This window comes from Escherichia sp. WS338 (assembly GCF_046486405.1).
GTDB classification, from domain to species: domain Bacteria; phylum Pseudomonadota; class Gammaproteobacteria; order Enterobacterales; family Enterobacteriaceae; genus Escherichia; species Escherichia coli.
Map to the genome: position 1 here is coordinate 114,697 of NZ_JBJQLL010000007.1, position 115,343 is coordinate 230,039.

The window sequence follows — 115,343 nt, forward strand, 5'->3', positions numbered from 1 at the left end:
TCCACGGCAATGGATTCTGTTTTTATCAGAACCCGTATCTTTATGTTTTCCTAATTTTACTCATTTTCCTTTTTCTTATTTTATATGCATGATAAATCATATTCTCGAGGATTATTTCTCTGCATTCCAATAAGGGAAAGGGAGTTAAGTGTGACAGTGGAGTTAAGTATGCCAGAGGTTCAAACAGATCATCCAGAGACGGCGGAGTTAAGCAAGCCACAGCTACGCATGGTCGATCTCAACTTATTAACCGTTTTCGATGCCGTGATGCAGGAGCAAAACATCACCCGTGCCGCTCATGTTCTGGGAATGTCGCAACCTGCGGTCAGTAACGCTGTTGCACGCCTGAAGGTGATGTTTAATGACGAGCTTTTTGTTCGTTATGGCCGTGGTATTCAACCGACTGCTCGCGCATTTCAACTTTTTGGCTCAGTTCGTCAGGCATTGCAACTAGTACAAAATGAATTGCCTGGTTCAGGTTTTGAACCCGCGAGCAGTGAACGTGTATTTCATCTTTGTGTTTGCAGCCCGTTAGACAGCATTCTGACCTCGCAGATTTATAATCACATTGAGCAGATTGCGCCAAATATACATGTTATGTTCAAGTCTTCATTAAATCAGAACACTGAACATCAGCTGCGTTATCAGGAAACGGAGTTTGTGATTAGTTATGAAGACTTCCATCGCCCTGAATTTACCAGTGTGCCATTATTTAAAGATGAAATGGTGTTGGTAGCCAGCAAAAATCATCCAACAATTAAAGGCCCGTTACTGAAACATGATGTTTATAACGAACAACATGCTGCGGTTTCGCTCGATCGTTTCGCGTCATTTAGTCAAACCTGGTATGACACGGTAGATAAGCAAGCCAGTATCGCGTATCAGGGCATGGCAATGATGAGCGTACTTAGCGTGGTGTCGCAAACGCATCTGGTCGCTATTGCGCCGCGTTGGCTGGCTGAAGAGTTCGCTGAATCCTTAGAGTTACAGGTATTACCGCTGCCGTTAAAACAAAACAGCAGAACCTGTTATCTCTCCTGGCATGAAGCTGCCGGGCGCGATAAAGGCCATCAGTGGATGGAAGAGCAATTAGTCTCAATTTGCAAACGCTAACTGAATGCAGAATAGGTCAGACATTAATGTCTGGTTTATTCTGCATTTTTTATTGAATGTAGAATTTTATTCTGAATGTGTGATCTCGCTATTTTAGGATTAATTAAAAAAATAGAGAAATTGCTGTAAGTTGTGGGATTCAGCCGATTTATTATCAATTTAATCCTCTGTAATGGAGGATTTTATCGTTTCTTTTCACCTTTCCTCCTGTTTATTCTTATTACCCCGTGTTTATGTCTCAGGCTGCCAATTGCTTAAGCAAGATCGGACGGTTAATGTGTTTTACACATTTTTTCCGTCAAACAGTGAGGCAGGCCATGGAGATGTTGTCTGGAGCCGAGATGGTCGTCCGATCGCTTATCGATCAGGGCGTTAAACAAGTATTCGGTTATCCCGGAGGCGCGGTCCTTGATATTTACGATGCATTGCATACCGTGGGTGGTATCGATCATGTTTTAGTTCGTCATGAGCAGGCGGCGGTGCATATGGCCGATGGTCTGGCGCGCGCGACCGGGGAAGTCGGCGTCGTGCTGGTAACGTCGGGTCCAGGGGCGACCAATGCGATTACTGGCATTGCCACCGCTTATATGGATTCCATTCCCTTAGTTGTCCTTTCCGGGCAGGTAGCGACCTCGTTGATAGGCTACGATGCCTTTCAGGAGTGCGACATGGTGGGGATTTCTCGCCCGGTGGTTAAACACAGTTTTCTGGTTAAGCAAACGGAAGACATTCCGCAGGTGCTGAAAAAGGCTTTCTGGCTGGCGGCAAGTGGTCGCCCTGGGCCCGTGGTCGTTGATTTACCCAAAGATATTCTTAATCCGGCGAACAAATTACCCTACGTCTGGCCGGAGTCGGTCAGTATGCGATCTTACAATCCCACTACCTCCGGGCATAAAGGGCAAATTAAGCGCGCTCTGCAAACGCTGGTGGCGGCAAAAAAACCGGTTGTCTATGTAGGCGGTGGGGCAATCACGGCGGGCTGTCATCAGCAGCTAAAAGAAACGGTGGAGGCGTTGAATCTGCCCGTTGTTTCCTCATTAATGGGGCTGGGGGCGTTTCCGGCAACGCATCGTCAGGCACTGGGCATGCTGGGAATGCACGGCACCTACGAAGCCAATATGACGATGCATAACGCGGATGTGATTTTTGCCGTCGGGGTACGTTTTGATGACCGAACGACGAACAATCTGGCGAAGTACTGCCCAAATGCCACGGTTCTGCATATCGATATTGATCCTACTTCCATTTCTAAAACCGTGACTGCTGATATCCCGATTGTGGGGGATGCTCGCCAGGTCCTCGAACAAATGCTTGAACTCCTGTCGCAAGAATCCGTCCATCAACCGCTGGATGAGATCCGCGACTGGTGGCAGCAGATTGAACAGTGGCGCGCTCGTCAGTGCCTGAAATATGACACTCACAGTGAAAAGATTAAACCGCAGGCGGTGATCGAGACTCTTTGGCGGTTGACTAATGGGGACGCTTACGTGACGTCCGATGTCGGGCAGCACCAGATGTTTGCTGCGCTTTATTATCCATTCGACAAACCGCGTCGCTGGATTAACTCTGGCGGCCTCGGCACGATGGGTTTTGGTTTACCTGCGGCACTGGGCGTCAAAATGGCGTTGCCAGAAGAAACCGTGGTTTGCGTCACTGGCGACGGCAGTATTCAGATGAACATCCAGGAACTGTCTACAGCGTTGCAATACGAGTTGCCGGTACTGGTGGTGAATCTCAATAACCGCTATCTGGGGATGGTAAAACAGTGGCAAGACATGATCTATTCCGGCCGTCATTCACAATCTTATATGCAGTCACTACCCGATTTCGTTCGTCTGGCGGAAGCCTATGGTCACGTCGGGATCCAGATCTCTCATCCGCAAGAACTGGAAAGCAAACTTAGCGAGGCGCTGGAACAGGTGCGCAATAATCGCCTGGTGTTTGTTGATGTTACCGTCGATGGCAGTGAGCACGTCTACCCGATGCAGATTCGCGGGGGCGGAATGGATGAAATGTGGTTAAGCAAAACGGAGAGAACCTGATTATGCGCCGGATATTATCAGTCTTACTCGAAAATGAATCAGGCGCGTTATCCCGCGTGATTGGCCTTTTTTCCCAGCGTGGCTACAACATTGAAAGCCTGACCGTTGCGCCAACCGACGATCCGACATTATCGCGTATGACCATCCAGACCGTGGGCGATGAAAAAGTGCTTGAGCAGATCGAAAAGCAATTACACAAGCTGGTCGATGTCTTGCGCGTGAGCGAGTTAGGGCAGGGCGCGCATGTTGAGCGGGAAATCATGCTGGTGAAAATTCAGGCCAGCGGCTACGGGCGTGACGAAGTGAAACGTAATACGGAAATATTCCGTGGGCAAATTATTGATGTCACACCCTCGCTTTATACCGTTCAATTAGCAGGTACCAGCGATAAGCTTGATGCATTTTTAGCATCGATTCGCGATGTGGCGAAAATTGTGGAAGTTGCTCGCTCTGGTGTAGTCGGACTTTCGCGCGGCGATAAAATAATGCGTTGAGAATGATCTCAATGCGCAATTTGCAGCCCAACATGTCACGTTGGGCTTTTTTTGCGAAATCAGTGGGAACCTGGAATAAAAGCAGTTGCCGCAGTTAATTTTCTGCGCTTAGATGTTAATGAATTTAACCCATACCAGTACAATGGCTATGGTTTTTACATTTTACGCAAGGGGCAATTGTGAAACTGGATGAAATCGCTCGGCTGGCGGGAGTGTCGCGGACCACTGCAAGCTATGTTATTAACGGCAAAGCGAAGCAATACCGTGTGAGCGACAAAACCGTTGAAAAAGTCATGGCTGTGGTGCGTGAGCACAATTACCACCCGAACGCCGTGGCAGCTGGGCTTCGTGCTGGACGCACACGTTCTATTGGTCTTGTGATCCCCGATCTGGAGAACACCAGCTATACCCGCATCGCTAACTATCTTGAACGCCAGGCGCGGCAAAGGGGTTATCAACTGCTGATTGCCTGCTCGGAAGATCAGCCCGACAACGAAATGCGTTGTATCGAGCATCTTTTACAGCGTCAGGTTGATGCCATTATTGTTTCGACGTCGTTGCCACCTGAGCATCCTTTTTATCAACGCTGGGCTAACGACCCGTTCCCGATTGTCGCGCTGGACCGCGCCCTCGATCGTGAACATTTCACCAGCGTGGTTGGTGCCGATCAGGATGATGCCGAAATGCTGGCGGAAGAGTTACGTAAGTTTCCCGCCGAGACGGTACTTTATCTTGGCGCGCTGCCGGAGCTTTCTGTCAGCTTCCTGCGTGAACAAGGTTTCCGTACTGCCTGGAAAGATGATCCGCGCGAAGTGCATTTCCTTTATGCCAACAGCTATGAGCGGGAGGCGGCTGCCCAGTTATTCGAAAAATGGCTGGAAACGCATCCGATGCCGCAGGCACTGTTCACAACGTCGTTTGCGTTGTTGCAAGGGGTGATGGATGTCACGCTACGTCGTGACGGCAAACTGCCTTCTGACCTGGCAATTGCCACCTTTGGCGATAACGAACTGCTCGACTTCTTACAGTGCCCGGTGCTGGCAGTGGCTCAACGTCACCGCGATGTCGCAGAGCGTGTGCTGGAGATTGTCCTGGCAAGCCTGGACGAACCGCGTAAGCCAAAACCTGGTTTAACGCGCATTAAACGTAATCTCTATCGCCGCGGCGTGCTCAGCCGTAGCTAAGCCGCGAACAAAAATACGCGCCAGGTGAATTTCTCTCTGGCGCGTTGAGTACGGGAATGGACATCAATATCCTTAAAGTAAATAAGACTATTCCTGGCTATTATTGATAAATGCTTTTAAACTTGCCCGTTAATTACCTCACCAGCTGAAATTCACAATAATTAAGTGATATCGATAGCGCGTTTTTGCATTATTTTGTTACATGCAGAGATGAATTGCCGATTTAACAAACACTTTTCTTTGCTTTTGCGCAAACCCGCTGGCATCAAGCGCCACACAGACGCAACAGGGACTGTTAACCGGGGAAGATATGTCCTAAAATGCCGCTCGCGTCGCAAACTGACACTTTATATTTGCTGTGGAAAATAGTGAGTCATTTTAAAACGGTGATGACGATGAGGGATTTTTTCTTACAGCTATTCATAACGTTAATTTGCTTCGCACGTTGGACGTAAAATAAACAACGCTGATATTAGCCGTAAACATCGGGTTTTTTACCTCGGTATGCCTTGTGACTGGCTTGACAAGCTTTTCCTCCGCTCCGTAAACTCCTTTCAGTGGGAAATTGTGGGGCAAAGTGGGAATAAGGGGTGAGGCTGGCATGTTCCGGGGAGCAACGTTAGTCAATCTCGACAGCAAAGGGCGCTTATCAGTGCCTACCCGTTATCGGGAACAGCTGCTTGAGAACGCTGCCGGTCAAATGGTTTGCACCATTGACATTCATCACCCGTGCCTGCTGCTTTACCCCCTGCCTGAATGGGAAATTATCGAGCAAAAATTATCGCGTCTGTCGAGCATGAACCCGGTTGAGCGCCGTGTGCAGCGCCTACTGTTAGGTCATGCCAGCGAATGTCAGATGGATGGCGCAGGTCGATTGTTAATCGCGCCAGTACTGCGGCAACATGCCGGGCTGACAAAAGAAGTGATGCTGGTTGGACAGTTCAACAAGTTTGAGCTGTGGGATGAAACAACCTGGCATCAACAGGTCAAGGAAGATATCGACGCAGAGCAGTTGGCTACTGGAGACTTATCGGAGCGACTGCAGGACTTGTCTCTATAAAATGATGGAAAACTATAAACATACTACGGTGCTGCTGGATGAAGCCGTTAATGGCCTCAATATCCGTCCTGATGGCATCTACATTGATGGGACTTTTGGTCGCGGTGGTCACTCACGTCTGATCCTCTCGCAGCTTGGCGAAGAGGGGCGTTTGCTGGCGATCGATCGCGACCCGCAGGCTATCGCCGTTGCGAAGACTATTGATGATCCGCGCTTCTCCATCATCCACGGACCTTTCTCCGCGCTGGGCGAATACGTTGCCGAGCGCGATCTTATCGGCAAGATCGACGGCATTCTCCTCGATCTTGGCGTCTCTTCACCGCAACTTGATGATGCTGAACGCGGCTTTTCCTTTATGCGCGATGGTCCGCTGGACATGCGTATGGACCCAACCCGTGGGCAGTCAGCCGCTGAATGGCTACAAACCGCAGAAGAAGCCGATATCGCCTGGGTATTGAAAACCTATGGTGAAGAGCGTTTTGCCAAACGCATTGCCCGCGCCATTGTCGAGCGTAACCGCGAACAGCCGATGACCCGCACCAAAGAACTGGCGGAAGTCGTGGCTGCTGCAACGCCGGTGAAAGATAAGTTTAAACATCCCGCGACCCGTACCTTCCAGGCGGTGCGCATTTGGGTAAACAGTGAACTGGAGGAGATAGAGCAGGCGCTAAAAAGCTCGCTCAACGTGCTGGCCCCGGGTGGGCGGCTTTCGATCATCAGCTTCCACTCGCTGGAAGACCGTATTGTGAAACGTTTTATGCGTGAAAACAGCCGCGGTCCGCAAGTTCCGGCAGGGTTACCGATGACTGAAGAGCAGCTCAAAAAACTGGGTGGCCGTCAGCTGCGAGCACTAGGCAAGTTAATGCCGGGTGAAGAAGAGGTGGCTGAGAACCCTCGTGCCCGTAGTTCAGTTCTGCGTATTGCAGAGAGGACGAACGCATGATCAGCAGAGTGACAGAAGCTCTAAGCAAAGTTAAAGGATCGATGGGAAGCCACGAGCGCCATGCATTGCCTGGTGTTATCGGTGATGATCTTTTGCGATTTGGGAAGCTGCCACTCTGCCTGTTCATTTGCATTATTTTGACGGCGGTGACCGTGGTAACCACGGCGCACCATACCCGTTTACTGACCGCTCAGCGCGAACAACTGGTGCTGGAGCGAGATGCTTTAGACATTGAATGGCGCAACCTGATCCTTGAAGAGAATGCGCTCGGCGACCATAGCCGGGTGGAAAGGATCGCCACGGAAAAGCTGCAAATGCAGCATGTTGATCCGTCACAAGAAAATATCGTAGTGCAAAAATAAGGATAAACGCGACGCATGAAAGCAGCGGCGAAAACGCAGAAACCAAAACGTCAGGAAGAACATGCCAACTTTATCAGTTGGCGTTTTGCGTTGTTATGCGGCTGTATTCTCCTGGCGCTGGCTTTTCTGCTCGGACGCGTAGCGTGGTTACAAGTTATCTCCCCGGATATGCTGGTAAAAGAGGGCGACATGCGTTCTCTTCGCGTTCAGCAAGTTTCCACCTCCCGCGGCATGATTACTGACCGTTCTGGTCGCCCGTTAGCGGTGAGCGTGCCGGTAAAAGCGATTTGGGCTGACCCGAAAGAAGTGCATGACGCTGGCGGTATCAGCGTCGGTGATCGCTGGAAGGCGCTGGCTAACGCACTCAATATTCCGCTGGATCAGCTTTCAGCCCGCATTAACGCCAACCCGAAAGGGCGCTTTATTTATCTGGCGCGTCAGGTAAACCCTGACATGGCAGAGTACATCAAAAAACTGAAACTGCCGGGGATTCATCTGCGTGAAGAATCTCGCCGTTATTATCCATCCGGCGAAGTGACCGCTCACCTCATCGGCTTTACTAACGTCGATAGTCAGGGGATTGAGGGCGTCGAGAAGAGTTTCGATAAATGGCTTACCGGGCAGCCGGGTGAGCGCATTGTGCGTAAAGACCGCTATGGTCGCGTAATTGAAGATATCTCTTCCACCGACAGTCAGGCGGCGCACAACCTGGCGCTGAGTATTGATGAACGCCTGCAGGCGCTGGTTTATCGCGAACTGAACAACGCGGTGGCCTTTAACAAAGCTGAATCTGGTAGCGCCGTGCTGGTGGATGTCAACACCGGTGAAGTGCTGGCGATGGCTAACAGCCCGTCATACAACCCAAACAATCTGAGTGGCACGCCGAAAGAGGCGATGCGTAACCGTACCATCACTGACGTGTTTGAACCGGGTTCAACGGTTAAACCGATGGTGGTGATGACCGCGTTGCAACGTGGCGTAGTGCGGGAAAACTCGGTACTGAATACCGTTCCTTATCGAATTAACGGCCACGAAATCAAAGACGTGGCACGCTACAGCGAATTAACCCTGACCGGGGTATTACAGAAGTCGAGTAACGTCGGTGTTTCCAAGCTGGCGTTAGCGATGCCGTCCTCAGCGTTAGTAGATACTTACTCACGTTTTGGACTGGGAAAAGCGACCAATTTGGGGTTGGTCGGAGAACGCAGTGGCTTATATCCTCAAAAACAACGGTGGTCTGACATAGAGAGGGCCACCTTCTCTTTCGGCTACGGGCTAATGGTAACACCGTTACAGTTAGCGCGAGTCTACGCAACTATCGGCAGCTACGGCATTTATCGCCCACTGTCGATTACCAAAGTTGACCCCCCGGTTCCCGGTGAACGAGTCTTCCCGGAATCCATTGTTCGCACCGTGGTGCATATGATGGAAAGCGTGGCGCTACCGGGCGGCGGCGGCGTGAAGGCGGCGATTAAAGGCTATCGTATCGCCATTAAAACCGGTACCGCGAAAAAGGTCGGGCCGGACGGTCGCTACATCAATAAATATATTGCTTATACCGCAGGCGTTGCGCCTGCGAGTCAGCCGCGCTTCGCGCTGGTTGTTGTTATCAACGATCCGCAGGCGGGTAAATACTACGGCGGCGCCGTTTCCGCGCCGGTCTTTGGTGCCATCATGGGCGGCGTATTGCGTACCATGAACATCGAACCGGATGCGCTGACAACGGGCGATAAAAATGAATTTGTGATTAATCAAGGCGAGGGGACAGGTGGCAGATCGTAATTTGCGCGACCTTCTTGCTCCGTGGGTGCCAGACGCACCTTCGCGAGCACTGCGAGAGATGACACTCGACAGCCGTGTGGCTGCGGCGGGCGATCTCTTTGTAGCTGTAGTAGGTCATCAGGCGGACGGGCGTCGATATATCCCGCAGGCGATAGCGCAAGGTGTGGCTGCCATTATTGCAGAGGCGAAAGATGAGGCGACCGACGGTGAAATCCGTGAAATGCACGGCGTACCGGTCATCTATCTCAGCCAGCTCAACGAGCGTTTATCTGCACTGGCGGGCCGCTTTTACCATGAACCCTCTGACAATTTACGTCTCGTGGGCGTAACGGGCACCAACGGCAAAACCACGACGACCCAGCTGCTGGCGCAGTGGAGCCAACTGCTTGGCGAAACCAGCGCGGTAATGGGCACCGTTGGTAACGGCCTGCTGGGGAAAGTGATCCCGACAGAAAATACAACCGGTTCGGCAGTCGATGTTCAGCATGAGCTGGCGGGGCTGGTGGATCAGGGCGCGACTTTTTGCGCAATGGAAGTTTCCTCCCACGGACTGGTACAGCACCGTGTGGCGGCATTGAAATTTGCGGCGTCGGTCTTTACCAACTTAAGCCGCGATCACCTTGATTATCATGGTGATATGGAACACTACGAAGCCGCGAAATGGCTGCTTTATTCTGAGCATCATTGCGGTCAGGCGATTATTAACGCCGACGATGAAGTGGGCCGCCGCTGGCTGGCAAAACTGCCGGACGCGGTTGCGGTATCAATGGAAGATCATATCAATCCGAACTGTCACGGACGCTGGTTGAAAGCGACAGAAGTGAACTATCACGACAGCGGTGCGACGATTCGCTTTAGCTCAAGCTGGGGCGATGGCGAAATTGAAAGCCATCTGATGGGCGCTTTTAACGTCAGCAACTTGCTGCTGGCGCTGGCGACGCTGCTGGCGCTGGGCTACCCGCTGGCTGATCTGTTAAAAACCGCCGCGCGTCTGCAACCGGTTTGTGGACGTATGGAAGTGTTCACTGCGCCAGGCAAACCGACGGTAGTGGTGGATTACGCGCATACGCCAGATGCACTGGAAAAAGCCTTACAGGCGGCGCGTTTGCACTGTGCGGGCAAGCTGTGGTGCGTCTTTGGCTGTGGTGGCGATCGTGATAAAGGCAAACGTCCACTGATGGGCGCAATTGCTGAAGAGTTTGCTGACGTGGCGGTGGTGACGGACGATAACCCGCGTACCGAAGAACCGCGTGCCATCATCAACGATATTCTGGCGGGAATGTTAGATGCCGGACATGCCAAAGTGATGGAAGGCCGTGCTGAAGCGGTGACTTGCGCCGTTATGCAGGCTAAAGAGAATGATGTGGTACTGGTCGCGGGCAAAGGTCATGAGGATTACCAGATTGTTGGCAATCAGCGTCTGGACTACTCCGATCGCGTCACGGTGGCGCGTCTGCTGGGGGTGATTGCATGATTAGCGTAACCCTTAGCCAACTTACCGATATTCTCAACGGTGAACTAAAAGGGGCAGATATCACCCTTGATGCTGTAACCACAGACACACGAAAACTGACGCCGGGTTGCCTGTTTGTTGCCCTGAAAGGCGAACGTTTCGATGCCCATGATTTTGCTGACCAGGCGAAAGCTGGCGGTGCGGGTGCACTACTGGTTAACCGTCCGCTGGATATCGATCTGCCGCAGGTAATCGTCAAGGATACTCGTCTGGCGTTTGGTGAACTGGCTGCATGGGTTCGCCAGCAAGTTCCGGCGCGCGTGGTTGCTCTGACGGGTTCCTCCGGCAAAACCTCCGTTAAAGAGATGACGGCAGCGATTTTAAGCCAGTGTGGCAACACGCTTTATACGGCAGGCAATCTCAACAACGACATCGGTGTACCGATGACGCTGTTGCGCTTAACGCCAGAGTACGATTACGCAGTAATTGAACTTGGCGCGAACCATCAGGGCGAAATTGCCTGGACTGTGAGTCTGACTCGCCCGGAAGCGGCGCTGGTCAATAACCTGGCGGCAGCGCATCTGGAAGGTTTTGGCTCGCTTGCGGGTGTCGCGAAAGCGAAAGGTGAAATCTTTAGCGGCCTGCCGGAAAACGGTATCGCCATTATGAACGCCGACAACAACGACTGGCTGAACTGGCAAAGCGTAATTGGCTCACGCAAAGTGTGGCGTTTCTCACCTAATGCCGCCAACAGCGATTTCACCGCCACCAACATCCATGTGACTTCGCACGGTACGGAATTTACCCTGCAAACCCCAACCGGTAGCGTGGATGTTCTGCTGCCGTTGCCGGGGCGTCACAATATTGCGAATGCGCTGGCAGCCGCTGCGCTCTCCATGTCCGTGGGCGCAACGCTTGATGCTATCAAAGCGGGGCTGGCAAATCTGAAAGCTGTTCCAGGCCGTCTGTTCCCCATCCAACTGGCGGAAAACCAGTTGCTGCTCGACGACTCCTACAACGCCAATGTCGGTTCAATGACCGCAGCAGTCCAGGTACTGGCTGAAATGCCGGGCTACCGCGTGCTGGTGGTGGGCGATATGGCGGAACTGGGCGCTGAAAGCGAAGCCTGCCATATACAGGTGGGCGAAGCGGCAAAAGCAGCTGGTATTGACCGCGTGTTAAGCGTGGGCAAACAAAGCCATGCTATCAGCACTGCCAGCGGTGTTGGCGAACATTTTTCCGATAAAACTGCGCTTATCGCGCGTCTTAAATCACTGATTGCTGAGCAACAGGTAATTACGATTTTAGTTAAGGGTTCACGTAGTGCTGCCATGGAAGAGGTAGTACGCGCTTTACAGGAGAATGGGACATGTTAGTTTGGCTGGCCGAACATTTGGTCAAATATTATTCCGGCTTTAACGTCTTTTCCTATCTGACGTTTCGCGCCATCGTCAGCCTGCTGACTGCGCTGTTCATCTCATTGTGGATGGGCCCGCGCATGATTGCTCATTTGCAAAAACTTTCCTTTGGTCAGGTGGTGCGTAACGACGGTCCTGAATCACACTTCAGCAAGCGCGGTACGCCGACCATGGGCGGGATTATGATCCTGACAGCGATTGTGATCTCCGTACTGCTGTGGGCTTACCCGTCCAATCCGTACGTCTGGTGCGTGTTGGTAGTGCTGGTAGGTTACGGTGTTATTGGCTTTGTTGATGATTATCGCAAAGTAGTGCGTAAAGACACCAAAGGGTTGATCGCTCGTTGGAAGTATTTCTGGATGTCGGTCATTGCGCTGGGTGTCGCCTTCGCGCTGTACCTTGTTGGCAAAGACACGCCCGCAACGCAGCTGGTGGTCCCATTTTTTAAAGATGTGATGCCGCAACTGGGGCTGTTCTACATTCTGCTGGCTTACTTCGTCATTGTGGGTACTGGCAACGCGGTAAACCTGACCGATGGTCTTGACGGTCTGGCAATTATGCCGACCGTATTTGTCGCCGGTGGTTTTGCGCTGGTGGCGTGGGCGACCGGCAACATGAACTTTGCCAGCTATTTACACATACCGTATCTGCGACACGCCGGGGAACTGGTTATTGTCTGTACCGCGATAGTCGGGGCAGGACTGGGCTTCCTGTGGTTTAACACCTATCCGGCGCAGGTCTTTATGGGCGATGTCGGTTCGCTGGCGTTAGGTGGTGCGTTAGGCATTATCGCCGTACTGCTACGTCAGGAATTCCTGCTGGTGATTATGGGGGGCGTGTTCGTGGTAGAAACGCTTTCTGTCATCCTGCAGGTCGGCTCCTTTAAACTGCGCGGACAACGTATTTTCCGCATGGCACCGATTCATCACCACTATGAACTGAAAGGCTGGCCGGAACCGCGCGTCATTGTACGTTTCTGGATTATTTCGCTGATGCTGGTCCTGATTGGTCTGGCAACGCTGAAGGTACGTTAATCATGGCTGATTACCAGGGTAAAAATGTCGTCATTATCGGCCTGGGCCTCACCGGGCTTTCTTGCGTGGACTTTTTCCTCGCTCGCGGTGTGACGCCGCGCGTTATGGATACGCGTATGACACCGCCTGGCCTGGATAAATTACCCGAAGCTGTAGAACGCCACACGGGCGGTCTGAATGATGAATGGCTGATGGCGGCCGATCTGATTGTCGCCAGTCCCGGTATTGCACTGGCGCATCCATCCTTAAGCGCTGCCGCTGATGCCGGAATCGAAATCGTTGGCGATATCGAGCTGTTCTGTCGTGAAGCACAAGCACCGATTGTGGCGATCACCGGTTCTAACGGCAAAAGCACGGTCACCACGCTAGTGGGTGAAATGGCGAAAGCGGCGGGGGTTAACGTTGGTGTGGGTGGCAATATTGGCCTGCCTGCGTTGATGCTGCTGGATGATGAGTGCGAACTGTACGTGCTGGAGCTGTCGAGCTTCCAGCTTGAAACCACCTCCAGTTTACAGGCGGTAGCAGCGACCATTCTGAACGTGACTGAAGATCATATGGATCGCTATCCGTTTGGTTTACAACAGTATCGTGCAGCAAAACTGCGCATTTACGAAAACGCAAAAATTTGCGTGGTTAATGCTGATGATGCCTTAACAATGCCGATTCGCGGTGCGGATGAACGCTGCGTCAGCTTTGGCGTCAACATGGGTGACTATCACCTGAATCATCAGCAGGGTGAAACCTGGCTGCGGGTGAAAGGCGAGAAAGTGCTGAACGTGAAAGAAATGAAACTTTCCGGGCAGCATAACTACACCAATGCACTGGCAGCTCTGGCACTGGCAGATGCCGCTGGTTTGCCGCGAGCCAGCAGCCTGAAAGCATTAACCACATTCACTGGTCTGCCGCATCGCTTTGAAGTTGTGCTGGAGCATAACGGTGTGCGCTGGATTAACGATTCAAAAGCGACCAACGTCGGCAGTACGGAAGCGGCACTGAATGGCCTGCACGTAGACGGCACGCTGCATTTGTTGCTGGGCGGCGATGGTAAATCGGCAGATTTTAGCCCACTGGCGCGTTACCTGAATGGCGATAACGTACGTCTGTATTGTTTCGGTCGGGACGGCGCGCAGCTGGCGGCGCTACGCCCGGAAGTGGCAGAACAAACCGAAACCATGGAACAGGCGATGCGCTTGCTGGCTCCGCGTGTTCAGCCGGGCGATATGGTTCTGCTCTCCCCGGCCTGTGCCAGCCTTGATCAGTTCAAGAACTTTGAACAACGAGGCAATGAGTTTGCCCGTCTGGCGAAGGAGTTAGGTTGATGCGTTTATCTCTCCCTCGCCTGAAAATGCCGCGCCTGCCAGGATTCAGTATTCTGGTCTGGATCTCCACGGCGCTAAAGGGCTGGGTGATGGGCTCGCGGGAAAAAGATACCGACAGCCTGATCATGTACGATCGCACCTTACTGTGGCTGACCTTCGGCCTCGCGGCGATTGGCTTTATCATGGTGACCTCGGCGTCAATGCCCATAGGGCAACGCTTAACCAACGATCCGTTCTTCTTCGCGAAGCGTGATGGCGTCTATCTGATCCTGGCATTCATTCTGGCGATCATTACGCTGCGTCTGCCGATGGAGTTCTGGCAACGCTACAGTGCCACGATGCTGCTCGGATCTATCATCCTGCTGATGATCGTTCTGGTAGTGGGTAGCTCGGTTAAAGGGGCATCGCGTTGGATCGATCTCGGTTTGCTGCGTATTCAGCCTGCGGAGCTGACAAAACTGTCGCTGTTTTGCTATATCGCCAACTATCTGGTGCGTAAAGGCGACGAAGTACGTAATAACCTGCGCGGCTTTCTGAAACCGATGGGCGTAATTCTGGTGTTGGCAGTGTTACTGCTGGCACAGCCAGACCTTGGTACGGTGGTGGTGTTGTTTGTGACTACGCTGGCGATGTTGTTCCTGGCGGGAGCGAAATTGTGGCAGTTCATTGCCATTATCGGTATGGGCATTTCAGCGGTTGTGTTGCTGATCCTCGCCGAACCGTACCGTATCCGCCGTGTTACCGCATTCTGGAATCCGTGGGAAGATCCCTTTGGCAGCGGCTATCAGTTAACGCAATCGTTGATGGCGTTTGGTCGCGGTGAACTGTGGGGACAAGGTTTAGGTAACTCGGTACAAAAACTGGAGTATCTGCCGGAAGCGCACACTGACTTTATTTTCGCCATTATCGGCGAAGAACTGGGGTATGTCGGTGTGGTGCTGGCACTTTTAATGGTATTCTTCGTCGCTTTTCGCGCGATGTCGATTGGCCGCAAAGCATTAGAAATTGACCACCGTTTTTCCGGTTTTCTCGCCTGTTCTATTGGTATCTGGTTTAGTTTCCAGGCGCTGGTTAACGTAGGCGCGGCGGCGGGGATGTTACCGACCAAAGGTCTGACATTGCCGCTGATCAGTTACGGTGGTTCGAGCTTATTGATTATGTCGACAGCCATCATGATGCTGTTGCGTATTGATTATGAAACGCGTCTGGAGAAAGCGCAGGCGTTTGTACGAGGTTCACGATGAGTGGTCAAGGAAAGCGATTAATGGTGATGGCAGGCGGAACCGGTGGACATGTATTCCCGGGACTGGCGGTTGCGCACCATCTAATGGCTCAGGGTTGGCAAGTTCGCTGGCTGGGGACTGCCGACCGTATGGAAGCGGACTTAGTGCCAAAACATGGCATCGAAATTGATTTCATTCGTATCTCTGGTCTGCGTGGAAAAGGTATAAAAGCACTGATAGCTGCCCCGCTGCGTATCTTCAACGCCTGGCGTCAGGCGCGGGCGATTATGAAAGCGTACAAACCTGACGTGGTGCTCGGTATGGGCGGCTACGTATCAGGTCCAGGTGGTCTGGCCGCGTGGTCGTTAGGTATTCCGGTTGTGCTTCATGAACAAAACGGTATTGCGGGATTAACCAATAAATGGCTGGCGAAGATTGCCACCAAAGTGATGCAGGCGTTTCCAGGCGCTTTCCCTAATGCGGAAGTGGTGGGTAACCCGGTGCGTACCGATGTGCTGGCGCTGCCGTTGCCGCAGCAACGTTTGGCTGGACGTGAAGGTCCGGTTCGTGTGTTGGTAGTGGGTGGTTCCCAGGGCGCACGCATTCTTAACCAGACAATGCCGCAGGTTGCTGCGAAACTGGGTGATTCAGTCACTATCTGGCATCAGAGCGGTAAAGGTTCGCAACAATCCGTTGAACAGGCGTATGCCGAAGCGGGGCAACCGCAGCATAAAGTGACGGAATTTATTGATGATATGGCGGCGGCGTATGCGTGGGCGGATGTCGTCGTTTGCCGCTCCGGTGCGTTAACGGTGAGTGAAATCGCCGCGGCAGGACTACCGGCGTTGTTTGTGCCGTTTCAACATAAAGACCGCCAGCAATACTGGAATGCGCTACCGCTGGAAAAAGCGGGCGCAGCCAAAATTATCGAGCAGCCACAGCTTAGCGTGGATGCTGTCGCCAACACCCTGGCCGGGTGGTCGCGAGAAACCTTATTAACCATGGCAGAACGCGCCCGCGCCGCATCCATTCCGGATGCCACCGAGCGAGTGGCAAATGAAGTGAGCCGGGCTGCCCGGGCGTAATTGTAGCGATGCCTTTTGCATCGTATGAATTTAAGAAGTTAATGGCGTAAAGAATGAATACACAACAATTGGCAAAACTGCGTTCCATCGTGCCCGAAATGCGTCGCGTTCGGCACATACATTTTGTCGGCATCGGTGGTGCCGGTATGGGCGGTATTGCCGAAGTTCTGGCCAATGAAGGTTATCAGATCAGTGGTTCCGATTTAGCGCCAAATCCGGTCACGCAGCAGTTAATGAATCTTGGGGCGACGATTTATTTCAACCATCGCCCAGAAAACGTACGTGATGCCAGCGTGGTCGTTGTTTCCAGCGCGATTTCTGCCGATAACCCGGAAATTGTCGCAGCTCATGAAGCGCGTATTCCGGTGATTCGTCGCGCGGAAATGCTGGCTGAGTTAATGCGTTTTCGTCATGGCATCGCCATTGCCGGAACGCACGGCAAAACGACAACCACTGCGATGGTTTCCAGCATCTACGCAGAAGCGGGGCTCGACCCAACCTTCGTTAACGGCGGGCTGGTAAAAGCGGCGGGTGTTCATGCGCGTTTGGGGCATGGTCGATACCTGATTGCCGAAGCGGATGAGAGCGATGCATCGTTCCTCCATTTGCAACCGATGGTGGCGATTGTCACCAATATCGAAGCCGACCACATGGATACCTACCAGGGCGACTTTGAGAATTTAAAACAGACCTTTATTAATTTTCTGCACAACCTGCCGTTTTACGGTCGTGCGGTGATGTGTGTTGATGATCCGGTGATCCGCGAATTGTTACCGCGTGTGGGGCGTCAGACTACGACTTACGGCTTCAGCGAAGATGCCGACGTGCGTGTAGAAGATTATCAGCAGATTGGCCCGCAGGGGCACTTTACGCTGCTGCGCCAGGACAAAGAGCCGATGCGCGTCACCCTGAATGCGCCAGGCCGTCATAACGCGCTGAACGCCGCAGCTGCGGTTGCGGTTGCTACGGAAGAGGGAATTGACGACAAGGCTATTTTGCGTGCGCTGGAGAGCTTCCAGGGGACTGGTCGCCGTTTTGATTTCCTCGGTGAATTCCCGCTGGAGCCAGTGAATGGTAAGAGCGGTACGGCAATGCTGGTCGATGACTACGGCCACCACCCGACGGAAGTGGACGCCACCATTAAAGCGGCGCGTGCAGGCTGGCCGGATAAAAACCTGGTAATGCTGTTTCAGCCGCACCGTTTTACCCGTACGCGCGACCTGTATGATGATTTCGCCAATGTGCTGACGCAGGTTGATACCCTGTTGATGCTGGAAGTGTATCCGGCTGGCGAAGCGCCAATTCCGGGAGCGGACAGCCGTTCGCTGTGTCGCACAATTCGTGGACGCGGGAAAATTGATCCCATTCTGGTGCCGGACCCGGCGCAGGTAGCCGAGATGCTGGCACCGGTATTAACCGGTAACGACCTGATTCTCGTTCAGGGGGCTGGTAATATCGGAAAAATTGCCCGTTCTTTAGCTGAAATCAAACTGAAGCCGCAAACTCCGGAGGAAGAACAACATGACTGATAAAATCGCGGTCCTGTTGGGCGGGACCTCCGCTGAGCGGGAAGTTTCTCTGAATTCTGGTGCAGCGGTGTTAGCCGGGCTGCGTGAAGGCGGTATTGACGCGTATCCTGTCGACCCGAAAGAAGTCGACGTGACGCAACTGAAGTCGATGGGCTTTCAGAAAGTGTTTATCGCGCTACATGGTCGCGGCGGTGAAGATGGCACGCTGCAGGGTATGCTCGAGCTGATGGGCTTGCCTTATACCGGCAGCGGAGTGATGGCATCTGCGCTTTCAATGGATAAACTACGCAGCAAATTGCTTTGGCAGGGCGCTGGTTTACCGGTAGCGCCGTGGGTAGCATTAACCCGCGCAGAGTTTGAAAAAGGCCTGAGCGATAAGCAGTTAGCAGAAATTTCTGCCTTAGGTTTGCCGGTTATCGTTAAGCCGAGCCGCGAAGGTTCCAGTGTGGGAATGTCAAAAGTAGTAGCAGAAAATGCTCTACAAGATGCATTAAGATTGGCATTTCAGCACGATGAAGAAGTATTGATTGAAAAATGGCTAAGTGGGCCGGAGTTCACGGTTGCGATACTCGGTGAAGAAATTTTACCGTCAATACGTATTCAACCGTCCGGAACCTTCTATGATTATGAGGCGAAGTATCTCTCTGATGAGACACAGTATTTCTGCCCCGCAGGTCTGGAAGCGTCACAAGAGGCCAATTTGCAGGCATTAGTGCTGAAAGCATGGACGACGTTAGGTTGCAAAGGATGGGGACGTATTGACGTTATGCTGGACAGCGATGGACAGTTTTATCTGCTGGAAGCCAATACCTCACCGGGTATGACCAGCCACAGCTTGGTGCCGATGGCGGCACGTCAGGCAGGTATGAGCTTCTCGCAGTTGGTAGTACGAATTCTGGAACTGGCGGACTAATATGTCGCAGGCTGCTCTGAACACGCGAAACAGCGAAGAAGAGGTTTCTTCTCGCCGCAATAATGGAACGCGTCTGGCGGGGATCCTTTTCCTGCTGACCGTTTTAACGACAGTGTTGGTGAGCGGCTGGGTCGTGTTGGGCTGGATGGAAGATGCGCAACGCCTGCCGCTCTCAAAGCTGGTGTTGACCGGTGAACGCCATTACACGCGTAATGACGATATCCGGCAGTCGATCCTGGCATTGGGTGAGCCAGGTACCTTTATGACCCAGGATGTCAACATCATCCAGACGCAAATAGAACAACGCCTGCCGTGGATTAAGCAGGTGAGCGTCAGAAAGCAGTGGCCTGATGAATTGAAGATTCATCTGGTTGAATATGTGCCGATTGCGCGGTGGAATGATCAACATATGGTAGACGCGGAAGGAAACACTTTCAGCGTGCCGCCAGATCGCACCAGCAAGCAGGTGCTTCCAATGCTGTATGGCCCGGAAGGCAGCGCCAATGAAGTGTTGCAGGGCTATCGCGAAATGGGGCAGATGCTGGCAAAGGACAGATTTACTCTGAAGGAAGCGGCGATGACCGCGCGGCGTTCCTGGCAGTTGACGCTGAATAACGATATTAAGCTCAATCTTGGCCGGGGCGATACGATGAAACGTTTGGCTCGCTTTGTAGAACTTTATCCGGTTTTACAGCAGCAGGCGCAAACCGATGGCAAACGGATTAGCTACGTTGATTTGCGTTATGACTCTGGAGCGGCAGTAGGCTGGGCGCCCTTGCCGCCAGAGGAATCTACTCAGCAACAAAATCAGGCACAGGCAGAACAACAATGATCAAGGCGACGGACAGAAAACTGGTAGTAGGACTGGAGATTGGTACCGCGAAGGTTGCCGCTTTAGTAGGGGAAGTTCTGCCCGACGGTATGGTCAATATCATTGGCGTGGGCAGCTGCCCGTCGCGTGGTATGGATAAAGGCGGGGTGAACGACCTCGAATCCGTGGTCAAGTGCGTACAACGCGCCATTGACCAGGCAGAATTGATGGCAGATTGTCAGATCTCTTCGGTATATCTGGCGCTTTCTGGTAAGCACATCAGCTGCCAGAATGAAATTGGTATGGTGCCTATTTCTGAAGAAGAAGTGACGCAAGAAGATGTGGAAAACGTCGTCCATACCGCGAAATCGGTGCGTGTGCGCGATGAGCATCGTGTGCTGCATGTGATCCCGCAAGAGTATGCGATTGACTATCAGGAAGGGATCAAGAATCCGGTAGGACTTTCGGGCGTGCGGATGCAGGCAAAAGTGCACCTGATCACATGTCACAACGATATGGCGAAAAACATCGTCAAAGCGGTTGAACGTTGTGGGTTGAAAGTTGACCAACTGATATTTGCCGGACTGGCATCAAGTTATTCGGTATTGACGGAAGATGAACGTGAACTGGGTGTCTGCGTCGTCGATATCGGTGGTGGTACAATGGATATCGCCGTTTATACCGGTGGGGCATTGCGCCACACTAAGGTAATTCCTTATGCTGGCAATGTCGTGACCAGTGATATCGCTTACGCCTTTGGCACGCCGCCAAGCGACGCCGAAGCGATTAAAGTTCGCCACGGTTGTGCGCTGGGTTCCATCGTTGGAAAAGATGAGAGCGTGGAAGTGCCGAGCGTAGGCGGTCGTCCACCGCGGAGTCTGCAACGTCAGACCCTGGCAGAGGTGATCGAGCCGCGCTATACCGAGCTGCTCAACCTGGTCAACGAAGAGATATTGCAGTTGCAGGAAAAGCTTCGCCAACAAGGGGTTAAACATCACCTGGCGGCAGGCATTGTTTTAACTGGTGGCGCAGCGCAGATCGAAGGTCTTGCAGCCTGTGCTCAGCGCGTGTTTCATACGCAAGTGCGTATCGGCGCGCCGCTGAACATTACCGGTTTAACGGATTATGCTCAGGAGCCGTATTATTCGACGGCGGTGGGATTGCTTCACTATGGGAAAGAGTCACATCTTAACGGTGAAGCTGAAGTAGAAAAACGTGTTACAGCATCAGTTGGCTCGTGGATCAAGCGACTCAATAGTTGGCTGCGAAAAGAGTTTTAATTTTTATGAGGCCGACGATGATTACGGCCTCAGGCGACAGGCACAAATCGGAGAGAAACTATGTTTGAACCAATGGAACTTACCAATGACGCGGTGATTAAAGTCATCGGCGTCGGCGGCGGCGGCGGTAATGCTGTTGAACACATGGTGCGCGAGCGCATTGAAGGTGTTGAATTCTTCGCGGTAAATACCGATGCACAAGCGCTGCGTAAAACAGCGGTTGGACAGACGATTCAAATCGGTAGCGGTATCACCAAAGGACTGGGAGCTGGCGCAAATCCAGAAGTTGGCCGTAATGCGGCTGATGAGGATCGCGATGCACTGCGTGCGGCGCTGGAAGGTGCAGACATGGTCTTTATTGCTGCGGGTATGGGTGGTGGTACCGGTACTGGTGCAGCACCAGTTGTCGCTGAAGTGGCAAAAGATTTGGGGATCCTGACCGTTGCTGTCGTGACTAAGCCTTTCAACTTTGAAGGCAAGAAGCGTATGGCATTCGCTGAGCAGGGGATCACTGAACTGTCCAAGCATGTGGACTCTCTGATCACTATCCCTAACGACAAACTGCTGAAAGTCTTGGGCCGCGGTATCTCCCTGCTGGATGCATTTGGCGCAGCGAACGATGTACTGAAAGGTGCTGTGCAAGGTATCGCTGAACTGATTACTCGTCCAGGCCTGATGAACGTGGACTTTGCAGACGTACGTACCGTAATGTCTGAAATGGGCTACGCAATGATGGGTTCTGGTGTGGCGAGCGGCGAAGACCGTGCGGAAGAAGCTGCTGAAATGGCTATCTCCTCTCCGCTGCTGGAAGATATCGATCTGTCTGGCGCGCGCGGCGTGCTGGTTAACATCACGGCGGGCTTCGACCTGCGTCTGGATGAGTTCGAAACGGTAGGTAACACCATCCGTGCATTTGCATCCGACAACGCAACTGTCGTTATCGGTACTTCTCTTGACCCGGATATGAATGACGAGCTGCGCGTAACCGTTGTTGCGACAGGTATCGGTATGGACAAACGTCCTGAAATCACCCTGGTGACCAATAAGCAGGTTCAGCAGCCAGTGATGGATCGCTACCAGCAGCACGGGATGGCACCGCTGACTCAGGAGCAGAAACCGGTTGCTAAAGTCGTGAATGACAACGCACCGCAAACTGCGAAAGAGCCGGATTATCTGGATATCCCAGCATTCCTGCGTAAGCAAGCTGATTAAGAATTGACTGGAATTTGGGTTTCGAGGCTCTTTGTGCTAAACTGGCCCGCCGAATGTATAGTACACTTCGGTTGGATAGGTAATTTGGCGAGATAATACGATGATCAAACAAAGGACACTTAAACGTATCGTTCAGGCGACGGGTGTCGGTTTACATACCGGCAAGAAAGTCACCCTGACGTTACGCCCTGCGCCGGCCAACACCGGGGTCATCTATCGTCGCACCGACTTGAATCCACCGGTAGATTTCCCGGCCGATGCCAAATCTGTGCGTGATACCATGCTCTGTACGTGTCTGGTCAACGAGCATGATGTACGGATTTCAACCGTAGAGCACCTCAATGCTGCTCTCGCGGGCCTGGGCATCGATAACATTGTTATCGAAGTTAACGCGCCGGAAATCCCGATCATGGACGGCAGCGCCGCTCCGTTTGTATACCTGCTGCTTGACGCCGGTATCGACGAGTTGAACTGCGCCAAGAAATTTGTTCGCATCAAAGAGACTGTTCGTGTCGAAGATGGCGATAAGTGGGCTGAATTTAAGCCGTACAATGGTTTTTCGCTGGATTTCACCATCGATTTTAACCATCCGGCTATTGATTCCAGCAACCAGCGCTATGCGATGAACTTCTCCGCTGATGCGTTTATGCGCCAGATCAGCCGTGCGCGTACGTTCGGTTTCATGCGTGATATCGAATATCTGCAGTCCCGTGGTTTGTGCCTGGGCGGCAGCTTCGATTGTGCCATCGTTGTTGACGATTATCGCGTACTGAACGAAGACGGCCTGCGTTTTGAAGACGAATTTGTGCGTCACAAAATGCTCGATGCGATCGGTGACTTGTTCATGTGTGGTCACAATATTATTGGTGCATTTACCGCTTATAAATCTGGTCATGCACTGAATAACAAACTGCTGCAGGCTGTCCTTGCAAAACAGGAAGCCTGGGAATATGTGACCTTCCAGGACGACGCAGAACTGCCGTTGGCCTTCAAAGCGCCTTCAGCCGTACTGGCATAACGACATTTATACTGTCGTATAAAATTCGACTGGCAAATCTGGCACTCTCTCCGGCCAGATGAACCAGTCGTTTTTTTTTGAATTTTATAAGAACGATAAAAAACGGTGCGAACGCTGTTTTCTTAAGCATTTTTACGCACAACTTATCTTCATTCGTGCTGTGGACTTCAGGCTTTAATGATAAGATTTGTGCGCTAAATACGTTTGAATACGATCGGGATGGCAATAACGTGAGTGGAATACTGACGCGCTGGCGACAGTTTGGTAAACGCTACTTCTGGCCGCATCTCTTATTAGGGATGGTCGCGGCGAGTTTAGGTTTGCCTGCGCTCAGCAACGCCGCCGAACCAAACGCGCCCGCAAAAGCGACAACCCGCAACCACGAGCCTTCAGCCAAAGTTAACTTTGGTCAATTGGCCTTGCTGGAAGCGAACACGCGCCGCCCGAATTCGAACTATTCCGTTGATTACTGGCATCAACATGCCATTCGCACGGTAATCCGTCATCTTTCCTTCGCAATGGCACCGCAAACGCTGCCCGTTGCTGAAGAATCTTTGCCTCTTCAGGCGCAACATCTTGCATTACTGGATACGCTCAGCGCGCTGTTGACCCAGGAAGGCACGCCGTCTGAAAAGGGTTATCGCATTGATTATGCGCATTTTACCCCGCAAGCAAAATTCAGCACGCCCGTCTGGATAAGCCAGGCGCAAGGCATCCGTGCTGGCCCTCAACGCCTCAGCTAACAACAATAAACCTTTACTTCATTTTATTGACTCCGCAACGCGGGGCGTTTGAGATTTTATTATGCTAATCAAATTATTAACTAAAGTTTTCGGTAGTCGTAACGATCGCACCCTGCGCCGGATGCGCAAAGTCGTCAACATCATCAATGCCATGGAACCGGAGATGGAAAAACTCTCCGACGAAGAACTGAAAGGGAAAACCGCAGAGTTTCGTGCACGTCTGGAAAAAGGCGAAGTGCTGGAAAATCTGATCCCAGAAGCTTTCGCTGTGGTGCGTGAGGCAAGTAAGCGCGTCTTTGGTATGCGTCACTTCGACGTTCAGTTACTCGGCGGTATGGTTCTTAACGAACGCTGCATCGCGGAAATGCGTACCGGTGAAGGTAAAACCCTGACCGCAACGCTGCCTGCTTACCTGAACGCATTAACCGGTAAGGGGGTACACGTTGTTACCGTCAACGATTACCTGGCGCAACGTGACGCCGAAAACAACCGTCCGTTGTTTGAATTCCTCGGCCTGACAGTCGGCATCAACCTGCCGGGCATGCCAGCACCGGCAAAGCGCGAAGCTTACGCAGCTGACATCACTTACGGTACGAACAACGAATACGGCTTTGACTACCTGCGCGATAACATGGCGTTCAGCCCTGAAGAACGTGTACAGCGTAAACTGCACTATGCGCTGGTGGACGAAGTGGACTCCATCCTGATCGATGAAGCGCGTACACCGCTGATCATTTCCGGCCCGGCAGAAGACAGCTCGGAAATGTATAAACGCGTGAATAAAATTATTCCGCACCTGATCCGTCAGGAAAAAGAAGACTCCGAAACCTTCCAGGGCGAAGGCCACTTCTCGGTGGACGAAAAATCTCGCCAGGTGAACCTGACCGAACGTGGTCTGGTGCTGATTGAAGAACTGCTGGTGAAAGAAGGCATCATGGATGAAGGGGAGTCTCTGTACTCTCCGGCCAACATCATGCTGATGCACCACGTAACGGCGGCGCTGCGCGCTCATGCGCTGTTTACCCGAGACGTCGACTACATCGTTAAAGATGGTGAAGTTATCATCGTTGACGAACACACCGGTCGTACCATGCAGGGACGTCGTTGGTCCGATGGCCTGCATCAGGCAGTGGAAGCGAAAGAAGGAGTACAGATCCAGAACGAAAACCAGACGCTGGCGTCGATCACCTTCCAGAACTACTTCCGTTTGTATGAAAAACTGGCGGGCATGACCGGTACTGCTGATACCGAAGCTTTCGAATTTAGCTCAATCTACAAACTGGATACCGTTGTTGTTCCAACCAACCGTCCGATGATTCGTAAAGATCTGCCAGATCTGGTCTATATGACTGAAGCAGAAAAAATCCAGGCGATCATCGAAGATATCAAAGAGCGTACTGCGAAGGGCCAGCCAGTGCTGGTGGGTACTATCTCCATCGAAAAATCGGAATTGGTGTCAAACGAGCTGACCAAAGCCGGTATCAAACACAACGTTCTGAACGCCAAATTCCACGCTAACGAAGCAGCGATTGTTGCACAAGCGGGTTATCCGGCGGCGGTGACTATCGCGACTAACATGGCGGGTCGTGGTACAGATATTGTGCTCGGTGGTAGCTGGCAGGCAGAAGTTGCCGCGCTGGAAAATCCGACCGCAGAGCAAATTGAAAAAATCAAAGCCGACTGGCAGGTGCGTCACGATGCGGTACTGGCTGCAGGTGGTCTGCATATCATCGGTACAGAACGTCACGAATCTCGTCGTATCGATAACCAGCTACGCGGTCGTTCTGGGCGCCAGGGGGATGCCGGTTCTTCACGTTTCTACCTGTCGATGGAAGATGCGCTGATGCGTATTTTTGCTTCTGACCGTGTTTCCGGCATGATGCGTAAACTGGGTATGAAACCAGGCGAAGCCATCGAGCACCCGTGGGTGACCAAAGCGATTGCCAACGCCCAGCGTAAAGTTGAAAGCCGTAACTTCGACATTCGTAAGCAACTGCTGGAATATGATGACGTGGCTAACGATCAGCGTCGCGCCATTTACTCCCAGCGTAACGAACTGCTGGATGTCAGCGATGTGAGTGAAACCATCAACAGCATTCGTGAAGATGTGTTCAAAGCGACCATTGATGCCTACATTCCGCCACAGTCGCTGGAAGAAATGTGGGATATTCCGGGGCTGCAGGAACGTCTGAAGAACGATTTCGACCTCGATTTGCCGATTGCCGAGTGGCTGGACAAAGAGCCAGAACTGCATGAAGAGACGCTGCGTGAGCGTATTCTGGCGCAGTCCATCGAAGTGTATCAGCGTAAAGAAGAAGTGGTTGGCGCTGAGATGATGCGTCACTTCGAGAAAGGCGTCATGCTGCAAACGCTTGACTCCCTGTGGAAAGAGCACCTGGCGGCGATGGATTATCTGCGTCAAGGTATCCACCTGCGTGGCTATGCACAGAAAGATCCGAAGCAGGAATACAAACGTGAATCGTTCTCCATGTTTGCAGCGATGCTGGAGTCGCTGAAATATGAAGTCATCAGCACGCTGAGCAAAGTCCAGGTACGTATGCCTGAAGAGGTTGAAGAGCTGGAACAACAGCGTCGTATGGAAGCCGAGCGTTTAGCGCAAATGCAGCAGCTTAGCCATCAGGATGACGACTCTGCAGCCGCAGCTGCACTGGCGGCACAAACCGGTGAACGCAAAGTTGGACGTAATGATCCTTGCCCGTGCGGTTCTGGTAAAAAATACAAGCAGTGCCATGGTCGCCTGCAATAAAAGCTAACAATTGAAGTAAAAGGCGCAGGATTCTGCGCCTTTTTTATAGGTTTAAGACAATGAAAAAGCTGCAAATTGCGGTAGGTATTATTCGCAACGAGAACAATAAAATCTTTATAACGCGTCGCGCCGCAGATGCGCACATGGCGAATAAACTGGAGTTTCCCGGCGGTAAAATTGAAATGGGTGAAACGCCGGAACAGGCGGTGGTGCGTGAACTTCAGGAAGAAGTCGGGATTACCCCACAACATTTTTCGCTATTTGAAATACTGGAATATGAATTCCCGGACAGGCATATAACACTGTGGTTCTGGCTGGTCGAAAGCTGGGAAGGGGAGCCGTGGGGTAAAGAAGGGCAACCCGGTGAGTGGATGTCGCTGGTCGGTCTGAATGCCGATGATTTTCCGCCAGCCAATGAACCGGTACTTGCGAAGCTTAAGCGTGTGTATGTCGGATAGGCGTTTATGCCGCATCCAACATTTGCACAAGATGCCCGATGCGACGCTGGCGCGTCTTATCAGTATCTACAATTTTAACATGTTGATATGTAAGGTCTTGTAGGTCGGATAAGGCGTTCCCGCCGCATCCGACATTTGCACACGATGCCTGATGCGACGCTGCCCGCGTCTTATCAGGCCAGCGTCGCATCAGATAAAATGTCACTGCTTTGGCTCTTCGCTCCAGTCATCGCTTTCGGAAAGATCGCCACTGCTGGGGATTCGTTTTTCTTCAGCAGCCCATTCTCCGAGGTCGATCAGCTGACAACGTTTGGAGCAAAATGGCCGAAACGGGCTGATTTCACCCCACACCACCGTTTTCCCGCAGGTTGGGCAATTCACCGTAATAGTTTCTGACATTTTTACTCCTTAGCAACAGGCCAGTTCGAAATCCAGACGTTCCGGTACCTGTCCGTTTTCACTGTCCAGCGGCATAAAACGAATGGCAAAACGGCTCTTATGACCGGAAATTTGCGGATAAAGCTGTGAATCGAGTGACAGATTCAGGCGCAGCAAGTCGGCATCGCCACCGTTATCCTGATAAAAACCATTCAGGCTGGTTTGTTTACGGAAGGGGGCCGACTGGCGAATTAAATCCAGCACCATGGTAAGTGCCTGGGTGAGCGGGTTCAGGCTGGCAATCCAGGTTTCTACCTGGCTGTCGCGCTGCGCCTGGGGTAGATGCAGCCAAATGTGCAATGTAGGTAAATCAAAGCTACAACAGCCGCCGGGGATGCTCAGTCGCTGACGCACCAGGGCAATCAAACGATCTTCACGCAGAAATTGCCCGATACGGGGCGCGGAAATTAATACGCTCCCCGCCGCTTTTAACTGCTGAATTAATGCTTCAATACGGCTCTGGTCCACGCCAGGCACGCCAATCCAGGTCTGGAGTTTACGTTGCTGCCGGTCAAGTTCTTTCAACAACTCAGTGCGGACTTCGCCGCGCTCGAAAACATCCAGCAATTCACTGACATTGCGGAAGAAATGCAGAGCGCCAGCGTAGTCAACGACGGGCAAATTTACGGTGAGTTGTTGAATTAAAAACTCAATGCGCAGCCATGTACGCATTTTTTCATTTAGTGGATGTTCAAAAAGGACCTGGGTCTGCATTACGGTTTTTCCTGTGAGACAAACTGCGACGCAAGCTGCAAATAGTGTGCGTGCAGGCGGGCAACATCCGATGCGATAGCATCCGGTGCGCCGTTATTATCAATGACGTCATCTGCCACGGCAAGGCGGGCTTCGCGCGTTGCCTGAGCAGCAAGAATTTGTTCAACATGCTCGCGAGTGACATCATCGCGCTGCATGGTGCGTTTAAGTTGCGTTTCTGGGCTGACATCCACCACCAGCACTCGATTCGCTTTTTTATACAATGAGTTTTCTACCAGCAATGGCACAACCCAAAGTACATAGGGGGAAGATGCTTGCTGGATCTGGTGTTGCGTCTCTTGCTGAATCAGCGGATGCAGCAGGGCGTTAAGCCAGTTTTTCTCTTCCGGGTTGGCGAAAATCCGCTCGCGCAAGGCCCGGCGCTGCAATGTTCCATCAGCAGCAATCATGTTAGCGCCAAAGTGATCAGCAATGGCATGTAGCGCAGGTGCACCTGGTTCAACCACCTGACGCGCAATAATATCGGCATCAATGACGTTAATTCCGAGATCAGCAAACGCATTGGCAACGGTACTCTTGCCACTGCCAATGCCTCCCGTTAAGGCAACTATATACCTCATAATTTATATTCCCGGGAATTCATCATGATTATCAAAACGTTAAAAATGAGCGCACGAAAGCGAAATTGATGAAACGTTCGCTCACTATTTACCAGGTAAATTTATGGGATTGTAGCGTAAAAAAAGACAATTTCGCAGTCTTGCGCCGCATTGATTAGTGCGTATGATAGCGTCACTGGAGTTGCGCTCTTACCCTTATAGCCATTAACCCCAGGAATCCGCACATGCGTATTGAAGAAGATCTGAAGTTAGGTTTTAAAGACGTTCTCATCCGCCCTAAACGCTCCACTCTTAAAAGCCGTTCCGATGTTGAACTGGAACGTCAATTCACCTTTAAACATTCAGGTCAGAGCTGGTCCGGCGTGCCGATTATTGCCGCAAATATGGACACCGTAGGCACATTTTCTATGGCCTCTGCGCTGGCTTCTTTTGATATTCTGACTGCTGTGCATAAACACTATTCTGTCGAAGAGTGGCAAGCGTTTATCAACAATTCTTCCGCTGATGTGCTGAAACATGTGATGGTTTCTACCGGTACGTCTGATGCGGATTTCGAAAAAACTAAACAGATTCTCGACCTGAACCCGGCATTAAACTTCGTTTGTATTGACGTGGCGAATGGTTATTCTGAACACTTCGTGCAGTTCGTTGCGAAAGCGCGTGAAGCGTGGCCGACCAAAACCATTTGTGCTGGCAACGTAGTGACTGGTGAAATGTGTGAGGAGCTTATCCTCTCCGGTGCTGATATCGTTAAAGTTGGCATTGGCCCAGGTTCTGTTTGTACAACTCGCGTCAAAACAGGCGTCGGTTATCCGCAACTTTCTGCGGTGATCGAATGTGCCGATGCTGCGCATGGTCTGGGCGGAATGATCGTCAGCGACGGTGGCTGCACCACGCCGGGCGATGTCGCGAAAGCCTTTGGCGGCGGTGCCGATTTCGTCATGCTTGGCGGCATGCTGGCGGGCCACGAAGAGAGCGGCGGTCGCATCGTTGAGGAGAACGGCGAGAAATTTATGCTGTTCTACGGCATGAGCTCCGAGTCTGCGATGAAACGTCACGTTGGCGGCGTTGCGGAATATCGCGCAGCAGAAGGTAAAACCGTTAAGCTGCCGCTGCGAGGCCCGGTTGAAAATACCGCGCGTGATATTTTGGGCGGCCTGCGTTCAGCTTGTACATACGTTGGGGCTTCACGCCTGAAAGAGCTGACCAAGCGCACTACGTTTATCCGTGTACAGGAACAAGAAAACCGCATCTTCAACAATCTGTAATCTCCCAATGCTGGCGTGGAGTAACACGCCAGCGTTATCCCATCCCACTCATCGCATCGCCTAAATGGAAAATTGGCAAATACATTGCCACCACTAGCGTACCGATAATTCCTCCCGTTATGACCAGCAACACCGGTTCGAGCAAGGCTGCAAGGTTATCCGCCAGCGCCATGGTGTTATCCCGATGATGACGGGCGAGGTTGTCTAACATGAGATCCAGCGAACCGGATGCCTCTCCTGTTCTCACTAATTGCAAACAGAGCGGGCTAAACTCACCGGCATTTTTTAGCGCCAGCCAGATGGGATGACCGTTACTGATATCGTGCTGGATTTGTGTCAGAAGTTGCTCCCAATACGGACAGCGCATTGTTGCTCTGACGCTCTCTACGCCCTGTAAAAAAGTAATGCCTGCACTTTGTGTCAGCGCCAGAATCGTAAAGATCTGCGTGAGTTTTTGTCCTCGCATCAGTGAACCCATAATTGGGATGCGTAACAGTAATTTTTGCCTCACGATGAGCCAGGTCGGGCGGCGCATCAGCAACTTATTGGCTATCGCCAGCAGAAAGCCGAACAACACCAGCAGCCAGCCCCATTCGCCACTAAAGTCTGCCAGCGTCATGATCCCCTGCGTTAGTACCGGTAGTGGGGTGTTGAAGGTCTTATAAATAGCAGCAAACTCCGGCAGCACAAAATGCAGCATTGCCACAACCACCATGATTGCCATCGCTAAAATGATGATGGGATAACGCAACGCTGATTTCACTTTATCGGCTAACTGACGTTGGGCTTTTTGCTGTCGAGCAAGTTCAAAGCAACATTCATCTAACTTACCAGTCAATTCCCCCGTGCGGATCATTGCCTGATAGAGCGGCGGAAATACCTCTGACCAGGGTAATAAGACATTGGAAAAAGCAATGCCCTGTTCGAGATCGTGCGCCAGCGATTGCAGCAACGCTTGCCATTGCTTACTGGGATGCTGTTCCGCCAGCAGTGCCAGCCCTTCAGAAAGCGTTAACCCGGCTTTGAGTAGCGTCGCCAGTTGATGAATGACTTCCGCGCTTTTATCTCCTCGCCACTGCGCAGAATTGATGGCGATTCGCTTCAGGCTAAGTGGGGTAACCATCTGTTGCTGTAGTGCTATGAGCAGCAAAGCACGGCTCTCTGCCCATAGCATCCCATCTTGCGCATTGCCGCCGCCGGTTATGCCACGCCAGCGCCAGAGTTGCTTACTCGCCATGCGGCATTCCCAATACGCGGATTAACTCTTCAAAGGTGGTTAAGCCTTGCTCCACGGCCAGGCAGCCGTTTTCAAAAAGCGTTCGCATACCCGCCTGTCGGGCGTGCGTTTCCAGCGATTCAACGTCGGTATTAGCGGAAATAAGCTGACGTATGAACGGTGTTATGGGCAGAACTTCAAATAAGGCCGTGCGACCATAAAAACCGTGGTAGCAATGTACACAACCGGGTGCTTGCCAGCGGGGCAGCGGCGACGGCCATACATTGTCTGGAATATGGATGGGCTCCCCTTGCTGCAGGCGGCAATGTGGGCAAAGTTTGCGTACCAGACGCTGGGCTATTACCAGCGTAAGCGCCGATGAGAGCATCCAGCGGGCGACTCCCATTTGCTGTAAACGTACCAGTGTTTCAGTGGTGGAATTGGTGTGTAGGGTAGACAACACCAGGTGACCGGTTTGCGCCGCTTTAATAGCGATCTCTGCTGTTTCGCCATCGCGGATCTCTCCGATCATGATGACGTCAGGGTCCTGGCGCAATAACGCACGCAAAACGCCCTGAAAGGTAAGACCGGCACGCGGATGGATTTGCGTCTGGTTTAGTCCGGCTATGGGGATCTCAACCGGATCTTCGACGCTACAAATATTAATGTCAGCGGTATTCAGCGTTTGCAGGGCACTATAAAGCGTGACCGTTTTGCCGCTGCCTGTAGGGCCAGTTACCAGCACCAGTCCCTGTGGTTGTTGCAAGGCATGAGCAAAGTCCGCCAGTTGTAACGGCTGCATCCCTAGCGTGTTGACATCCAGTGCCTGGCTCACCTGCTGTAACAACCTTAATACCACCTTTTCACCACCCCGGCATGGTAAGGTCGCAATACGAAATGAGACGGCGTTTCCTGCCAGTTCGACAGTGAATTGCCCGTCCTGCGGCAGGCGATGTTCCGCAATATCCAGGTTGCCCAGCACTTTTAATCTGGCGGTTAATGCGACTCCGGCATCCGGTAAAACATCCGGTAAAGGATGCAATACACCGTCGATACGCAAGCGGATGCGGTAGGCATTGTCCGCTGGTTCGATATGAATATCAGACGCGCGTTGTTCCAGCGCAGATTGTAACGTTCGAGTCAGCAACTCTGCTTTGGGCTGATGCTTCTCATGAATAGCTACGGGCAATGTCTGTTGGGTGCGACTGGCGTGACCTTCCATTTGTTGGCGCGTCCAGCAGGTGATCTCAATACGTTTGGTGGTAGCGAAATGCAATGCGTCCAGTAGCTCATGCGAAGGGGCATCGACCACCGCAACATGAACCACCTCTTCGCTGGCATCCAGCAAGACTCCCTGATAACGCAGACACAGGGCGGTGAGCTGTGGAATATTCATTGCCGCTCCTTAGTTGGCGTCATCAAAGCGAAAGACATCTTCGCAGGCTTGCTGCAATGCGCTGTCACTTTGAATATTGCAGTTGCGCGTCCAGCCGGTGACGCCGTTTGCGTTATCCCAACCCGGTGTCATGACGACGCTTAGCCCATTGAGACTTTCTTGCCCGGTCAGCGACACCACGCCCTTTGCCACACTCATGGCTGAAACATAGCGGGTGGTGGTAGGCGAGGGAATGCCATTGCTGCCACCGTCGCAGGTATCTAATCCACCATGTTCCAGCGCGCACAACTCTACGGCGGTACGGTAAGGCACAAAGGTTTGTAGCATGTCGGTGAGTGCGGCTTTGCGCAGGTAGTTTTGATAAGCGGGAATACCAATGGCGCTTAAAATGGCAATGATGCCAATAACCACCATCAGTTCGATAAGTGTAAAACCGCGTTGCTTGTCCATTTGTTTCGCTCCTTGATTTGGTTGGCGCTACTTTGGCAAACGCCATCAGCACAAGCGAGGGGCAAAAAACGAAACGGGAAAGCAGCTTCCGGAGTTTTTTATTACGTTGCAGCGAAAGACAAGAAATTTGCGAGGCGTTACGAAGAAAGTTGGGAAAGGGGAGATTATCCGCCCGCGATGGAGCGGATAAATCTGTCAGCAATCAGCGAAAACGCATTGAAAGGTCGAGTGCCTGTACGTGTTTAGTTAGCGCACCGACGGAGATAAAGTCCACGCCCGTTTCGGCAAATTCGCGCAGTGTTTTGTCAGTGACGTTGCCAGACACTTCCAGTAGCGCCTTGCCGTTGGTGCGTTTGACGGCTTCGCGCATCTGTTCTGTTTCGAAGTTATCCAGCATGATGATATCGGCACCTGCTTTCAGGGCTTCATCAAGTTCTTCCAGATTCTCTACTTCGACTTCTACTGGCGCATCTGGGTGCAGCCAGGACGCTTTTTCGACCGCCTGGCGCACTGAGCCGGAGGCAATAATATGGTTTTCTTTGATCAGGAAGGCATCAGAAAGCCCCAGGCGGTGATTCGCTCCGCCGCCGCAAAGTACCGCGTATTTCAGAGCTGAACGCAGGCCGGGTAAGGTTTTGCGCGTATCCAACAACTGCGTGTTGGTGCCCTCCAGTAATTCGACATAGTGGCGTACCTTACTGGCAACCCCTGAAAGGGTTTGCACAAAATTAAGTGCAGTGCGTTCGCCCGTTAACAGCACGCGGGATGGGCCTTCAAGTTCGAACAAGGGTTCATTGGCGTTGATGACATCGCCGTCATCCACATGCCAGATTATGGTGACATCGTCGCCTGCCAGTTGAATAAACACCTCTTCAACCCAGCGTTTGCCGCAAAATACGCCATTCTCGCGTGTGATCACTGTGGCATGAGAGCGAGAGTTTTCCGGTAAAAGTTTTGCCGTAATGTCATTGTTGGCATCGACTGTTCCGCCTAAATCTTCCCGCAGCGCCTGGGCCACCGCGCCGGGGATATCGAGATTAATGCGTTCCAGCAGCTCGTCACGTCGGGTGTCAGGGTTATAGCGGCGAGGCGGCATGTTAAAACTCCAGATAGCTAACGAATCATAAGGTAGAAACATGCTACTCTGAACCGGGTATTAGCACCACATATAAGGAGATCCTGCATGTTGTTAGAACAGGGGTGGCTGGTTGGCGCGCGCCGCGTTCCCTCACCACATTACGATTGCCGCCCGGATGACGAAACACCCACCCTGCTGGTGGTGCACAATATTAGCCTGCCGCCAGGCGAGTTTGGAGGTCCGTGGATCGACGCATTATTCACTGGAACTATTGATCCGCAGGCGCATCCTTTCTTTGCTGAGATCGCCCATTTGCGCGTCTCCGCTCACTGTTTGATTCGCCGCGATGGTGAAATAGTCCAGTATGTTCCTTTCGATAAACGTGCCTGGCATGCCGGAGTCTCTCAGTATCAGGGGCGCGAACGCTGCAATGATTTTTCTATTGGGATTGAGCTGGAAGGCACCGATACGCTGGCGTATACCGATGCGCAGTATCAACAGCTTGTGGCGGTTACGCGGGCACTGATTGATCGCTATCCAGATATCGCTAATAACATGACGGGCCATTGTGATATTGCGCCGGATCGGAAAACCGATCCCGGTCCTGCATTTGATTGGGCACGGTTTCGTGCACTGGTCAGCAAGGAGACAACATGACGCTATTTACAACCTTACTGGTGTTAATTTTCGAGCGCCTGTTTAAGTTGGGCGAGCACTGGCAGATTGATCATCGTCTTGAAGCGTTCTTTCGGCGGGTGAAACATTTTTCTCTCGGGCGCACATTAGGCATGACCATTATTGCGATGGGCGTGACTTTTTTACTGTTACGCGCATTGCAGGGAGTATTGTTCAACGTTCCCACGCTGCTGGTGTGGCTGCTGATTGGTTTGCTGTGTATTGGCGCAGGTAAAGTTCGTCTTCATTATCATGCTTATCTGACAGCTGCTTCACGTAATGATAGCCATGCCCGTGCCACGATGGCTGGCGAACTCACCATGATTCACGGCGTCCCGGCAGGCTGCGATGAACGTGAGTATTTGCGTGAGCTGCAAAATGCATTGCTGTGGATTAACTTTCGTTTTTATCTTGCTCCGCTGTTCTGGCTGATTGTGGGGGGAACCTGGGGACCCGTTACGCTGATGGGGTATGCGTTTTTGCGTGCATGGCAATACTGGCTGGCGCGATACCAGACGCCGCATCATCGTTTACAGTCCGGCATTGATGCCGTGCTTCATGTACTGGATTGGGTGCCGGTTCGTCTTGCGGGTGTGGTATATGCCTTGATCGGTCATGGTGAGAAAGCGTTACCGGCCTGGTTTGCTTCGCTGGGTGATTTCCATACTTCGCAATATCAGGTATTAACGCGTCTGGCACAGTTCTCTCTGGCGCGTGAACCGCATGTCGATAAGGTGGAGACGCCAAAGGCAGCGGTTTCAATGGCGAAGAAAACCTCGTTCGTGGTCGTGGTGGTAATTGCGCTACTGACGATTTACGGGGCGTTGGTGTAAAGATTATTGCCCTCACCCTGCACGGGTGAGGGCGTAGAGAGATTAATGCGCTTTTACGGCTTTGGCGGTTTTCTCTTTAAACAGATAGCCGATACCTAACACGATCAGCCATACCGGGATCAGGTATACCGAAATCGCCATTCCTGGGGTCATCAGCATAATCACCAGTACCGCCGCCATAAACAGCAGGCAGATCCAGTTACCCAGCGGATAAAGCAGAGCAGGGAAGCGAGTTACCACGCCTTGTTCCTGCTTGGCACGACGGAATTTCATATGCGCCAGACTGATCATCGCCCAGTTGATGACCAGTGCAGATACCACCAGCGCCATTAACAGTCCGAAAGCGGACTCTGGGGCAAGGTAGTTAATCAGTACGCACAATGCCGTAACCAGCGCAGACACCAGAATAGTGTTAACCGGTACGCCGCGTTTATCGACAGACGCCAGCGCTTTTGGCGCGTTCCCTTGTTGTGCCAGACCGAACAGCATACGGCTGTTGCAATATACGCAGCTGTTGTACACGGAGAGCGCAGCAGTCAGTACCACGATATTCAGCGCATTCGCTACAAAGGTATCGCCTAACTCGTGGAAGATCAGCACAAACGGACTGGTATCGGCGGTAACGCGGGTCCACGGCATTAGTGAGAGCAGAACGGCTAACGAACCAATATAGAAAATCAGGATGCGGTAGATAACCTGGTTAGTTGCTTTCGGGATACTTTGCTCCGGGTTATCAGCTTCTGCTGCGGTGATCCCCACCAGTTCCAGACCACCGAAAGAGAACATGATAATCGCCATCATCATCACCAGACCGGTGAAGCCGTGTGGCAGGAAACCACCCTGATCCCACAGGTTGCTAACGCTCGCCTGCGGGCCGCCGTTGCCGCTGAATAGCAGCCAGGCACCGAAGATGATCATCGCTACCACCGCGATAACTTTGATAATGGCAAACCAGAACTCCATCTCGCCAAACACTTTTACGTTTGTCAGGTTGATGGCGTTGATCACCACAAAGAACACGGCGGCAGAAACCCAGGTTGGGATTTCCGGATACCAGAACTGAATGTATTTACCCACGGCAGTCAGCTCTGCCATGGCAACTAAAACGTACAGTACCCAGTAGTTCCAGCCAGAGGCGAAACCGGCAAAACTGCCCCAGTATTTATAAGCAAAGTGGCTAAAGGAGCCTGCGACAGGTTCTTCGACCACCATTTCACCTAGCTGACGCATGATCAGAAAGGCGATAAAACCAGCAATGGCGTAACCCAGGATAATCCCTGGCCCTGCGGACTGTATTACGGAGGCGCTACCCAGGAATAGCCCTGTCCCTATCGCGCCACCCAGCGCGATAAGCTGAATATGGCGGTTTTTAAGGCCGCGCTTTAGCTGCTCGCCGTGCTGTTGACCTTCCATTATGAAACCTCGTGCGGTGATTGTTTTTTTGATCTACGCAGTGATGCGTGTGTAAGTTTGCAATTCCGTTTTTTGTATTAATTTGTTTACATCAAAGACGTTTGAATTGTTACAAAAGGACTTCCGTCAGATAAAGAATAATGGTATACGGCAGCGAATGCACCCGCTTTATGCATGGTTGAAGATGAGTTGCTTAAAAAGGAACCGTTTGTAAAGGTCAGCCTCAAATCCCCTCAACATACAAAATGAATATAAATTCATTATTTTTGAATTAAAAATCGATAAATTGGTAAGTGAATCGGTTCAATTCGGATTTTTATAGTTTAATAATCGTTAAAAAATCCCTTTCTTACGTAAAGTCTACATTTGTGCATAGTTACAACTTTGAAACGTTATATATGTCAAGTTGTTAAAATGTGCACAGTTTCATGATTTCAATCAAAACCTGTATGGACATAAGGTGAATACTTTGTTACTTTAGCGTCACAGACATGAAATTGGTAAGACCAATTGACTTCGGCAAGTGGCTTAAGACAGGAACTCATGGCCTACAGCAAAATCCGCCAACCAAAACTCTCCGATGTGATTGAGCAGCAACTGGAGTTTTTGATCCTCGAAGGCACTCTCCGCCCGGGCGAAAAACTCCCACCGGAACGCGAACTGGCAAAACAGTTTGACGTCTCCCGTCCCTCATTGCGTGAGGCGATTCAACGTCTCGAAGCGAAGGGCTTGTTGCTTCGTCGCCAGGGTGGCGGCACTTTTGTCCAGAGCAGCCTATGGCAAAGCTTCAGCGATCCGCTGGTGGAGCTGCTCTCCGACCATCCTGAATCACAGTATGACTTGCTCGAAACACGACACGCCCTGGAAGGTATCGCCGCTTATTACGCCGCGCTGCGTAGTACCGATGAAGACAAGGAACGCATCCGTGAACTCCACCACGCCATAGAGCTGGCGCAGCAGTCTGGCGATCTGGACGCGGAATCAAATGCCGTACTCCAGTATCAGATTGCCGTCACCGAAGCGGCCCACAATGTGGTTCTGCTTCATCTGCTAAGGTGTATGGAGCCGATGTTGGCCCAGAATGTCCGCCAGAACTTCGAATTGCTCTATTCGCGTCGCGAGATGCTGCCGCTGGTGAGTAGTCACCGCACCCGCATATTTGAAGCGATTATGGCCGGTAAGCCGGAAGAAGCGCGCGAAGCATCGCATCGCCATCTGGCCTTTATCGAAGAAATTTTGCTCGACAGAAGCCGTGAAGAGAGCCGCCGTGAGCGTTCTCTACGTCGTCTGGAGCAACGAAAGAATTAGTGATTTTTCTGGTAAAAATTATCCAGAAGATGTTGTAAATCAAGCGCATATAAAAGCGCGGCAACTAAACGTAGAACCTGTCTTATTGAGCTTTCCGGCGAGAGTTCAATGGGACAGGTTCCAGAAAACTCAACGTTATTAGATAGATAAGGAATAACCCATGTCAGAACGTTTCCCAAATGACGTGGATCCGATCGAAACTCGCGACTGGCTCCAGGCGATCGAATCGGTCATCCGTGAAGAAGGTGTTGAGCGTGCTCAGTATCTGATCGACCAACTGCTTGCTGAAGCCCGCAAAGGCGGTGTCAACGTAGCCGCAGGCACCGGTATCAGCAACTACATCAACACCATCCCCGTTGAAGAACAACCGGAGTATCCGGGTAATCTGGAACTGGAACGCCGTATTCGTTCAGCTATCCGCTGGAACGCCATCATGACGGTGCTGCGTGCGTCGAAAAAAGACCTCGAACTGGGCGGCCACATGGCGTCCTTCCAGTCTTCCGCAACCATTTATGATGTGTGCTTTAACCACTTCTTCCGTGCACGCAACGAGCAGGATGGCGGCGACCTGGTTTACTTCCAGGGCCACATCTCCCCGGGTGTTTACGCTCGTGCTTTCCTGGAAGGTCGTCTGACTCAGGAGCAGCTGGATAACTTCCGTCAGGAAGTTCACGGCAATGGCCTCTCTTCCTATCCGCACCCGAAACTGATGCCGGAATTCTGGCAGTTCCCGACCGTATCTATGGGTCTGGGGCCGATTGGTGCTATTTACCAGGCTAAATTCCTGAAATATCTGGAACACCGTGGCCTGAAAGATACCTCTAAACAAACCGTTTACGCGTTCCTCGGCGACGGTGAAATGGACGAACCGGAATCCAAAGGTGCGATCACCATCGCTACCCGTGAAAAACTGGATAACCTGGTTTTCGTTATCAACTGTAACCTGCAGCGTCTTGACGGCCCGGTCACCGGTAACGGCAAGATCATCAACGAACTGGAAGGCATCTTCGAAGGTGCTGGCTGGAACGTGATCAAAGTGATGTGGGGTAGCCGTTGGGATGAACTGCTGCGTAAAGATACCAGCGGTAAACTGATCCAGCTGATGAACGAAACCGTTGACGGCGACTACCAGACCTTCAAATCGAAAGATGGTGCGTACGTTCGTGAACACTTCTTCGGTAAATATCCTGAAACCGCAGCACTGGTTGCAGACTGGACTGACGAACAGATCTGGGCACTGAACCGTGGTGGTCACGATCCGAAGAAAATCTACGCTGCATTTAAGAAAGCGCAGGAAACCAAAGGCAAAGCGACGGTAATCCTTGCTCATACCATTAAAGGTTACGGCATGGGCGACGCGGCTGAAGGTAAAAACATCGCGCACCAGGTTAAGAAAATGAACATGGACGGCGTGCGTCACATCCGCGACCGTTTCAATGTGCCGGTGTCTGATGCCGATATCGAAAAATTGCCGTACATCACCTTCCCGGAAGGTTCTGAAGAGCATACCTATCTGCACGCTCAGCGTCAGAAACTGCACGGTTATCTGCCAAGCCGTCAGCCGAACTTCACCGAGAAGCTTGAGCTGCCGAGCCTGCAAGACTTCGGCGCGCTGCTGGAAGAGCAGAGCAAAGAGATCTCTACCACTATCGCTTTCGTTCGTGCCCTGAACGTAATGCTGAAGAACAAGTCGATCAAAGATCGTCTGGTACCGATCATCGCCGACGAAGCGCGTACTTTCGGTATGGAAGGTCTGTTCCGTCAGATTGGTATTTACAGCCCGAACGGTCAGCAGTACACCCCGCAGGACCGCGAGCAGGTTGCTTACTATAAAGAAGACGAGAAAGGTCAGATTCTGCAGGAAGGGATCAACGAGCTGGGCGCTGGGTGTTCCTGGCTGGCAGCGGCGACCTCTTACAGCACCAACAATCTGCCGATGATTCCGTTCTACATCTATTACTCGATGTTCGGCTTCCAGCGTATCGGCGATCTGTGCTGGGCGGCTGGTGACCAGCAAGCGCGTGGCTTCCTGATCGGCGGTACTTCCGGTCGTACCACCCTGAACGGCGAAGGTCTGCAGCACGAAGATGGTCACAGCCACATTCAGTCGCTGACTATCCCGAACTGTATCTCTTACGACCCGGCTTACGCTTACGAAGTTGCTGTCATTATGCATGACGGTCTGGAGCGTATGTACGGTGAGAAACAAGAGAACGTTTACTACTACATCACTACGCTGAACGAAAACTACCACATGCCAGCAATGCCGGAAGGTGCTGAGGAAGGTATCCGTAAAGGTATCTACAAACTCGAAACCATTGAAGGTAGCAAAGGTAAAGTTCAGCTGCTGGGCTCCGGTTCTATCCTGCGTCACGTCCGTGAAGCAGCAGAGATCCTGGCGAAAGATTACGGCGTAGGTTCTGACGTTTATAGCGTGACTTCCTTCACCGAACTGGCGCGTGATGGTCAGGATTGTGAACGCTGGAACATGCTGCACCCGCTGGAAACTCCGCGCGTTCCGTATATCGCTCAGGTGATGAACGACGCTCCGGCAGTGGCATCTACCGACTATATGAAACTGTTCGCTGAGCAGGTCCGTACTTACGTACCGGCTGACGACTACCGCGTACTGGGTACTGATGGCTTCGGTCGTTCCGACAGCCGTGAGAACCTGCGTCACCACTTTGAAGTTGATGCTTCTTATGTCGTGGTTGCGGCGCTGGGCGAACTGGCTAAACGTGGCGAAATCGATAAGAAAGTGGTTGCTGACGCAATCGCCAAATTCAACATCGATGCAGATAAAGTTAACCCGCGTCTGGCGTAAGAGGTAAAAGAATAATGGCTATCGAAATCAAAGTACCGGACATCGGGGCTGATGAAGTTGAAATCACCGAGATCCTGGTCAAAGTGGGCGACAAAGTTGAAGCCGAACAGTCGCTGATCACCGTAGAAGGCGACAAAGCCTCTATGGAAGTTCCGTCTCCGCAGGCGGGTATCGTTAAAGAGATCAAAGTCTCTGTTGGCGATAAAACCCAGACCGGCGCACTGATTATGATTTTCGATTCCGCCGACGGTGCAGCAGACGCTGCACCTGCTCAGGCAGAAGAGAAGAAAGAAGCCGCTCCGGCAGCAGCACCAGCGGCTGCCGCGGCAAAAGACGTTAATGTTCCGGATATCGGCAGCGACGAAGTTGAAGTGACCGAAATCCTGGTGAAAGTTGGCGATAAAGTTGAAGCTGAACAGTCGCTGATCACCGTAGAAGGCGACAAGGCTTCTATGGAAGTTCCGGCTCCGTTTGCTGGCACCGTGAAAGAGATCAAAGTGAACGTGGGTGACAAAGTGTCTACCGGCTCGCTGATTATGGTCTTCGAAGTCGCGGGTGAAGCAGGCGCGGCAGCTCCGGCGGCTAAACAGGAAGCGGCTCCGGCAGCGGCCCCTGCACCAGCGGCTGGCGTGAAAGAAGTTAACGTTCCGGATATCGGCGGTGACGAAGTTGAAGTGACCGAAGTGATGGTGAAAGTGGGCGACAAAGTTGCCGCTGAACAGTCACTGATCACCGTAGAAGGCGATAAAGCGTCTATGGAAGTTCCGGCTCCGTTTGCAGGCGTCGTGAAGGAACTGAAAGTCAACGTTGGCGATAAAGTGAAAACTGGCTCGCTGATTATGATCTTCGAAGTTGAAGGCGCAGCGCCTGCGGCAGCTCCTGTGAAACAGGAAGCGGCAGCGCCGGCTCCGGCAGCAAAAGCTGAAGCTCCAGCAGCAGCTCCGGCTGCGAAAGCCGAAGGCAAATCTGAATTTGCTGAAAACGACGCTTACGTTCACGCGACTCCGCTGATCCGCCGTCTGGCACGCGAATTTGGCGTTAACCTGGCGAAAGTGAAGGGCACTGGCCGTAAAGGTCGTATCCTGCGCGAAGACGTTCAGGCTTACGTGAAAGAAGCTATCAAACGTGCAGAAGCGGCTCCGGCGGCGACTGGCGGCGGTATCCCGGGCATGTTGCCGTGGCCGAAGGTAGACTTCAGCAAGTTTGGTGAAATCGAAGAAGTGGAACTGGGCCGCATCCAGAAAATCTCTGGTGCGAACCTGAGCCGTAACTGGGTGATGATCCCGCATGTTACCCACTTCGACAAAACCGATATCACCGAGCTGGAAGCGTTCCGTAAACAGCAGAACGAAGAAGCGGCGAAACGTAAGCTGGATGTGAAGATAACCCCAGTTGTCTTCATCATGAAAGCCGTTGCTGCAGCTCTTGAGCAGATGCCTCGCTTCAACAGTTCGTTGTCGGAAGACGGTCAGCGTCTGACCCTGAAGAAATACATCAACATCGGTGTGGCGGTGGATACCCCGAACGGTCTGGTTGTTCCGGTATTCAAAGACGTCAACAAGAAAGGCATCATCGAGCTGTCTCGCGAGCTGATGACTATTTCTAAGAAAGCGCGTGACGGTAAGCTGACTGCGGGCGAAATGCAGGGCGGTTGCTTCACCATCTCCAGCATCGGCGGCCTGGGGACTACCCACTTCGCGCCGATTGTGAACGCGCCGGAAGTGGCTATCCTCGGCGTTTCCAAGTCCGCGATGGAGCCGGTGTGGAATGGTAAAGAGTTCGTGCCGCGTCTGATGCTGCCGATTTCTCTCTCCTTCGACCACCGCGTGATCGACGGTGCTGATGGTGCCCGTTTCATTACCATCATTAACAACACGCTGTCTGACATTCGCCGTCTGGTGATGTAAGTAAAAGAGCCGGCCCAACGGCCGGCTTTTTTCTGGTAATCTCATGAATGTATTGAGGTTATTAGCGAATAGACAAATCGGTTGCCGTTTGTTGTTTAAAAATTGTTAACAATTTTGTAAAATACCGACGGATAGAACGACCCGGTGGTGGTTAGGGTATTACTTCACATACCCTATGGATTTCTGGGTGCAGCAAGGTAGCAAGCGCCGGAATCCCCAGGAGCTTACATAAGTAAGTGACTGGGGTGAGGGCGTGAAGCTAACGCCGCTGCGGCCTGAAAGACGACGGGTATGACCGCCGGAGATAAATATATAGAGGTCATGATGAGTACTGAAATCAAAACTCAGGTCGTGGTACTTGGGGCAGGCCCCGCAGGTTACTCCGCTGCCTTCCGTTGCGCTGATTTAGGTCTGGAAACCGTAATCGTAGAACGTTACGCCACCCTTGGCGGTGTTTGCCTGAACGTCGGCTGTATCCCTTCTAAAGCACTGCTGCACGTAGCAAAAGTTATCGAAGAAGCCAAAGCGCTGGCTGAACACGGTATCGTCTTCGGCGAACCGAAAACCGATATCGACAAGATTCGTACCTGGAAAGAGAAAGTGATCAATCAGCTGACCGGTGGTCTGGCTGGTATGGCAAAAGGCCGCAAAGTCAAAGTGGTCAACGGTCTGGGTAAATTCACCGGGGCTAACACCCTGGAAGTTGAAGGTGAGAACGGCAAAACCGTGATCAACTTCGACAACGCGATCATTGCAGCGGGTTCTCGCCCGATCCAACTGCCGTTTATTCCGCATGAAGATCCGCGTATCTGGGACTCCACTGACGCGCTGGAACTGAAAGAAGTACCAGAACGCCTGCTGGTAATGGGTGGCGGTATCATCGGTCTGGAAATGGGGACCGTATACCACGCGCTGGGTTCACAGATTGATGTGGTTGAAATGTTCGACCAGGTTATCCCGGCAGCTGACAAAGACATCGTTAAAGTCTTCACCAAGCGTATCAGCAAGAAATTCAACCTGATGCTGGAAACCAAAGTTACCGCCGTTGAAGCGAAAGAAGACGGCATTTATGTGACGATGGAAGGCAAAAAAGCACCCGCTGAACCGCAGCGTTACGACGCCGTGCTGGTAGCGATTGGTCGTGTGCCGAACGGTAAAAACCTCGACGCAGGCAAAGCTGGCGTGGAAGTTGACGACCGTGGTTTCATCCGCGTTGACAAACAGCTGCGTACCAACGTACCGCACATCTTTGCTATCGGCGATATCGTCGGTCAGCCGATGCTGGCACACAAAGGTGTTCACGAAGGTCACGTTGCCGCTGAAGTTATCGCCGGTAAAAAACATTACTTCGATCCGAAAGTTATCCCGTCCATCGCCTATACCGAACCAGAAGTTGCATGGGTTGGTCTGACCGAGAAAGAAGCGAAAGAGAAAGGCATCAGCTATGAAACCGCCACCTTCCCGTGGGCTGCTTCTGGTCGTGCTATCGCTTCCGACTGCGCAGACGGTATGACCAAGCTGATTTTCGACAAAGAATCTCACCGTGTGATCGGTGGTGCGATTGTCGGTACTAACGGCGGCGAGCTGCTGGGTGAAATCGGCCTGGCAATCGAAATGGGTTGTGACGCTGAAGACATCGCACTGACCATCCATGCGCACCCGACGCTGCACGAGTCTGTGGGCCTGGCGGCAGAAGTGTTCGAAGGTAGCATTACCGACCTGCCGAACCCGAAAGCGAAGAAGAAGTAATTTTTCGTTTGCCGGGACATCTGGCAATTAAAAAAGCGGCTAACCACGCCGCTTTTTTTACGCCTGTAATTTACCTTTCCAGCCGTCTTGCTCCACGTTCAGACAGCCGTTCGCGTACTGCTGACCGTTGCTCGTTATTCAGCCTGGCAGTACGGTTACTGTCGTTTAGACGTTGCGGGCGGCTCTCCTGAACTTTCTCCCGAAAAACCTGACGTTGCTCAGGTGATGCTGATTGAACACGCTGGCGGGCGTTATCACGTTGCTGTTGATTCAGTGGGCGCTGCTGTACTTTTTCCTTAAACACCTGGCGCTGTTCGGGAGTTGCAGACTGAATGCGCTCACGCGCTGCCTCTCTTCGCTGCTGGATCTGCGGGTTAGTCTGCATTTTCTCGCGGACTGCCTGGCGCTGCTCAGGAGAGGCCGACTGATAACGCTGACGAGCGGCGTCCTTTTGTTGCTGGGTCAGTGGTTGGCGACGGCTGAAGTCGCGGAAGTCGTCATAGCTCCCATAGTTTTCAGCTTCATTAAACCGCTGTGCCGCTGCCTGACGTTGGGTATCTCGCGTAATGACGGGTGTGGCGTGTGTTCGTTGCTGAAACTGACTTGCTGCCGCCTGACGCTGGCTGTCGCGTGTTGGAGCAGGTAGCTGCGTGGCGCTCATTCCGCCGTTGACATCGGTTTGATGAAACCGCTTTGCCATATCCTGATCATGATAGGGCACACCATTACGGTAGTTTGGATTGTGCCGCCATGCCATATTCTTATCAGTAAGATGCTCACCGGTGATACGGTTGAAATTGTTGACGTCGATATTGATGTTGTCGCCATTGTGTTGCCAGCCATTACCATCACGATGACCGCCATCGTGATGGTGATAATCATCATCGTCATGATGATGATGGTCATGATCGTCGTCATCCCAGTCGATGCTGCTGAATAGCGCGTACGTGGTAGCAACGCCCATGCTATAGCCGAATCCGCGCACAAAGCTGTCAACAAACGGTTCTCCGGCTGGCGGCGGCAGATAAACCGGCGGATACGCAGTATTGGCCCAGTTCCCGTAAACCACGGTTGGCTTGTAGTTGGGAATATAGACCACATCAGGATTGGTGGGTTCAATGGAAATGACGGTTGTTGCAGGCTCTGTAATGACAGGGTTGGCAGTTGAAACGGTATTGGATGGTATGACGGGAGCCGTGACTGTCTGTTTTACCGGTACAGCTTTCTTCGTTGTGGTAATAACTTTCTGTTCAGTTGATGACTTCAGCGAGCCGGTTTGTTGCGCCAGTTGCCGCAATCGCTGTACCGAGTCCATCACCTCCTGCGGCTGCGCCAGAAAAGCATCGCCCAGGTTTTGCACCCATTGCGGGTTTTCGCCCATCAATGCCATCAACTGTGGAAAGGCCACCAGTGATTTGACGCTGGCGTCCCAGGGCTGGTCAGATACCGCCTGAATAGCAGCATCGCCTTGTTTAAGTGGATTATCGTGCGACCATTGCACTGCTTGAGCAACGTTTGCCGGATAGGTTGATGCCATTAACACTTGTGAAAGCAGAGAGTCGGGGTATAGCGCGACAGGTGCAACCCATTGATCTATTTGCGCAGTGCTGAATGCGGATTTGACGACGGCAGGTGTTACAGGAGGCACGGAAACCGTTGCAGGAAGCGTAACTGCGGAGATGTCAGGCGCAGCCAGTTGTGTCGATTGCGGTTCCACAGGCGCTTCCACTGTGCGGCTTTTTATATATAGCCCGGTAGAGGCGGCACAAAGCCCGGCACTGCAAATTAGCGCCAGCACATGGGGTTTAAACGGCAAAGTCATTTTCATAATTCGGATCTCAAGGAAATCGCAATGGTCGGCGAACTGCCACCCGCAGGTGCTGTGAATCCGAGTATAAAGAGGCGGTAGTTTAAATTTTGACTAATCTTGGGATTCGTTGAGAAAGGTGATTATCACCATGCGAATTAACGAAGTTTTTACGGAGGGAAACAATCTCTAGACCATCCTTAACGATTCAGCCACTTTTTTATGTTGCTTTTTTGTAAACAGATTAACACATCGTCAAAATCCTGCTATTCTGCCCGTTGCGGTACTGGGCATTTACCCTACAAACTGCTGTCTCACAGGAGCGTGAAGAGAATCGCCTGCCGCACTATGACAATGAGAGCGAGGAGAACCGTCGTGCTAGAAGAATACCGTAAGCACGTAGCTGAGCGTGCCGCTGAGGGGATTGCGCCCAAACCCCTGGATGCAAACCAAATGGCCGCGCTTGTAGAGCTGCTGAAAAACCCGCCCGCGGGCGAAGAAGAATTCCTGTTAGATCTGTTAACCAACCGTGTTCCCCCAGGCGTCGATGAAGCCGCCTATGTAAAAGCAGGCTTCCTGGCTGCTATCGCTAAAGGCGAAGCCAAATCCCCTCTGCTGACTCCGGAAAAAGCCATCGAACTGCTGGGCACCATGCAGGGTGGTTACAACATTCATCCGCTGATCGACGCGCTGGATGATGCCAAACTGGCACCGATCGCTGCCAAAGCACTTTCTCACACGCTGCTGATGTTCGATAACTTCTATGACGTAGAAGAGAAAGCGAAAGCAGGCAACGAATATGCGAAGCAGGTAATGCAGTCCTGGGCAGATGCCGAATGGTTCCTGAATCGCCCGGCGCTGGCTGAAAAACTGACCGTTACCGTCTTCAAAGTCACAGGCGAAACCAACACCGATGACCTCTCTCCGGCACCGGATGCGTGGTCACGCCCGGATATCCCACTGCACGCGCTGGCGATGCTGAAAAACGCCCGTGAAGGTATTGAGCCAGATCAGCCAGGCGTTGTTGGTCCGATTAAGCAAATCGAAGCTCTGCAACAGAAAGGTTTCCCACTGGCGTACGTCGGTGACGTTGTGGGTACGGGGTCATCGCGTAAATCCGCCACTAACTCCGTTCTGTGGTTTATGGGCGATGATATTCCACATGTGCCGAACAAACGCGGCGGTGGTTTGTGCCTCGGCGGTAAAATTGCACCCATCTTCTTTAACACGATGGAAGACGCGGGTGCGCTGCCAATCGAAGTCGACGTCTCTAACCTGAACATGGGCGACGTAATTGACGTTTACCCGTACAAAGGTGAAGTGCGTAACCACGAAACCGGCGAACTGCTGGCGACCTTCGAACTGAAAACCGACGTGCTGATTGATGAAGTGCGTGCTGGCGGCCGTATTCCGCTGATTATTGGGCGTGGCCTGACCACCAAAGCGCGTGAAGCACTTGGCCTGCCGCACAGCGATGTGTTCCGTCAGGCGAAAGATGTCGCTGAGAGCGATCGCGGCTTCTCGCTGGCGCAGAAAATGGTAGGCCGTGCCTGTGGCGTGAAAGGCATTCGTCCGGGCGCGTACTGTGAACCGAAAATGACTTCTGTAGGTTCCCAGGACACCACCGGCCCGATGACTCGTGATGAACTGAAAGACCTGGCGTGCCTGGGCTTCTCGGCTGACCTGGTGATGCAGTCTTTCTGCCACACCGCGGCGTATCCGAAACCAGTTGACGTTAACACGCACCACACGCTGCCGGACTTCATTATGAACCGTGGCGGTGTGTCGCTGCGTCCGGGTGACGGCGTAATCCACTCCTGGCTGAACCGTATGCTGCTGCCGGATACTGTCGGTACCGGTGGTGACTCCCATACCCGTTTCCCGATCGGTATCTCTTTCCCGGCGGGTTCTGGTCTGGTGGCATTTGCAGCCGCAACAGGCGTAATGCCGCTGGATATGCCGGAATCCGTTCTGGTGCGCTTCAAAGGCAAAATGCAGCCGGGCATCACCCTGCGCGACCTGGTTCACGCCATTCCGCTGTATGCAATCAAACAAGGTCTGCTGACCGTTGAGAAGAAAGGCAAGAAAAACATCTTCTCTGGTCGCATTCTGGAAATTGAAGGTCTGCCGGATCTGAAAGTTGAGCAGGCATTTGAGCTGACCGATGCGTCTGCCGAGCGTTCTGCTGCCGGTTGTACCATCAAGCTGAACAAAGAACCGATCATCGAATACCTGAACTCTAACATCGTCCTGCTGAAGTGGATGATCGCGGAAGGTTACGGCGATCGTCGTACCCTGGAACGTCGTATTCAGGGCATGGAAAAATGGCTGGCGAATCCTGAGCTGCTGGAAGCCGATGCAGATGCGGAATACGCGGCAGTGATCGACATCGATCTGGCGGATATTAAAGAGCCAATCCTCTGTGCACCGAACGACCCGGACGACGCTCGTCCGCTGTCTGCGGTACAGGGCGAGAAGATCGACGAAGTGTTTATCGGTTCTTGCATGACTAACATCGGTCACTTCCGTGCTGCGGGTAAACTGCTGGATGCGCACAAAGGTCAGTTGCCGACCCGCCTGTGGGTGGCACCGCCAACGCGTATGGACGCTGCACAGCTGACCGAAGAAGGCTACTACAGCGTCTTCGGTAAGAGTGGTGCTCGTATCGAGATCCCTGGCTGTTCCCTGTGTATGGGTAACCAGGCGCGTGTAGCAGACGGTGCGACGGTGGTTTCCACCTCTACCCGTAACTTCCCGAACCGTTTGGGGACGGGCGCGAATGTCTTCCTGGCTTCTGCGGAACTGGCTGCTGTTGCGGCGCTGATTGGCAAACTGCCGACGCCGGAAGAGTACCAGACCTACGTGGCGCAAGTAGATAAAACTGCCGTTGATACTTACCGTTATCTGAACTTCAACCAGCTTTCTCAGTACACCGAAAAAGCCGATGGGGTGATTTTCCAGACTGCGGTTTAAAAAGTCAGCGCACGCGCTGCGCATAAACGACACAATGCCCGGTGAATGAGATTCCCGGGCATTTTTTATTTCTAAACCATCGCCGTTCCGCTGTTTTTCTCCGGTAAGGCTGCGATAATTACATCAATGGCGCAATGCGATTTCGGCGCATTGCCGGGAGCAGAGGAACACACTATGGATTACGAATTTCTGCGCGATATTACCGGAGTGGTAAAGGTGCGTATGTCCATGGGGCATGAAGTGGTCGGGCACTGGTTTAATGAAGAGGTGAAAGAAAACCTGGCCTTGCTTGATGAAGTGGAACAAGCGGCGCACGCATTGAAAGGTAGCGAACGATCCTGGCAGTGGGCAGGGCATGAATACACTCTGTGGATGGACGGTGAAGAGGTGATGGTTCGCGCCAATCAACTGGAATTCGCTGGCGATGAAATGGAAGAGGGGATGAACTACTACGATGAAGAGAGCTTGTCGCTGTGCGGCGTTGAGGATTTTCTTCAGGTGGTGGCGGCTTACCGTAATTTCGTGCAGCAGAAGTAAGTAAATCAGGCGGAGCCTCCGTGCTCCGCCTGAGACGTTAAACAGCGGGCATATTGCGCCCGTAATAAATCTCGCGCATTTCTTTCCACAGCGCAGCGGTAATTTCCTGGCGCTCGCTGTCGGTTAAATCTTCCGGTTTGGTGTGGAACATGTAGTGCTTAAGGTCGAACTCTTTAAGCAACATCTTGGTATGGAAGATATTTTCCTGATAGACGTTTACATCCACCATGTCATACAGCGCCTTCATATCTTCGGACATAAAGTTCTGAATCGAATTAATCTCATGGTCGATAAAGTGCTTCATACCGTTAATGTCGCGGGTAAAACCGCGCACGCGATAATCAATAGTCACAATATCGGACTCAAGCTGGTGGATCAGGTAATTCAGCGCCTTCAGCGGAGAAATCACGCCGCAGGTAGAGACTTCAATATCGGCGCGGAAGGTACATAAACCGCCTTCAGGATGACTTTCCGGGTAGGTATGTACGCAAATATGACTTTTATCGAGATGGGCAACGACCGTTTCTGGCAGTGGGCCGGGGTGTTCTGTTTTGTCGATGAGTTTCGGGTCAACCGGTTCTTCACTCACCAGAATAGTGACGCTGGCACCCTGTGGTTCGTAATCCTGGCGGGCGATGTTAAGAATATTGGCCCCGATAATGGAACAGGTTTCTGACAGGATTTCGGTCAGACGGTTGGCATTATAGAGTTCATCGATATAAGCAATATAACCGTCGCGCTCTTCGGTAGTTTTGGCGTAGCAGATATCGTAAATACAAAAACTCAGACTTTTGGTCAGATTATTAAAGCCATGCAGTTTCAGTTTTTTCAATTTCTTATCTTCTCCTTAGGACGGCTGTGAAGCCAGTGCATCTTGCAGATACTGGGGTAAGGCAAAAGCTGCCGTATGGACTGCCGGATTGTAATAACGGCATTTCAGGCCAGAAGCGAGAAAACGCGCCTGAATAATTTCGGTTGAGAGATGGCGTAAGGCGTCGTTATCTGTCGCCCATGCAAAGGTCATGATGCCGCCGTAATAGGTCGGGATCGCCGCCTGATAAAAGCCAACATCGCTGAAGTAATGGCTGAGTTTGCGATGACTGTCGATGGCCTCTTCCTGCTGTAAAAAGCAGACGCCGTTTTGTGCGACGAAGATACCGCCAGGATTCAGGCAACGTTTGCAGCCTTCATAAAATGCAGAAGTAAACAGACTTTCGCCGGGACCGATAGGATCGGTGCAGTCGGAGATAATGACATCAAAGGTCTGGCTGGTTTGATTAACGAAATTGACACCATCGTCGATCACCAGTTTAAAGCGTGGATCGTCGTAACTACCGGCGTTATGGTTGGGAAGATACTGACGGCAGAACGACACGACACCCGCATCGATTTCCACCATCGTGATTGACTCAACGTTTTTATGTCGGGTTACTTCACGCAGCATGGCACCGTCGCCGCCGCCGATAATCAGCACATGTTTCGCGTGACCGTGGGCCAGTAGCGGAACATGGGTCATCATCTCATGATAGATAAACTCGTCGCGCTCGGTGGTTTGTACTACGCCATCCAGCGCCATTACGCGACCAAATGCGGCGTTCTCAAAAATGATCAGATCCTGGTGATCGGTCTTTTCATGATACAGAACGTTATCTACCGCAAAGTACTGCCCAAACTGGTCGTGTAGCGTTTCATGCCACTGTTTTTTTTCGGCCATGGGTTGATACCTCCTTTGTTAACACCCGTAAAAAAAGGGCGCAACATAATAGCTAACATTGACCGCGGATGCACGGTCAATATTTCTACAAAAAGGTATCAGGGATTATTTGACGTAGGCAAGCAGGCTTAAGGAATCGCGGGCCAGGGCTTTGCACTTTTTAGCGACGGGAATGCCAATGCCGCTGAGATCGCGGTAGCTGTCTTCACCGAGGGCTTTCATGTCGAAGGTGTCGTAATTACTGAGATCCCACTGGTTTTGCTGGGCAAAAAAGACCAGTGCGCGACGAATTTGCCCGTTAGGTAAGTTCTGGTAACCACAATCGTTCTTCAGAAAAACAAAAACTGCCGTTAAATCGGCCATATCTTCGGCTTCAGACTCGCTGAGCGCGTAACTGTTTGCGCAGACGGCCATCAGGCTGCCGAATAACACTGTTCTGAAAAACGTCTTCATTGCTTCTACCAGGGGCTTAAAGAAGATAAACGTTAGCACACTGCGAGCGAGGCGACGACCATTATTGTCGATTAAATTGTGTCTGCGGCTTGACCTTCCCGTAAGGGGAAGGACTATGCTCAACGTTTGATTTTGTTTCGCCTGCTTAAGAATAAGGAAATAACTATGCAACGTCGTGATTTCTTAAAATATTCCGTCGCGCTGGGCGTGGCTTCGGCTTTGCCGCTGTGGAGCCGCGCAGTATTTGCGGCGGAACGCCCAACGTTACCGATCCCTGATTTGCTCACGACCGATGCCCGTAATCGCATTCAGTTAACTATTGGCGCAGGTCAGTCCACCTTTGGCGGGAAAACCGCAACTACCTGGGGCTATAACGGCAATCTGCTGGGGCCGGCGGTGAAATTACAGCGCGGCAAAGCGGTAACGGTTGATATCTACAACCAACTGACGGAAGAGACGACGTTGCACTGGCACGGGCTGGAAGTACCGGGTGAAGTGGACGGCGGCCCGCAGGGAATTATTCCGCCAGGTGGCAAGCGCTCGGTGACGTTGAACGTTGATCAACCTGCCGCTACCTGCTGGTTCCATCCACATCAACATGGCAAGACCGGGCGACAGGTGGCGATGGGGCTGGCTGGTCTGGTGGTGATTGAAGATGACGAGATCCTGAAATTAATGCTGCCAAAACAGTGGGGTATCGATGATGTTCCGGTGATCGTTCAGGATAAGAAATTTAGCGCTGACGGGCAGATTGATTATCAACTGGATGTGATGACCGCCGCCGTGGGCTGGTTTGGCGATACGTTGTTGACCAACGGTGCAATCTACCCACAACACGCTGCCCCGCGTGGTTGGCTGCGCCTGCGTTTGCTCAATGGCTGTAATGCCCGCTCGCTCAATTTCGCCACCAGCGACAATCGCCCGCTTTATGTGATTGCCAGCGACGGCGGTCTGCTACCTGAACCGGTGAAGGTGAACGAGCTTCCCGTGCTGATGGGCGAGCGTTTTGAAGTGCTGGTGGAGGTTAACGACAACAACCCCTTTGACCTGGTGACGCTGCCGGTCAGCCAGATGGGGATGGCGATTGCGCCGTTTGACAAGCCGCATCCGGTAATGCGGATTCAGCCGATTGCCATTAGTGCCTCTGGTGCTTTGCCAGACACATTAAGTAGCCTGCCTGCGTTACCTTCGCTGGAAGGGCTGACGGTACGCAAGCTGCAACTCTCTATGGACCCGATGCTCGATATGATGGGGATGCAGATGCTGATGGAGAAATATGGCGATCAGGCGATGGCCGGGATGGATCACAGCCAGATGATGGGCCATATGGGGCATGGCAATATGAATCATATGAACCACGGCGGGAAGTTCGATTTCCACCATGCCAATAAAATCAACGGTCAGGCGTTTGATATGAACAAGCCGATGTTTGCGGCGGCGAAAGGGCAATACGAACGTTGGGTTATCTCTGGCGTGGGCGACATGATGCTGCATCCGTTCCATATCCACGGTACGCAGTTCCGTATCTTGTAAGAAAATGGCAAACCGCCAGCGACGCATCGCGCAGGCTGGAAAGATACCGTTAAGGTAGAAGGTAATGTCAGCGAAGTGCTGGTGAAGTTTAATCACGATGCACCGAAAGAACATGCTTATATGGCGCACTGCCATTTGCTGGAGCATGAAGATACGGGGATGATGTTAGGGTTTACGGTATAAAAAGACCGTATTCGGAAATATGCCCGGATCTCTCCGGGCATGAAACTGATGACAAACGCAAAACTGCCTGATGCGCTACGCTTATCAGGCCTACGCGCAATATATTGAATTTGCAAATGTTTTGTAGGCCGGATAAGGCGTTCACGCCGCATCCGGCATGAACAAATCGCACGTTGTCAGCAATCTGAGCAAGCCTTACTTCACATCATCCGGCAACGCATAAGCCACAATATAGTCGCCCATCTTCGTACCAAATGAACCGTGACCGCCTGCGGAGATCACCACATACTGCTTACCATTCACTTCATAGGTCATTGGCGTCGCCTGACCACCCGCTGGTAAACGACCTTGCCACAGTTTTTCACCGTTGCTCATGTTATAAGCGCGCAGGTAGTTATCTGCCGTAGCGGCGATAAACAGCACGTTACCCGCCGTGGAGATTGGCCCGCCCAGCATCGGCATACCCATATTGAACGGCACAGGTACCGGCATCGGGAATGGCATACTGTCCTGCGGCGTACCAATACGTTTCTTCCACACCACTTCATTGGTTTTCAGATCCAGCGCCGAGATATAACCCCATGCTGGCTGTTTACACGGCAGACCAAACGGTGAGAGGAACGGATTGAGCGTGACGCCATACGGTACACCGTACTGCGGCTGAATGCCGGATTCCGTACCCGTGCCTTTGGCATCTTTCGGCTGCTCCATCGGGTTGCCAGGACCGCGTGGGATCAGTTTCGAAACAAACGGCAGTGCCATTGGGTTGGCAATTGCCACTTCACGATTCGGATCAACGGAAATCCCGCCCCATTCGAACATCCCCAGGTTACCAGGGAAGACCAGCGTACCCTGTTCAGATGGCGGGGTGAAAATGCCTTCATAGCGCATCTGGTGGAACATCACGCGGCACACCAGCTGGTCAAACATGGTGGCTCCCCACATATCCGCACCGCTCAAATTTTTCGTCGGACGGAAGCTCAGTTCAGAAAACGGTTGAGTTGGGGTTACGTAATCGCCTTTGGCAGCACCTTGGGGAACCGGTTTTTCCGGTGCCGGAACCACCAGTTCGCCATTACGACGATCGAGCACAAAAATGTTGCCGGTTTTCGCCGGAGCATAAATAACTGGCACTTTCTGACCATTAACGGTGATATCCGCCAGCGTCGGCTGTGCCGGAAGATCCATATCCCACAGGTCGTGGTGAACGGTCTGGTAGCTCCACGCCAGTTTCCCGGTTGTGGCATTCAGCGCCAGAATCGAGCTGGCATAACGTTCCTGTTCCGGTGTGCGGTTACCGCCCCAGATATCCGGCGTGGTCACGCCCATCGGCAGATACACCAGATCCAGCTTCGCGTCATAGGCCGCTGGTGCCCACGAGTTTGGCGAGTTAAAGGTAAAGGTGTGTTCGTCAGACGGGATTGCGTTAGGATCTTTCGCACCAGGATCAAAAGCCCACAGCAGCTCCCCGGTGTTGACATCAAAACCACGGATCACGCCAGATGTTTCACGGGTTGAGAAGTTATCGGTGACTGAACCGGCCATCACGATGGTTTTATCGGTGATAATCGGCGGCGAAGTCGGTTCATACAGACCCGGTTTGGTGTCCGGCATATTGCTTTGCAGATTGAGCACGCCTTTATTGGCGAAGGTTTCGCACAGCTTGCCGTTTTCAGCGTTAATTGCAATCAGACGACCATCATTGACCGGAAGAATGATACGACGCGGGCAATCCGCCATCACTTCTGGCGAGGCAGTTTCTGCTTTGGCTTCATGATAAGAGACGCCACGGCAGGTTACATGCTGGAAGGACTCGTTGGTTTTCAGTTCAGGATCGTAATGCCATTTCTCTTTGCCGCTGGCGGCATCGAGCGCAAACAGGCGCTGGTGAGCGGTACACAGGTAAAGGGTGTCGCCCACTTTAATTGGCGTCACTTCATTGGTGATTTCACCTGGATCGTTCGGCTGTTTCACATCGCCTGTACGGAACACCCAGGCTTCTTTCAGGTTGTGAACGTTATCGGCGTTAATTTGTTTCAGAGGTGAAAAGCGTTGACCTTCCTGATTGCGACCATAGGCAGGCCAGTCCTGATCGGCAACGGGGGAGATGGCTTCGGCAGGTGTGGCATCGGCGCTTAAGGTGCCGCTGATTTCCTGCGGATCGTTAAATCCGGCCCAGGCCAGGATACCACCGCTAATCAGCAGTGCCACCACCAGTGCGGCAACTGCGCCGCTGGCAGGAATGACCAGGCGACGCCAGACAAACGGCAGGATCAGCCAGATGCCGAAGAAGACCAGAATGTCGCTGCGCGGAGTCAGCGCCCAGAAGTCGAAACCAACTTCCCAGACGCCCCAAATCATAGTGCCGAGCAGCAGGGCTGCGTACAGCCAAAGCGCGGCGCGTTTACTGCGCCACAGCATCCAGGCGACGCCGAGCATCACAAGGCCAGCGATAGGGTAGTACCAGGAGCCGCCAATCGCGACCAGCCAGCCTCCGCCAATGAGTAGATACAGCCCGCAAAGCGCTGCAAAAAGGGCTGTTAGCGTGACGAGTAATCGCCGCGAGCCGGTATTGTTAATTGCCATAAAGAGACACCATTTCAATTCATTAATATTTTAGTAGCAATTAATTATAGGTTTTAACATGTGTGATCGTCATCACAATTCGAGCTTTATTAACAGATTCCGCGAATGAATAGTTTTACTGGTATACTGCGTGTCTTGCGCTTTGTTGCGGTGCTGAAACCTGCCCGTGCGAAGTGATTTGTTTTTAAATCATATGGTTAGAGATATGAAACATACTGTAGAAGTAATGATCCCCGAAGCGGAGATTAAAGCGCGTATCGCCGAACTGGGTCGTCAGATTACTGAGCGTTACAAAGACAGTGGCAGCGATATGGTGCTGGTTGGTCTGCTGCGTGGCTCATTTATGTTTATGGCGGACCTGTGCCGTGAAGTTCAGGTATCTCATGAAGTCGATTTTATGACCGCCTCCAGCTACGGTAGCGGCATGTCCACCACCCGTGATGTGAAAATCCTCAAAGATCTGGATGAAGATATCCGTGGCAAGGACGTGCTGATTGTTGAAGATATCATCGACTCGGGGAATACACTGTCGAAAGTGCGTGAGATCTTAAGCCTGCGCGAACCGAAGTCGTTGGCGATTTGTACGCTGCTGGATAAACCGTCCCGTCGTGAAGTGAACGTCCCGGTAGAATTTATCGGTTTCTCGATCCCGGATGAGTTTGTGGTGGGTTACGGCATTGATTACGCACAGCGTTACCGTCATCTGCCGTATATCGGCAAAGTGATTCTGCTGGACGAGTAAGTGTGAAGTTGCCGGATGTGTTGCATCCGGCATGGCATTTTTATTTGTGGTTGGCGTGTTTCAGCTTGAGGTTGGAGATCCCGTGACGGTAACGTTGCTCAAGGGTTTCGCGGTTAGTCGCTGTGACATCCAGATCACGTAGCAAGCCGTCGTGAATGCCGTAGGCCCAGCCGTGTATGGTGACTTTCTGCCCGCGTTTCCACGCTGATTGCATAATGGTGGAGTGGCCCAGGTTATACACCTGTTCCATGACGTTCAGTTCACACAAGGTATCCAGACGGCGCTCTTGCGGCATTTCGCCGAGCAATGAGCTATGTTTGAACCAGATATCACGGATATGCAGCAGCCAGTTGTTGATAAGCCCCAGTTCCGGGTTTTCAACTGCGGCTTGTACGCCGCCGCAACCGTAGTGGCCACAGATAATAATGTGTTCAACTTCGAGTACATCCACTGCATACTGAACCACGGAAAGGCAGTTCAGGTCGGTGTGAATGACCAGGTTAGCAACATTACGGTGAACAAAGAGTTCGCCCGGCTCAAGACCGGTTAAACGTTCTGCAGGAACGCGACTGTCGGAACATCCAATCCATAGAAAGCGCGGTTTTTGCGCTTGTGCCAGTTTCTCAAAAAACCCGGGATCCTCTTCCACCAGCATTTTTGACCATAGTGCATTGTTGCTGATGAGTGTATCTATGTCTTTCATGGAGGTTAACGACCTGTAACCAAATAATTACGTTTGGCTAATATAGGGCAACTCCGGGACGATTTAAACCACAGATAAAGTGTAAGAACGTAAGGTAAGTAAAAATTTATGACCATTGCACTGGAACTTCAACAGCTTAAAAAAACCTATCCAGGCGGCGTTCAGGCGCTTCGTGGAATCGATTTGCAGGTCGAAGCGGGTGATTTTTATGCGCTTCTCGGGCCGAACGGGGCCGGAAAATCGACCACTATCGGTATTATCAGCTCTCTGGTAAATAAAACCTCCGGGCGGGTCAGCGTATTTGGTTACGATCTCGAGAAAGATGTCGTAAACGCTAAACGTCAGTTGGGTCTGGTGCCACAGGAATTTAACTTCAACCCGTTTGAAACCGTGCAGCAAATTGTGGTGAATCAGGCAGGGTACTACGGTGTGGAGCGCAAAGAAGCGTACATTCGCAGCGAAAAGTATCTTAAACAACTCGATCTATGGGGAAAACGCAACGAACGTGCGCGTATGTTATCTGGCGGGATGAAGCGCCGTTTAATGATTGCCCGTGCGTTAATGCATGAACCTAAACTACTGATTCTCGACGAACCGACCGCAGGCGTGGATATCGAACTTCGCCGCTCAATGTGGGGCTTTTTGAAGGATTTAAACGACAAAGGCACCACTATCATTCTCACCACACACTACCTGGAAGAAGCAGAAATGCTGTGCCGCAATATCGGCATTATTCAACACGGTGAGCTGGTGGAAAATACCTCGATGAAGGCGCTGCTGGCGAAGCTGAAATCGGAAACCTTTATTCTCGATCTCGCACCGAAAAGCCCGTTACCGAAGCTCGATGGCTATCAGTATCGACTGGTCGATACCGCGACGCTGGAAGTTGAAGTTCTGCGTGAGCAGGGGATCAACAGCGTATTTACGCAGTTAAGTGAGCAGGGCATTCAGGTATTAAGTATGCGTAACAAAGCTAACCGTCTGGAAGAGCTGTTTGTTTCACTGGTTAATGAAAAACAAGGAGATCGCGCATGATGCATCTTTACTGGGTGGCACTAAAAAGCATCTGGGCGAAAGAGATCCATCGCTTTATGCGTATCTGGGTGCAGACGCTGGTGCCACCGGTCATCACCATGACCCTTTACTTTATTATCTTCGGTAACCTGATTGGTTCGCGTATTGGCGATATGCATGGCTTCAGCTACATGCAGTTCATTGTACCGGGGCTGATCATGATGTCGGTGATCACCAACGCCTACGCTAACGTCGCGTCATCATTTTTTGGTGCCAAGTTCCAGCGTAATATTGAAGAGCTGCTGGTAGCGCCGGTTCCGACTCACGTCATTATTGCCGGATATGTCGGCGGTGGCGTGGCGCGTGGTCTGTTTGTTGGCATTCTGGTGACGGCAATTTCACTGTTTTTTGTGCCGTTTCAGGTGCATTCGTGGGTATTTGTCGCTTTAACGCTGGTGCTCACGGCGGTGTTGTTCTCCCTTGCGGGTTTGCTGAACGGCGTGTTTGCCAAAACGTTCGATGACATCAGCCTGGTGCCAACCTTTGTGTTAACGCCACTTACGTATTTGGGCGGGGTCTTTTACTCACTGACTTTGTTGCCGCCGTTCTGGCAAGGGCTGTCGCACCTGAACCCAATCGTTTATATGATCAGTGGTTTCCGCTACGGCTTCCTCGGTATCAATGATGTTCCGCTGGTCACTACCTTTGGCGTACTGGTGGTCTTTATTGTGGCGTTTTATTTAATCTGTTGGTCGCTGATCCAACGTGGACGTGGTTTGCGTAGCTAAGGCTATTTCCTCTCCTCTGGATTTGGGGGAGAGGAGTTTTGACGGCTATCACCCTTTATCAACAATGGTCAGGGTAGACTGATTTTCGGCTAAGGAGGAAGGCGATGTTAGGTTGGGTAATTACCTGTCACGATGACCGGGCGCAAGAGATACTGGATGCGCTGGAGAAAAAACATGGGGCACTTCTTCAGTGCCGGGCCGTGAATTTCTGGCGTGGGTTAAGCTCTAATATGCTCAGCCGCATGATGTGCGATGCTCTGCATGAAGCGGACTCTGGTGAGGGTGTCATCTTCTTAACCGATATAGCCGGAGCGCCGCCGTACCGCGTGGCTTCGCTATTAAGCCATAAACATTCCCGCTGCGAAGTGATTTCTGGCGTCACGTTACCGTTAATTGAGCAGATGCTGGCCTACCGTGAAACGTTATCCAGCGCAGAGTTTCGCGAGCGTATTGTCGAACTGGGTGCGCCGGAGGTGAGTAGTCTTTGGCACCAGCAACAAAAAAATCCGCCTTTCGTCCTCAAACATAATTTGTATGAGTATTAACCCGCGATTCTGATGGCGCTTTTGCTACAATAAAAGCGTTGTTTCACCCTCGGTTATTTTTTCATGTACAAACAAGCTGTTATTCTCCTGCTGATGCTGTTTACCGCAAGTGTCAGTGCCGCGTTACCTGCCCGTTATATGCAAACCATCGAAAATGCTGCGGTCTGGGCGCAAATTGGCGACAAGATGGTGACGGTGGGGAATATTCGGGCCGGACAAATCATTGCCGTGGAGCCCACTGCCGCAAGTTATTACGCATTTAATTTTGGCTTTGGTAAAGGGTTTATCGATAAAGGTCATCTCGAGCCGGTTCAGGGGCGACAAAAAGTTGAAGACGGTTTGGGTGACCTCAACAAGCCGCTGAGTAATCAGAACTTAGTTACCTGGAAAGATACGCCGGTCTATAACGCGCCGAGTGCGGGCAGTGCGCCGTTTGGGGTACTGGCGGACAATTTGCGCTACCCGATTTTGCATAAACTGAAAGACAGGTTAAATCAAACCTGGTATCAGATCCGTATTGGCGATCGACTGGCCTATATCAGCGCGCTGGATGCCCAACCCGATAATGGCCTGCCGGTGCTAACCTATCACCATATTCTGCGCGACGAAGAAAACACCCGTTTTCGCCATACTTCGACGACCACCTCGGTACGCGCTTTCAATAACCAGATGGCCTGGCTGCGCGACAGGGGATACACGACACTGAGTATGGTGCAGCTGGAAGGTTACGTGAAGAATAAGATCAATCTCCCTGCGCGAGCGGTGGTGATTACCTTTGATGATGGCCTCAAATCGGTGAGCCGCTATGCGTATCCTGTGTTGAAACAATATGGCATGAAGGCGACGGCGTTTATTGTTACCTCGCGCATCAAACGTCACCCGCAGAAGTGGGACCCAAAATCGCTGCAATTTATGAGCGTTTCTGAACTTAACGAAATTCGCGATGTATTTGATTTCCAGTCACATACCCATTTTTTGCATCGTGTGGATGGTTATCGCCGACCCATATTACTGAGCCGTAGTGAGCATAATATTCTGTTTGATTTTTCACGTTCACGCCGCGCTCTGGCGCAATTTAATCCGCATGTCTGGTATCTTTCGTATCCGTTTGGCGGCTTTAATGACAAAGCCGTGAAGGCAGCAAACGATGCCGGATTTCACCTGGCGGTGACGACTATGAAAGGCAAAGTAAAACCGGGAGATAATCCGTTGTTACTAAAACGACTTTATATCTTAAGAACGGATTCGCTGGAGACGATGTCGCGGCTGGTGAGTAACCAGCCGCAGGGATAACAATCAAGCAACCTGTACCGGAATGGCTTTCGCGGTACGTTTCATTTCATTGTCGCCTTCAAAATAGGCGACGTTGGGTCGCCAGGTGCGAGCTTCTTCATCTGGCATAGTAACGAAGCTGGCGATGATGACAATATCGCCGACGCTGGCGCAGTGGGCCGCCGCACCGTTAACGGAAATAATTCTCGAACCGCGTTCTGCCGCGATGGCATAGGTGGAGAAACGCTTGCCGTTGGTCACATTCCAGATATCAATGGCTTCGTTTTCGAGAATACCGGCTGCGTCAAGAAAATCCTGGTCAATGGCGCAAGAACCTTCATAGTGCAGGTCCGCATGAGTCACTTTCACGCGGTGGAGTTTGCCCTGCAGCATCGTGCGAATCATAACTTCTACCTTTCTACCCTGTCGTTAACGAAGCAGGCGATGCCTGCTTTGAGGAAATTCTCACGCAGTATTGCCCGATTTTTGTTTAGTGTCTACTCATCTGACGGCATTTGCATCAGCAGTTTGCGTACCGTGCCGAAGCGTGCCATGTAACGCCTGTAACCAATTGAAATTTCTCTGAACGCTGCTCGGTAAACACTAAAGAGGCGGCTGACGACGGCGCGCCTTGACTGGATACTGCCTTCACGCAAGACAACACGGAAGGCAGGGAAGATGGATGCACCGAGTACCACACCGCATGACGCGGTATTTAAACAATTTTTAATGCATGCGGAAACGGCTCGTGACTTTCTGGATATCCATTTGCCAGCGGAACTACGCGAACTGTGTGACCTCGACACGCTGCATCTTGAGTCGGGGAGTTTTATTGAAGAAAGCCTGAAAGGGCACAGCATGGACGTACTCTATTCCGTGCAAATGCAGGGTAATCCCGGTTATTTGCATGTGGTGATTGAACATCAAAGCAAGCCGGATAAGAAAATGACCTTTCGCATGATGCGCTATGCCATTGCCGCCATGCACCGGCATCTGGAGGCGGATCACGATAAGCTGCCGCTGGTGGTGCCGATTCTGTTTTATCAGGGCGAGGCCACACCTTATCCGCTCTCAATGTGCTGGTTTGATATGTTTTACTCGCCGGAGCTGGCGCGACGCGTTTACAACAACCCTTTCCCGCTGGTGGATATCACCATCACACCGGATGACGAAATCATGCAACATCGGCGGATTGTGATTCTCGAACTACTGCAAAAACATATTCGCCAGCGCGACTTAATGTTATTGCTGGAGCAACTGGTCACGCTGATTGACGAAGGGTACACTAGCGGAAGTCAGTTAGTTGCCATGCAAAACTATATGCTGCAACGCGGTCATACTGAACAAGCGGATTTGTTTTATGGTGTGCTGAGAGACAGGGAAACGGGAGGGCAGTCTATGATGACGCTGGCGCAGTGGTTTGAAGAGAGGGGAAGACAGGAGGAAAGGCAGGAGGTAAGACAGGAGGTAATACAAGAGGTTAGACAGGAAGTAAGACAGGAATTCGCCCTGCGTTTTCTGAGTAAAGGGATGTCTCGGGAAGACGTTGCAGAGATGGCAAATTTACCTCTTGCTGAGGTTGATAAGCTGATTAGCTAAGTTATCTGCATTATCAGTTATAGCCAGATAATTGTTATTGTTAACTGACCAGATAATTAAGGGAACATATGGAAATAAAGACACGGAGAGAAACCAGGCAGACGTTGGCGCAGTGGTTTGAAGAGAAGGGATTTCAGAAGGGATTTCAGAAGGGATATAAAGAGGGACTCCGGAAGGTAAGGCTGGCCCAGCGTCTTCTGAGTAAAGGAATGTCTCGGGAAGACGTTGCAGAGATGGCAACTTTATCTCTTACAGAGGTTGATAAGCTAATTAACTCTAACTAAGTTGTCTGCGTTATGAATAATCGCTTACAGACGTCATCGCCATGACGTGGGGTAAATTAATAACTGGCGCCATCAGCCGTAGCGCCAGATAAGGATTACGCCAGTTCGACGATTTTGTTGTCGATCAGGCGAGCATCGCCAAGCCAGGCGGCTACCAGAATCACTGCCCGTTTGCTGTTTTCAGAGACTTCCTGCAACGTGTCGGCATCACGAATCTGAATATCATCGGCGCGGAAGCCTTTTTCATTCAGTTCTTGCCCGGCAATAGCAATAATTTCATCGAGATCCCGTTCCCCAGCCTGCAATTTGTCGGCAATTGAACTTAAAACTTTGTACAGACCGGGCGCAATTTTGCGTTGTTCCGCCGTCAGATAACCGTTACGGGAACTCAGCGCCAGACCGTCTTTGGCGCGCATAATTGGCACACCGATAATCTCAATATCAAAGCCCATATCAGCAACCATTTTGCGGATCAGCGCCAGTTGCTGAAAATCTTTTTCACCGAAGCAGGCGATGTCCGGCTGGACCAGATTGAACAGCTTGCTGACAATAGTCGAAACGCCGCGAAAATGTCCCGGACGGCTGGCACCTTCCAGCATGGTGGAAAGACCGGGAACATCAACATAGGTGTGGGTTTCTGTACCGTTCGGGTAGATCTCTTTTACCGAAGGCGCGAAAACTAGATCCACTTTACGTTTGTTCAGCTTTTCGCAGTCCTCTTGCAAGGTCCGTGGATAACGTGCCAGATCTTCCGGGCGGTCAAACTGCATCGGGTTAACGAAAATACTGACCACTACCACATCGGCGCGGGCTTTGGCTTCGTCGACCAGCTTCATATGGCCATCGTGCAGGTTACCCATGGTGGGCACCAGCGCCACGCGCTTACCTTCCATACGCAGGCGGCGAATTTGCTGACGCAGCAGCGGCAGGGTTTCGATAATTAACACAACGTCACTCCTTAATGGAAACTGTGTTCTTCGCCCGGGTAAACGCCGGACTCCACTTCAGCCATATACTGCCGCACAGCCGCGCGGATGTCGCCCGTTTCGGCGAGGAAATTTTTAGCGAATTTAGGAATGTGGCCGCCGGTAATGCCGAACGCGTCGTGCATCACGAGGATCTGCCCGTCAGTGACGTTGCCTGCGCCAATGCCAATAACCGGGATCGCCAGTGCTTCGGTAATACGTTTTGCCAGTTCAATCGGCACGCATTCCAGCACCAGCAGCTGTGCCCCAGCAGCTTCTAATGCCAATGCATCGCTGAGCAGTTGATCGCCCGCTTCATCGCCGCGCCCCTGGACTTTGTAGCCACCGAAAATATTCACTGACTGTGGGGTTAGGCCTAAATGACCACAAACTGGAACGGCACGTTCGGTCAGCATTTGTACGGTTTCCACCAGCCACTCACCGCCTTCAATTTTGACCATGTTGGCTCCGGCACGCATTACCGTTGCGGCGTTTTCAAAAGCTTGTTCCGGCGTGGCATACGCCATAAATGGCAGGTCAGCCAGCAGAAGGCAGTTTGGCGCGCCGCGACGCACAGCGGCGGTGTGATAGGCGATATCGGCAACGGTAACCGGTAGCGTGGAGTCATGCCCCTGAACCGTCATGCCCAGTGAATCGCCTACCAGCATGACGTTAAGTCCTTCTTCGGCAAACAATTTTGCGAAGCTATAGTCGTAAGCGGTGATGGTTGCGAAACGTTTTTTGTCCTGCTTGCATTTCTGCAATGAAGCAATCGTGGTTGGTTTCATAGCGTATCCTGATAAATGATGTTGTGCTGTCTCGCATTTTATCAGTCACATTGGTGGGGGCAATGATTTATCCGTATCGCACCGCCGTTGTCTGGCGGTGCGATAGTGTTATCAGGGGTAGGTAACCTGAAAAGTGCTGGTGGCTTTAAAATCCCCCGGTTCTATAGCAATATTACCGTCTTGTTTTAATGTAGCCTGGAAATGAAGAGGTTGTGAGGTACCGTTTCCTTTATCCGGGTAAATTCCTCCGGTAGTGTCATCTTCTGTTTCGTAATCTTTATAAACAGACGTTGAATCATTTGGTTTCAGTACCATTTGTGCACTTTTAGTGTTTTTTAAACCTTCAATCAGTACACCAACGCCTTTTGCTGCATTATTTCCTGTGAGTGTGTTAGCCAGAAGTTCTTTGCTTACACTGCCCACCTTGTTTGACATAAGTTTTGTTTCTATATTGCGAACACGAATACAGTTCTGTAGCGTGATATCAAAAGGAACCGCTGTTGCGCCATTTTTTATTTGCGCTGGGGTATAATCTCCCATTTTAACTGTTGAACCGCTTACAGATGGGCCAGTAAGTGCAGCAGTAAAACACGTTGGGTTGGATAACGTCATATTATCCAGGTCAAAATCTATTTTAAGGAAATAGCTGTGATCGTTGATACCGCCACCAAGACCATATCCTTTGAATGAGTAGAGATAACCACCCGGCTTAGATAATGTTACCTTGTTTGTCTTTGTGGGGTCAAAGTTGGTATCGGTATAAAATTCCACCGTGAGCGACTGCCAAACTCCACCTACGGCCCAGTATTTATTAGATGAGTTTGCATTGTTACAAGACCAATATAGAGTGGCTTCACTTTCGGGGATCCACCGAAAATATTGAGTTGGAGAATCGCCGATATACATACCTGATGAACTGATATTGGTTGTGGTGTATGATGACCAAATGTTTGATATCTTTAATGTATAATACAGGCCTGGGACAGATGTTTCAAATAGTTTATGCCCGCCATAACGTTTACCCGAATCAACCATTTGATTTTCAATTGCCATAGGCTCACCGCTTGCAGTGTTACTTCTGTTGCAGTAAAGGTAACCTCCACCTGAAGCGCTATTTAACTGAGACCAGTATAATGACACACCTGTTGGTCCGAGTTGGGTTGGTTTATAAAAAACTAAGTTATTTGTGCTTGTTGAATACCTGAATTTGACAGTAATGTCTGCACTGGGGCCTGTTTCTCTCCACTTTTGGTCTCCCGGACCCACTCCGTAATCATTCCCAACAAGATAGCTGACGTTATCATCGGTGCCGGCACTTGCTGTATAACAACAAGAGCATAGTGCTAAAAAAAGAAAGTATCTGAAGAATATCTTCATTTTTACTCCATTGTCATGCTGCAAGATAATGCTTGCAGCACTTTGTCTGTTATTCGTAGTAAATATCCACTAACACATGGCTTATAAGTTGGCCAGAGGTGACATTCAGCGCTGGATCGATTTTTTGCATTCGAGTGCTAAATTTCCAGGATGAATTGTTTAGTGCTGATGACATGACCGGATAAACGGAACGTGAGCTACCAGTTACGCCAAGAACGTTGAAGGTATTTGCCGGGTCCTGAATAGAGAATATAACTACCCCAACATTTTTAGCCCCGGTGTTGTCTTCATTGGCGAATATTTGACTGGAACCTGTCGCCATTACGCCACTGAGTGCGCGAAAATCAATATGTAACTGATTTAACACATTCCCTGTGCCCTGAAGTGTGCAGTCCTGTACTGTAATAGTGAACTCTTTTCCACCGGGGTGATAATTTTCGGCTGAAATGTTTCCGGTAAAATCGCCCACGCCAACGACACCTAAATCAATATTTCCGTTGTTGCTGATTCCACTTTGGCAGGTGTTATTTTTTATATTTGCAACAATGTCAACATCCTGTCCTGCAACCACAGGGAAAGTGGTGCTGAATAGCAAAGACAGAAGCAGAATTGATTTTTTCATCAGATTACGTTGAGTGGGGCGCATATTTAGTTCCTGAATCGGTCTGCCTGTTAGTTATAAGTCACAGTAAATGTTGCCGGAGCGGTGAAATCACCCGCGGTGACATCTGTAACGGTTTTATCTTTCGCGACCACCAAAACAGCACTCATCGGGTAATCGACAACATCACCTCCCGTCGCACCAGCAATACTGACTTCTTCTGTTGCGGGGGTGACGCAACTGAATTGTTTTGCGCCGTTTTTACCTGGTGTGGACGTACTCCAGACCTCAACGGCGACTGCCGCTGCTTTTGCTGTTGCCGTTGATGCGTTAGCAAATCCAGGGCCGTTATTAGAATTACCTTCGCATAAGGCTCGTGGGGTCAACTTTATTTTGGCCTTTTTCCCGGGAATCCCCGCACAGTCTTTGAACTGCAATTTGAAGGTTTTAATTTTAGTTTCGGCATTAATTTCAGAAATATATACATCACCGAAATTGATGGTGGACAGTTTAGCTGTACCGTCATCAGTCAACGTTGATGTACAGGTACCCATTTCTATGTCTGTAGTAACAGTCAGGCCAATACTATCAGTGGCCGCATGTGAGGAAATGGTTAACAGTGATGAAGCCAGAAATAGACTACCCGATAATCCATAACATAATTTTTTTAATATCATCATTGTCATCCTTGTTATTGATAGATGAAATTGAACGTTGCCTGTGCGCGAAATTTCCCGGGTATGCCCTGTCCTGGGGTTGTTTCGCGCAGTGCGACAGTCATTTCCAGACCACTGGTGCTAATTTCTGTGGTTTTCCAGCGGATGTATTCCGCGCTATTGGGTTTCAGAAACGTATCGCCCGAAGTCTCTAATCTTTTAAATCCCATACCAATATTACTGGTTGTTGAGGAGGAGTCAGAAGATTGTGGAATAATCAGCGATGTACTACCAGACTGATTTCCAGTCATTGTGGTATCAATCCAGCTAATTCCACTGCTACACCCACTGGCGACTAATTTGAAGTTGGCCTCAGATTGTGACGCTTTATTGACTATCTTATCCAGTCCCATCTTGGGGATTATCAGGGTATAACTATCATTGCCATTATCAACGACGTTTGAACCATTCAGCGATGTCAGGGTGATGTTACATGTTGTCGCTTTCACGGTAGCGGTAAAATCGACATTAACATCCGTTGCAAATACAGATGGCGATAATAATAGCCCCATGAGTATTGCTATTTTATGTGGTGTGGTTTTTATCATTGGAAGTCCCTTGTGGTTACTGTATCTGACAACGAAGTCCGTTCAGAATAATAGATTGCGCTATTTTTTCTGATGTCGTGTTTTGTTGGTAATGAGCAAAACAACTGACTGGTTTGCCCTCTTCAATCCAGGTAATTCGTATATTTCCTTCCTGCCCGATACCGCGAACAAAGGCCTGACCACCCTGACCTACGTTGCCGATGATATTGTTTTGTTCATCATAAATATCCGCTGCAAATGGAATATTTTTACCATCGCTTCGCACGATATTCATAATTGCCGATTGTCCCTGAACTGTTTCAAAATCAGCAAAGACGACGGCTCCCTGGCGCGGGACGGCGACAGTACTGGTGCTTTTCAATTCAACATCGTTTTCCAGATCGTTAATGTCCAGTGCGATACGGTTTTCATGGTATGGCGAAAGGGCGCTGGTCACACCATAACCCCAGCGGTCTACGGTGCTGTTTCCGTAGTTAATACGAGCGCCTTTTGCTCCTGGCGCCTGAATGACAGCCAGAGTGTCGGAATCACTAAAACTGTCATTACTGAACGTCAGCCCGCCGCTATGTAACACAAATCCACCATCAGTATTGAGTGAGAATTGGCGACTATTATCACTGCTTGCTGAGGCTGAACCTGACAGAGTTCCCCACGGCGATTCATAACTGGCATAACCGCCGATATAACTCAGGTCATCACTGGATTTATTCATCATATAACCCGTGTTTACGCTGTAGCTGATGCGATTGGTATCGCTGTAACCACTACTGCTGATATTGAGTTGGTTATTACCCTTAAAGTCGCTGTTTAATTGTGTATCAATACTCTGGAAGCCGGAGCTGCGGTGTTCCGTACCCAGTAAATTTTCTATTGGAATCGTGAAGCTGAGATAAATGCTATCGTCGGTTTGACCATCTTCATTCAACGAACGTTGAGCACTGATACTGTAACTGCCCCAGGACGCACTATTGCTATAACCAATAGAGTAATTAGTACTGTTTTGTCCGGAGGCCCAGTAATCTGACCAGCTTCCCGAGAGATAAAATGAACCGTAATCCTTTTTCTCAAATTTCAGCGGTTGGTTGATACTGACCGTGACCTGATTTTTCATGCGCGAGTAATTGCGCATGGATTTAGGCTCAAGATCTTGCTCAGGATGTTCTACTTCATCAATCAGCGTCAGCGCATCATTGAGGCCCAGATAATGCTGGGTGGAGTAGCGATAGGCCGCGATATTTAATGATGTACTGGTATTTTCAAATAACTTGTTCCAGGAAATACGGTAGCTTTGTCCTTGATAGGTTTTATCGTCCGGAATGCTGACATTTGAGTGAGTAACATCGACAGAAAAAGCCCCCACGGGGGTATTCATACCAAGCCCCAGCAATCCGGCGGTATAGTTATTATCAGTTAGCTGAATACCGGTATATCCTGTCAGGTAGTTATTCAAACCATAGTAGTAGCTGGCTTGAAATAAATTAGGCTCATCCTGGATACTGTCTTTTAAAACCTGACCGGCGCTAATATCCCAGCGACCAACGCCAGGGCGCAGCATTTGCACAACAGATGAAAATGGCTGGGAGAACGTCCGTTTTGTGCCATCAGCTTCTTCGATAGTCACAATGAGATCACTGCCATAACCTGACGGGCTAAGATCATCAATGGCAAAGGCCCCTGGCGGCACCGTCGTTTCATAGATTTTATAACCATTTTGCATAACGGTTACTTTGGCATTGGTATTCGCTACGCCATGAATGATTGGCGCAAAACTGGCTAATACCGGAGGCAGCATTCGACTGTCACTGTATAAGCGAATACCGCGAATGCTGACTGAATCGAAGGTCTCGCCGGTCGTGTAAGATTCACCAATAACCAGTTGTGAACGTAGTGACGCAAGATCGCGTTGTAAATAGCGATTCTGAAAATCATAATCACTATGGACATTGGTCATCCAGTTGTAGTTACCTGAGGCACGTAACCGCCACGCGCCTAAGTTTATCCCACCGTTGAATGCCGCATAGATACTGTCATTTGTTCTGCCTGGACTTTCACTGTGATATCCATTGAGGTTGTAGGAAAGCATGGCTGCATTAATGCCATTTTCCCACAAAGAGGGATCAACATAGTTTTGATAATTCTTCATAATCCATGCCTGGGGGACGTCGATATCCAGGCGTTGATCGTTAACATCGTAACGAATGGATGATTGAGGGATCATTTCAGCCAGATTGAGGCAATCACCAAGATCTTCGTCTCGCTTAAGCAAAATGGCTTTTTCGCTATTCTTGTCTGGTGAACTGATATGAAATTGCAATAAATTTTTCTGCGTAATGCAGGCCTGAGCGTTCTTTTTACCTTCAATAACAGTAAAAGCAATGCTTTGGCTCATGATAGGTTGATCGTTAACATACACACTGACATCGTAAATGCCTGGTAGTGTCGGGTTGCCTTCTGTATACCGACTAAGGTCGATATTTGAAGCATCCTTTCCCATCAGAAATGTATGGTCATATTCGACGAGTTCAGCGCATAAAGCACTGTTGCTATACAGCAGCGCGCAAAACGTGGCGATGCGGGTAAGGTGATTATGATATTTTTTAGTGGATTTAATAGTCACGTTCTGCTTCCTGCTGTGGTATATCCTTGCCAGATTAAAGGTTGGCGTTGCCTTCAATAGAGCCGCCAAAATCATTAATGGCGAAAAAATGCACTTTTGCAGAGCTTGTTCTGCCACTCATCCCATTTACCTTGATGACGTCGTTACTGAACGGCGCAATCATTTTCACATCCAGGGGATAGCGTTTGCCGTTGGCTTCTAAATCACCACTGCTAAAAGAGACATAGTAGGGCGTAGGGTTATCAACGCGTAATGCCGCTTTGCCTTCAGATGTTGCCCAGGACCACTTCAGAGCCAATGGCGCATCAGATGGAATTCCACTCAATCCTTCCGGGCGATAGAACAGTTTTATACGTGTACGAAATGCCAGTTGTAGCAGGCTTTGATTTGCTGCTTTTGCTGCATCGGGTTTTGGTGGAACTTCCAGTACGTTAAACCAGAACACACTTTCTCTGTCTTTTGGCAGAGCACTACTGGCGGTGTACATCAGTTTGATTGTTTGGCCACGTTTAGCATCAATACGTGATACTGGTGGCGTAGCGGTAAAGGGGACAGTAATACTGCCTGGTTCAGCGTTGTCATCTCCAGTATCTAACCAACTCTGAACCAGCAATGGGTTATTGCCTTTATTTTCCAGACGCACATTGACGCTTTTTTGTTCGCTTTTATAAACTACGCGAGTACCTGAAATTACGATGTCTGCAATAGCTGATGAGCTAAAAGCCATACAGCTCGCTAAGCACAATGCTGCGGTATGTTTAGTATTAAAAAACATAAACCGTTCCTCACAGAGTTAATTAAAACAGGGAATAACGTTCAAAAATAAATATGTTTGATGTTATTCCCTATATATATTCACCCAATCAATTTAGGTGGCTGATATTTACTGGTAAGTAATGGTATATGCTGAGTTAGTTTTTACATAACCGGCAGTTGCTGCTTTGCTTGCATCAGCACGAACATAGGATGCTTTAAAATCGTAGGTTGCAGTTTTAGACGTTGCATCCAGAGTTTTGCTGTAAACATCACCCGGATTATTAACCTGAACCTGCTTAATAGTGGAACCTTCAATATTATGCAGGGCAATATTCACACCATCAGATGGATTATTGATAGACATATCGTTATTCAGAGTACCTTTGCTATTGCTAAAGAACACGGAACCGAAAGTCATTTTTGCAGTAGTACCCGGAGCCGGGTTAGCTTTGCTGCAGTCAATAGTAATGCTGAATGGCTTAGCTTTAGCACCTACGGTGGTATCCAGTACACCATCGGTGATTTCAGCAACAGTAGCGGTTTGCAGCAGGATCAAACCATCTTTGTTACCGCCATCAACACGAGCTTCACAGGTGTTATCAACGACCAGGCCGCTAATATTTAACTGACCACCGTCCATATCGTTAGCAGCAAATGCAGTACCAGCAGCCATTGCCAACATAATACCAGACAGCGCAAAACCTAATTTTTTAGACATAAAAATCCTTGAATAATATTCCATAGAGAGATAACCGCACCGCATGACGATAAGAGTCTGCTGCAATGCTGCGTAACAAAATCGTTACTGTGTTAATGATGTTTGTCTGTTGTTTACCAACTATTACATTCATTCATCATCGGGATGGCTATTTTGCATAATGTGATAGCATATGCAATTTAATTTTACTAAAAATAAAAGTTAGTAAAATTAAATTTGAAAGCTAAGAGGGATAGTGTATGGCGTGAGAATTACGGGAAGGTATATTATATTTTCTAAAATTTTATTTATCTTAATGATATTGTTTTGGCAATAACTTGAGGTTGTTTTCAGAATATATTTATATTCACACGAATAATAATTACCACTTATCTAATTCATTAAAGCCTTTTGCCTGTAGAGCTTCAACTAATGATAAGCCATCAGGAAATAGCAATTCCGGCGCAATTTCAAACAGTGGCCACAGCATAAAGCCGCGATTTTTCATATCGTAGTGCGGAACGGTCAGACGTTCGGTATTTATTACTTCATTACCAAACAGCATGATGTCGAGATCCAGCGTGCGCGGTCCCCAGCGTTCAGCTTTACGGACGCGACCTTGCTGCAATTCGATACGCTGTGTGTGATTGAGTAGCTCTTCAGGGGCAAGAGTGGTTTTCAGCGCGACGGCTGCATTTAAGTAATCGGGTTGATCTTGCGGCCCCAGCGGTGGGGTGCGGTAAAACGAAGAAACAGCAAGAATGCGGCTTTCTGGAATATCGCCTAATGCTTTCAGGGCAGCATTGACCTGCTCCAGCGGAGAGGCCAGATTGCTGCCGATGGCAATATACGCCACTGTCATGCGGTACCCTCACGACGCGGTGCGCGTTTGCGTGGACGACGAGTACGGCGACGCGGTGACGGTTCTTCATCCAGTTCGTTAAGCATCCCTTTTTGGTCTGGTGGCGCGGAAACCTGGAACTCACCCCACCATTTCACCAGACGTTGCAGTTCAGCGTTACGCTCAACTTCGGCTCGTAAGGCCAACAGGTCGTATGCCGCACGGAACTTAGGATGCTCCAGCAGTTTCCAGGCGCGTTTACCCTGACGTCGGGACATACGCAACTGCAACTGCCAGATATCGCGGGTTAACGTCGTCAGACGTTTCGGGATCGCCAGTGAACGACAGGCTTCGTCCAGCACGTCGTTCATCGCCAGCGCGAAAGCGTCGTGATAGGTCAGGCCGCTTTCCTGGGCGATCTTCTGTGCCGTCTCCAGCAGTGGGTACCAGAACATGGCGGCAAACAGGAACGCCGGGTTCACGCGCATATCGTTATGGATACGCGTATCGGTATTCTTCAGCACCTGTTCAATGATCCGCTCCATCGGGCTGTCGCCATTTTCCGTGAAGTAGCGGGTAATGGTCGGGAACAGCGGCTGGAACAGGTGATATTCACACAGCAGCTTATAGGTTTCGTAACCGTAGCCCGCTTGCAGCAGTTTCAAAGATTCTTCAAACAGACGTGCCGGTGGAATATCGTTCAGCAGGGTAGCCAGGCGAGGGATCGGTTCTGCGGTTTCAGGACTGATACGCATACCCAATTTGGCGGCAAAACGTACCGCGCGCAGCATCCGTACCGGATCTTCACGGTAGCGCGTTTCCGGGTTACCAATCAGACGGATAACGCCGTCCTTCAGATCCTTCATGCCGCCAACGTAATCACGGACGGTAAAATCTGCCACGCTGTAATACAGGCTGTTGATAGTGAAATCGCGGCGCTGGGCGTCTTCTTCGATGGAGCCGAAAATGTTGTCGCGCAGCAACATGCCGTTTTGCCCGCGTTGGGAGGTCGTGCGGTCGCTGACGTTACCTTCGTGATGTCCACGGAAGGTCGCAACTTCGATAATCTCCGGGCCAAACATCACATGAGCCAGACGGAAACGGCGACCCACCAGGCGGCAGTTACGGAACAGTTTACGTACCTGTTCAGGCGTGGCGTTAGTGGTTACGTCAAAATCTTTCGGCTTTTTGCCAAGTAACAGGTCGCGCACGCCACCGCCAACCAGCCAGGCTTCGTATCCCGCTTTATTGAGCCTGTACATTACCTTCAGGGCATTTTCACTGATATCTTTGCGGGAAATAGCATGCTGCTCACGCGGGATCACCGTCACCTGTGGACGGGCGACTGCCTGTTCAGCCTCGCTTTCCTCGCGGCTTAGCACCTTGCGGCAAAAATTAGCGACTCGGGTAAAAATAGTACACCTCGGTAGTGTCAAACATCATTCAGGACAAAAAAATAGCGGCTAATCATAGCTCAGCATGACGCATTTGAGAATGTTGAATTTACAATTGCCGACTCAGGCACGGCGGTAAGCCGCCAGTTTTTGACGGCTGACTGAAGGATTTGCTCGACGCTGAAATCCTGCCAGTGTGCTTCTGCCTGCTGACCCAGAAATTGAAGTGCCGCGATTAGTACCGGGCGCGGATCGCCTTTCGGCAACGCAGGCGCATGATTCTGCTTGGAAAGTTTAGCGCCTTGTGGATTAAGCGCCAGCGGAAGATGAATGTAATCTGGCACTTGCCAGCCAAAAAGCTGGTACAGCGAGATTTGCCGCACTGTCGGTTCGATCAAATCTGCCCCGCGGACAATTTCGCTCACGCCCTGGAAGTGATCATCCACCACCACCGCCAGGTTATAGGCAAACAAACCATCACGGCGATGAATAATAAAATCTTCCCGCGCCAGTTTTTCGTCGGCGTGAATAATGCCGCGCAGCTGGTCAGTAAATTGAGTAACCGGATGCTGCTGGCGGATACGCACTGCGGCGTTGTCTGGTCCATGATGCAATTCCCGGCAATGACCGTCGTAAATACCGCCAATGCTTTGAATACGCGCGCGCGTGCAGGTGCAGTAATAACTTAGTCCTTGCTCATGTAACCAGGCGAGTGCTTCGCGATAGGCGTCGTGACGTTGCGATTGCCAGAGAACGTCGCCGTCCCAGTGCAGACCGTAATGTTCCAGCTGGCGCAGGATAGTCTCTGCGGCACCGGGAACTTCACGAGGCGGGTCGATATCTTCTATGCGTACCAGCCAGCGACCGTGCCGGGCGCGAGCCTGTAAATAGCTGCCAAGCGCGGCAATCAGAGAGCCAAAATGAAGTTCGCCGGAAGGAGAGGGAGCAAAGCGGCCAATATAGTGTGTGTCTGTCATCTCGTTGAACAAAAAATAAGGCGGGAGCATTTCCCGCCTGTGGTAAACGTGATGGAACGGCTGTAATTAGCCAGCCATTTGTTTTTCGCGAATTTCAGCCAGCGTTTTGCAGTCGATGCATAGATCGGCTGTCGGGCGCGCTTCCAGACGGCGAATACCAATTTCAACACCGCAGGATTCGCAGTAGCCGAAATCTTCGTCTTCCACTTTTTTCAGCGTCTTCTCGATCTTTTTGATCAGCTTACGCTCGCGATCGCGGTTACGCAGTTCGAGGCTGAACTCTTCTTCCTGGGCTGCACGGTCTACCGGGTCCGGGAAGTTGGCTGCTTCATCCTGCATATGTGTAACGGTGCGATCGACTTCATCCCTGAGTTGATTACGCCATGCTTCCAGAATACGACGGAAGTGCGCCAGCTGGGCTTCATTCATATACTCTTCGCCCGGCTTCTCCTGATATGGTTCCACCCCAGCGATGGCGAGAATACTCAGGGACGATGTTTTACGGTTTTGCCCTTCTTGCATGTTGCTTCTCCTTAACACGCACTATCGATCCCCATGTTCGGGGGAAAAATGAGGCCGCTATAAATAGCAGATGCTTTTCCGGATAGCAATTATCTAAACGTAACACTTGACAACTGTGTGAGGAAAAGCGTATTTGCGCACGCGACCAGAATGTAAATTAACCAGTTACATACTTTACTACAATGTAACCGGCAGTGATTTTTTAAGAGCCATGCCTTCAGCAGAAAGTTCCGCTTTGTAAGCCAGAATTTCTACCCCCCTCTGTTGAGCTTCTGACAATAGTTGCGCGTATTTCTCATCGATGTGGCGCGCGGGTGAAAACCGTGTAATGGCTGAATGCAGCACGGCGAAAAAGATAACCGCACGCTGGCCTTCAGCCGCTACGCTCATCAACTCCCGAAGGTGTTTCTGACCTCGTTCAGTGACCGCATCGGGAAAATATCCCTGTTCGTTCTCCGCTAACGTAACCGATTTCACTTCAATATAGCAGTCTGGACGCGAATCCGCCTGCAACATAAAGTCAATACGGCTGCGTTCGGCGCCGTATTTTACTTCGCTTTTCAGCGAGCTATAGCCTGACAGCTCTGAAATTGATTCATTAAGGATAGCCTCTTTCGTCAACCTGTTAGCCCAAAGCGTGTTGACGCAAATAAATGCGCCGCTCTGGCTTTGAGTCAATTCCCAGGTGTGTGGGTATTTCCGTTTGGTGTTGTCTGAAGTCGAATACCAGACGGTATCGCCAGGCGTTGCACAACCGGTCATCGCACCCGTATTCGGGCAGTGTAGCGTTAATTCGCGACCATCGGGTGTGATCACATCGGCTAAAAAACGTTTGTAACGCTGAATTAGCGTCGCGCGCTGTAGAGGGGGAGAAAATTCCATTACGACAATCCTTGTTATTGCGTTAGCGCCCAGCGTTTTAGCGGCGTGTAGCGTGTGCGTCCACGGGCAAACGAGGAGGCGTAAAGGGTGAACTCCGTCACCGTATACGACCAGTTAAAACCTGGCGGCGGGATTGTCACCGCCTCGCTGGCGTCGCGCAATAAGGTAATATGTGGATGAAACGGACGATTGCTTTGAAAACAACCGCTGCGGGCAGCCTGTGAACGGAGCATATTCGCCAGCTGGATTAAGCCGCGTGGTGGCTGACGCATCCCTAACCACACCACACGCGAACGCAGCCATTGACCGGCGTCATCAAGCGTGAGTGTGAAACCCGGTTGACGAATCCGCCCGGCTAAAAGAGAAAGCGCCTTCTCTTTCTCGGCGCTCACTTCGCCTAAAAATGCCAGAGTCAGATGCAAATTATCGGCGGCGACCGGACGTCCCGCGTCAGGTGGGAAGTGTGTGGCGCGCCAGTGGATAATCTGTTCGCGGATTTCTGCAGGTAAGTCGATAGCAAAGAACAGCCGTTGCGGTTCAGACATGTGAGGCACTCGGTTATGAATTACCGCGATGCTACAATGTGGCGCGAAGAATGTTAACCCTCTGGAGCGTTTTGTGTCGTCGTTGCCCGTTGCTGCCGTCTTACCTGAGTTACTTGCTGCTCTCGATTGTGCATCGCAGGTGTTATTAAGTGCGCCGACCGGGGCCGGGAAATCAACCTGGCTGCCGCTGCAACTGCTGGCGCATCCCGGCATTAACGGGAAAATTATCCTGCTGGAGCCGCGTCGTTTGGCGGCGCGTAACGTTGCGCAACGACTGGCAGAGCTGCTTAACGAAAAGCCAGGCGATACCGTTGGCTACCGGATGCGTGCGCAAAACTGCGTCGGGCCGAATACCCGCCTGGAAGTGGTTACCGAAGGCGTGCTGACGCGCATGATCCAGCGTGACCCGGAACTGAGCGGTGTTGGATTGGTGATCCTCGATGAGTTTCATGAGCGCAGCTTGCAGGCGGATTTGGCGTTGGCGCTGTTACTCGATGTGCAACAAGGTCTGCGTGATGACCTTAAACTGCTGATTATGTCGGCTACGCTGGACAACGACAGCTTGCAGCAAATGCTGCCAGAAGCGCCCGTCATCATCTCAGAAGGGCGCTCGTTTCCGGTTGAACGCCGTTATTTACCACTGCCCACGCATCAGCGTTTTGACGAAGCCGTTGCGGTAGCCACCGCCGAAATACTGCGTCAGGAAAGCGGATCATTACTGTTATTTTTACCTGGCGTCGGAGAAATTCAGCGTGTGCAGGAACAACTGGCTTCGCGCATCGGCAGTGATGTGTTGCTCTGCCCGCTGTATGGCGCGTTGTCGCTGAACGCTCAGCGAAAAGCGATCCTCCCGGCACCGCAAGGGATGCGCAAAGTGGTGCTGGCGACCAATATTGCTGAAACCAGTTTAACCATTGAAGGTATTCGTCTGGTGGTGGATTGTGCCCAGGAGCGTGTGGCGCGTTTTGATCCGCGCACGGGGCTTACGCGACTGATTACTCAACGCGTTAGCCAGGCATCCATGACGCAGCGTGCCGGGCGCGCCGGTCGTCTGGAGCCGGGTATCTGCCTGCATTTAATCGCCAAAGAACAAGCAGAACGCGCTGCGGCGCAAAGTGAACCGGAAATATTACAAAGCGATCTTTCCGGTTTGCTGATGGAATTACTGCAATGGGGATGCAGCGATACGGCGCAGATGAGCTGGCTGGATCAACCGCCAGCAGTGAATTTACAGGCCGCGAAACGCCTGTTACGGATGCTGGGGGGGCTGGATGGCGAACGGCTAAGCGCGCAAGGGCAAAAAATGGCGGCGCTGGGTAACGATCCGCGTTTAGCGGCAATGCTGGTGAGCGCGAAGAGCGACGACGAAGCTGCTACCGCGGCAAAAATTGCCGCCATTCTCGAAGAGCCGCCACGGATGGGCAATAGTGACCTGGGCGTGGCGTTTTCGCGCAATCAACCAGCCTGGCAGCAACGTAGTCAGCAACTGTTAAAACGCTTAAACGTACGCGGCGGTGAGGCAGACAGTTCGCTTATCGCGCCGCTACTTGCCGGGGCGTTTGCCGATCGCATTGCTCGCCGCCGTGGGCAAGATGGACGCTATCAACTGGCAAACGGCATGGGAGCGATGCTCGATGCCGACGACGCGCTAAGTCGCCACGAATGGTTGATCGCACCGTTATTATTGCAGGGCAGCGCCTCGCCGGATGCGCGGATTTTACTGGCGCTACCGGTCGATATTGATGAATTAGTACAACGCTGTCCGCAGCTGGTGCAGCAATCTGACACCGTGGAATGGGATGACGCGCAAGGTACGCTGAAAGCCTGGCGTCGGCTGCAAATCGGTCAGTTGACGGTGAAAGTGCAGCCACTGGCGAAACCGTCAGAAGACGAGTTGCATCAGGCGATGCTTAACGGCATCCGCGATAAAGGTTTAAGCGTGCTCAACTGGACGGCGGAAGCGGAACAGCTACGCTTGCGTTTGTTATGCGCCGCAAAGTGGTTGCCGGAATATGACTGGCCAGCGGTTGATGATGAAAGTTTATTGGCGGCGCTGGAAACGTGGCTGCTGCCACATATGACTGGCGTACATTCACTACGCGGCCTGAAATCACTCGACATTTATCAGGCACTACGCGGATTACTTGATTGGGGAATGCAGCAACGTCTGGATAGTGAATTGCCTGCGCATTACACTGTGCCGACGGGAAGCCGGATCGCCATTCGTTATCATGAAGATAATCCGCCCGCGCTGGCGGTGAGAATGCAGGAGATGTTTGGTGAGGCCACCAATCCGACGATCGCTCAGGGGCGCGTGCCGCTGGTGCTGGAGTTGCTTTCCCCTGCCCAAAGGCCGCTGCAAATCACGCGTGATTTGGGGGCCTTCTGGAAAGGAGCGTACCGTGAGGTGCAAAAAGAGATGAAAGGGCGTTATCCCAAACATGTCTGGCCGGACGACCCGGCAAACACAGCACCAACGCGACGAACGAAAAAGTATTCGTGAAGATCAAAGTAAATTTGAGAGATATCTTCTTCTGTCTTGCAACAGAAGAACAGAAAATCGGGCTTTTGCGCCTGAATATTGCGGAGAAAAAGCATGGCCGGGAATGACCGCGAGCCAATTGGACGCAAAGGGAAACCGACGCGTCCGGTCAAACAAAAGGTAAGCCGTCGTCGTTACGAAGATGACGATGATTACGACGATTATGATGACTATGAGGATGAAGAACCGATGCCGCGCAAAGGTAAGGGCAAAGGCAAAGGGCGTAAGCCTCGTGGCAAACGCGGCTGGCTATGGCTGCTGCTAAAACTGGCTATCGTTTTTGCCGTGCTGATCGCCATTTACGGCGTTTATCTCGATCAAAAAATTCGCAGCCGTATTGATGGTAAGGTCTGGCAACTGCCCGCGGCAGTTTATGGCCGGATGGTCAACCTTGAGCCAGACATGACCATCAGCAAGAACGAGATGGTGAAGCTGCTGGAGGCGACCCAGTATCGTCAGGTGTCGAAAATGACCCGTCCTGGCGAATTTACCGTGCAGGCCAACAGCATTGAGATGATCCGCCGTCCGTTTGATTTCCCGGACAGTAAAGAAGGGCAGGTGCGTGCACGTCTGACCTTTGATGGCGATCATCTGGCGACGATCGTCAATATGGAGAACAACCGTCAGTTTGGTTTCTTCCGTCTTGATCCGCGCCTGATCACCATGATCTCCTCGCCAAACGGTGAGCAACGTCTGTTTGTGCCGCGCAGTGGTTTCCCTGATTTGCTGGTGGATACTTTGCTGGCGACAGAAGACCGTCATTTTTACGAGCATGATGGGATCAGTCTCTACTCCATCGGACGTGCGGTGCTGGCAAACCTGACCGCCGGACGCACGGTGCAGGGTGCGAGTACGCTGACGCAACAGCTGGTGAAAAACCTGTTCCTCTCCAGCGAGCGCTCTTACTGGCGTAAAGCGAACGAAGCTTACATGGCGCTGATCATGGACGCGCGTTACAGCAAAGACCGTATTCTTGAGCTGTATATGAACGAGGTGTATCTCGGTCAGAGCGGCGATAACGAAATCCGCGGCTTCCCGCTGGCGAGCTTGTATTACTTTGGTCGCCCGGTAGAAGAGCTAAGCCTCGATCAGCAGGCGCTGTTAGTCGGTATGGTGAAAGGGGCGTCCATCTACAACCCGTGGCGTAACCCGAAACTGGCGCTGGAGCGACGTAATCTGGTGCTGCGTCTGCTGCAACAGCAACAGATTATTGATCAAGAACTCTATGACATGTTGAGTGCACGTCCGCTGGGTGTTCAGCCGCGCGGTGGGGTGATCTCTCCTCAGCCAGCCTTTATGCAACTGGTGCGTCAGGAGTTGCAGGCAAAACTGGGCGATAAGGTAAAAGATCTCTCCGGCGTGAAGATCTTCACTACCTTTGACTCGGTGGCCCAGGACGCGGCAGAAAAAGCCGCCGTGGAAGGCATTCCGGCACTGAAGAAACAGCGTAAGCTGAGCGATCTTGAAACCGCGATTGTGGTCGTCGACCGCTTTAGTGGTGAAGTTCGTGCGATGGTTGGTGGTTCTGAGCCGCAGTTTGCGGGCTACAACCGTGCGATGCAGGCGCGTCGTTCGATTGGTTCCCTTGCAAAACCAGCGACTTATCTGACGGCCTTAAGCCAGCCGAAAATCTATCGCCTGAACACGTGGATTGCGGATGCGCCAATCGCGCTACGTCAGCCGAATGGCCAGGTCTGGTCACCGCAGAACGATGACCGTCGTTATAGCGAAAGCGGCAGAGTGATGCTGGTGGATGCGTTGACCCGTTCGATGAACGTGCCGACGGTGAATCTGGGGATGGCGCTGGGGCTGCCTGCGGTTACGGAGACCTGGATTAAACTGGGCGTACCGAAAGATCAGCTGCATCCGGTTCCGGCGATGCTGCTGGGGGCGTTGAACTTAACGCCAATCGAAGTGGCGCAGGCATTCCAGACTATCGCCAGCGGCGGTAACCGTGCACCGCTTTCTGCGCTGCGTTCGGTAATTGCGGAAGATGGCAAAGTGCTGTATCAGAGCTTCCCGCAGGCGGAACGCGCTGTTCCGGCGCAGGCGGCGTATCTGACACTATGGACCATGCAGCAGGTGGTACAACGTGGTACGGGGCGTCAGCTTGGGGCGAAATACCCGAACCTGCATCTGGCAGGGAAAACAGGGACTACCAACAATAACGTAGATACCTGGTTTGCGGGCATTGACGGCAGTACGGTGACCATCACCTGGGTAGGCCGTGATAACAACCAACCGACCAAATTGTATGGAGCCAGCGGGGCAATGTCGATTTATCAGCGTTATCTGGCTAACCAGACGCCAACACCGCTGAATCTTGTTCCGCCAGAAGATATTGCAGATATGGGCGTGGACTACGACGGCAACTTTGTTTGCAGCGGTGGCATGCGTGTCTTGCCGGTCTGGACCAGCGATCCGCAATCGCTGTGCCAGCAGAGTGAGATGCAGCAGCAGCCGTCAGGCAATCCGTTTGATCAGTCTTCTCAGCCGCAGCAACAGCCGCAACAGCAACCTGCTCAGCAAGAGCAGAAAGACAGCGACGGTGTAGCCGGTTGGATCAAGGATATGTTTGGTAGTAATTAACGTCTAAGCGTGACATACCGGATGGCGAGTAGCCATCCGGTAAAATAACATCCCACCCAAAGTATTAACCCTTTCTTTTCATCTGGTTGTTTATTAACCCTTCAGGAATGCGCATATTGCGTACTGCTTGCGAACCCGCCAGCGTTTCGAATATTATCTCATCTTTATAATAATCATTCTCGTTTACGTTATCATTCACTTTACATCAGAGATATACCAATGGCGCGTTCCAAAACTGCTCAGCCAAAACACTCACTGCGTAAAATCGCAGTTGTAGTAGCCACAGCGGTTAGCGGCATGTCTGTTTATGCACAGGCAGCGGTTGAACCGAAAGAAGACACTATCACCGTTACCGCTGCACCTGCGCCGCAAGAAAGCGCATGGGGGCCTGCTGCAACTATTGCGGCGAAGCACTCTGCTACTGCGACTAAAACGGATACACCAATTGAAAAAACGCCGCAGTCTATTTCGGTTGTGACAAATGAAGAGATACAGATGCATCAATTTCAGTCTGTAAAAGAAGCATTAGGTTATACACCTGGCGTTACGGTTAGCAGTCGTGGTGCTTCTAATACATATGATTTTGTTATCATTCGTGGTTTCTCATCTGTTGGTCTGAATCAAAATAACTACCTTGATGGACTAAAACTTCAGGGCAACTTTTATAACGATGCTGTGATTGATCCTTACATGCTCGAGAGGGTTGAACTGATGCGCGGGCCGACGTCTGTTCTCTATGGGAAAAGTAATCCTGGTGGGATTATTTCTATGGTGAGTAAGCGTCCGACAACTGAACCCCTGAAAGAAATTCAGTTTAAAATGGGGACGGATAATCTGTTTCAGACCGGATTCGATTTCAGTGATGCGCTGGATGATAACGGTGAGTTCTCCTACCGTTTGACTGGCCTCGCACGCTCAACAAACGAACAGCAGAAAAACTCTGAATCTCAGCGTTATACCATTGCTCCATCATTCTCATGGCGTCCAGACGACAAAACCAATTTTACTTTCCTGTCCTATTTTCAGAACGAACCAGAAACGGGTTATTACGGTTGGTTGCCGAAAGAGGGGACCGTTGAGCCATTGCCTAATGGTAAGCGTCTACCGACTGACTTCAATGAAGGTGCATCGAATAATACATACTCCCGTAACCAGAAAATGGTGGGATATAGTTTTGAACATGGTTTTAATGACACCTTCACCGTGCGTCAGAATCTGCGTTTCAGTGAAATGAAAACCTCACAGAAAAGTGTTTATGGCACAGGGATTGCCAGCGATGGTCATACCCTAAACCGCGGGACAGTGGTGGATAATGAGCGTCTGCAAAACTTTAGCGTTGATACCCAACTTGAAAGTAAATTTGCTACAGGTGAAGTCGAGCATACTTTGCTGACAGGGGTAGACTTCATGCGTATGCGCAATGATATCAATGCCAGCTTTGGATCTGCACCATCCATCGATCTTTATAACAAATATCATCCTGAATACTTTGCATTTGGTAACGCAGAGCCATACCAAATGAATGAAAGCAAACAAACAGGTATTTATGTTCAGGATCAGGCGGAATGGAATAAATGGGTATTCACTCTGGGGGGACGCTACGATTGGTCTAAGCAAGCGACCACTGTTCGTGAAAACTCTTATACGCCGACTGAAGGTTATATTGAGCGTAATGATCATCAGTTCACCTGGCGCGGTGGTGTAAACTACTTATTCGATAATGGTATTTCACCTTACTTTAGTTATAGCCAGTCCTTTGAACCGAGTGCTTTCGATCTGTGGAGCAACCCGCGCGTTTCCTATAAGCCATCGAAAGGTGAACAGTATGAAGCTGGCGTAAAATATGTTCCGAATGATATGCCGGTCGTTGTTACGGGCGCAGTCTATCAATTGACGAAAACAAATAACCTGACAGCAGACCCAACAAACCCGTTAGCGCAAGTCCCAGCAGGTGAGATTCGCGCTCGTGGTGTGGAACTTGAAGCAAAAGCGGCGTTAAATGCCAATATTAACTTGACGGCTTCTTATACCTACACAGATGCGGAATACACCAAAGACACCAATCTCAAAGGTAAAACTCCAGAACAAGTACCGGAGCATATGGCATCTCTCTGGGGGGATTATACCTTCAATGAAGGGCCGCTTTCTGGTTTAACATTGGGAACAGGTGGTCGTTTTATTGGTTCCAGCTATGGTGATCCGGCGAACACTTTTAAAGTGGGTAGCGCAGCTGTAATGGATGCTGTTGTAAAATATGATCTGGCACGCTTTGGTATGGCGGGATCCAGCCTTGCTGTGAACGTCAACAATTTGCTCGATCGTGAGTATGTTGCCAGTTGCTTCCAGACCTATGGCTGCTTCTGGGGCGCAGAACGTCAGGTCGTTGCAACCGCAACCTTCCGTTTCTAATTTTTTCTTTGGGGCACGGATTTCCGTGCCCGCTTCACAAGTTGGCTGTTATGCAGGAATACACGAATCATTCCGATACCACTTTTGCACTGCGTAATATCTCCTTTCGTGTGCCAGGGCGCACGCTTTTGCATCCGCTGTCGTTAACCTTTCCTGCCGGGAAAGTGACTGGTTTGATTGGTCACAACGGTTCTGGTAAATCCACTCTGCTCAAAATGCTTGGCCGTCATCAGCCACCGTCGGAAGGCGAAATTCTTCTTGATGCCCAGCCGCTGGAAAGCTGGAGCAGCAAAGCGTTCGCCCGCAAAGTGGCTTATTTGCCGCAGCAGCTTCCTCCGGCAGAAGGGATGACCGTGCGTGAACTGGTGGCGATTGGTCGTTACCCGTGGCATGGCGCACTGGGGCGCTTTGGTGCGGCAGATCGCGAAAAGGTCGAAGAGGCGATTTCGCTGGTTGGCTTAAAACCGCTGGCGCATCGGCTGGTCGATAGTCTCTCTGGCGGCGAACGTCAGCGGGCGTGGATCGCTATGCTGGTGGCGCAGGATAGCCGTTGTCTGTTGCTCGACGAACCGACCTCGGCGCTGGATATCGCCCACCAGGTTGATGTGCTGGCGCTGGTGCATCGTTTAAGTCAGGAACGTGGTCTGACGGTCATTGCCGTGCTGCACGATATTAATATGGCTGCGCGCTACTGTGATTATCTGGTCGCCCTGCGCGGTGGTGAAATGATTGCTCAGGGAACGCCTGCGGAAATTATGCGCGGCGAAACCCTCGAAATGATTTATGGCATCCCGATGGGTATTCTGCCGCATCCGGCGGGTGCTGCACCTGTGAGTTTTGTTTATTGATGAGCGGCTTACCTCTTATTTCGCGCCGCCGACTGTTAACGGCGATGGCGCTTTCTCCGTTGTTATGGCAGATGAATACCGCCCACGCGGCGATTATTGATCCCAATCGTATTGTGGCGCTGGAGTGGTTGCCGGTGGAATTACTGCTGGCGCTCGGCATCGTGCCTTACGGCGTGGCGGACACCATCAACTATCGCCTGTGGGTCAGCGAACCGCCATTGCCGGACTCAGTGATTGACGTTGGTTTGCGTACAGAACCCAACCTTGAACTGCTGACCGAAATGAAACCGTCGTTTATGATCTGGTCGGCAGGATATGGCCCTTCACCAGAAATGCTGGCACGTATTGCGCCGGGGCGCGGATTTAACTTCAGCGACGGCAAACAGCCACTGGCGATGGCGCGTAAATCACTGACGGAAATGGCAGATTTACTTAACCTGCAAAGCGCAGCAGAAACGCATTTAGCGCACTATGAAGACTTTATCCGCAGCATGAAACCCCGCTTTGTGAAGCGTGGTGCGCGCCCGTTATTGCTGACGACGCTTATCGATCCGCGCCATATGTTGGTCTTCGGTCCAAACAGCTTGTTCCAGGAAATTCTCGATGAGTACGGCATCCCAAATGCCTGGCAAGGGGAAACCAACTTCTGGGGCAGTACCGCCGTCAGTATCGATCGTCTGGCAGCGTATAAAGACGTTGATGTGCTCTGTTTTGATCACGACAACAGCAAAGACATGGATGCGCTAATGGCAACCCCGCTGTGGCAGGCCATGCCGTTTGTCCGCGCCGGACGCTTTCAGCGCGTTCCGGCGGTCTGGTTCTATGGTGCGACGCTTTCTGCAATGCACTTTGTGCGTATTCTGGATAACGCCATCGGAGGTAAAGCGTGAGTAAACGAATTGCGCTTTTTCCTGCGTTATTGCTGGCGCTGTTAGTGATTGTCGCTACGGCACTGACCTGGATGAACTTCTCGCAGGCGCTGCCGCGTAGCCAGTGGGCGCAGGCCGCCTGGTCGCCGGATATTGACGTCATCGAGCAGATGATTTTTCACTACAGCTTGTTGCCGCGTCTGGCGATTTCTCTACTGGTAGGCGCGGGCCTGGGGCTGGTGGGCGTGCTGTTTCAGCAAGTGCTGCGTAACCCGCTGGCGGAACCGACGACGTTGGGTGTTGCAACAGGCGCGCAACTGGGGATTACCGTCACCACGCTCTGGGCGATCCCAGGTGCTATGGCGAGCCAGTTTGCTGCGCTGGCAGGGGCTTGCGTTGTTGGCTTAATTGTCTTTGGCGTCGCGTGGGGGAAACGGCTTTCGCCGGTAACGCTGATCCTCGCGGGGCTGGTAGTGAGCCTTTATTGTGGGGCAATCAATCAGTTACTGGTTATCTTCCATCATGACCAGTTGCAAAGCATGTTCCTGTGGAGCACCGGAACGCTGACGCAAACCGACTGGGGCGGCGTTGAGCGTTTATGGCCGCAGCTGCTGGGCGGCGTGATGCTGACGTTATTGCTACTTCGCCCGTTAACCCTGATGGGGCTTGATGATGGCGTGGCGCGCAATCTCGGTCTGGCCTTGTCGCTGGCGCGTCTGGCGGCGCTGTCGCTGGCGATAGTCATCAGTGCGCTGCTGGTGAATGCAGTGGGGATTATCGGCTTTATCGGGTTGTTCGCGCCGCTGCTGGCAAAAATGCTGGGGGCGCGGCGTCTGCTGCCACGGTTAATGCTGGCGTCGCTGATTGGTGCGTTAATTCTGTGGCTTTCTGATCAAATCATCCTCTGGCTGACTCGCGTGTGGATGGAAGTTTCCACCGGTTCGGTCACTGCGTTGATCGGTGCGCCGCTGCTACTGTGGCTGCTGCCGCGTTTACGCAGCATTAGCGCGCCGGATATGAAGGTCAACGATCGTGTCGCGGCTGAACGCCAACATGTGCTGGCGTTTGCCCTCGCGGGCGGCGTGCTGCTGTTGATGGCTGTGGTGGTAGCGCTGTCGTTTGGTCGTGATGCGCACGGCTGGACGTGGGCTAGCGGGGCGTTGCTCGAGGATTTGATGCCCTGGCGCTGGCCGCGAATTATGGCGGCGCTGTTTGCGGGCGTCATGCTGGCGGTGGCGGGCTGTATTATTCAGCGACTGACCGGCAACCCGATGGCAAGCCCGGAAGTGCTGGGGATTAGCTCCGGCGCGGCGTTTGGCGTGGTGTTAATGCTGTTTCTGGTGCCGGGTAATGCCTTTGGCTGGCTGTTACCCGCGGGTAGTCTCGGGGCGGCGGTGACGCTGTTGATCATTATGATCGCCGCCGGACGCGGTGGATTTTCTCCACACCGCATGTTACTGGCGGGGATGGCGTTAAGTACCGCGTTCACCATGCTTTTGATGATGTTGCAGGCAAGTGGTGACCCGCGAATGGCGCAAGTTCTGACCTGGATTTCCGGTTCGACCTACAACGCGACCGATGCGCAGGTCTGGCGCACGGGAATTGTGATGGTAATTTTGCTGGCGATTACCCCGCTGTGCCGCCGCTGGCTGACCATTTTACCGCTGGGAGGTGATACCGCACGAGCCGTGGGAATGGCGCTGACGCCGACGCGAATTGCGCTGCTGCTATTAGCGGCTTGCCTGACGGCGACCGCGACGATGACTATTGGACCGTTGAGTTTTGTTGGTTTAATGGCACCGCATATTGCGCGGATGATGGGTTTTCGACGGACGATGCCACACATCGTAATTTCGGCGCTGGTGGGTGGTTTACTGCTGGTGTTCGCTGACTGGTGTGGGCGGATGGTATTGTTTCCATTCCAGATCCCGGCGGGGCTGCTGTCAACCTTTATCGGCGCGCCATATTTTATCTATTTGTTGAGAAAGCAGAGCCGTTAATAGAATGCCTCGCCCGGTGGGCGAGGCAAAATCATCACAACTTCGCAAACACCCGACGTGCAGCATCGATGGTGTTATTGATATCTTCCATGCTGTGCGCCACAGACATAAAGCCCGCTTCAAACGCTGACGGTGCCAGATAAACACCTTCGTCCAGCATCATATGGAAGAAACGCTTAAAACGTTCCACGTCACAGGCCATCACATCCTGATAGCACGTCACGGACTCGGCGTCGGTAAAGAAAATACCGAACATGCCGCCAACGTGGTTTACCACCAGCGGAATTCCGGCTTCTTCTGCCGCTTCCCGCAGACCTTCTGCCAGACGTGTTGTCAGCTCATCCAGCGTCTCGTGAACGCCCGGCTGTGCGACTTCATTCAGACAGGCGAAACCAGCAGCCATCGCAATCGGGTTACCGGAAAGCGTACCCGCCTGATAGACCGGACCGGTCGGGGCCAGCGCATCCATTACATCACGACGACCACCGAATGCGCCTACCGGCATTCCACCGCCGATGATTTTGCCGAGGCAGGTGAGATCCGGTTCCACACCGTAATAATCCTGTGCGCCAGCTAGCGCTACGCGGAAACCGGTCATCACTTCATCGATGATCAGCAACGCGCCAAATTCGTCGCACAGCGCGCGCAGACCTGGCAGGAACTCTGGCAGCGGTGGAACGCAGTTCATATTGCCTGCCACCGGCTCGACGATAATACAGGCAATCTCTTGCGGGTATTGCTCAAACGCGGCGCGTACAGAGGCCAGATCGTTATAAGTACAGGTTAAGGTATGTTTGGCGAAATCTGCCGGAACGCCCGGCGAATTTGGCTGGCCTAACGTGAGTGCGCCAGAACCGGCTTTCACCAGCAGGCAGTCAGCGTGACCGTGGTAACAACCTTCAAATTTAATAATTTTGTCGCGACCGGTAAAACCACGGGCCAGGCGGATGGCGCTCATCGTCGCTTCAGTGCCGGAGTTCACCATGCGCACCATATCCATGGTCGGGACCAGTTCGGTCACCAGTTGCGCCATTTTCACTTCCATTTCGGTTGGTGCACCAAAGCTTAAACCACGCTCGGCGGCTTCAATCACGGCATTGCGGATCGCCGGATGGTTATGGCCCAGCACCATCGGCCCCCAGGAACCGACATAATCGATATAGGCTTTGCCATCAACATCGTACAGATAAGCGCCGTCCGCTTTTTCGATAAACAGTGGAGTGCCGCCCACGCCAGTAAAGGCGCGAACAGGGGAGTTCACACCGCCAGGGATCAGCTCGCGCGCTGCGCTGTAAAGATTTTCAGACTTACTCATGGAGGGTTCCTGATTCGTAGAAAAAGTGAATGGCTGCTATTCTATGTTATTCATAACAAGTTAAATACTCGTCAAACATCAGGCTGCTTGTACTGGTGCAATCCTGATTTCTTAGAGTATAAAAGTTTTGTGCATTTGAAACATTACGCTTTGCAAAGGATTTTCATGGAACGTGCGAGTAAAATGCCGTCATCTTATTTGTATGACCAATAAGTGATCATTGGATGAAAACTGATACTCCCTCTTTAGAAACACCGCAGGCCGCGCGCCTGCGACGCAGACAACTGATTCGCCAACTTCTTGAGCGCGATAAAACCCCGTTAGCCATTTTGTTTATGGCGGCTGTCGTCGGCACGCTTGTCGGGCTGGCTGCGGTTGCTTTTGACAAAGGTGTCGCCTGGTTGCAGAACCAACGTATGGGGGCACTGGTACATACTGCTGATAATTATCCGCTACTGTTAACCGTCGCTTTTCTCTGTTCGGCGGTGCTGGCGATGTTCGGCTACTTTTTGGTGCGCAAATACGCGCCGGAAGCAGGTGGTTCGGGGATCCCGGAAATTGAAGGGGCGCTGGAAGATCAACGTCCCGTTCGCTGGTGGCGTGTGTTGCCGGTGAAATTCTTTGGCGGGCTGGGAACACTCGGCGGAGGCATGGTGCTGGGCCGCGAAGGGCCAACCGTACAGATCGGCGGCAATATCGGTCGCATGGTGCTTGATATTTTCCGCCTGAAAGGTGATGAAGCGCGCCATACGCTGCTGGCAACCGGTGCTGCGGCGGGGCTGGCTGCGGCCTTTAACGCCCCGCTGGCGGGTATTTTGTTTATTATCGAAGAGATGCGTCCGCAGTTTCGCTATACGTTAATTTCGATTAAAGCGGTATTTATTGGCGTCATTATGTCGACCATTATGTACCGGATTTTTAATCATGAAGTTGCGTTGATTGACGTCGGTAAACTTTCTGACGCGCCGCTTAATACGCTGTGGCTTTATCTGATCCTCGGTATTATTTTTGGCATTTTCGGCCCTATTTTTAATAAATGGGTGCTGGGGATGCAGGATTTGCTGCACCGTGTGCACGGCGGCAATATTACCAAATGGGTACTGATGGGCGGTGCAATTGGCGGTCTGTGTGGATTGCTGGGGTTTGTGGCACCAGCAACGTCGGGCGGCGGTTTTAACCTGATTCCTATCGCTACCGCGGGGAATTTCAGCATGGGAATGCTGGTGTTTATCTTCGTCGCGCGGGTCATTACCACCTTACTCTGCTTCTCTTCCGGCGCGCCGGGCGGTATTTTTGCCCCGATGCTGGCGCTGGGTACTGTGCTGGGAACCGCTTTCGGAATGGTTGCCGTTGAGCTGTTTCCGCAATATCACCTTGAGGCGGGGACATTTGCTATTGCCGGAATGGGGGCATTACTGGCGGCATCTATTCGCGCGCCGTTAACGGGGATCATTCTGGTTCTGGAAATGACCGATAACTACCAGCTCATTTTGCCAATGATTATTACCGGTCTTGGCGCAACACTATTAGCGCAATTTACCGGCGGGAAACCGCTATACTCGGCGATTCTTGCGCGCACGCTGGCGAAACAGGAAGCTGAGCAACTGGCGCGAAGCAAGGCCGCATCAGCCAGCGAGAATACTTGAACGAAATACCAGGGTATTAGATAATGGCGATTATTATTGGGTTAGAATTTGCCCAATTGCCGATGTCGTTTGGAGCAAAATATGAGTGATGACGTAGCACTGCCGCTGGAGTTTACCGACGCAGCAGCCAACAAAGTTAAAAGCCTGATCGCTGACGAAGATAACCCGAATCTGAAATTACGCGTGTATATCACCGGTGGCGGTTGCAGCGGCTTCCAGTATGGTTTCACCTTTGATGATCAGGTGAACGAAGGCGATATGACCATCGAAAAACAGGGCGTTGGCCTGGTGGTTGATCCGATGAGCCTGCAATATCTGGTCGGCGGTTCCGTTGACTATACCGAAGGTCTGGAAGGTTCTCGTTTCATCGTGACCAACCCGAACGCGAAAAGCACCTGCGGTTGCGGTTCTTCCTTTAGCATCTAATCTGTTGTTCATGTGCCGGATAAACTATCCGGCACATCTTCTCTCTTCAACGCCCATTCTCATCCAGCGCAAACGTCGGTAGCTTAAGATGCCAACGAATAGCCGCCAGCCGAATCAATAGCGTCACGACCATGCCCATCATACTGGCTGTTTCCAGTGGTACGTAAAATGTGTAATAAGCCGTAGCGTGGACAATACCGCCGATAATACAGGCTGTTGCGTAGATTTCTGTACGTAAAATCATGGGGATCTCGCGGGCAAGTACATCACGAATGATCCCGCCTCCAACGCCAGTAATGACGCCCATACAAACCGCGATTAACGGACCGGCTTCCGCATTAAAGGCTTTATTCACGCCAATGCCGACAAACACCGCCAGACCAACGGCGTCCAGCACCGGCAACATCCATTTTGGTAAGCGTCTTGGCTGGCGCACCAGCACGATGGTCAGCATGCTGGTGACCATTGCAACGACCAGATCGGTGGGATCTTTCACCCAAAATACCGGGCCGTGATCCAGCGCCATGTCGCGAATTGTTCCGCCGCCTACTGCGGTAACCACGCCCAATACCAGAACACCAAAAGGGTCCATACGCAATTTTCCGGCTAACAAAACGCCAGAGATAGCAAATACCGCTGTGCCGACTATATCCAGCCAATAGACGAGCATTGTTCAATCCCCACTGAGCACCTGAAAAGGTCAGGCATTAATCTACCTGTGAAAGCGCATTACAGAGCTGTTGTGCAGCGAGGATAATACGTGGGCTTGCACGTTCAAACCAGTCACTCGTGAGAGGAATAACGGGAATTTTGAGCTGTTCACCCCAGTATTGTTTGATTTTAGGAATTTGGTCCGGTCCGCCTGTAATGACAATCGCCTGTGGCGCGCGTGCTAACACCTGTTCGCGGCTAACTTGCGGCCAGGGAACCCGGCTGTCTTTAAAGATGTTTTCTCCGCCACAAACTTCGAGTACCTGGTTTTGAATCGACTCTTTTCCACTAGTAAATGGCGGATTAATGCCGAATTGCAGAAAAACACGTTTTTTAGGTTTATCAGCATATTGCGCTTTCAATTGCGCGTACTGGTCCAGCAGGGATTGCGCGGCTTGTTCGGCCTTATCCGGTTGCGGACTCCAGGGGACCAGTTGACGTAACGCATTGGCAATTTGTTCAATGCTTGTCGCATCGACCCACATCACTTTTATTCCCAGAGAAGCCAGCTGGTCAACCTGCCGCTCGGCATTACCTCCACGCCAGGCAATCACCAGATCGGGTTTCAGCGCCACAATGCGTTCCAGATTCATCCCCTGCCAGGTGGAAACCTGCTCAATTTTTTGCGCTTGTGGAGGATAGTCGGAATAGCTGCTGACCCCAACCGGCGTGATCCCGGCGGCAAAGGCAAGTTCAGTGTTGGCGGGAGAAAGCGTGATGACGCGCGGCGCGGCGTTGAGCCACAGCGGCGCGAGAAAAGACAGGGCGACCAGCGCCCTGAACAGTGACTTAGCCATGTGCCAGTTTCTGCACCAGTGACTCAACCATCAGGCTGGACTGTTTAGCGGCAACAGCCAGGAACTCATCGAAGCTAAGATGAGACTGTTGATCGGCCACGTCGGAAATGGCGCGTACGACAACAAACGGGACGTTGAAATTGTGGCAGACATGGGCGATTGCCGTCGCTTCCATCTCTACAGCAATGGCCTGTGGGAAGTTGTGGCGGATTTTCGCCAGACCAACAGAACCATTGATGAAAGCGTCGCCGCTGACAATCAGGCCACGTACAGCGTTTAGATTCAGTTCGGCAATGCAGGCCTCAGCGGCAGCGATCAGTTTATCGTCAGCTTTAAAGCCTGCCGGGCAGCCTGGTAACTGGCCGTATTCATAACCAAATGCCGTGACATCCGCGTCGTGATAACGCGCTTCGTCCGAGACAACGATATCGCCCACTTTCAGTGTTGGTGCCAGGCCACCGGCAGAACCGGTGTTAATAATCACATCTGGCTTGCAGTGTTCCAACAGCAAAGTGGCACCCAGCGCCGCAGCGACTTTACCGATGCCCGATTTCAGAAGCGCAACCTCGGTTCCATTCAGTTGGCCGGTATAGATTTCGCAACCGCCGAGACTGATAGTTTGACGGTTTTCGATTTTGTCACGCAGTAGCGTAACTTCTTCTTCCATTGCACCAATGATGCCGATTTTCATAGATTTACTCGCGATAAGCCCGATTTGAAGGCATAGTTTACCATGCGCTTACGGGGAAGCGTATTTCTCACGCGGGAGAGGACATGGCACAGATTGATTTCCGAAAAAAAATAAACTGGCATCGTCGTTACCGTTCACCGCAGGGCGTTAAAACCGAACATGAGATCCTACGGATCTTCGAGAGCGATCGCGGGCGTATCATCAACTCTCCGGCAATTCGTCGTCTGCAACAAAAAACCCAGGTTTTTCCACTGGAGCGCAATGCCGCCGTGCGCACGCGTCTTACCCACTCGATGGAAGTCCAGCAGGTGGGGCGCTACATCGCCAAAGAAATTTTAAGCCGTCTGAAAGAGCTTAAATTACTGGAAGCATACGGCCTGGATGAACTGACCGGCCCCTTTGAAAGCATTGTTGAGATGTCATGCCTTATGCACGATATCGGCAATCCGCCGTTTGGTCATTTTGGCGAAGCGGCGATAAATGACTGGTTTCGCCAGCGTTTGCACCCGGAAGATGCCGAAAGCCAGCCTCTGACTGACGATCGCTGCAGCGTGGCAGCACTACGTTTACGGGACGGGGAAGAACCGCTTAACGAGCTGCGGCGCAAAATACGTCAGGACTTATGTCATTTTGAGGGGAATGCACAAGGCATTCGTCTGGTGCATACATTGATGCGGATGAATCTCACCTGGGCACAGGTTGGCGGTATTTTAAAATATACTCGTCCGGCGTGGTGGCGTGGTGAAACGCCTGAGACACATCACTATTTAATGAAAAAGCCGGGTTATTATCTTTCTGAGGAAGCCTATATTGCCCGGTTGCGTAAAGAACTTAATTTGGCGCTTTACAGTCGTTTTCCATTAACGTGGATTATGGAAGCTGCCGACGACATCTCCTATTGTGTGGCAGACCTTGAAGATGCGGTAGAGAAAAGAATATTTACCGTTGAGCAGCTTTATCATCATTTGCACGAAGCGTGGGGCCAGCATGAGAAAGGTTCGCTCTATTCGCTGGTGGTTGAAAATGCCTGGGAAAAATCACGCTCAAATAGTTTAAGCCGCAGTACGGAAGATCAGTTTTTTATGTATTTACGGGTAAACACCCTAAATAAACTGGTACCCTACGCGGCACAACGATTTATTGATAATCTGCCTGCGATTTTCGCCGGAACGTTTAATCATGCATTATTGGAAGATGCCAGCGAATGCAGTGATCTTCTAAAGCTATATAAAAATGTCGCTGTAAAACATGTATTTAGCCATCCAGATGTCGAGCAGCTTGAATTGCAGGGCTATCGGGTCATTAGCGGATTATTAGAGATTTATCGCCCTTTATTAAGCCTGTCGTTATCAGACTTTACTGAACTGGTAGAAAAAGAACGGGTGAAACGTTTCCCTATTGAATCGCGCTTATTCAACAAACTCTCGACGCGCCATCGGCTGGCCTATGTCGAGGCTGTCAGTAAATTACCGTCAGATTCTCCTGAGTTTCCGCTATGGGAATATTATTACCGTTGCCGCCTGCTGCAGGATTATATCAGCGGTATGACCGACCTCTATGCGTGGGATGAATACCGACGTCTGATGGCCGTAGAACAATAACCAGGCTTTTGTAAAGACGAACAATAAATTTTTACCTTTTGCAGAAACTTTAGTTCGGAACTTCGCGCTATAAAACGAATCTGAAGAACACAGCAATTTTGCGTTATCTGTTAATCGAGACTGAAATACATGAAAAAAACCACATTAGCACTGAGTGCACTGGCTCTGAGTTTAGGTTTGGCGTTATCTCCGCTCTCTGCAACGGCGGCTGAGACTTCTTCAGCAACGACAGCCCAGCAGATGCCAAGCCTTGCACCGATGCTCGAAAAGGTGATGCCTTCAGTGGTCAGCATTAACGTAGAAGGTAGCACAACCGTTAATACGCCGCGTATGCCGCGTAATTTCCAGCAGTTCTTCGGTGATGATTCTCCGTTCTGCCAGGAAGGTTCTCCGTTCCAGAGCTCTCCGTTCTGCCAGGGGGGCCAGGGCGGTAATGGTGGCGGCCAGCAACAGAAATTCATGGCGCTGGGTTCCGGCGTCATCATTGATGCCGATAAAGGCTATGTCGTCACCAACAACCACGTTGTTGATAACGCGACGGTGATTAAAGTCCAGCTGAGCGATGGCCGTAAGTTCGACGCGAAGATGGTTGGCAAAGATCCGCGCTCTGATATCGCGCTGATCCAGATCCAGAACCCGAAAAATCTGACCGCAATTAAGATGGCGGATTCTGATGCACTGCGCGTGGGTGATTACACCGTAGCAATTGGTAACCCGTTTGGTCTGGGCGAGACGGTAACTTCCGGGATTGTCTCTGCGCTGGGGCGTAGCGGCCTGAATGCTGAAAACTACGAAAACTTCATCCAGACCGATGCAGCGATCAACCGTGGTAACTCCGGTGGTGCGTTGGTTAACCTGAACGGCGAACTGATCGGTATCAACACCGCGATCCTCGCACCGGACGGCGGCAACATCGGTATCGGTTTTGCTATCCCGAGTAACATGGTGAAAAACCTGACCTCGCAGATGGTGGAATACGGCCAGGTGAAACGCGGTGAGCTGGGTATTATGGGGACTGAGCTGAACTCCGAACTGGCGAAAGCGATGAAAGTTGACGCCCAGCGCGGTGCTTTCGTAAGCCAGGTTCTGCCTAACTCCTCCGCTGCAAAAGCGGGCATTAAAGCGGGTGATGTGATCACCTCACTGAACGGTAAGCCAATCAGCAGCTTTGCCGCCCTGCGTGCTCAGGTGGGTACTATGCCGGTGGGCAGCAAACTGACCCTGGGCTTACTGCGCGACGGTAAGCAGGTTAACGTGAACCTGGAACTGCAGCAGAGCAGCCAGAATCAGGTTGATTCCAGCTCCATCTTCAACGGCATTGAAGGCGCTGAGATGAGCAACAAAGGCAAAGATCAGGGCGTGGTAGTGAACAACGTGAAAACGGGCACTCCGGCTGCGCAGATCGGCCTGAAAAAAGGTGATGTGATTATTGGCGCGAACCAGCAGGCAGTGAAAAACATCGCTGAACTGCGTAAAGTTCTCGACAGCAAACCGTCTGTGCTGGCACTGAACATTCAGCGCGGCGACAGCACCATCTACCTGTTAATGCAGTAATCTCCCTCAACCCCTTCCTGAATACGGGAAGGGGTTCTCCTTACAATCTGTGAACTTCGCCACAACTCCATACATCTTCATCATCCTTTGGGCATTTGCACAATGCCGTACGTTACGTACTTCCTTATGCTAAGCCGTGCATAACGGAGGACTTATGGCTGGCTGGCATCTTGATACCAAAATGGCGCAGGATATCGTAGCACGTACCATGCGCATCATCGATACCAATATCAACGTAATGGATGCCCGCGGGCGAATTATCGGCAGCGGCGATCGTGAGCGTATTGGTGAATTGCACGAAGGAGCATTGCTGGTACTTTCACAGGGACGAGTCGTCGATATCGATGACGCGGTGGCACGTCATCTGCACGGTGTGCGGCAGGGGATTAATCTACCGTTACGGCTGGAAGGTGAAATTGTCGGCGTAATTGGCCTGACTGGTGAACCAGAGAATCTGCGTAAATATGGCGAACTGGTCTGCATGACGGCTGAAATGATGCTGGAACAGTCGCGGTTGATGCACCTGTTGGCGCAGGATAGCCGTTTGCGGGAAGAACTGGTGATGAACCTCATTCAGGCTGAGGAGAATACTCCCGCACTTACTGAATGGGCGCAACGGCTGGGGATCGATCTCAATCAACCGCGAGTGGTGGCTATTGTTGAGGTCGACAGCGGTCAGCTTGGCGTGGACAGCGCAATGGCGGAGTTACAGCAACTGCAAAATGCGCTGACTACGCCCGAGCGTAATAATCTGGTGGCGATTGTCTCGCTAACCGAAATGGTGGTGTTGAAACCGGCGTTGAACTCTTTTGGGCGCTGGGACGCAGAAGATCATCGTAAGAGAGTTGAACAACTGATTACCCGCATGAAAGAGTATGGCCAGTTGCGTTTTCGCGTTTCGCTGGGCAACTATTTTACCGGTCCTGGCAGTATTGCCCGATCCTATCGTACGGCGAAAACGACGATGGTAGTGGGGAAACAGCGGATGCCAGAAAGTCGCTGCTATTTTTATCAGGATCTGATGTTACCTGTGTTACTCGACAGTTTGCGTGGCGACTGGCAGGCCAACGAACTGGCGCGACCGCTGGCGCGGCTGAAAGCGATGGATAATAACGGCTTGCTGCGACGTACGCTGGCGGCGTGGTTTCGCCATAACGTGCAGCCGCTGGCAACGTCAAAGGCGCTGTTTATTCATCGTAATACCCTGGAGTATCGGCTTAATCGTATATCGGAACTCACAGGCTTAGATCTGGGGAATTTTGATGACAGGTTATTGTTGTATGTGGCGTTACAACTGGATGAACAGCGATAGGGTAAAAATAGTAAATGCCGGGAAATATGCTCGTCTTAATTCAAGTTGCATGTACGGCGACTCGAATTATTCAGCGTATACTTTACCCGGCTGGCAGAATGGCAATATGCAAAATTATTTACGTGTCAGCTTTTCTAAATCTGCTTCTATCTCGCTGATTTTATTGGTCACCACTGACTCCAGGTGACGCAAGTCGTCGAGAATTTTACGCTTAAGGTCAACTTCGCTACGATCACGCTGGCAGATTTGATCAAGCTCATCAATGATATAACGAAGATTAGGGCTGATTTCCTGAACTTCTTTATATCCCTGGCCAATACCATCGGCGACCACCGTTTTGCGCTGACGCGGATATTTAAACTTCACACTCTTGGCGAAAAACTCGCCTTTATCTTTCTGAAAATAGATTTTCAAAATATCGTTATTGGCTTCCTGCCGGAGGCTGTAACGATCAATTTCCTCAGGATTGGTAATGCCCAAACTTTTCAGATTGTCGTACATAGTTGTACCTCAAAAGAGTCAGTAATTGTGCTTATCTTAGCATTTCGCCTGGCGGTTTAGCTCGACGGAGATCGCAGGAAGCCTTTTCTTCCAGACTTTTATCATGGCCTAAAAATCAAAAAATTACCTGCTTTATTCTGATAAGAGAATTCGCTTTCTACACCAGTTCCAGGATTGTCACTTCCGGGCGGCAATTCAGACGCAAGCCATACAAACTTCCGACACCCCGAGTCGTGTAAATTTGTCGCTCACCAAAGGCATTTAAACCGGCGGCGTAGCGTTTATCTTCTATGGGCGCAAAAGGCTCACCAACCAACGGTATGCGTAACTGCCCGCCGTGGGTGTGACCACAGAGCATCAGATCCCACTTTTCATTACGCATGACTTCTTTGCTGTCGGGATTATGCGCCAGCACCAGTCGTGGCAGATTTGCTTCGCTGGCGGGAGGCGGTTTGCATTGTCCGGTCCATAAATCACCCGTGCCAACCAGTTCAAATTGCTGCTTTTGAGTGGTGATTAGCATGGCTTCGTTAAATAACACCGTGATCCCCGCCGATTTTAATGCCTCGCCAATTAAGCGATTTTTCTCTGTACCAACAGGGCGATCGTGGTTGCCGTAACAGGCAAATGTCGGCGCACATTCGGCAAGGGAGGAGAGTACGTCACTAAACGCCGAAAAATTCAGCTGCATATCAAATAATACGTAATCGCCGCCCAGCAATATCAAATCGGGCTTTTGTGCTACGCCAAGAGCAATTGCGTCAGAAATCAGGCTTAAAGGAACAAAACGAGAGTAATGGAGATCTGCCAGAAAAAGGATTTTGAAAGGAGCAGCGTTGTCTTTAAAAAAGGCGAGGCGGTGACGGATTAATTCAAGCCAGCCAGGTTCCCAATAATGCATATAGCTGAGGCTTGATCCGGCAGCTAACGTCGCAGCGGCTGCCTGTAAAAAACGCCTGCGTGTGATCATCATCCATCCCTGCAAAAAATCGGGCAGCGTCATGCTGCCCGTGTACTGATTTTTAGTCGATGGTACGCAGCAGTTCGTTAATGCCGACTTTGCCGCGAGTTTTCGCGTCAACTTTCTTAACGATAACTGCACAATAAAGGCTGTATTTGCCATCTTTCGACGGCAGGTTGCCAGAAACAACCACCGAACCAGCCGGAACGCGACCGTAGTGGATTTCGCCGGTTTCACGGTCGTAAATACGGGTGCTCTGACCAATGTATACGCCCATAGAGATGACGGAACCTTCTTCGACAATCACCCCTTCAACCACTTCAGAGCGTGCACCGATGAAGCAATTATCTTCAATAATGGTCGGGTTAGCCTGCAGCGGCTCCAGCACGCCGCCGATGCCTACACCGCCAGACAGATGGACGTTTTTACCAATTTGTGCACAGGAACCGACAGTGGCCCAGGTATCAACCATAGTGCCTTCATCAACATATGCGCCGATGTTGACGTAAGACGGCATCAGCACGGTGTTACGGGCAATAAATGCACCCTGACGTACCGCCGCTGGTGGCACAACGCGGAAGCCTTCTTTCTGAAAACGCGCTTCGTCGTAGTCGGCGAATTTCATCGGCACTTTATCGAAGTAGCGGCTTTCTGCCCCTTCGATCACCTGATTATCATTAATACGGAAAGAGAGCAGCACCGCTTTTTTCAACCACTGATGCGTCACCCACTGACCGTCAATTTTTTCCGCTACACGCAGTGCGCCGGAATCCAGCAGGGCGATCACCTGATTTACCGCTTCGCGGGTTACGGTGTCTGCATTGGCTGGCGTGATCTCGGCACGGCGTTCAAAAGCGGTTTCAATAATGTTCTGTAACTGCTGCATTGTTAAACTCTTTTCATATCAGTAAACACATCACCCTTTATCGTTTGGATTGAGGGCCTCTGTCAACCGCTGATGCACTTCCTGCTGCAACTCGTTATTAAGCGCACGCCGGTCAGCGGTGGCAATTATGAATAAATCTTCTACTCGCTCGCCAATGGTTGTAATTCGGGCGCCATGAAGCGAAATTCCCAGATCGGCAAAAATTTTCCCGACTCGCGCCAGCAGTCCAGGTTGGTCGAGGGCGATCAGTTCGAGGAACGATTTGCGGTCGGTATGGGTCGGCAAAAACGTCACTTCGGTTTCAACAGTAAAATGGCGCAATTTGGCGGGTTGGCGACGGGGCTGCGGTGGCTGCCAGCTACTTTGCGTCAGCACCTGCTCCAGACCAAACCGAATAACCTCATGACGATCTGCGGATAGCGGGCTACCATCGGGTTCCAGCACGATGAAGGTATCCATCGCCATACCGTCGCGAGTGGTGAAAATTTGTGCGTCGTGAACACTTAAATTGCGGCGGTCTAATTCGGCACAGACGGCGGCAAACAGATAGGGGCGGTCCGGGCTCCAGATAAAAATCTCGGTGCCTCCACGCGTAGCCTGCGGACTAAGCAATACCAGCGGTTTGCTTAAATCATGCTGTAATAAATGGCGCGCATGCCAGGCCAGTTGATTTGGGCTATGGCGGACAAAATAGTTAGCACGACAGCGTGACCAAATTTGGTGCAGCGCCTCTTCGTCGATGTTATCCATGCGCAGTAGTGCCAGCGCCTGGAGTTGGTGATGGCGAACCCGTTCGCGCATATCCGGCGTGTTTTGCATTCCGCGTCGTAGCTGCTTTTCGGTGGCGAAATAGAGTTCGCGCAACAGACTTTGCTTCCAGCTATTCCACAGCGTTTCGTTGGTGGCGCATATATCGGCCACTGTCAGGCATACCAGATAACGAAGTCGGTTTTCTGTTTGCACTTCTTCGGCAAACTGCTTGATCACTTCCGGGTCCTGAATATCGCGGCGTTGGGCGGTCACCGACATCAGCAAGTGCTGGCGAACCAGCCACGCCACCAGCTGTGTTTCGCGCGAGTTAAGCCCGTGGAGTTCGGCAAAATGCACCACGTCTTGTGCACCGAGAATGGAGTGGTCGCCGCCACGCCCTTTGGCGATATCGTGAAACAGCGCGGCGATGAAAATCAGCTCAGTTGACGGCAGGCGCGGCCAGACGTCTACACACAACGGATGGCGCTGGCGCGTTTCTTCACTGGCAAAACTCTCCAGTTTCAGCATCACGCGAATAGTATGTTCATCCACCGTGTAGGCGTGGAACAGGTCAAACTGCATCTGCCCGACGATATGCGACCATTGGGGCATATACGCGCCGAGCACGCTATGACGATGCATCGGTAATAGTCCGCGACGCACCGCACCAGGGTGACGCAGAATGCTCAAAAACAGTTTTCGCGCTTCCGGAATATTACACAGCGGTTGTTGCAAATGGCGACGGGCGTGGCGTAACTGGCGCAGCGTGGTAGAGTAAATGCCGGTGATCGCACTGTTGCGCACCATGGTGTAGAACATACGCAAGATGGCTTCCGGCTGGCGCATAAATAGTGTTTCATCACGCAGGTCGATCAGCGTTCCGCGTAGCTGAAACTCATCGTCGATTGGACGTGGTTTTTCGTCGGCGGGAAGGGCGAGGATGGCTTCATCGAACAGTTGCAGCAGCATCTGGTTGAGTTCACTGACGCGGCGTGTAACGCGGAAGTAATCCTTCATCATCCGCTCGACCGGTTCGTTACCTTCGCCACTGTAATTCAGACGCTGGGCGACGCTAAGCTGGCGATCAAACAGCAGGCGATTATCGTAACGGCTGACGACCAGATGCAGGGCAAAGCGAATACGCCACAATATATGCAGACATTCGTTTAATTCCGCTCGCTCCGCTGAGGTTAAGAAGCCAAACCCGACCATTTCATCCAGCGATGTTGCGCCAAAATGACGGCGGGCCACCCATTGCAGAGTGTGAATATCGCGCAAGCCGCCAGGACTACTTTTGATGTCTGGTTCAAGGTTGTAGCTGGTGCCGTGGTAACGCTGATGGCGCTGGTTCTGTTCTTCAACTTTCGCTGCGTAGAACTTGTCGGAAGGCCAGAATCCTTCGCTAAAAATATGTTTTTGCAGTTCGAGGAAGAGCGCTACATCGCCAATTAATAAGCGGGATTCGATTAAATTGGTGGCGACGGTTAAATCCGATAACCCTTCCAGCATGCACTCTTCAAGCGTGCGCACGCTATGACCGACTTCCAGCTTTACATCCCAGAGCAGCGTTAACAGCTCGCCCACTTTTTGCGCCTGATCATCCGGGAGCTTTTTACGGCTTAAAATCAGTAAATCGATGTCGGAAAGTGGATGCAGCTCGCCACGACCATAACCACCGACGGCAACCAATGCCAGGTCGGCAATCTGGCTGAATCCCGCTTCAATCCATAATCGTTGCAGGAGTTGGTCGATAAACTCGGTGCGTGCCTCAATCAACTGTTCTGCGGAGATCCCATTGTCAAAGGCATCACCCAGCCAACGCTGGAAAGTATCGATATGGGCTTTTATCCCACAGACGGTTAATTCATCACGGGGCCAGGCGCATGGATTTTGCGGTTGACCGGGCAGGGTGGGGAGAGCGGTGTTTGCGTACTGTTCTGGAAGGGTATTCATTGTGCGCCACCCATAAGATTAAATTATCGCATTAAAAAAGCCGGCATTCGCCGGCTTCATCTTATTCGTCGTGCGAGATTATCGCCGGGATGGTGTCATCCTTGCGTAGCGTCAGAATTTCGCAGCCGTTATCAGTCACCACAATAGTATGCTCATATTGTGCAGACAAGCTGCGATCTTTGGTTTTTACCGTCCAGCCATCTTTCATGGTGCGGATCTCTTTTTTACCCGCGTTGACCATTGGCTCGATGGTGAACGTCATCCCAGGTTTCAGTACGACGTTGGTTTCACGGGAGTCATAGTGCAGCACCTGCGGTTCTTCGTGGAAGCCGCGACCAATACCGTGTCCACAATATTCACGAACGACGGAGAAGCCTTCTGCTTCGACAAATTTCTGAATTGCCGCACCGATTTCGCGCAGATTAATGCCAGGTTTTACCATGCGTAGCGCCAGGTACAGGCTTTCTTGCGTGATGCGGCACAGACGTTCGCCCATGATGGTCGGCTTACCGACGATAAACATTTTCGAGGTATCGCCGTGGAAACCATCTTTGATTACGGTGACATCAATGTTAACGATATCGCCATCTTTCAGCAGCTTGGCGTCGTCCGGGATACCGTGGCACACCACTTCATTAATAGAAATGCAAACGGATTTCGGATAGCCGTGATAGCCGAGGCAGGCAGAAACCGCGTGTTGTTCATTAACAATGTAATCATTACAGATGCGATCCAGCTCGCCGGTGCTGACGCCCGGTTTAACATACGGTTCGATCATCTCCAGCACTTCGGCAGCCAGTCGGCCAGCGACGCGCATTTTTTCGATATCTTCTGGGGTCTTGATTGAGATAGCCATTAATTCTGTCCATCAGCGTCGGTGATACCGACAATATATATGTAAGTGCCGTCAATGGTATCACACCCGGGCAAATTGAGAATCATTCTGAATTTCGCCAAACGTGCCACTGAAGGTTTTCTATAATAGAAAATTCAACGTCTGATGCTGTACACAGCGCCAACAATTATTGGTGTCCACGACGTATTTGTGGTATAAAGCGCGCCGGACTTCCGATCCATTTCGTATACACAGACTGGACGGAAGCGACAATCTCACTTTGTGTAACAACACACACGTATCGGCACATATTCCGGGGTGCCCTTTGGGGTCGGTAATATGGGATACGTGGAGGCATAACCCCAACTTTTATATAGAGGTTTTAATCATGGCAACTGTTTCCATGCGCGACATGCTCAAGGCTGGTGTTCACTTCGGTCACCAGACCCGTTACTGGAACCCGAAAATGAAGCCGTTCATCTTCGGTGCGCGTAACAAAGTTCACATCATCAACCTTGAGAAAACTGTACCGATGTTCAACGAAGCTCTGGCTGAACTGAACAAGATTGCTTCTCGCAAAGGTAAAATCCTTTTCGTTGGTACTAAACGCGCTGCAAGCGAAGCGGTGAAAGACGCTGCTCTGAGCTGCGACCAGTTCTTCGTGAACCATCGCTGGCTGGGCGGTATGCTGACTAACTGGAAAACCGTTCGTCAGTCCATCAAACGTCTGAAAGACCTGGAAACTCAGTCTCAGGACGGTACTTTCGACAAGCTGACCAAGAAAGAAGCGCTGATGCGCACTCGTGAGCTGGAGAAACTGGAAAACAGCCTGGGCGGTATCAAAGACATGGGCGGTCTGCCGGACGCTCTGTTTGTAATCGATGCTGACCACGAACACATTGCTATCAAAGAAGCAAACAACCTGGGTATTCCGGTATTTGCTATCGTTGATACCAACTCTGATCCGGACGGTGTTGACTTCGTTATCCCGGGTAACGACGACGCAATCCGTGCTGTGACCCTGTACCTGGGCGCTGTTGCTGCAACCGTACGTGAAGGCCGTTCTCAGGATCTGGCTTCCCAGGCGGAAGAAAGCTTCGTAGAAGCTGAGTAATAAGGCTTGATAACTCCCCCAAAATAGTTCGAGTTGCAGAAAGGCGGCAAGCTCGAGAATTCCCGGGAGCTTACATCAGTAAGTGACCGGGATGAGCGAGCGAAGATAACGCATCTGCGGCGCGAAATATGAAGGGGGAGAGCCCTTATAGACCAGGTAGTACACGTTTGGTTAGGGGGCCTGCATATGGCCCCCTTTTTCACTTTTATATCTGTGCGGTTTAATGCCGGGCAGATCACATCTCCGAGGATTTTAGAATGGCTGAAATTACCGCATCCCTGGTAAAAGAGCTGCGTGAGCGTACTGGCGCAGGCATGATGGATTGCAAAAAAGCACTGACTGAAGCTAACGGCGACATCGAGCTGGCAATCGAAAACATGCGTAAGTCCGGTGCTATTAAAGCAGCGAAAAAAGCAGGCAACGTTGCTGCTGACGGCGTGATCAAAACCAAAATCGACGGCAACTACGGCATCATTCTGGAAGTTAACTGCCAGACTGACTTCGTTGCAAAAGACGCTGGTTTCCAGGCGTTCGCAGACAAAGTTCTGGACGCAGCTGTTGCTGGCAAAATCACTGACGTTGAAGTACTGAAAGCACAGTTCGAAGAAGAACGTGTTGCGCTGGTAGCGAAAATTGGTGAAAACATCAACATTCGCCGCGTTGCTGCGCTGGAAGGCGACGTTCTGGGTTCTTATCAGCACGGTGCGCGTATCGGTGTTCTGGTTGCTGCTAAAGGCGCTGACGAAGAGCTGGTTAAACACATCGCTATGCACGTTGCTGCAAGCAAGCCAGAATTCATCAAACCAGAAGACGTATCCGCTGAAGTGGTAGAAAAAGAATACCAGGTACAGCTGGATATCGCGATGCAGTCTGGTAAGCCGAAAGAAATCGCAGAGAAAATGGTTGAAGGCCGCATGAAGAAATTCACCGGCGAAGTTTCTCTGACCGGTCAGCCGTTCGTTATGGAACCAAGCAAAACTGTTGGTCAGCTGCTGAAAGAGCATAACGCTGAAGTGACTGGCTTCATCCGCTTCGAAGTGGGTGAAGGCATCGAGAAAGTTGAGACTGACTTTGCAGCAGAAGTTGCTGCGATGTCCAAGCAGTCTTAATTATCGAAAAGGAGCCGCCTGAGGGCGGCTTCTTTTTGTGCCCATCTTGTAAATTCAGCTAACCCTTGTGGGGCTGCGCTGAAAAGCGACGTACAATGTCGCTAGTATTAATTCATTTCAATCGTTGACAGTCTCAGGAAAGAAACATGGCTACCAATGCAAAACCCGTCTATAAACGCATTCTGCTTAAGTTGAGTGGCGAAGCTCTGCAGGGCACTGAAGGCTTCGGTATTGATGCAAGCATACTGGATCGCATGGCTCAGGAAATCAAAGAACTGGTTGAACTGGGTATTCAGGTTGGTGTGGTGATTGGTGGGGGTAACCTGTTCCGTGGCGCTGGTCTGGCGAAAGCGGGTATGAACCGCGTTGTGGGCGACCACATGGGGATGCTGGCGACCGTAATGAACGGCCTGGCAATGCGTGATGCACTGCACCGCGCCTATGTGAACGCTCGTCTGATGTCCGCTATTCCATTGAATGGCGTGTGCGACAGCTACAGCTGGGCAGAAGCTATCAGCCTGTTGCGCAACAACCGTGTGGTGATCCTCTCCGCCGGTACAGGTAACCCGTTCTTTACCACCGACTCAGCAGCTTGCCTGCGTGGTATCGAAATTGAAGCCGATGTGGTGCTGAAAGCAACCAAAGTTGACGGCGTGTTTACTGCTGATCCGGCGAAAGATCCAACCGCAACCATGTACGAGCAACTGACTTACAGCGAAGTGCTGGAAAAAGAGCTGAAAGTCATGGACCTGGCGGCCTTCACGCTTGCTCGTGACCATAAATTACCGATTCGTGTTTTCAACATGAACAAACCGGGTGCGCTGCGCCGTGTGGTAATGGGTGAAAAAGAAGGGACTTTAATCACGGAATAATTCCCGTGATGGATAAATAAGGGTAAGATTCCGCGTAAGTATCGCGGGGGCGTAAGTCTGGTTATAAGGCGTTATTGTTGCAGGCAGTTTGGTCACGGCCAGCGCGCAGCAACCGGAGCGTACAAAAGTACGTGAGGATGGCGAGCACTGCCCGGGGCCAAAATGGCAAATAAAATAGCCTAATAATCCAGACGATTACCCGTAATATGTTTAATCAGGGCTATACTTAGCACACTTCCACTGTGTGTGACTGTCTGGTCTGACTGAGACAAGTTTTCAAGGATTCGTAACGTGATTAGCGATATCAGAAAAGATGCTGAAGTACGCATGGATAAATGCGTAGAAGCGTTCAAAACCCAAATCAGCAAAATACGCACGGGTCGTGCTTCTCCCAGCCTGCTGGATGGCATTGTCGTGGAATATTACGGCACGCCGACGCCGCTGCGTCAGCTGGCAAGCGTAACGGTAGAAGATTCCCGTACTCTGAAAATCAACGTGTTTGATCGTTCAATGTCTCCGGCCGTTGAAAAAGCGATTATGGCGTCCGATCTTGGCCTGAACCCGAACTCTGCGGGTAGCGACATCCGTGTTCCGCTGCCGCCGCTGACGGAAGAACGTCGTAAAGATCTGACCAAAATCGTTCGTGGTGAAGCAGAACAAGCGCGTGTTGCAGTACGTAATGTGCGTCGTGACGCGAACGACAAAGTGAAAGCACTGTTGAAAGATAAAGAGATCAGCGAAGACGACGATCGCCGTTCTCAGGACGATGTACAGAAACTGACTGATGCTGCAATCAAGAAAATTGAAGCGGCGCTGGCAGACAAAGAAGCAGAACTGATGCAGTTCTGATTTCTTGAACGACAAAAACGCCGCTCAGTAGATCCTTGCGGATCGGCTGGCGGCGTTTTGCTTTTTATTCTGTCTCAACTCTGGATGTTTCATGAAGCAACTCACCATTCTGGGCTCGACCGGCTCGATTGGTTGCAGCACGCTGGACGTGGTGCGCCATAATCCCGAACACTTCCGCGTAGTTGCGCTGGTGGCAGGCAAAAATGTCACTCGCATGGTAGAACAGTGCCTGGAATTCTCTCCCCGCTATGCTGTAATGGATGATGAAGCGAGTGCGAAACTTCTTAAAACGATGCTACAGCAACAGGGTAGCCGCACCGAAGTCTTAAGTGGGCAACAAGCCGCTTGCGATATGGCAGCGCTTGAGGATGTTGATCAGGTGATGGCAGCCATTGTTGGCGCTGCTGGGCTGTTACCTACGCTTGCTGCGATCCGCGCGGGTAAAACCATTTTGCTGGCCAATAAAGAATCACTGGTTACCTGCGGACGTCTGTTTATGGACGCCGTAAAGCAGAGCAAAGCGCAATTGTTACCGGTCGATAGCGAACATAACGCCATTTTTCAGAGTTTACCGCAACCTATCCAGCATAATCTGGGATACGCTGACCTTGAGCAAAATGGCGTGGTGTCCATTTTACTTACCGGGTCTGGTGGCCCTTTCCGTGAGACGCCATTGCGCGATTTGGCAACAATGACGCCCGATCAAGCCTGCCGTCATCCGAACTGGTCGATGGGACGTAAAATTTCTGTCGATTCGGCTACCATGATGAACAAAGGTCTGGAATACATTGAAGCGCGTTGGCTGTTTAACGCCAGCGCCAGCCAGATGGAAGTGCTGATTCACCCGCAGTCAGTGATTCACTCAATGGTGCGCTATCAGGACGGCAGTGTTCTGGCGCAGCTGGGGGAACCGGATATGCGTACGCCAATTGCCCACACCATGGCATGGCCGAATCGCGTGAACTCTGGCGTGAAGCCGCTCGATTTTTGCAAACTAAGTGCGTTGACATTTGCCGCACCGGATTATGATCGTTATCCATGCCTGAAACTGGCGATGGAGGCGTTCGAACAAGGCCAGGCAGCGACGACAGCATTGAATGCCGCAAACGAAATCACCGTAGCTGCTTTTCTTGCGCAACAAATCCGCTTTACGGATATCGCCGCGTTGAATTTATCCGTACTGGAAAAAATGGATATGCGCGAACCACAATGTGTGGACGATGTGTTATCTGTTGATGCGAACGCGCGTGAAGTCGCCAGAAAAGAGGTGATGCGTCTCGCAAGCTGAGGATAATCCGGCTACAGAGAGTCGCGCTATTTGTTAGCGTAGGGCTTCAGTGATATAGTCTGCGCCATCTGATCGTAAGTAGTTGGCTTTATAAGGTCAGGTATGCCGTGGTTTTACACGGCTTTTTTTTGTATAGGCTTCAGTATTCCTGAGTACCGTAAACCCTGTCAGGGAATAAGAAACGCGTGATGTTGTCTGCTACTCAACCACTTAGCGAAAAATTGCCAGCGCATGGCTGTCGTCATGTTGCGATCATTATGGACGGCAATGGTCGCTGGGCAAAAAAGCAAGGGAAGATTCGTGCCTTTGGGCATAAAGCCGGGGCAAAATCCGTCCGCCGGGCTGTCTCTTTTGCGGCCAACAACGGTATTGAGGCGTTAACGCTGTATGCCTTTAGTAGTGAAAACTGGAACCGACCAGCGCAGGAAGTCAGTGCGTTAATGGAACTGTTTGTGTGGGCGCTAGATAGCGAAGTAAAAAGTCTGCACCGACATAACGTGCGTCTGCGTATTATTGGCGATACCAGTCGCTTTAACTCGCGTTTGCAAGAACGTATTCGTAAATCTGAAGCGCTAACAGCCGGGAATACCGGTCTGACGCTGAATATTGCGGCGAACTACGGTGGACGTTGGGATATAGTCCAGGGAGTCAGGCAACTGGCTGAAAAGGTGCAGCAAGGAAACCTGCAACCAGATCAGATAGATGAAGAGATGCTAAACCAGCATGTCTGTATGCATGAACTGGCCCCTGTAGATTTAGTAATTAGGACTGGGGGGGAGCATCGCATTAGTAACTTTTTGCTTTGGCAAATTGCCTATGCCGAACTTTACTTTACAGATGTTCTCTGGCCCGATTTCGATGAACAAGACTTTGAAGGGGCGTTAAATGCCTTTGCTAATCGAGAGCGTCGTTTCGGCGGCACCGAGCCCGGTGATGAAACAGCCTGATGGGGGTCGCTTTTGCTGAAGTATCGCCTGATATCTGCTTTTGTGTTAATACCCGTTGTCATCGCGGCGTTGTTTCTGTTGCCGCCGGTGGGGTTCGCCATTGTAACGCTGGTGGTCTGCATGCTGGCAGCGTGGGAATGGGGACAGCTTAGCGGTTTTACCACTCGTTCGCAGCGAGTATGGTTGGCGGTGTTATGCGGGTTATTGTTGGCGCTGATGCTTTTTCTGTTGCCGGAATATCACCGAAATATTCATCAACCGCTGGTTGAAATCTCACTTTGGGCTTCGCTGGGTTGGTGGATTGTCGCGCTATTGCTGGTGCTGTTTTACCCAGGTTCCGCAGCAATCTGGCGTAACTCTAAAACATTGCGCCTTATTTTTGGCGTGCTAACCATTGTTCCCTTCTTCTGGGGCATGCTGGCGTTACGGGCCTGGCACTACGACGAGAATCATTACAGTGGCGCAATATGGCTGCTCTATGTCATGATCCTGGTATGGGGCGCTGACTCTGGCGCATATATGTTTGGCAAATTGTTTGGTAAACATAAGCTGGCACCGAAGGTTTCTCCGGGTAAAACCTGGCAAGGCTTTATCGGTGGACTAGTGACCGCAGCGGTAATCTCATGGGGTTATGGCATGTGGGTGAATCTCGACGTCGCTCCCGTCACCTTACTCATTTGCTCTATTGTCGCAGCGTTAGCCTCAGTGCTCGGCGATCTGACCGAAAGTATGTTTAAGCGTGAAGCAGGAATTAAGGACAGCGGTCATTTAATTCCAGGACACGGTGGTATTTTAGATCGTATTGATAGCCTGACGGCTGCGGTACCGGTCTTTGCTTGCTTGTTGTTACTGGTATTCAGGACGCTTTAACGGAAGGTAATATGCTGAGTTTTCTCTGGGATTTGGCTTCGTTCATCGTTGCACTGGGTGTACTTATCACCGTGCATGAATTTGGTCATTTCTGGGTTGCCCGGCGTTGTGGTGTTCGCGTTGAGCGTTTCTCAATAGGGTTTGGTAAGGCGCTCTGGCGGCGAACTGATAAGCTCGGCACCGAATATGTTATCGCCCTGATCCCGTTGGGCGGTTATGTCAAAATGCTGGATGAGCGCGCAGAACCGGTCGTTCCGGAACTCCGCCACCATGCCTTCAATAATAAATCTGTCGGCCAACGAGCGGCGATTATTGCCGCAGGTCCGGTTGCAAACTTCATTTTTGCTATCTTTGCCTACTGGCTGGTTTTTATTATTGGTGTGCCTGGCGTACGTCCGGTGGTTGGTGAAATAGCAGCCAATTCGATAGCTGCGGAAGCACAAATTGCACCAGGTACGGAACTAAAAGCCGTAGATGGTATCGAAACGCCTGATTGGGATGCCGTGCGTTTGCAGTTGGTCGATAAAATTGGCGATGAAAGCACCACCATTACGGTAGCGCCATTTGGCAGCGACCAACGGCGGGATGTAAAGCTCGATTTACGTCACTGGGCGTTTGAGCCTGATAAAGAAGATCCGGTATCTTCGTTGGGGATTCGTCCTCGTGGGCCGCAAATTGAACCTGTACTGGAAAATGTGCAGCCAAACTCGGCGGCAAGCAAGGCAGGTTTGCAAGCAGGCGACAGGATCGTTAAAGTCGATGGTCAGCCCTTAACGCAGTGGGTGACCTTTGTGATGCTTGTCCGGGATAACCCGGGTAAATCCTTAGCGTTAGAAATCGAAAGGCAGGGGAGTCCCTTGTCTTTGACATTAATCCCGGAGAGTAAACCGGGTAAGGGTAAAGCGATTGGTTTTGTCGGTATTGAGCCGAAAGTCATTCCTTTGCCAGATGAGTATAAAGTTGTACGCCAGTATGGGCCGTTCAACGCTATCGTCGAAGCCACGGACAAAACGTGGCAGTTGATGAAGCTGACGGTCAGTATGCTGGGAAAATTGATCACCGGTGATGTGAAACTGAACAACCTCAGTGGGCCGATCTCTATCGCCAAGGGGGCTGGGATGACAGCGGAACTCGGGGTAGTTTATTACCTGCCGTTTCTTGCGCTTATTAGCGTGAACTTAGGGATAATTAACCTGTTTCCGTTGCCCGTACTTGACGGGGGGCATCTGCTGTTCCTTGCGATCGAAAAGATCAAGGGCGGACCGGTATCCGAGCGGGTTCAAGACTTTTGTTATCGCATTGGCTCGATTCTGCTGGTGCTGTTAATGGGGCTTGCACTTTTCAATGATTTCTCTCGGTTATGAGAGTTAGTTAGGAAGAACGCATAATAACGATGGCGATGAAAAAGTTGCTCATAGCGTCGCTGCTGTTTAGCAGCGCCACCGTATACGGTGCTGAAGGGTTCGTAGTGAAAGATATTCATTTCGAAGGCCTTCAGCGTGTCGCCGTTGGTGCGGCCCTCCTCAGTATGCCGGTGCGCACAGGCGACACGGTTAATGATGAAGATATCAGTAATACCATTCGCGCTCTGTTTGCTACCGGCAACTTTGAGGATGTTCGCGTCCTTCGTGATGGTGATACCCTTCTGGTTCAGGTAAAAGAACGTCCGACCATTGCCAGCATTACTTTCTCCGGTAACAAATCGGTGAAAGATGACATGCTGAAGCAAAACCTCGAGGCTTCTGGTGTGCGTGTGGGCGAATCCCTCGATCGCACCACCATTGCCGATATCGAGAAAGGTTTGGAAGACTTCTACTACAGCGTCGGTAAATATAGCGCCAGCGTTAAAGCTGTCGTGACCCCGCTGCCGCGCAACCGTGTTGACCTAAAACTGGTGTTCCAGGAAGGTGTGTCAGCTGAAATCCAGCAAATTAACATTGTTGGTAACCATGCTTTCACCACCGATGAACTGATCTCTCATTTCCAACTGCGTGACGAAGTGCCGTGGTGGAACGTGGTAGGCGATCGTAAATACCAGAAACAGAAACTGGCGGGCGACCTTGAAACCCTGCGCAGTTACTATCTGGATCGCGGTTATGCCCGTTTCAACATCGATTCTACCCAGGTCAGTCTGACGCCAGATAAAAAAGGTATTTACGTCACGGTGAACATCACCGAAGGCGATCAGTACAAGCTTTCTGGCGTTGAAGTTAGCGGCAATCTTGCCGGGCACTCCGCTGAAATTGAGCAACTGACTAAGATCGAGCCGGGCGAGCTGTATAACGGCACCAAAGTGACCAAAATGGAAGATGACATTAAAAAGCTTCTTGGTCGCTATGGTTATGCCTATCCGCGCGTACAGTCGATGCCTGAAATTAACGATGCCGACAAAACCGTTAAATTACGCGTGAACGTTGATGCGGGTAACCGTTTCTATGTGCGTAAGATCCGTTTTGAAGGTAACGATACCTCGAAAGATGCCGTCCTGCGTCGCGAAATGCGTCAGATGGAAGGTGCATGGCTGGGGAGCGATCTGGTCGATCAGGGTAAGGAGCGTCTGAACCGTCTGGGCTTCTTTGAAACTGTCGATACCGATACCCAACGTGTTCCGGGGAGCCCGGATCAGGTTGATGTAGTTTACAAGGTGAAAGAACGTAACACCGGTAGCTTCAACTTCGGGATTGGTTACGGTACTGAAAGTGGCGTGAGCTTCCAGGCTGGTGTGCAACAGGATAACTGGTTAGGTACGGGTTATGCTGTTGGTATCAACGGGACCAAAAACGATTACCAGACCTATGCTGAACTGTCGGTAACCAACCCGTACTTCACCGTAGATGGCGTAAGCCTCGGTGGTCGTCTCTTCTATAATGACTTCCAGGCAGATGACGCCGACCTGTCCGACTATACCAACAAGAGTTATGGTACAGACGTGACGTTGGGCTTCCCGATCAACGAATATAACTCGCTGCGTGCAGGTCTGGGTTATGTACATAACTCCCTGTCCAAC

Annotated in this window: 103 protein-coding genes and 1 pseudogene (1 of these 104 running past the window's edge); 64 read left to right on the forward strand and 40 right to left on the reverse strand. The window is 51.4% G+C overall.

Features of this window, described 5'->3' with window-relative positions; genetic code table 11:
• Positions 1 to 168: 168 nt before the first annotated feature.
• Positions 169 to 1,113: a transcriptional regulator LeuO gene (leuO, locus tag ACJHWT_RS08620; RefSeq protein WP_001317617.1), complete on the forward strand. Its 945-nt coding sequence runs from the start codon at positions 169 to 171 to the stop codon at positions 1,111 to 1,113.
• Positions 1,114 to 1,267: 154 nt separating this feature from the next.
• On the opposite strand, the gene ACJHWT_RS08625 is transcribed toward leuO, so the two are convergent.
• The gene (locus ACJHWT_RS08625; RefSeq protein WP_120795371.1) at positions 1,268 to 1,312 is read right to left on the reverse strand and encodes a protein YabR; all 45 of its coding nucleotides are present in this window, start codon (positions 1,310 to 1,312) and stop codon (positions 1,268 to 1,270) included.
• Between the two features lie 118 nt (positions 1,313 to 1,430).
• On the opposite strand from ACJHWT_RS08625, the gene ilvI reads away from it, so the two are divergent.
• From ilvI to mutT, 23 genes are all read left to right on the forward strand, one after another.
• Entirely contained in the window at positions 1,431 to 3,155 is a 1,725-nt protein-coding gene (ilvI, locus tag ACJHWT_RS08630) for an acetolactate synthase 3 large subunit (protein ID WP_000425653.1), read from the forward strand.
• 2 nt (positions 3,156 to 3,157) lie between these two features.
• The gene (gene ilvN / locus ACJHWT_RS08635) at positions 3,158 to 3,649 is read left to right on the forward strand and encodes an acetolactate synthase small subunit (RefSeq protein ID WP_001252744.1); all 492 of its coding nucleotides are present in this window, start codon (positions 3,158 to 3,160) and stop codon (positions 3,647 to 3,649) included.
• An 11-nt stretch (positions 3,650 to 3,660) separates the two neighbouring features.
• Positions 3,661 to 3,747: a fruR/shl operon leader peptide gene (locus ACJHWT_RS08640; protein WP_001303787.1), complete on the forward strand. Its 87-nt coding sequence runs from the start codon at positions 3,661 to 3,663 to the stop codon at positions 3,745 to 3,747.
• Between the two features lie 81 nt (positions 3,748 to 3,828).
• Entirely contained in the window at positions 3,829 to 4,833 is a 1,005-nt protein-coding gene (gene cra, locus ACJHWT_RS08645; RefSeq protein ID WP_000762401.1) for a catabolite repressor/activator, read from the forward strand.
• A 601-nt stretch (positions 4,834 to 5,434) separates the two neighbouring features.
• Positions 5,435 to 5,893, forward strand: a complete 459-nt coding sequence (gene mraZ, locus ACJHWT_RS08650) for a division/cell wall cluster transcriptional repressor MraZ (protein ID WP_001295770.1) — start codon at positions 5,435 to 5,437, stop codon at positions 5,891 to 5,893.
• Between the two features lies 1 nt (position 5,894).
• Positions 5,895 to 6,836, forward strand: a complete 942-nt coding sequence (rsmH, locus tag ACJHWT_RS08655) for a 16S rRNA (cytosine(1402)-N(4))-methyltransferase RsmH (RefSeq protein ID WP_000970479.1) — start codon at positions 5,895 to 5,897, stop codon at positions 6,834 to 6,836.
• Positions 6,833 to 7,198 carry a cell division protein FtsL gene (gene ftsL / locus ACJHWT_RS08660; RefSeq protein WP_000625658.1) on the forward strand — a complete coding sequence of 122 codons (366 nt, stop codon included), beginning with the start codon at positions 6,833 to 6,835 and terminating at the stop codon, positions 7,196 to 7,198. Before rsmH ends, ftsL begins: the two co-directional genes overlap by 4 nt.
• 15 nt (positions 7,199 to 7,213) lie before the next feature.
• On the forward strand, positions 7,214 to 8,980 hold the full coding sequence (gene ftsI, locus ACJHWT_RS08665) for a peptidoglycan glycosyltransferase FtsI (RefSeq protein WP_000642212.1): 1,767 nt from the start codon (positions 7,214 to 7,216) through the stop codon (positions 8,978 to 8,980).
• Positions 8,967 to 10,454, forward strand: a complete 1,488-nt coding sequence (gene murE / locus ACJHWT_RS08670; RefSeq protein ID WP_000785124.1) for a UDP-N-acetylmuramoyl-L-alanyl-D-glutamate--2,6-diaminopimelate ligase — start codon at positions 8,967 to 8,969, stop codon at positions 10,452 to 10,454. Before ftsI ends, murE begins: the two co-directional genes overlap by 14 nt.
• A complete protein-coding gene (gene murF, locus ACJHWT_RS08675) occupies positions 10,451 to 11,809 on the forward strand; it encodes a UDP-N-acetylmuramoyl-tripeptide--D-alanyl-D-alanine ligase (RefSeq protein WP_000626657.1) in 1,359 nt (452 codons plus the stop codon). The genes murE and murF overlap by 4 nt, the downstream gene beginning before the upstream one ends.
• Positions 11,803 to 12,885, forward strand: a complete 1,083-nt coding sequence (gene mraY / locus ACJHWT_RS08680; RefSeq protein ID WP_000964134.1) for a phospho-N-acetylmuramoyl-pentapeptide-transferase — start codon at positions 11,803 to 11,805, stop codon at positions 12,883 to 12,885. The genes murF and mraY overlap by 7 nt, the downstream gene beginning before the upstream one ends.
• 2 nt (positions 12,886 to 12,887) lie before the next feature.
• The gene (murD, locus tag ACJHWT_RS08685; protein WP_000796455.1) at positions 12,888 to 14,204 is read left to right on the forward strand and encodes a UDP-N-acetylmuramoyl-L-alanine--D-glutamate ligase; all 1,317 of its coding nucleotides are present in this window, start codon (positions 12,888 to 12,890) and stop codon (positions 14,202 to 14,204) included.
• A complete protein-coding gene (gene ftsW / locus ACJHWT_RS08690; RefSeq protein ID WP_001295532.1) occupies positions 14,204 to 15,448 on the forward strand; it encodes a cell division protein FtsW in 1,245 nt (414 codons plus the stop codon). Before murD ends, ftsW begins: the two co-directional genes overlap by 1 nt.
• Positions 15,445 to 16,512 carry an undecaprenyldiphospho-muramoylpentapeptide beta-N-acetylglucosaminyltransferase gene (gene murG, locus ACJHWT_RS08695; RefSeq protein ID WP_000016559.1) on the forward strand — a complete coding sequence of 356 codons (1,068 nt, stop codon included), beginning with the start codon at positions 15,445 to 15,447 and terminating at the stop codon, positions 16,510 to 16,512. The genes ftsW and murG overlap by 4 nt, the downstream gene beginning before the upstream one ends.
• A 53-nt stretch (positions 16,513 to 16,565) precedes the next feature.
• On the forward strand, positions 16,566 to 18,041 hold the full coding sequence (murC, locus tag ACJHWT_RS08700) for a UDP-N-acetylmuramate--L-alanine ligase (RefSeq protein ID WP_001096053.1): 1,476 nt from the start codon (positions 16,566 to 16,568) through the stop codon (positions 18,039 to 18,041).
• The gene (gene ddlB, locus ACJHWT_RS08705; protein WP_000130056.1) at positions 18,034 to 18,954 is read left to right on the forward strand and encodes a D-alanine--D-alanine ligase; all 921 of its coding nucleotides are present in this window, start codon (positions 18,034 to 18,036) and stop codon (positions 18,952 to 18,954) included. The genes murC and ddlB overlap by 8 nt, the downstream gene beginning before the upstream one ends.
• A gap of 1 nt (position 18,955) precedes the next feature.
• Positions 18,956 to 19,786 (forward strand): cell division protein FtsQ, encoded by an 831-nt coding sequence (gene ftsQ / locus ACJHWT_RS08710; RefSeq protein ID WP_000075744.1) that lies wholly within the window; start codon positions 18,956 to 18,958, stop codon positions 19,784 to 19,786.
• Entirely contained in the window at positions 19,783 to 21,045 is a 1,263-nt protein-coding gene (gene ftsA / locus ACJHWT_RS08715) for a cell division protein FtsA (protein ID WP_000588474.1), read from the forward strand. Before ftsQ ends, ftsA begins: the two co-directional genes overlap by 4 nt.
• A gap of 60 nt (positions 21,046 to 21,105) precedes the next feature.
• Positions 21,106 to 22,257 (forward strand): cell division protein FtsZ, encoded by a 1,152-nt coding sequence (gene ftsZ / locus ACJHWT_RS08720; RefSeq protein WP_000462776.1) that lies wholly within the window; start codon positions 21,106 to 21,108, stop codon positions 22,255 to 22,257.
• A 100-nt stretch (positions 22,258 to 22,357) separates the two neighbouring features.
• A complete protein-coding gene (gene lpxC, locus ACJHWT_RS08725) occupies positions 22,358 to 23,275 on the forward strand; it encodes a UDP-3-O-acyl-N-acetylglucosamine deacetylase (RefSeq protein ID WP_000595482.1) in 918 nt (305 codons plus the stop codon).
• Between the two features lie 230 nt (positions 23,276 to 23,505).
• Positions 23,506 to 24,018 (forward strand): secA translation cis-regulator SecM, encoded by a 513-nt coding sequence (secM, locus tag ACJHWT_RS08730; RefSeq protein ID WP_000014320.1) that lies wholly within the window; start codon positions 23,506 to 23,508, stop codon positions 24,016 to 24,018.
• Between the two features lie 61 nt (positions 24,019 to 24,079).
• Complete coding sequence (secA, locus tag ACJHWT_RS08735; RefSeq protein WP_000905780.1) at positions 24,080 to 26,785, forward strand: preprotein translocase subunit SecA; 2,706 nt, start codon at positions 24,080 to 24,082, stop codon at positions 26,783 to 26,785.
• A 59-nt stretch (positions 26,786 to 26,844) separates the two neighbouring features.
• Positions 26,845 to 27,243 (forward strand): 8-oxo-dGTP diphosphatase MutT, encoded by a 399-nt coding sequence (gene mutT, locus ACJHWT_RS08740; RefSeq protein ID WP_000736051.1) that lies wholly within the window; start codon positions 26,845 to 26,847, stop codon positions 27,241 to 27,243.
• 201 nt (positions 27,244 to 27,444) lie between these two features.
• On the opposite strand, the gene yacG is transcribed toward mutT, so the two are convergent.
• From yacG to coaE, 3 genes are read right to left on the reverse strand one after another with little or no spacing between them, the layout of a single operon-like run.
• Positions 27,445 to 27,642, reverse strand: a complete 198-nt coding sequence (gene yacG / locus ACJHWT_RS08745) for a DNA gyrase inhibitor YacG (protein WP_000005042.1) — start codon at positions 27,640 to 27,642, stop codon at positions 27,445 to 27,447.
• A 9-nt stretch (positions 27,643 to 27,651) separates the two neighbouring features.
• The gene (zapD, locus tag ACJHWT_RS08750) at positions 27,652 to 28,395 is read right to left on the reverse strand and encodes a cell division protein ZapD (RefSeq protein WP_001194743.1); all 744 of its coding nucleotides are present in this window, start codon (positions 28,393 to 28,395) and stop codon (positions 27,652 to 27,654) included.
• Positions 28,395 to 29,015: a dephospho-CoA kinase gene (gene coaE / locus ACJHWT_RS08755; RefSeq protein ID WP_001269512.1), complete on the reverse strand. Its 621-nt coding sequence runs from the start codon at positions 29,013 to 29,015 to the stop codon at positions 28,395 to 28,397. The genes zapD and coaE overlap by 1 nt, the downstream gene beginning before the upstream one ends.
• Before the next feature lie 24 nt (positions 29,016 to 29,039).
• Between coaE and ACJHWT_RS08760 the strand changes: the two genes are divergently transcribed.
• Both ACJHWT_RS08760 and guaC read left to right on the forward strand, forming a co-directional pair.
• Positions 29,040 to 29,084, forward strand: a complete 45-nt coding sequence (locus tag ACJHWT_RS08760) for a protein YacM (RefSeq protein ID WP_120795372.1) — start codon at positions 29,040 to 29,042, stop codon at positions 29,082 to 29,084.
• Positions 29,085 to 29,239: 155 nt separating this feature from the next.
• Positions 29,240 to 30,283, forward strand: coding sequence for a GMP reductase (gene guaC / locus ACJHWT_RS08765; RefSeq protein WP_001217338.1), 1,044 nt, complete (start codon positions 29,240 to 29,242; stop codon positions 30,281 to 30,283).
• Between the two features lie 34 nt (positions 30,284 to 30,317).
• Here guaC and hofC read toward each other — a convergent pair whose 3' ends face one another.
• The 4 genes from hofC to nadC form a co-directional block, all read right to left on the reverse strand.
• Positions 30,318 to 31,520 carry a protein transport protein HofC gene (hofC, locus tag ACJHWT_RS08770; RefSeq protein ID WP_410232325.1) on the reverse strand — a complete coding sequence of 401 codons (1,203 nt, stop codon included), beginning with the start codon at positions 31,518 to 31,520 and terminating at the stop codon, positions 30,318 to 30,320.
• Positions 31,510 to 32,895, reverse strand: a complete 1,386-nt coding sequence (gene gspE / locus ACJHWT_RS08775) for a type II secretion system protein GspE (RefSeq protein WP_001025165.1) — start codon at positions 32,893 to 32,895, stop codon at positions 31,510 to 31,512. Before gspE ends, hofC begins: the two co-directional genes overlap by 11 nt.
• 9 nt (positions 32,896 to 32,904) lie before the next feature.
• Positions 32,905 to 33,345, reverse strand: a complete 441-nt coding sequence (gene ppdD, locus ACJHWT_RS08780) for a prepilin peptidase-dependent pilin (RefSeq protein ID WP_000360904.1) — start codon at positions 33,343 to 33,345, stop codon at positions 32,905 to 32,907.
• Between the two features lie 202 nt (positions 33,346 to 33,547).
• Positions 33,548 to 34,441, reverse strand: a complete 894-nt coding sequence (gene nadC / locus ACJHWT_RS08785) for a carboxylating nicotinate-nucleotide diphosphorylase (protein ID WP_001135153.1) — start codon at positions 34,439 to 34,441, stop codon at positions 33,548 to 33,550.
• A gap of 87 nt (positions 34,442 to 34,528) precedes the next feature.
• Here nadC and ampD point away from each other — a divergent pair, with 87 nt between their 5' ends.
• Together ampD and ampE are read left to right on the forward strand one after the other, a co-directional pair.
• Positions 34,529 to 35,080 carry a 1,6-anhydro-N-acetylmuramyl-L-alanine amidase AmpD gene (gene ampD / locus ACJHWT_RS08790; protein WP_000923730.1) on the forward strand — a complete coding sequence of 184 codons (552 nt, stop codon included), beginning with the start codon at positions 34,529 to 34,531 and terminating at the stop codon, positions 35,078 to 35,080.
• The gene (gene ampE, locus ACJHWT_RS08795; protein ID WP_000171975.1) at positions 35,077 to 35,931 is read left to right on the forward strand and encodes a beta-lactamase regulator AmpE; all 855 of its coding nucleotides are present in this window, start codon (positions 35,077 to 35,079) and stop codon (positions 35,929 to 35,931) included. Before ampD ends, ampE begins: the two co-directional genes overlap by 4 nt.
• A gap of 42 nt (positions 35,932 to 35,973) precedes the next feature.
• Here ampE and aroP read toward each other — a convergent pair whose 3' ends face one another.
• Positions 35,974 to 37,344 (reverse strand): aromatic amino acid transporter AroP, encoded by a 1,371-nt coding sequence (aroP, locus tag ACJHWT_RS08800; RefSeq protein ID WP_000399017.1) that lies wholly within the window; start codon positions 37,342 to 37,344, stop codon positions 35,974 to 35,976.
• Positions 37,345 to 37,887: 543 nt separating this feature from the next.
• Between aroP and pdhR the strand changes: the two genes are divergently transcribed.
• The 4 genes from pdhR to lpdA all read left to right on the forward strand — a co-directional run bounded on the left by pdhR (position 37,888) and on the right by lpdA (position 45,132).
• Positions 37,888 to 38,652, forward strand: coding sequence for a pyruvate dehydrogenase complex transcriptional repressor PdhR (gene pdhR / locus ACJHWT_RS08805; protein WP_000331776.1), 765 nt, complete (start codon positions 37,888 to 37,890; stop codon positions 38,650 to 38,652).
• Between the two features lie 160 nt (positions 38,653 to 38,812).
• On the forward strand, positions 38,813 to 41,476 hold the full coding sequence (aceE, locus tag ACJHWT_RS08810) for a pyruvate dehydrogenase (acetyl-transferring), homodimeric type (protein WP_000003820.1): 2,664 nt from the start codon (positions 38,813 to 38,815) through the stop codon (positions 41,474 to 41,476).
• Positions 41,477 to 41,490: 14 nt separating this feature from the next.
• Positions 41,491 to 43,383, forward strand: a complete 1,893-nt coding sequence (gene aceF, locus ACJHWT_RS08815) for a pyruvate dehydrogenase complex dihydrolipoyllysine-residue acetyltransferase (protein ID WP_000963527.1) — start codon at positions 41,491 to 41,493, stop codon at positions 43,381 to 43,383.
• A gap of 324 nt (positions 43,384 to 43,707) precedes the next feature.
• Complete coding sequence (gene lpdA / locus ACJHWT_RS08820) at positions 43,708 to 45,132, forward strand: dihydrolipoyl dehydrogenase (RefSeq protein ID WP_001695428.1); 1,425 nt, start codon at positions 43,708 to 43,710, stop codon at positions 45,130 to 45,132.
• A 70-nt stretch (positions 45,133 to 45,202) separates the two neighbouring features.
• On the opposite strand, the gene ACJHWT_RS08825 is transcribed toward lpdA, so the two are convergent.
• On the reverse strand, positions 45,203 to 46,960 hold the full coding sequence (locus ACJHWT_RS08825; RefSeq protein ID WP_000784457.1) for a DUF3300 domain-containing protein: 1,758 nt from the start codon (positions 46,958 to 46,960) through the stop codon (positions 45,203 to 45,205).
• Between the two features lie 354 nt (positions 46,961 to 47,314).
• Between ACJHWT_RS08825 and acnB the strand changes: the two genes are divergently transcribed.
• Both acnB and yacL read left to right on the forward strand, forming a co-directional pair.
• On the forward strand, positions 47,315 to 49,912 hold the full coding sequence (gene acnB, locus ACJHWT_RS08830; RefSeq protein ID WP_001307570.1) for a bifunctional aconitate hydratase 2/2-methylisocitrate dehydratase: 2,598 nt from the start codon (positions 47,315 to 47,317) through the stop codon (positions 49,910 to 49,912).
• A gap of 174 nt (positions 49,913 to 50,086) precedes the next feature.
• Positions 50,087 to 50,449, forward strand: a complete 363-nt coding sequence (gene yacL / locus ACJHWT_RS08835) for a protein YacL (protein WP_001317618.1) — start codon at positions 50,087 to 50,089, stop codon at positions 50,447 to 50,449.
• Between the two features lie 37 nt (positions 50,450 to 50,486).
• Here the strand turns inward: yacL and speD are convergent, their stop codons facing one another.
• The 3 genes from speD to ACJHWT_RS08850 form a co-directional block, all read right to left on the reverse strand.
• On the reverse strand, positions 50,487 to 51,281 hold the full coding sequence (gene speD / locus ACJHWT_RS08840; RefSeq protein ID WP_000734302.1) for an adenosylmethionine decarboxylase: 795 nt from the start codon (positions 51,279 to 51,281) through the stop codon (positions 50,487 to 50,489).
• A 15-nt stretch (positions 51,282 to 51,296) separates the two neighbouring features.
• Complete coding sequence (gene speE / locus ACJHWT_RS08845; protein ID WP_000818414.1) at positions 51,297 to 52,163, reverse strand: polyamine aminopropyltransferase; 867 nt, start codon at positions 52,161 to 52,163, stop codon at positions 51,297 to 51,299.
• Between the two features lie 105 nt (positions 52,164 to 52,268).
• Positions 52,269 to 52,616, reverse strand: a complete 348-nt coding sequence (locus ACJHWT_RS08850) for a YacC family pilotin-like protein (protein WP_001295568.1) — start codon at positions 52,614 to 52,616, stop codon at positions 52,269 to 52,271.
• A gap of 165 nt (positions 52,617 to 52,781) precedes the next feature.
• On the opposite strand from ACJHWT_RS08850, the pseudogene cueO reads away from it, so the two are divergent.
• Positions 52,782 to 54,332: pseudogene (cueO, locus tag ACJHWT_RS08855) on the forward strand (multicopper oxidase CueO).
• A gap of 195 nt (positions 54,333 to 54,527) precedes the next feature.
• Here the strand turns inward: cueO and gcd are convergent.
• The gene (gene gcd, locus ACJHWT_RS08860; RefSeq protein WP_001317619.1) at positions 54,528 to 56,918 is read right to left on the reverse strand and encodes a quinoprotein glucose dehydrogenase; all 2,391 of its coding nucleotides are present in this window, start codon (positions 56,916 to 56,918) and stop codon (positions 54,528 to 54,530) included.
• Positions 56,919 to 57,123: 205 nt separating this feature from the next.
• Here gcd and hpt point away from each other — a divergent pair, with 205 nt between their 5' ends.
• Positions 57,124 to 57,660, forward strand: coding sequence for a hypoxanthine phosphoribosyltransferase (hpt, locus tag ACJHWT_RS08865; RefSeq protein ID WP_000683335.1), 537 nt, complete (start codon positions 57,124 to 57,126; stop codon positions 57,658 to 57,660).
• A gap of 40 nt (positions 57,661 to 57,700) precedes the next feature.
• On the opposite strand, the gene can is transcribed toward hpt, so the two are convergent.
• Positions 57,701 to 58,363, reverse strand: coding sequence for a carbonate dehydratase (can, locus tag ACJHWT_RS08870; RefSeq protein ID WP_000651599.1), 663 nt, complete (start codon positions 58,361 to 58,363; stop codon positions 57,701 to 57,703).
• A 108-nt stretch (positions 58,364 to 58,471) separates the two neighbouring features.
• Between can and ACJHWT_RS08875 the strand changes: the two genes are divergently transcribed.
• The 4 genes from ACJHWT_RS08875 (at position 58,472) to ACJHWT_RS08890 (ending at position 62,003) form a co-directional block, all read left to right on the forward strand.
• The gene (locus ACJHWT_RS08875) at positions 58,472 to 59,398 is read left to right on the forward strand and encodes an ABC transporter ATP-binding protein (protein ID WP_000150637.1); all 927 of its coding nucleotides are present in this window, start codon (positions 58,472 to 58,474) and stop codon (positions 59,396 to 59,398) included.
• On the forward strand, positions 59,395 to 60,165 hold the full coding sequence (locus tag ACJHWT_RS08880) for an ABC transporter permease (protein ID WP_000972203.1): 771 nt from the start codon (positions 59,395 to 59,397) through the stop codon (positions 60,163 to 60,165). Before ACJHWT_RS08875 ends, ACJHWT_RS08880 begins: the two co-directional genes overlap by 4 nt.
• A gap of 104 nt (positions 60,166 to 60,269) precedes the next feature.
• Complete coding sequence (locus ACJHWT_RS08885) at positions 60,270 to 60,710, forward strand: PTS sugar transporter subunit IIA (RefSeq protein ID WP_000901983.1); 441 nt, start codon at positions 60,270 to 60,272, stop codon at positions 60,708 to 60,710.
• A 63-nt stretch (positions 60,711 to 60,773) separates the two neighbouring features.
• The gene (locus ACJHWT_RS08890; protein ID WP_000277910.1) at positions 60,774 to 62,003 is read left to right on the forward strand and encodes a polysaccharide deacetylase family protein; all 1,230 of its coding nucleotides are present in this window, start codon (positions 60,774 to 60,776) and stop codon (positions 62,001 to 62,003) included.
• Positions 62,004 to 62,006: 3 nt separating this feature from the next.
• On the opposite strand, the gene panD is transcribed toward ACJHWT_RS08890, so the two are convergent.
• Positions 62,007 to 62,387, reverse strand: a complete 381-nt coding sequence (gene panD / locus ACJHWT_RS08895) for an aspartate 1-decarboxylase (RefSeq protein WP_000621515.1) — start codon at positions 62,385 to 62,387, stop codon at positions 62,007 to 62,009.
• Between the two features lie 273 nt (positions 62,388 to 62,660).
• On the opposite strand from panD, the gene ACJHWT_RS08900 reads away from it, so the two are divergent.
• Entirely contained in the window at positions 62,661 to 63,581 is a 921-nt protein-coding gene (locus ACJHWT_RS08900; RefSeq protein WP_000339897.1) for an Rpn family recombination-promoting nuclease/putative transposase, read from the forward strand.
• A 68-nt stretch (positions 63,582 to 63,649) separates the two neighbouring features.
• Positions 63,650 to 63,865 (forward strand): hypothetical protein, encoded by a 216-nt coding sequence (locus ACJHWT_RS08905; protein WP_000404121.1) that lies wholly within the window; start codon positions 63,650 to 63,652, stop codon positions 63,863 to 63,865.
• A 95-nt stretch (positions 63,866 to 63,960) separates the two neighbouring features.
• On the opposite strand, the gene panC is transcribed toward ACJHWT_RS08905, so the two are convergent.
• The 15 genes from panC to thpR form a co-directional block, all read right to left on the reverse strand.
• Positions 63,961 to 64,812: a pantoate--beta-alanine ligase gene (panC, locus tag ACJHWT_RS08910; protein ID WP_000905362.1), complete on the reverse strand. Its 852-nt coding sequence runs from the start codon at positions 64,810 to 64,812 to the stop codon at positions 63,961 to 63,963.
• A gap of 11 nt (positions 64,813 to 64,823) precedes the next feature.
• Complete coding sequence (panB, locus tag ACJHWT_RS08915; protein WP_000805460.1) at positions 64,824 to 65,618, reverse strand: 3-methyl-2-oxobutanoate hydroxymethyltransferase; 795 nt, start codon at positions 65,616 to 65,618, stop codon at positions 64,824 to 64,826.
• A 111-nt stretch (positions 65,619 to 65,729) separates the two neighbouring features.
• Positions 65,730 to 67,019, reverse strand: a complete 1,290-nt coding sequence (locus tag ACJHWT_RS08920) for a fimbrial-like adhesin (protein ID WP_071593075.1) — start codon at positions 67,017 to 67,019, stop codon at positions 65,730 to 65,732.
• Between the two features lie 25 nt (positions 67,020 to 67,044).
• Positions 67,045 to 67,641 (reverse strand): fimbrial-like protein, encoded by a 597-nt coding sequence (locus tag ACJHWT_RS08925; RefSeq protein WP_001247918.1) that lies wholly within the window; start codon positions 67,639 to 67,641, stop codon positions 67,045 to 67,047.
• Positions 67,642 to 67,667: 26 nt separating this feature from the next.
• Entirely contained in the window at positions 67,668 to 68,276 is a 609-nt protein-coding gene (gene yadL / locus ACJHWT_RS08930) for a fimbrial-like protein YadL (protein ID WP_001317620.1), read from the reverse strand.
• Positions 68,277 to 68,287: 11 nt separating this feature from the next.
• Positions 68,288 to 68,860: a fimbrial protein gene (locus tag ACJHWT_RS08935; protein ID WP_000598296.1), complete on the reverse strand. Its 573-nt coding sequence runs from the start codon at positions 68,858 to 68,860 to the stop codon at positions 68,288 to 68,290.
• Between the two features lie 16 nt (positions 68,861 to 68,876).
• The gene (locus tag ACJHWT_RS08940; protein ID WP_000153309.1) at positions 68,877 to 71,477 is read right to left on the reverse strand and encodes an outer membrane usher protein; all 2,601 of its coding nucleotides are present in this window, start codon (positions 71,475 to 71,477) and stop codon (positions 68,877 to 68,879) included.
• Positions 71,478 to 71,511: 34 nt separating this feature from the next.
• Positions 71,512 to 72,252 (reverse strand): fimbrial chaperone, encoded by a 741-nt coding sequence (locus tag ACJHWT_RS08945; protein WP_000465918.1) that lies wholly within the window; start codon positions 72,250 to 72,252, stop codon positions 71,512 to 71,514.
• 108 nt (positions 72,253 to 72,360) lie between these two features.
• Positions 72,361 to 72,951, reverse strand: a complete 591-nt coding sequence (locus tag ACJHWT_RS08950) for a fimbrial protein (RefSeq protein WP_001317621.1) — start codon at positions 72,949 to 72,951, stop codon at positions 72,361 to 72,363.
• A 361-nt stretch (positions 72,952 to 73,312) separates the two neighbouring features.
• Entirely contained in the window at positions 73,313 to 73,792 is a 480-nt protein-coding gene (gene folK, locus ACJHWT_RS08955; RefSeq protein ID WP_000215150.1) for a 2-amino-4-hydroxy-6-hydroxymethyldihydropteridine diphosphokinase, read from the reverse strand.
• Positions 73,789 to 75,186: a polynucleotide adenylyltransferase PcnB gene (gene pcnB / locus ACJHWT_RS08960; protein ID WP_010723084.1), complete on the reverse strand. Its 1,398-nt coding sequence runs from the start codon at positions 75,184 to 75,186 to the stop codon at positions 73,789 to 73,791. The genes folK and pcnB overlap by 4 nt, the downstream gene beginning before the upstream one ends.
• A gap of 59 nt (positions 75,187 to 75,245) precedes the next feature.
• A complete protein-coding gene (gluQRS, locus tag ACJHWT_RS08965; RefSeq protein ID WP_032148612.1) occupies positions 75,246 to 76,142 on the reverse strand; it encodes a tRNA glutamyl-Q(34) synthetase GluQRS in 897 nt (298 codons plus the stop codon).
• A gap of 66 nt (positions 76,143 to 76,208) precedes the next feature.
• On the reverse strand, positions 76,209 to 76,664 hold the full coding sequence (gene dksA, locus ACJHWT_RS08970; protein WP_001155227.1) for an RNA polymerase-binding protein DksA: 456 nt from the start codon (positions 76,662 to 76,664) through the stop codon (positions 76,209 to 76,211).
• 177 nt (positions 76,665 to 76,841) lie between these two features.
• A complete protein-coding gene (gene sfsA / locus ACJHWT_RS08975; RefSeq protein WP_000396038.1) occupies positions 76,842 to 77,546 on the reverse strand; it encodes a DNA/RNA nuclease SfsA in 705 nt (234 codons plus the stop codon).
• A 14-nt stretch (positions 77,547 to 77,560) separates the two neighbouring features.
• Complete coding sequence (gene thpR, locus ACJHWT_RS08980; protein WP_001294687.1) at positions 77,561 to 78,091, reverse strand: RNA 2',3'-cyclic phosphodiesterase; 531 nt, start codon at positions 78,089 to 78,091, stop codon at positions 77,561 to 77,563.
• A 73-nt stretch (positions 78,092 to 78,164) separates the two neighbouring features.
• Here thpR and hrpB point away from each other — a divergent pair, with 73 nt between their 5' ends.
• From hrpB to fhuB, 6 genes are all read left to right on the forward strand, one after another.
• Complete coding sequence (gene hrpB / locus ACJHWT_RS08985; protein WP_001317623.1) at positions 78,165 to 80,594, forward strand: ATP-dependent helicase HrpB; 2,430 nt, start codon at positions 78,165 to 78,167, stop codon at positions 80,592 to 80,594.
• A gap of 93 nt (positions 80,595 to 80,687) precedes the next feature.
• Positions 80,688 to 83,222 (forward strand): bifunctional glycosyl transferase/transpeptidase, encoded by a 2,535-nt coding sequence (gene mrcB / locus ACJHWT_RS08990; RefSeq protein WP_000918166.1) that lies wholly within the window; start codon positions 80,688 to 80,690, stop codon positions 83,220 to 83,222.
• A gap of 219 nt (positions 83,223 to 83,441) precedes the next feature.
• Positions 83,442 to 85,631, forward strand: coding sequence for a ferrichrome porin FhuA (gene fhuA / locus ACJHWT_RS08995; RefSeq protein WP_000124376.1), 2,190 nt, complete (start codon positions 83,442 to 83,444; stop codon positions 85,629 to 85,631).
• 50 nt (positions 85,632 to 85,681) lie between these two features.
• Positions 85,682 to 86,479, forward strand: a complete 798-nt coding sequence (gene fhuC / locus ACJHWT_RS09000) for a Fe3+-hydroxamate ABC transporter ATP-binding protein FhuC (RefSeq protein ID WP_001158929.1) — start codon at positions 85,682 to 85,684, stop codon at positions 86,477 to 86,479.
• The gene (fhuD, locus tag ACJHWT_RS09005; RefSeq protein WP_001317625.1) at positions 86,479 to 87,369 is read left to right on the forward strand and encodes a Fe(3+)-hydroxamate ABC transporter substrate-binding protein FhuD; all 891 of its coding nucleotides are present in this window, start codon (positions 86,479 to 86,481) and stop codon (positions 87,367 to 87,369) included. The genes fhuC and fhuD overlap by 1 nt, the downstream gene beginning before the upstream one ends.
• A complete protein-coding gene (fhuB, locus tag ACJHWT_RS09010; protein ID WP_000044054.1) occupies positions 87,366 to 89,348 on the forward strand; it encodes a Fe(3+)-hydroxamate ABC transporter permease FhuB in 1,983 nt (660 codons plus the stop codon). The genes fhuD and fhuB overlap by 4 nt, the downstream gene beginning before the upstream one ends.
• Positions 89,349 to 89,382: 34 nt before the next feature.
• Here fhuB and hemL read toward each other — a convergent pair whose 3' ends face one another.
• Positions 89,383 to 90,663, reverse strand: coding sequence for a glutamate-1-semialdehyde 2,1-aminomutase (gene hemL, locus ACJHWT_RS09015; protein ID WP_000045295.1), 1,281 nt, complete (start codon positions 90,661 to 90,663; stop codon positions 89,383 to 89,385).
• A 165-nt stretch (positions 90,664 to 90,828) separates the two neighbouring features.
• On the opposite strand from hemL, the gene yadX reads away from it, so the two are divergent.
• Genes yadX through erpA form a run of 4 tightly spaced genes read left to right on the forward strand, consistent with a single transcriptional unit; the run spans position 90,829 to position 92,735 of the window.
• On the forward strand, positions 90,829 to 90,876 hold the full coding sequence (gene yadX, locus ACJHWT_RS09020; protein WP_211180485.1) for a protein YadX: 48 nt from the start codon (positions 90,829 to 90,831) through the stop codon (positions 90,874 to 90,876).
• 11 nt (positions 90,877 to 90,887) lie between these two features.
• On the forward strand, positions 90,888 to 92,309 hold the full coding sequence (gene clcA, locus ACJHWT_RS09025; protein WP_000845394.1) for a H(+)/Cl(-) exchange transporter ClcA: 1,422 nt from the start codon (positions 90,888 to 90,890) through the stop codon (positions 92,307 to 92,309).
• Positions 92,310 to 92,332: 23 nt separating this feature from the next.
• On the forward strand, positions 92,333 to 92,398 hold the full coding sequence (gene yadW / locus ACJHWT_RS09030; protein ID WP_120795373.1) for a small protein YadW: 66 nt from the start codon (positions 92,333 to 92,335) through the stop codon (positions 92,396 to 92,398).
• Entirely contained in the window at positions 92,391 to 92,735 is a 345-nt protein-coding gene (erpA, locus tag ACJHWT_RS09035) for an iron-sulfur cluster insertion protein ErpA (RefSeq protein ID WP_001295564.1), read from the forward strand. The genes yadW and erpA overlap by 8 nt, the downstream gene beginning before the upstream one ends.
• Positions 92,736 to 92,781: 46 nt before the next feature.
• On the opposite strand, the gene ACJHWT_RS09040 is transcribed toward erpA, so the two are convergent.
• The 3 genes from ACJHWT_RS09040 to mtnN are packed head-to-tail and all read right to left on the reverse strand — an operon-like array spanning position 92,782 to position 94,934.
• Positions 92,782 to 93,405 (reverse strand): TRIC cation channel family protein, encoded by a 624-nt coding sequence (locus ACJHWT_RS09040; RefSeq protein WP_000964223.1) that lies wholly within the window; start codon positions 93,403 to 93,405, stop codon positions 92,782 to 92,784.
• Positions 93,406 to 93,442: 37 nt separating this feature from the next.
• Positions 93,443 to 94,243: a vitamin B12 ABC transporter substrate-binding protein BtuF gene (btuF, locus tag ACJHWT_RS09045; RefSeq protein ID WP_001317626.1), complete on the reverse strand. Its 801-nt coding sequence runs from the start codon at positions 94,241 to 94,243 to the stop codon at positions 93,443 to 93,445.
• Positions 94,236 to 94,934 carry a 5'-methylthioadenosine/S-adenosylhomocysteine nucleosidase gene (mtnN, locus tag ACJHWT_RS09050; protein ID WP_000689844.1) on the reverse strand — a complete coding sequence of 233 codons (699 nt, stop codon included), beginning with the start codon at positions 94,932 to 94,934 and terminating at the stop codon, positions 94,236 to 94,238. The genes btuF and mtnN overlap by 8 nt, the downstream gene beginning before the upstream one ends.
• Before the next feature lie 83 nt (positions 94,935 to 95,017).
• On the opposite strand from mtnN, the gene dgt reads away from it, so the two are divergent.
• From dgt to cdaR, 3 genes are all read left to right on the forward strand, one after another.
• Positions 95,018 to 96,535, forward strand: coding sequence for a dGTPase (dgt, locus tag ACJHWT_RS09055; RefSeq protein ID WP_000057076.1), 1,518 nt, complete (start codon positions 95,018 to 95,020; stop codon positions 96,533 to 96,535).
• 129 nt (positions 96,536 to 96,664) lie between these two features.
• Positions 96,665 to 98,089: a serine endoprotease DegP gene (gene degP, locus ACJHWT_RS09060; RefSeq protein ID WP_000753946.1), complete on the forward strand. Its 1,425-nt coding sequence runs from the start codon at positions 96,665 to 96,667 to the stop codon at positions 98,087 to 98,089.
• Positions 98,090 to 98,243: 154 nt separating this feature from the next.
• Positions 98,244 to 99,401 (forward strand): DNA-binding transcriptional regulator CdaR, encoded by a 1,158-nt coding sequence (cdaR, locus tag ACJHWT_RS09065; protein ID WP_000929440.1) that lies wholly within the window; start codon positions 98,244 to 98,246, stop codon positions 99,399 to 99,401.
• A gap of 114 nt (positions 99,402 to 99,515) precedes the next feature.
• Here the strand turns inward: cdaR and ACJHWT_RS09070 are convergent, their stop codons facing one another.
• The 5 genes from ACJHWT_RS09070 to map all read right to left on the reverse strand — a co-directional run bounded on the left by ACJHWT_RS09070 (position 99,516) and on the right by map (position 105,308).
• Complete coding sequence (locus ACJHWT_RS09070; RefSeq protein ID WP_000272185.1) at positions 99,516 to 99,902, reverse strand: DUF3461 family protein; 387 nt, start codon at positions 99,900 to 99,902, stop codon at positions 99,516 to 99,518.
• Between the two features lie 157 nt (positions 99,903 to 100,059).
• Entirely contained in the window at positions 100,060 to 100,872 is an 813-nt protein-coding gene (gene yaeI / locus ACJHWT_RS09075) for a phosphodiesterase YaeI (RefSeq protein ID WP_000633009.1), read from the reverse strand.
• 52 nt (positions 100,873 to 100,924) lie between these two features.
• Positions 100,925 to 101,749 (reverse strand): 2,3,4,5-tetrahydropyridine-2,6-dicarboxylate N-succinyltransferase, encoded by an 825-nt coding sequence (gene dapD / locus ACJHWT_RS09080; protein ID WP_001186650.1) that lies wholly within the window; start codon positions 101,747 to 101,749, stop codon positions 100,925 to 100,927.
• A gap of 30 nt (positions 101,750 to 101,779) precedes the next feature.
• On the reverse strand, positions 101,780 to 104,452 hold the full coding sequence (glnD, locus tag ACJHWT_RS09085; RefSeq protein ID WP_001094548.1) for a bifunctional uridylyltransferase/uridylyl-removing protein GlnD: 2,673 nt from the start codon (positions 104,450 to 104,452) through the stop codon (positions 101,780 to 101,782).
• Positions 104,453 to 104,513: 61 nt separating this feature from the next.
• A complete protein-coding gene (gene map, locus ACJHWT_RS09090; RefSeq protein ID WP_001018194.1) occupies positions 104,514 to 105,308 on the reverse strand; it encodes a type I methionyl aminopeptidase in 795 nt (264 codons plus the stop codon).
• Between the two features lie 367 nt (positions 105,309 to 105,675).
• Between map and rpsB the strand changes: the two genes are divergently transcribed.
• The 9 genes from rpsB to bamA form a co-directional block, all read left to right on the forward strand.
• Complete coding sequence (gene rpsB, locus ACJHWT_RS09095) at positions 105,676 to 106,401, forward strand: 30S ribosomal protein S2 (protein ID WP_000246882.1); 726 nt, start codon at positions 105,676 to 105,678, stop codon at positions 106,399 to 106,401.
• A 257-nt stretch (positions 106,402 to 106,658) separates the two neighbouring features.
• On the forward strand, positions 106,659 to 107,510 hold the full coding sequence (tsf, locus tag ACJHWT_RS09100) for a translation elongation factor Ts (RefSeq protein ID WP_000818114.1): 852 nt from the start codon (positions 106,659 to 106,661) through the stop codon (positions 107,508 to 107,510).
• Positions 107,511 to 107,656: 146 nt separating this feature from the next.
• Complete coding sequence (gene pyrH, locus ACJHWT_RS09105; RefSeq protein WP_000224573.1) at positions 107,657 to 108,382, forward strand: UMP kinase; 726 nt, start codon at positions 107,657 to 107,659, stop codon at positions 108,380 to 108,382.
• Positions 108,383 to 108,673: 291 nt separating this feature from the next.
• Positions 108,674 to 109,231 carry a ribosome recycling factor gene (gene frr / locus ACJHWT_RS09110; RefSeq protein ID WP_000622418.1) on the forward strand — a complete coding sequence of 186 codons (558 nt, stop codon included), beginning with the start codon at positions 108,674 to 108,676 and terminating at the stop codon, positions 109,229 to 109,231.
• 91 nt (positions 109,232 to 109,322) lie between these two features.
• Entirely contained in the window at positions 109,323 to 110,519 is a 1,197-nt protein-coding gene (ispC, locus tag ACJHWT_RS09115) for a 1-deoxy-D-xylulose-5-phosphate reductoisomerase (protein ID WP_000811923.1), read from the forward strand.
• 188 nt (positions 110,520 to 110,707) lie between these two features.
• On the forward strand, positions 110,708 to 111,466 hold the full coding sequence (ispU, locus tag ACJHWT_RS09120; RefSeq protein ID WP_001295562.1) for a (2E,6E)-farnesyl-diphosphate-specific ditrans,polycis-undecaprenyl-diphosphate synthase: 759 nt from the start codon (positions 110,708 to 110,710) through the stop codon (positions 111,464 to 111,466).
• A 12-nt stretch (positions 111,467 to 111,478) separates the two neighbouring features.
• On the forward strand, positions 111,479 to 112,336 hold the full coding sequence (gene cdsA / locus ACJHWT_RS09125; protein WP_000922449.1) for a phosphatidate cytidylyltransferase: 858 nt from the start codon (positions 111,479 to 111,481) through the stop codon (positions 112,334 to 112,336).
• 11 nt (positions 112,337 to 112,347) lie between these two features.
• A complete protein-coding gene (rseP, locus tag ACJHWT_RS09130) occupies positions 112,348 to 113,700 on the forward strand; it encodes a sigma E protease regulator RseP (RefSeq protein ID WP_001298422.1) in 1,353 nt (450 codons plus the stop codon).
• 29 nt (positions 113,701 to 113,729) lie between these two features.
• Positions 113,730 to 115,343: the 5' portion of an outer membrane protein assembly factor BamA gene (gene bamA, locus ACJHWT_RS09135; protein ID WP_001240896.1), read on the forward strand. It continues 819 nt past the right edge of the window; 1,614 of the gene's 2,433 nt are visible here — the first part of the coding sequence; the start codon lies at positions 113,730 to 113,732; its stop codon lies beyond the right edge, outside the window.

Coding starts and splice junctions, on each gene's coding strand:
- hemL (WP_000045295.1), bottom strand. CDS start 90,663: ATGAGTAAGTCTGAAAATCTTTACAGCGCAGCGCGCGAGCTGATCCCT.
- murC (WP_001096053.1), top strand. CDS start 16,566: ATGAATACACAACAATTGGCAAAACTGCGTTCCATCGTGCCCGAAATG.
- fhuD (WP_001317625.1), top strand. CDS start 86,479: ATGAGCGGCTTACCTCTTATTTCGCGCCGCCGACTGTTAACGGCGATG.
- ftsA (WP_000588474.1), top strand. CDS start 19,783: ATGATCAAGGCGACGGACAGAAAACTGGTAGTAGGACTGGAGATTGGT.
- erpA (WP_001295564.1), top strand. CDS start 92,391: ATGAGTGATGACGTAGCACTGCCGCTGGAGTTTACCGACGCAGCAGCC.
- ACJHWT_RS08885 (WP_000901983.1), top strand. CDS start 60,270: ATGTTAGGTTGGGTAATTACCTGTCACGATGACCGGGCGCAAGAGATA.
- ispU (WP_001295562.1), top strand. CDS start 110,708: ATGTTGTCTGCTACTCAACCACTTAGCGAAAAATTGCCAGCGCATGGC.
- yadL (WP_001317620.1), bottom strand. CDS start 68,276: ATGATGATATTAAAAAAATTATGTTATGGATTATCGGGTAGTCTATTT.
- glnD (WP_001094548.1), bottom strand. CDS start 104,452: ATGAATACCCTTCCAGAACAGTACGCAAACACCGCTCTCCCCACCCTG.
- gluQRS (WP_032148612.1), bottom strand. CDS start 76,142: ATGACAGACACACACTATATTGGCCGCTTTGCTCCCTCTCCTTCCGGC.
- ACJHWT_RS08925 (WP_001247918.1), bottom strand. CDS start 67,641: ATGCGCCCCACTCAACGTAATCTGATGAAAAAATCAATTCTGCTTCTG.
- folK (WP_000215150.1), bottom strand. CDS start 73,792: ATGACAGTGGCGTATATTGCCATCGGCAGCAATCTGGCCTCTCCGCTG.
- leuO (WP_001317617.1), top strand. CDS start 169: ATGCCAGAGGTTCAAACAGATCATCCAGAGACGGCGGAGTTAAGCAAG.
- map (WP_001018194.1), bottom strand. CDS start 105,308: ATGGCTATCTCAATCAAGACCCCAGAAGATATCGAAAAAATGCGCGTC.
- ACJHWT_RS09040 (WP_000964223.1), bottom strand. CDS start 93,405: ATGCTCGTCTATTGGCTGGATATAGTCGGCACAGCGGTATTTGCTATC.
- tsf (WP_000818114.1), top strand. CDS start 106,659: ATGGCTGAAATTACCGCATCCCTGGTAAAAGAGCTGCGTGAGCGTACT.
- mraY (WP_000964134.1), top strand. CDS start 11,803: ATGTTAGTTTGGCTGGCCGAACATTTGGTCAAATATTATTCCGGCTTT.
- gspE (WP_001025165.1), bottom strand. CDS start 32,895: ATGAATATTCCACAGCTCACCGCCCTGTGTCTGCGTTATCAGGGAGTC.
- panD (WP_000621515.1), bottom strand. CDS start 62,387: ATGATTCGCACGATGCTGCAGGGCAAACTCCACCGCGTGAAAGTGACT.
- mrcB (WP_000918166.1), top strand. CDS start 80,688: ATGGCCGGGAATGACCGCGAGCCAATTGGACGCAAAGGGAAACCGACG.
- ilvI (WP_000425653.1), top strand. CDS start 1,431: ATGGAGATGTTGTCTGGAGCCGAGATGGTCGTCCGATCGCTTATCGAT.
- aceF (WP_000963527.1), top strand. CDS start 41,491: ATGGCTATCGAAATCAAAGTACCGGACATCGGGGCTGATGAAGTTGAA.
- ppdD (WP_000360904.1), bottom strand. CDS start 33,345: ATGGACAAGCAACGCGGTTTTACACTTATCGAACTGATGGTGGTTATT.
- panB (WP_000805460.1), bottom strand. CDS start 65,618: ATGAAACCAACCACGATTGCTTCATTGCAGAAATGCAAGCAGGACAAA.
- ACJHWT_RS08950 (WP_001317621.1), bottom strand. CDS start 72,951: ATGTCTAAAAAATTAGGTTTTGCGCTGTCTGGTATTATGTTGGCAATG.
- dgt (WP_000057076.1), top strand. CDS start 95,018: ATGGCACAGATTGATTTCCGAAAAAAAATAAACTGGCATCGTCGTTAC.
- ilvN (WP_001252744.1), top strand. CDS start 3,158: ATGCGCCGGATATTATCAGTCTTACTCGAAAATGAATCAGGCGCGTTA.
- mtnN (WP_000689844.1), bottom strand. CDS start 94,934: ATGAAAATCGGCATCATTGGTGCAATGGAAGAAGAAGTTACGCTACTG.
- ACJHWT_RS08880 (WP_000972203.1), top strand. CDS start 59,395: ATGATGCATCTTTACTGGGTGGCACTAAAAAGCATCTGGGCGAAAGAG.
- yacG (WP_000005042.1), bottom strand. CDS start 27,642: ATGTCAGAAACTATTACGGTGAATTGCCCAACCTGCGGGAAAACGGTG.
- rsmH (WP_000970479.1), top strand. CDS start 5,895: ATGATGGAAAACTATAAACATACTACGGTGCTGCTGGATGAAGCCGTT.
- ACJHWT_RS08945 (WP_000465918.1), bottom strand. CDS start 72,252: ATGTTTTTTAATACTAAACATACCGCAGCATTGTGCTTAGCGAGCTGT.
- cdaR (WP_000929440.1), top strand. CDS start 98,244: ATGGCTGGCTGGCATCTTGATACCAAAATGGCGCAGGATATCGTAGCA.
- ACJHWT_RS08900 (WP_000339897.1), top strand. CDS start 62,661: ATGGATGCACCGAGTACCACACCGCATGACGCGGTATTTAAACAATTT.
- ftsW (WP_001295532.1), top strand. CDS start 14,204: ATGCGTTTATCTCTCCCTCGCCTGAAAATGCCGCGCCTGCCAGGATTC.
- fhuC (WP_001158929.1), top strand. CDS start 85,682: ATGCAGGAATACACGAATCATTCCGATACCACTTTTGCACTGCGTAAT.
- speE (WP_000818414.1), bottom strand. CDS start 52,163: ATGGCCGAAAAAAAACAGTGGCATGAAACGCTACACGACCAGTTTGGG.
- ampD (WP_000923730.1), top strand. CDS start 34,529: ATGTTGTTAGAACAGGGGTGGCTGGTTGGCGCGCGCCGCGTTCCCTCA.
- nadC (WP_001135153.1), bottom strand. CDS start 34,441: ATGCCGCCTCGCCGCTATAACCCTGACACCCGACGTGACGAGCTGCTG.
- rpsB (WP_000246882.1), top strand. CDS start 105,676: ATGGCAACTGTTTCCATGCGCGACATGCTCAAGGCTGGTGTTCACTTC.
- mutT (WP_000736051.1), top strand. CDS start 26,845: ATGAAAAAGCTGCAAATTGCGGTAGGTATTATTCGCAACGAGAACAAT.
- rseP (WP_001298422.1), top strand. CDS start 112,348: ATGCTGAGTTTTCTCTGGGATTTGGCTTCGTTCATCGTTGCACTGGGT.
- ACJHWT_RS08890 (WP_000277910.1), top strand. CDS start 60,774: ATGTACAAACAAGCTGTTATTCTCCTGCTGATGCTGTTTACCGCAAGT.
- aceE (WP_000003820.1), top strand. CDS start 38,813: ATGTCAGAACGTTTCCCAAATGACGTGGATCCGATCGAAACTCGCGAC.
- pyrH (WP_000224573.1), top strand. CDS start 107,657: ATGGCTACCAATGCAAAACCCGTCTATAAACGCATTCTGCTTAAGTTG.
- lpdA (WP_001695428.1), top strand. CDS start 43,708: ATGAGTACTGAAATCAAAACTCAGGTCGTGGTACTTGGGGCAGGCCCC.
- ispC (WP_000811923.1), top strand. CDS start 109,323: ATGAAGCAACTCACCATTCTGGGCTCGACCGGCTCGATTGGTTGCAGC.
- btuF (WP_001317626.1), bottom strand. CDS start 94,243: ATGGCTAAGTCACTGTTCAGGGCGCTGGTCGCCCTGTCTTTTCTCGCG.
- hpt (WP_000683335.1), top strand. CDS start 57,124: ATGAAACATACTGTAGAAGTAATGATCCCCGAAGCGGAGATTAAAGCG.
- thpR (WP_001294687.1), bottom strand. CDS start 78,091: ATGTCTGAACCGCAACGGCTGTTCTTTGCTATCGACTTACCTGCAGAA.
- dapD (WP_001186650.1), bottom strand. CDS start 101,749: ATGCAGCAGTTACAGAACATTATTGAAACCGCTTTTGAACGCCGTGCC.
- fhuA (WP_000124376.1), top strand. CDS start 83,442: ATGGCGCGTTCCAAAACTGCTCAGCCAAAACACTCACTGCGTAAAATC.
- guaC (WP_001217338.1), top strand. CDS start 29,240: ATGCGTATTGAAGAAGATCTGAAGTTAGGTTTTAAAGACGTTCTCATC.
- pdhR (WP_000331776.1), top strand. CDS start 37,888: ATGGCCTACAGCAAAATCCGCCAACCAAAACTCTCCGATGTGATTGAG.
- ACJHWT_RS08825 (WP_000784457.1), bottom strand. CDS start 46,960: ATGAAAATGACTTTGCCGTTTAAACCCCATGTGCTGGCGCTAATTTGC.
- ftsL (WP_000625658.1), top strand. CDS start 6,833: ATGATCAGCAGAGTGACAGAAGCTCTAAGCAAAGTTAAAGGATCGATG.
- secA (WP_000905780.1), top strand. CDS start 24,080: ATGCTAATCAAATTATTAACTAAAGTTTTCGGTAGTCGTAACGATCGC.
- ACJHWT_RS08905 (WP_000404121.1), top strand. CDS start 63,650: ATGGAAATAAAGACACGGAGAGAAACCAGGCAGACGTTGGCGCAGTGG.
- yaeI (WP_000633009.1), bottom strand. CDS start 100,872: ATGATCACACGCAGGCGTTTTTTACAGGCAGCCGCTGCGACGTTAGCT.
- sfsA (WP_000396038.1), bottom strand. CDS start 77,546: ATGGAATTTTCTCCCCCTCTACAGCGCGCGACGCTAATTCAGCGTTAC.
- ACJHWT_RS08640 (WP_001303787.1), top strand. CDS start 3,661: ATGCGCAATTTGCAGCCCAACATGTCACGTTGGGCTTTTTTTGCGAAA.
- ACJHWT_RS08875 (WP_000150637.1), top strand. CDS start 58,472: ATGACCATTGCACTGGAACTTCAACAGCTTAAAAAAACCTATCCAGGC.
- can (WP_000651599.1), bottom strand. CDS start 58,363: ATGAAAGACATAGATACACTCATCAGCAACAATGCACTATGGTCAAAA.
- ACJHWT_RS08850 (WP_001295568.1), bottom strand. CDS start 52,616: ATGAAGACGTTTTTCAGAACAGTGTTATTCGGCAGCCTGATGGCCGTC.
- ACJHWT_RS08935 (WP_000598296.1), bottom strand. CDS start 68,860: ATGATAAAAACCACACCACATAAAATAGCAATACTCATGGGGCTATTA.
- zapD (WP_001194743.1), bottom strand. CDS start 28,395: ATGCAGACCCAGGTCCTTTTTGAACATCCACTAAATGAAAAAATGCGT.
- ftsI (WP_000642212.1), top strand. CDS start 7,214: ATGAAAGCAGCGGCGAAAACGCAGAAACCAAAACGTCAGGAAGAACAT.
- murG (WP_000016559.1), top strand. CDS start 15,445: ATGAGTGGTCAAGGAAAGCGATTAATGGTGATGGCAGGCGGAACCGGT.
- coaE (WP_001269512.1), bottom strand. CDS start 29,015: ATGAGGTATATAGTTGCCTTAACGGGAGGCATTGGCAGTGGCAAGAGT.
- ftsZ (WP_000462776.1), top strand. CDS start 21,106: ATGTTTGAACCAATGGAACTTACCAATGACGCGGTGATTAAAGTCATC.
- murD (WP_000796455.1), top strand. CDS start 12,888: ATGGCTGATTACCAGGGTAAAAATGTCGTCATTATCGGCCTGGGCCTC.
- ampE (WP_000171975.1), top strand. CDS start 35,077: ATGACGCTATTTACAACCTTACTGGTGTTAATTTTCGAGCGCCTGTTT.
- ftsQ (WP_000075744.1), top strand. CDS start 18,956: ATGTCGCAGGCTGCTCTGAACACGCGAAACAGCGAAGAAGAGGTTTCT.
- aroP (WP_000399017.1), bottom strand. CDS start 37,344: ATGGAAGGTCAACAGCACGGCGAGCAGCTAAAGCGCGGCCTTAAAAAC.
- dksA (WP_001155227.1), bottom strand. CDS start 76,664: ATGCAAGAAGGGCAAAACCGTAAAACATCGTCCCTGAGTATTCTCGCC.
- ddlB (WP_000130056.1), top strand. CDS start 18,034: ATGACTGATAAAATCGCGGTCCTGTTGGGCGGGACCTCCGCTGAGCGG.
- mraZ (WP_001295770.1), top strand. CDS start 5,435: ATGTTCCGGGGAGCAACGTTAGTCAATCTCGACAGCAAAGGGCGCTTA.
- yacL (WP_001317618.1), top strand. CDS start 50,087: ATGGATTACGAATTTCTGCGCGATATTACCGGAGTGGTAAAGGTGCGT.
- clcA (WP_000845394.1), top strand. CDS start 90,888: ATGAAAACTGATACTCCCTCTTTAGAAACACCGCAGGCCGCGCGCCTG.
- hofC (WP_410232325.1), bottom strand. CDS start 31,520: ATGGCGAGTAAGCAACTCTGGCGCTGGCGTGGCATAACCGGCGGCGGC.
- gcd (WP_001317619.1), bottom strand. CDS start 56,918: ATGGCAATTAACAATACCGGCTCGCGGCGATTACTCGTCACGCTAACA.
- murF (WP_000626657.1), top strand. CDS start 10,451: ATGATTAGCGTAACCCTTAGCCAACTTACCGATATTCTCAACGGTGAA.
- ACJHWT_RS09070 (WP_000272185.1), bottom strand. CDS start 99,902: ATGTACGACAATCTGAAAAGTTTGGGCATTACCAATCCTGAGGAAATT.
- lpxC (WP_000595482.1), top strand. CDS start 22,358: ATGATCAAACAAAGGACACTTAAACGTATCGTTCAGGCGACGGGTGTC.
- degP (WP_000753946.1), top strand. CDS start 96,665: ATGAAAAAAACCACATTAGCACTGAGTGCACTGGCTCTGAGTTTAGGT.